The 114,351-nt window shown below is 72.1% G+C and carries 101 protein-coding genes, 1 tRNA gene and 4 pseudogenes (2 of these 106 cut by a window edge); 64 read left to right on the forward strand and 42 right to left on the reverse strand.

The features are described 5' to 3' along the window. On the forward strand, positions 1-81 hold the end of the coding sequence (locus CTZ28_RS06030) for a TetR/AcrR family transcriptional regulator (protein WP_121888489.1). It extends 516 nt beyond the left edge of the window; only the last 81 of its 597 coding nucleotides appear in the window; the start codon falls outside the window, past its left edge; its stop codon occupies positions 79-81. Between the two features lie 249 nt (positions 82-330). Here the strand turns inward: CTZ28_RS06030 and CTZ28_RS06035 are convergent, their stop codons facing one another. The 7 genes from CTZ28_RS06035 to CTZ28_RS06065 all read right to left on the reverse strand — a co-directional run bounded on the left by CTZ28_RS06035 (position 331) and on the right by CTZ28_RS06065 (position 5,883). Then, positions 331-1,548 carry an acyl-CoA dehydrogenase family protein gene (locus tag CTZ28_RS06035; protein ID WP_121888203.1) on the reverse strand — a complete coding sequence of 406 codons (1,218 nt, stop codon included), beginning with the start codon at positions 1,546-1,548 and terminating at the stop codon, positions 331-333. A 6-nt stretch (positions 1,549-1,554) separates the two neighbouring features. Beyond that, positions 1,555-2,577: a phosphotransferase family protein gene (locus tag CTZ28_RS06040; RefSeq protein ID WP_121888204.1), complete on the reverse strand. Its 1,023-nt coding sequence runs from the start codon at positions 2,575-2,577 to the stop codon at positions 1,555-1,557. A 155-nt stretch (positions 2,578-2,732) separates the two neighbouring features. After that, positions 2,733-3,032, reverse strand: coding sequence for a hypothetical protein (locus CTZ28_RS06045; protein WP_121888205.1), 300 nt, complete (start codon positions 3,030-3,032; stop codon positions 2,733-2,735). 144 nt (positions 3,033-3,176) lie between these two features. Beyond that, the gene (locus CTZ28_RS06050) at positions 3,177-3,497 is read right to left on the reverse strand and encodes a DUF202 domain-containing protein (protein ID WP_121888206.1); all 321 of its coding nucleotides are present in this window, start codon (positions 3,495-3,497) and stop codon (positions 3,177-3,179) included. Next, complete coding sequence (locus CTZ28_RS06055; protein ID WP_121888207.1) at positions 3,485-3,877, reverse strand: YidH family protein; 393 nt, start codon at positions 3,875-3,877, stop codon at positions 3,485-3,487. Before CTZ28_RS06055 ends, CTZ28_RS06050 begins: the two co-directional genes overlap by 13 nt. Before the next feature lie 54 nt (positions 3,878-3,931). Continuing rightward, entirely contained in the window at positions 3,932-4,447 is a 516-nt protein-coding gene (locus CTZ28_RS06060; protein ID WP_121888208.1) for an NUDIX hydrolase, read from the reverse strand. Positions 4,448-4,989: 542 nt separating this feature from the next. Continuing rightward, positions 4,990-5,883, reverse strand: coding sequence for a DMT family transporter (locus tag CTZ28_RS06065; RefSeq protein ID WP_121888490.1), 894 nt, complete (start codon positions 5,881-5,883; stop codon positions 4,990-4,992). 388 nt (positions 5,884-6,271) lie between these two features. Here CTZ28_RS06065 and CTZ28_RS06070 point away from each other — a divergent pair, with 388 nt between their 5' ends. The 3 genes from CTZ28_RS06070 (at position 6,272) to CTZ28_RS06080 (ending at position 9,693) form a co-directional block, all read left to right on the forward strand. After that, entirely contained in the window at positions 6,272-7,276 is a 1,005-nt protein-coding gene (locus CTZ28_RS06070; protein WP_121888209.1) for a hypothetical protein, read from the forward strand. Positions 7,277-8,348: 1,072 nt separating this feature from the next. Beyond that, entirely contained in the window at positions 8,349-9,086 is a 738-nt protein-coding gene (locus CTZ28_RS06075) for a molybdopterin-dependent oxidoreductase (protein WP_121888491.1), read from the forward strand. Then, positions 9,070-9,693 carry a cytochrome b/b6 domain-containing protein gene (locus CTZ28_RS06080; RefSeq protein ID WP_121888210.1) on the forward strand — a complete coding sequence of 208 codons (624 nt, stop codon included), beginning with the start codon at positions 9,070-9,072 and terminating at the stop codon, positions 9,691-9,693. The genes CTZ28_RS06075 and CTZ28_RS06080 overlap by 17 nt, the downstream gene beginning before the upstream one ends. 104 nt (positions 9,694-9,797) lie before the next feature. Here the strand turns inward: CTZ28_RS06080 and CTZ28_RS06085 are convergent, their stop codons facing one another. The 4 genes from CTZ28_RS06085 to CTZ28_RS06100 all read right to left on the reverse strand — a co-directional run bounded on the left by CTZ28_RS06085 (position 9,798) and on the right by CTZ28_RS06100 (position 13,613). Next, entirely contained in the window at positions 9,798-10,823 is a 1,026-nt protein-coding gene (locus CTZ28_RS06085; protein WP_121888492.1) for an L-idonate 5-dehydrogenase, read from the reverse strand. Positions 10,824-10,837: 14 nt separating this feature from the next. Then, positions 10,838-11,602: an SDR family oxidoreductase gene (locus tag CTZ28_RS06090; RefSeq protein ID WP_121888211.1), complete on the reverse strand. Its 765-nt coding sequence runs from the start codon at positions 11,600-11,602 to the stop codon at positions 10,838-10,840. Positions 11,603-11,615: 13 nt separating this feature from the next. Further along, complete coding sequence (locus CTZ28_RS06095; protein WP_121888212.1) at positions 11,616-13,013, reverse strand: GntT/GntP/DsdX family permease; 1,398 nt, start codon at positions 13,011-13,013, stop codon at positions 11,616-11,618. Between the two features lie 81 nt (positions 13,014-13,094). After that, a complete protein-coding gene (locus CTZ28_RS06100) occupies positions 13,095-13,613 on the reverse strand; it encodes a gluconokinase (protein ID WP_121888213.1) in 519 nt (172 codons plus the stop codon). 142 nt (positions 13,614-13,755) lie between these two features. Between CTZ28_RS06100 and CTZ28_RS06105 the strand changes: the two genes are divergently transcribed. Further along, a complete protein-coding gene (locus tag CTZ28_RS06105) occupies positions 13,756-14,457 on the forward strand; it encodes a FadR/GntR family transcriptional regulator (protein ID WP_121888214.1) in 702 nt (233 codons plus the stop codon). Between the two features lie 3 nt (positions 14,458-14,460). Here CTZ28_RS06105 and CTZ28_RS06110 read toward each other — a convergent pair whose 3' ends face one another. From CTZ28_RS06110 to CTZ28_RS06125, 4 genes are all read right to left on the reverse strand, one after another. Further along, on the reverse strand, positions 14,461-14,829 hold the full coding sequence (locus CTZ28_RS06110; protein WP_121888215.1) for a YchJ family protein: 369 nt from the start codon (positions 14,827-14,829) through the stop codon (positions 14,461-14,463). 447 nt (positions 14,830-15,276) lie between these two features. Beyond that, positions 15,277-16,614 carry a M1 family metallopeptidase gene (locus CTZ28_RS06115; RefSeq protein WP_121888493.1) on the reverse strand — a complete coding sequence of 446 codons (1,338 nt, stop codon included), beginning with the start codon at positions 16,612-16,614 and terminating at the stop codon, positions 15,277-15,279. Positions 16,615-16,685: 71 nt separating this feature from the next. After that, the gene (locus CTZ28_RS06120; protein WP_121888216.1) at positions 16,686-20,615 is read right to left on the reverse strand and encodes a Pls/PosA family non-ribosomal peptide synthetase; all 3,930 of its coding nucleotides are present in this window, start codon (positions 20,613-20,615) and stop codon (positions 16,686-16,688) included. A 233-nt stretch (positions 20,616-20,848) separates the two neighbouring features. Then, a tRNA-Leu gene (locus tag CTZ28_RS06125) sits at positions 20,849-20,933 on the reverse strand. 199 nt (positions 20,934-21,132) lie between these two features. On the opposite strand from CTZ28_RS06125, the gene CTZ28_RS06130 reads away from it, so the two are divergent. The 3 genes and pseudogenes from CTZ28_RS06130 to CTZ28_RS48050 form a co-directional block, all read left to right on the forward strand. After that, positions 21,133-22,458, forward strand: coding sequence for a M20/M25/M40 family metallo-hydrolase (locus CTZ28_RS06130; RefSeq protein WP_121888217.1), 1,326 nt, complete (start codon positions 21,133-21,135; stop codon positions 22,456-22,458). A gap of 129 nt (positions 22,459-22,587) precedes the next feature. Then, positions 22,588-22,821: a chaplin ChpH gene (gene chpH, locus CTZ28_RS06135; protein ID WP_121888218.1), complete on the forward strand. Its 234-nt coding sequence runs from the start codon at positions 22,588-22,590 to the stop codon at positions 22,819-22,821. Positions 22,822-22,959: 138 nt separating this feature from the next. After that, positions 22,960-23,100 (forward strand): annotated as a pseudogene (locus CTZ28_RS48050) (chaplin family protein); the annotation flags it as partial. Between the two features lie 254 nt (positions 23,101-23,354). On the opposite strand, the gene CTZ28_RS06145 reads toward CTZ28_RS48050, so the two are convergent. Further along, entirely contained in the window at positions 23,355-23,543 is a 189-nt protein-coding gene (locus CTZ28_RS06145; protein ID WP_005485166.1) for a DUF5703 family protein, read from the reverse strand. Between the two features lie 47 nt (positions 23,544-23,590). Between CTZ28_RS06145 and CTZ28_RS06150 the strand changes: the two genes are divergently transcribed. After that, the gene (locus CTZ28_RS06150; RefSeq protein WP_121888219.1) at positions 23,591-24,298 is read left to right on the forward strand and encodes a hypothetical protein; all 708 of its coding nucleotides are present in this window, start codon (positions 23,591-23,593) and stop codon (positions 24,296-24,298) included. Positions 24,299-24,390: 92 nt separating this feature from the next. On the opposite strand, the gene CTZ28_RS06155 is transcribed toward CTZ28_RS06150, so the two are convergent. Then, positions 24,391-26,685: a helix-hairpin-helix domain-containing protein gene (locus CTZ28_RS06155; RefSeq protein WP_121888220.1), complete on the reverse strand. Its 2,295-nt coding sequence runs from the start codon at positions 26,683-26,685 to the stop codon at positions 24,391-24,393. Continuing rightward, the gene (locus CTZ28_RS06160) at positions 26,682-27,665 is read right to left on the reverse strand and encodes an aldo/keto reductase (protein WP_121888221.1); all 984 of its coding nucleotides are present in this window, start codon (positions 27,663-27,665) and stop codon (positions 26,682-26,684) included. Before CTZ28_RS06160 ends, CTZ28_RS06155 begins: the two co-directional genes overlap by 4 nt. A 185-nt stretch (positions 27,666-27,850) precedes the next feature. Here CTZ28_RS06160 and CTZ28_RS06165 point away from each other — a divergent pair, with 185 nt between their 5' ends. Continuing rightward, positions 27,851-28,906: an LLM class F420-dependent oxidoreductase gene (locus CTZ28_RS06165; protein WP_121888222.1), complete on the forward strand. Its 1,056-nt coding sequence runs from the start codon at positions 27,851-27,853 to the stop codon at positions 28,904-28,906. Between the two features lie 266 nt (positions 28,907-29,172). Beyond that, positions 29,173-29,961, forward strand: a complete 789-nt coding sequence (locus CTZ28_RS06170) for a ferritin-like domain-containing protein (protein WP_121888223.1) — start codon at positions 29,173-29,175, stop codon at positions 29,959-29,961. A gap of 9 nt (positions 29,962-29,970) precedes the next feature. Here the strand turns inward: CTZ28_RS06170 and corA are convergent. Then, positions 29,971-30,967 (reverse strand): annotated as a pseudogene (corA, locus tag CTZ28_RS06175) (magnesium/cobalt transporter CorA). A gap of 88 nt (positions 30,968-31,055) precedes the next feature. Between corA and CTZ28_RS06180 the strand changes: the two are divergent. The 5 genes from CTZ28_RS06180 (at position 31,056) to CTZ28_RS06200 (ending at position 35,701) form a co-directional block, all read left to right on the forward strand. Continuing rightward, positions 31,056-31,742, forward strand: a complete 687-nt coding sequence (locus CTZ28_RS06180) for a histidine phosphatase family protein (RefSeq protein ID WP_121888224.1) — start codon at positions 31,056-31,058, stop codon at positions 31,740-31,742. 85 nt (positions 31,743-31,827) lie between these two features. Next, positions 31,828-32,418 carry a DUF3090 domain-containing protein gene (locus CTZ28_RS06185; protein WP_121888225.1) on the forward strand — a complete coding sequence of 197 codons (591 nt, stop codon included), beginning with the start codon at positions 31,828-31,830 and terminating at the stop codon, positions 32,416-32,418. Further along, the gene (locus CTZ28_RS06190; RefSeq protein WP_121888226.1) at positions 32,382-33,212 is read left to right on the forward strand and encodes an SCO1664 family protein; all 831 of its coding nucleotides are present in this window, start codon (positions 32,382-32,384) and stop codon (positions 33,210-33,212) included. The genes CTZ28_RS06185 and CTZ28_RS06190 overlap by 37 nt, the downstream gene beginning before the upstream one ends. 104 nt (positions 33,213-33,316) lie before the next feature. Then, positions 33,317-34,546, forward strand: a complete 1,230-nt coding sequence (gene mshC / locus CTZ28_RS06195; protein WP_121888494.1) for a cysteine--1-D-myo-inosityl 2-amino-2-deoxy-alpha-D-glucopyranoside ligase — start codon at positions 33,317-33,319, stop codon at positions 34,544-34,546. Between the two features lie 195 nt (positions 34,547-34,741). Then, on the forward strand, positions 34,742-35,701 hold the full coding sequence (locus tag CTZ28_RS06200) for an SMP-30/gluconolactonase/LRE family protein (RefSeq protein ID WP_121888227.1): 960 nt from the start codon (positions 34,742-34,744) through the stop codon (positions 35,699-35,701). A gap of 39 nt (positions 35,702-35,740) precedes the next feature. Here CTZ28_RS06200 and CTZ28_RS06205 read toward each other — a convergent pair whose 3' ends face one another. From CTZ28_RS06205 to CTZ28_RS06230, 6 genes are all read right to left on the reverse strand, one after another. Then, positions 35,741-36,742, reverse strand: coding sequence for a PAC2 family protein (locus tag CTZ28_RS06205; RefSeq protein WP_121888228.1), 1,002 nt, complete (start codon positions 36,740-36,742; stop codon positions 35,741-35,743). Positions 36,743-37,050: 308 nt separating this feature from the next. Next, entirely contained in the window at positions 37,051-37,722 is a 672-nt protein-coding gene (locus tag CTZ28_RS06210) for a FadR/GntR family transcriptional regulator (RefSeq protein ID WP_121888229.1), read from the reverse strand. 135 nt (positions 37,723-37,857) lie between these two features. Beyond that, positions 37,858-39,480 carry a glycerol-3-phosphate dehydrogenase/oxidase gene (locus CTZ28_RS06215; RefSeq protein WP_121888230.1) on the reverse strand — a complete coding sequence of 541 codons (1,623 nt, stop codon included), beginning with the start codon at positions 39,478-39,480 and terminating at the stop codon, positions 37,858-37,860. 9 nt (positions 39,481-39,489) lie between these two features. Continuing rightward, positions 39,490-41,028, reverse strand: a complete 1,539-nt coding sequence (gene glpK / locus CTZ28_RS06220; protein ID WP_121888231.1) for a glycerol kinase GlpK — start codon at positions 41,026-41,028, stop codon at positions 39,490-39,492. Positions 41,029-41,112: 84 nt separating this feature from the next. Further along, on the reverse strand, positions 41,113-41,916 hold the full coding sequence (locus CTZ28_RS06225) for an MIP/aquaporin family protein (protein ID WP_121888232.1): 804 nt from the start codon (positions 41,914-41,916) through the stop codon (positions 41,113-41,115). A 394-nt stretch (positions 41,917-42,310) separates the two neighbouring features. Then, on the reverse strand, positions 42,311-43,075 hold the full coding sequence (locus tag CTZ28_RS06230) for an IclR family transcriptional regulator (protein WP_121888233.1): 765 nt from the start codon (positions 43,073-43,075) through the stop codon (positions 42,311-42,313). A 283-nt stretch (positions 43,076-43,358) separates the two neighbouring features. On the opposite strand from CTZ28_RS06230, the gene metH reads away from it, so the two are divergent. The 3 genes from metH to CTZ28_RS06245 all read left to right on the forward strand — a co-directional run bounded on the left by metH (position 43,359) and on the right by CTZ28_RS06245 (position 50,927). Next, on the forward strand, positions 43,359-46,874 hold the full coding sequence (metH, locus tag CTZ28_RS06235; RefSeq protein WP_121888234.1) for a methionine synthase: 3,516 nt from the start codon (positions 43,359-43,361) through the stop codon (positions 46,872-46,874). Between the two features lie 1,324 nt (positions 46,875-48,198). Next, entirely contained in the window at positions 48,199-48,900 is a 702-nt protein-coding gene (locus CTZ28_RS06240; protein ID WP_121888235.1) for an HAD family hydrolase, read from the forward strand. Positions 48,901-49,322: 422 nt separating this feature from the next. Next, positions 49,323-50,927, forward strand: a complete 1,605-nt coding sequence (locus CTZ28_RS06245; RefSeq protein WP_121888236.1) for an ABC transporter substrate-binding protein — start codon at positions 49,323-49,325, stop codon at positions 50,925-50,927. A 127-nt stretch (positions 50,928-51,054) separates the two neighbouring features. On the opposite strand, the gene CTZ28_RS06250 is transcribed toward CTZ28_RS06245, so the two are convergent. After that, entirely contained in the window at positions 51,055-51,726 is a 672-nt protein-coding gene (locus CTZ28_RS06250) for a response regulator (protein WP_121888237.1), read from the reverse strand. A gap of 12 nt (positions 51,727-51,738) precedes the next feature. Further along, entirely contained in the window at positions 51,739-52,638 is a 900-nt protein-coding gene (locus CTZ28_RS06255; protein WP_259471502.1) for a RecB family exonuclease, read from the reverse strand. 525 nt (positions 52,639-53,163) lie between these two features. Between CTZ28_RS06255 and CTZ28_RS06265 the strand changes: the two genes are divergently transcribed. The 3 genes from CTZ28_RS06265 (at position 53,164) to CTZ28_RS06275 (ending at position 56,569) form a co-directional block, all read left to right on the forward strand. Further along, positions 53,164-54,723 carry a site-2 protease family protein gene (locus tag CTZ28_RS06265; RefSeq protein WP_121888238.1) on the forward strand — a complete coding sequence of 520 codons (1,560 nt, stop codon included), beginning with the start codon at positions 53,164-53,166 and terminating at the stop codon, positions 54,721-54,723. Positions 54,724-54,841: 118 nt separating this feature from the next. Then, positions 54,842-55,744: a tRNA (adenine-N1)-methyltransferase gene (locus tag CTZ28_RS06270; protein ID WP_121888239.1), complete on the forward strand. Its 903-nt coding sequence runs from the start codon at positions 54,842-54,844 to the stop codon at positions 55,742-55,744. 252 nt (positions 55,745-55,996) lie between these two features. Further along, positions 55,997-56,569 carry a hypothetical protein gene (locus tag CTZ28_RS06275; RefSeq protein WP_259471487.1) on the forward strand — a complete coding sequence of 191 codons (573 nt, stop codon included), beginning with the start codon at positions 55,997-55,999 and terminating at the stop codon, positions 56,567-56,569. A 62-nt stretch (positions 56,570-56,631) separates the two neighbouring features. On the opposite strand, the gene CTZ28_RS06280 is transcribed toward CTZ28_RS06275, so the two are convergent. Beyond that, entirely contained in the window at positions 56,632-56,937 is a 306-nt protein-coding gene (locus tag CTZ28_RS06280) for a ferredoxin (RefSeq protein ID WP_121888241.1), read from the reverse strand. A gap of 243 nt (positions 56,938-57,180) precedes the next feature. Between CTZ28_RS06280 and arc the strand changes: the two genes are divergently transcribed. The 6 genes from arc to prcA all read left to right on the forward strand — a co-directional run bounded on the left by arc (position 57,181) and on the right by prcA (position 63,331). Further along, entirely contained in the window at positions 57,181-58,947 is a 1,767-nt protein-coding gene (gene arc, locus CTZ28_RS06290) for a proteasome ATPase (RefSeq protein ID WP_121888243.1), read from the forward strand. Positions 58,948-59,178: 231 nt separating this feature from the next. Further along, a complete protein-coding gene (gene dop, locus CTZ28_RS06295) occupies positions 59,179-60,690 on the forward strand; it encodes a depupylase/deamidase Dop (protein WP_358907676.1) in 1,512 nt (503 codons plus the stop codon). Between the two features lie 189 nt (positions 60,691-60,879). Next, entirely contained in the window at positions 60,880-61,098 is a 219-nt protein-coding gene (locus CTZ28_RS06300; protein ID WP_121888496.1) for a ubiquitin-like protein Pup, read from the forward strand. 32 nt (positions 61,099-61,130) lie between these two features. After that, positions 61,131-61,724, forward strand: a complete 594-nt coding sequence (locus CTZ28_RS06305) for an endonuclease VII domain-containing protein (RefSeq protein ID WP_183154292.1) — start codon at positions 61,131-61,133, stop codon at positions 61,722-61,724. Then, positions 61,676-62,521 carry a proteasome subunit beta gene (gene prcB / locus CTZ28_RS06310; protein ID WP_121888245.1) on the forward strand — a complete coding sequence of 282 codons (846 nt, stop codon included), beginning with the start codon at positions 61,676-61,678 and terminating at the stop codon, positions 62,519-62,521. The genes CTZ28_RS06305 and prcB overlap by 49 nt, the downstream gene beginning before the upstream one ends. Before the next feature lie 57 nt (positions 62,522-62,578). Further along, positions 62,579-63,331 (forward strand): proteasome subunit alpha, encoded by a 753-nt coding sequence (gene prcA, locus CTZ28_RS06315; RefSeq protein WP_121888246.1) that lies wholly within the window; start codon positions 62,579-62,581, stop codon positions 63,329-63,331. 91 nt (positions 63,332-63,422) lie between these two features. Here the strand turns inward: prcA and CTZ28_RS06320 are convergent, their stop codons facing one another. Continuing rightward, positions 63,423-64,439 (reverse strand): LacI family DNA-binding transcriptional regulator, encoded by a 1,017-nt coding sequence (locus CTZ28_RS06320; protein WP_183154282.1) that lies wholly within the window; start codon positions 64,437-64,439, stop codon positions 63,423-63,425. Positions 64,440-64,560: 121 nt separating this feature from the next. Between CTZ28_RS06320 and CTZ28_RS06325 the strand changes: the two genes are divergently transcribed. The 11 genes from CTZ28_RS06325 (at position 64,561) to CTZ28_RS06375 (ending at position 76,132) form a co-directional block, all read left to right on the forward strand. After that, the gene (locus CTZ28_RS06325; protein ID WP_121888248.1) at positions 64,561-65,820 is read left to right on the forward strand and encodes an MFS transporter; all 1,260 of its coding nucleotides are present in this window, start codon (positions 64,561-64,563) and stop codon (positions 65,818-65,820) included. Positions 65,821-65,829: 9 nt separating this feature from the next. Further along, positions 65,830-67,191, forward strand: a complete 1,362-nt coding sequence (pafA, locus tag CTZ28_RS06330; RefSeq protein ID WP_121888249.1) for a Pup--protein ligase — start codon at positions 65,830-65,832, stop codon at positions 67,189-67,191. A 160-nt stretch (positions 67,192-67,351) separates the two neighbouring features. Then, positions 67,352-68,356 carry an FKBP-type peptidyl-prolyl cis-trans isomerase gene (locus tag CTZ28_RS06335; protein ID WP_121888250.1) on the forward strand — a complete coding sequence of 335 codons (1,005 nt, stop codon included), beginning with the start codon at positions 67,352-67,354 and terminating at the stop codon, positions 68,354-68,356. Positions 68,357-68,467: 111 nt separating this feature from the next. Continuing rightward, complete coding sequence (locus tag CTZ28_RS06340) at positions 68,468-68,842, forward strand: FKBP-type peptidyl-prolyl cis-trans isomerase (protein ID WP_121888251.1); 375 nt, start codon at positions 68,468-68,470, stop codon at positions 68,840-68,842. Positions 68,843-68,961: 119 nt separating this feature from the next. Then, positions 68,962-69,939, forward strand: coding sequence for a helix-turn-helix transcriptional regulator (locus CTZ28_RS06345; RefSeq protein ID WP_121888252.1), 978 nt, complete (start codon positions 68,962-68,964; stop codon positions 69,937-69,939). 19 nt (positions 69,940-69,958) lie between these two features. Then, positions 69,959-70,999, forward strand: a complete 1,041-nt coding sequence (locus CTZ28_RS06350; protein WP_121888253.1) for a helix-turn-helix transcriptional regulator — start codon at positions 69,959-69,961, stop codon at positions 70,997-70,999. 159 nt (positions 71,000-71,158) lie between these two features. After that, positions 71,159-71,419, forward strand: coding sequence for a hypothetical protein (locus tag CTZ28_RS06355; protein WP_121888498.1), 261 nt, complete (start codon positions 71,159-71,161; stop codon positions 71,417-71,419). Positions 71,420-71,429: 10 nt separating this feature from the next. Then, entirely contained in the window at positions 71,430-71,624 is a 195-nt protein-coding gene (locus CTZ28_RS06360) for a hypothetical protein (RefSeq protein ID WP_121888254.1), read from the forward strand. A gap of 260 nt (positions 71,625-71,884) precedes the next feature. Next, positions 71,885-72,175, forward strand: coding sequence for a Sec-independent protein translocase subunit TatA (gene tatA / locus CTZ28_RS06365; protein WP_121888255.1), 291 nt, complete (start codon positions 71,885-71,887; stop codon positions 72,173-72,175). A 47-nt stretch (positions 72,176-72,222) separates the two neighbouring features. Then, entirely contained in the window at positions 72,223-73,173 is a 951-nt protein-coding gene (gene tatC / locus CTZ28_RS06370) for a twin-arginine translocase subunit TatC (protein WP_121888256.1), read from the forward strand. 106 nt (positions 73,174-73,279) lie between these two features. Further along, a complete protein-coding gene (locus CTZ28_RS06375) occupies positions 73,280-76,132 on the forward strand; it encodes a DEAD/DEAH box helicase (RefSeq protein WP_121888257.1) in 2,853 nt (950 codons plus the stop codon). 38 nt (positions 76,133-76,170) lie between these two features. On the opposite strand, the gene atzF is transcribed toward CTZ28_RS06375, so the two are convergent. The 4 genes from atzF to CTZ28_RS06390 form a co-directional block, all read right to left on the reverse strand. Beyond that, positions 76,171-77,874, reverse strand: coding sequence for an allophanate hydrolase (gene atzF, locus CTZ28_RS06380; protein WP_121888258.1), 1,704 nt, complete (start codon positions 77,872-77,874; stop codon positions 76,171-76,173). Positions 77,875-78,005: 131 nt separating this feature from the next. Next, positions 78,006-78,128 (reverse strand): biotin carboxylase N-terminal domain-containing protein, encoded by a 123-nt coding sequence (locus CTZ28_RS48055; protein WP_259471488.1) that lies wholly within the window; start codon positions 78,126-78,128, stop codon positions 78,006-78,008. Then, complete coding sequence (locus CTZ28_RS06385; RefSeq protein ID WP_121888259.1) at positions 78,125-78,739, reverse strand: urea amidolyase associated protein UAAP2; 615 nt, start codon at positions 78,737-78,739, stop codon at positions 78,125-78,127. The genes CTZ28_RS48055 and CTZ28_RS06385 overlap by 4 nt, the downstream gene beginning before the upstream one ends. Then, a complete protein-coding gene (locus CTZ28_RS06390) occupies positions 78,736-79,560 on the reverse strand; it encodes an urea amidolyase associated protein UAAP1 (RefSeq protein ID WP_121888260.1) in 825 nt (274 codons plus the stop codon). The genes CTZ28_RS06385 and CTZ28_RS06390 overlap by 4 nt, the downstream gene beginning before the upstream one ends. 196 nt (positions 79,561-79,756) lie before the next feature. Between CTZ28_RS06390 and CTZ28_RS06395 the strand changes: the two genes are divergently transcribed. From CTZ28_RS06395 to CTZ28_RS06420, 6 genes are all read left to right on the forward strand, one after another. Beyond that, positions 79,757-80,383 carry a TetR/AcrR family transcriptional regulator gene (locus CTZ28_RS06395; protein WP_121888261.1) on the forward strand — a complete coding sequence of 209 codons (627 nt, stop codon included), beginning with the start codon at positions 79,757-79,759 and terminating at the stop codon, positions 80,381-80,383. A gap of 222 nt (positions 80,384-80,605) precedes the next feature. Further along, complete coding sequence (locus CTZ28_RS06400; RefSeq protein WP_121888262.1) at positions 80,606-82,237, forward strand: sensor histidine kinase; 1,632 nt, start codon at positions 80,606-80,608, stop codon at positions 82,235-82,237. Continuing rightward, entirely contained in the window at positions 82,234-82,641 is a 408-nt protein-coding gene (locus CTZ28_RS06405) for a roadblock/LC7 domain-containing protein (RefSeq protein ID WP_121888263.1), read from the forward strand. Before CTZ28_RS06400 ends, CTZ28_RS06405 begins: the two co-directional genes overlap by 4 nt. Next, positions 82,638-83,054 (forward strand): DUF742 domain-containing protein, encoded by a 417-nt coding sequence (locus tag CTZ28_RS06410; RefSeq protein WP_121888264.1) that lies wholly within the window; start codon positions 82,638-82,640, stop codon positions 83,052-83,054. The genes CTZ28_RS06405 and CTZ28_RS06410 overlap by 4 nt, the downstream gene beginning before the upstream one ends. Continuing rightward, positions 83,035-83,655, forward strand: a complete 621-nt coding sequence (locus CTZ28_RS06415) for a GTP-binding protein (RefSeq protein ID WP_121888265.1) — start codon at positions 83,035-83,037, stop codon at positions 83,653-83,655. Before CTZ28_RS06410 ends, CTZ28_RS06415 begins: the two co-directional genes overlap by 20 nt. A gap of 57 nt (positions 83,656-83,712) precedes the next feature. Beyond that, the gene (locus CTZ28_RS06420) at positions 83,713-85,161 is read left to right on the forward strand and encodes a cytochrome P450 (protein ID WP_121888266.1); all 1,449 of its coding nucleotides are present in this window, start codon (positions 83,713-83,715) and stop codon (positions 85,159-85,161) included. 10 nt (positions 85,162-85,171) lie between these two features. On the opposite strand, the gene CTZ28_RS06425 is transcribed toward CTZ28_RS06420, so the two are convergent. The 3 genes from CTZ28_RS06425 to CTZ28_RS06435 form a co-directional block, all read right to left on the reverse strand. Next, positions 85,172-86,125, reverse strand: coding sequence for an RluA family pseudouridine synthase (locus tag CTZ28_RS06425; RefSeq protein ID WP_121888267.1), 954 nt, complete (start codon positions 86,123-86,125; stop codon positions 85,172-85,174). Between the two features lie 586 nt (positions 86,126-86,711). Further along, a complete protein-coding gene (locus CTZ28_RS06430) occupies positions 86,712-87,554 on the reverse strand; it encodes a siderophore-interacting protein (RefSeq protein WP_121888268.1) in 843 nt (280 codons plus the stop codon). A gap of 154 nt (positions 87,555-87,708) precedes the next feature. Next, a complete protein-coding gene (locus CTZ28_RS06435) occupies positions 87,709-88,638 on the reverse strand; it encodes a 5'-3' exonuclease (RefSeq protein ID WP_259471503.1) in 930 nt (309 codons plus the stop codon). 146 nt (positions 88,639-88,784) lie between these two features. Here CTZ28_RS06435 and CTZ28_RS06440 point away from each other — a divergent pair, with 146 nt between their 5' ends. The 4 genes from CTZ28_RS06440 (at position 88,785) to CTZ28_RS06455 (ending at position 94,550) form a co-directional block, all read left to right on the forward strand. Beyond that, complete coding sequence (locus CTZ28_RS06440; RefSeq protein ID WP_121888269.1) at positions 88,785-89,861, forward strand: quaternary amine ABC transporter ATP-binding protein; 1,077 nt, start codon at positions 88,785-88,787, stop codon at positions 89,859-89,861. After that, on the forward strand, positions 89,854-92,472 hold the full coding sequence (locus tag CTZ28_RS06445; RefSeq protein WP_121888270.1) for an ABC transporter permease/substrate binding protein: 2,619 nt from the start codon (positions 89,854-89,856) through the stop codon (positions 92,470-92,472). The genes CTZ28_RS06440 and CTZ28_RS06445 overlap by 8 nt, the downstream gene beginning before the upstream one ends. Positions 92,473-93,135: 663 nt before the next feature. After that, positions 93,136-93,705 (forward strand): helix-turn-helix domain-containing protein, encoded by a 570-nt coding sequence (locus CTZ28_RS06450; protein ID WP_121888271.1) that lies wholly within the window; start codon positions 93,136-93,138, stop codon positions 93,703-93,705. Between the two features lie 125 nt (positions 93,706-93,830). Then, a complete protein-coding gene (locus CTZ28_RS06455) occupies positions 93,831-94,550 on the forward strand; it encodes a helical backbone metal receptor (protein ID WP_121888500.1) in 720 nt (239 codons plus the stop codon). Here CTZ28_RS06455 and CTZ28_RS06460 read toward each other — a convergent pair. Next, the gene (locus CTZ28_RS06460) at positions 94,462-95,619 is read right to left on the reverse strand and encodes a TDT family transporter (protein ID WP_121888272.1); all 1,158 of its coding nucleotides are present in this window, start codon (positions 95,617-95,619) and stop codon (positions 94,462-94,464) included. The two genes, CTZ28_RS06455 and CTZ28_RS06460, sit on opposite strands and share 89 nt — an antisense overlap. 70 nt (positions 95,620-95,689) lie before the next feature. On the opposite strand from CTZ28_RS06460, the gene CTZ28_RS06465 reads away from it, so the two are divergent. Then, a complete protein-coding gene (locus CTZ28_RS06465; protein WP_121888273.1) occupies positions 95,690-96,610 on the forward strand; it encodes a LysR family transcriptional regulator in 921 nt (306 codons plus the stop codon). Between the two features lie 12 nt (positions 96,611-96,622). On the opposite strand, the gene CTZ28_RS06470 is transcribed toward CTZ28_RS06465, so the two are convergent. Both CTZ28_RS06470 and CTZ28_RS06475 read right to left on the reverse strand, forming a co-directional pair. Then, complete coding sequence (locus CTZ28_RS06470; protein ID WP_121888274.1) at positions 96,623-97,309, reverse strand: gamma-glutamyl-gamma-aminobutyrate hydrolase family protein; 687 nt, start codon at positions 97,307-97,309, stop codon at positions 96,623-96,625. A 447-nt stretch (positions 97,310-97,756) separates the two neighbouring features. After that, the gene (locus tag CTZ28_RS06475) at positions 97,757-98,494 is read right to left on the reverse strand and encodes a FadR/GntR family transcriptional regulator (RefSeq protein WP_183154283.1); all 738 of its coding nucleotides are present in this window, start codon (positions 98,492-98,494) and stop codon (positions 97,757-97,759) included. An 85-nt stretch (positions 98,495-98,579) separates the two neighbouring features. Between CTZ28_RS06475 and CTZ28_RS06480 the strand changes: the two genes are divergently transcribed. The 4 genes from CTZ28_RS06480 to CTZ28_RS06495 all read left to right on the forward strand — a co-directional run bounded on the left by CTZ28_RS06480 (position 98,580) and on the right by CTZ28_RS06495 (position 103,105). Further along, positions 98,580-99,938, forward strand: a complete 1,359-nt coding sequence (locus CTZ28_RS06480) for a glutamine synthetase family protein (protein ID WP_121888275.1) — start codon at positions 98,580-98,582, stop codon at positions 99,936-99,938. An 8-nt stretch (positions 99,939-99,946) separates the two neighbouring features. After that, positions 99,947-101,341, forward strand: coding sequence for an aldehyde dehydrogenase family protein (locus CTZ28_RS06485; RefSeq protein WP_398655403.1), 1,395 nt, complete (start codon positions 99,947-99,949; stop codon positions 101,339-101,341). Continuing rightward, on the forward strand, positions 101,338-102,129 hold the full coding sequence (locus tag CTZ28_RS06490; RefSeq protein WP_121888276.1) for a 3-oxoacyl-ACP reductase: 792 nt from the start codon (positions 101,338-101,340) through the stop codon (positions 102,127-102,129). Before CTZ28_RS06485 ends, CTZ28_RS06490 begins: the two co-directional genes overlap by 4 nt. A gap of 70 nt (positions 102,130-102,199) precedes the next feature. Then, positions 102,200-103,105, forward strand: coding sequence for a DUF2510 domain-containing protein (locus tag CTZ28_RS06495; protein ID WP_121888277.1), 906 nt, complete (start codon positions 102,200-102,202; stop codon positions 103,103-103,105). A 4-nt stretch (positions 103,106-103,109) separates the two neighbouring features. On the opposite strand, the gene CTZ28_RS06500 is transcribed toward CTZ28_RS06495, so the two are convergent. Beyond that, positions 103,110-104,312 carry an amino acid deaminase/aldolase gene (locus CTZ28_RS06500; RefSeq protein ID WP_121888278.1) on the reverse strand — a complete coding sequence of 401 codons (1,203 nt, stop codon included), beginning with the start codon at positions 104,310-104,312 and terminating at the stop codon, positions 103,110-103,112. 1,020 nt (positions 104,313-105,332) lie between these two features. Here CTZ28_RS06500 and CTZ28_RS06505 point away from each other — a divergent pair. Both CTZ28_RS06505 and mycP read left to right on the forward strand, forming a co-directional pair. Next, positions 105,333-106,145, forward strand: a complete 813-nt coding sequence (locus tag CTZ28_RS06505; RefSeq protein ID WP_121888503.1) for a hypothetical protein — start codon at positions 105,333-105,335, stop codon at positions 106,143-106,145. Continuing rightward, a complete protein-coding gene (mycP, locus tag CTZ28_RS06510) occupies positions 106,142-107,329 on the forward strand; it encodes a type VII secretion-associated serine protease mycosin (RefSeq protein WP_121888279.1) in 1,188 nt (395 codons plus the stop codon). The genes CTZ28_RS06505 and mycP overlap by 4 nt, the downstream gene beginning before the upstream one ends. A 36-nt stretch (positions 107,330-107,365) precedes the next feature. Here the strand turns inward: mycP and CTZ28_RS06515 are convergent, their stop codons facing one another. Next, a complete protein-coding gene (locus CTZ28_RS06515) occupies positions 107,366-108,382 on the reverse strand; it encodes a serine hydrolase (protein WP_121888280.1) in 1,017 nt (338 codons plus the stop codon). A gap of 150 nt (positions 108,383-108,532) precedes the next feature. Here CTZ28_RS06515 and CTZ28_RS06520 point away from each other — a divergent pair, with 150 nt between their 5' ends. The 3 genes and pseudogenes from CTZ28_RS06520 to CTZ28_RS48065 all read left to right on the forward strand — a co-directional run. After that, positions 108,533-109,264 carry an SseB family protein gene (locus tag CTZ28_RS06520; RefSeq protein ID WP_121888281.1) on the forward strand — a complete coding sequence of 244 codons (732 nt, stop codon included), beginning with the start codon at positions 108,533-108,535 and terminating at the stop codon, positions 109,262-109,264. A 139-nt stretch (positions 109,265-109,403) separates the two neighbouring features. Next, positions 109,404-109,538 (forward strand): annotated as a pseudogene (locus tag CTZ28_RS48060) (SseB family protein); the annotation flags it as partial. A gap of 475 nt (positions 109,539-110,013) precedes the next feature. Further along, a pseudogene (locus tag CTZ28_RS48065) lies at positions 110,014-110,148 on the forward strand (SseB family protein); the annotation flags it as partial. Positions 110,149-110,264: 116 nt separating this feature from the next. Here the strand turns inward: CTZ28_RS48065 and CTZ28_RS06540 are convergent. After that, positions 110,265-110,633, reverse strand: a complete 369-nt coding sequence (locus CTZ28_RS06540; RefSeq protein ID WP_121888504.1) for a DUF1844 domain-containing protein — start codon at positions 110,631-110,633, stop codon at positions 110,265-110,267. Between the two features lie 377 nt (positions 110,634-111,010). On the opposite strand from CTZ28_RS06540, the gene infC reads away from it, so the two are divergent. From infC to CTZ28_RS06570, 5 genes are all read left to right on the forward strand, one after another. Further along, positions 111,011-111,640, forward strand: a complete 630-nt coding sequence (gene infC / locus CTZ28_RS06550; RefSeq protein ID WP_121888282.1) for a translation initiation factor IF-3 — start codon at positions 111,011-111,013, stop codon at positions 111,638-111,640. Positions 111,641-111,837: 197 nt separating this feature from the next. Further along, entirely contained in the window at positions 111,838-112,032 is a 195-nt protein-coding gene (gene rpmI / locus CTZ28_RS06555) for a 50S ribosomal protein L35 (RefSeq protein WP_121888283.1), read from the forward strand. 103 nt (positions 112,033-112,135) lie between these two features. Beyond that, complete coding sequence (gene rplT, locus CTZ28_RS06560) at positions 112,136-112,519, forward strand: 50S ribosomal protein L20 (RefSeq protein WP_067134332.1); 384 nt, start codon at positions 112,136-112,138, stop codon at positions 112,517-112,519. 200 nt (positions 112,520-112,719) lie between these two features. Continuing rightward, positions 112,720-113,580 (forward strand): TrmH family RNA methyltransferase, encoded by an 861-nt coding sequence (locus tag CTZ28_RS06565; RefSeq protein ID WP_121888284.1) that lies wholly within the window; start codon positions 112,720-112,722, stop codon positions 113,578-113,580. Between the two features lie 89 nt (positions 113,581-113,669). Then, positions 113,670-114,351: the 5' portion of a sensor histidine kinase gene (locus CTZ28_RS06570; RefSeq protein WP_121888285.1), read on the forward strand. 455 nt of this gene lie beyond the right edge of the window; the window shows 682 of its 1,137 coding nt (coding positions 1-682); it begins with the start codon at positions 113,670-113,672; its stop codon lies off the right edge, out of view.

The raw sequence follows: 114,351 nt of genomic DNA on the forward strand, positions 1-114,351 counted from the left end.
TACCGGCCGAACGGCCCGCTCACCCCTCAGCAGGTCGCCGACCATCTGGCGGATCTGCTGCTGCGGGCGCTGCGGCCTTGACGTGCGCGGTGCGAATTTGGCGGGGCTGTTCTGTCGTCTGTCGTGTGCGGCTGCGTCGTGGTTGATCGCGCAGTTCCCCGCGCCCCTTTGGGGCGCGTTGTCGGACTGTGGCTTTCGCGTGGTGTAGGCGCGTGGTGATGGCCGTCTGTCGTGTGCGGCTGCGTCGTGGCTGGTCGCGCAGTTCCCCGCGCCCCTTTGGGGCACGTTGTCGTGGTCGCGTAGTTCCTCGTGCCCCTTTGGGGCGCGTTGTTATGAGGCGTATTTCTTCAACTCTTGGCGGGCCAGGGAGCGTTGGTGTACCTCGTCCGGGCCGTCTGCGATCATCAGGGTGCGGGCGGCGGCGTACAGCTCGGCCAGGGGGAAGTCCTGGCTGACACCGCCGGCGCCGTGCAACTGGATGGCCCGGTCGATGATGCCGACGACCGCGCGGGGCGTGGCGATCTTGATGGCCTGGATCTCCGTGTGCGCCCCCTTGTTGCCGACCGTGTCCATCAGCCACGCCGTTTTCAGCACCAGCAGCCGCAGCTGCTCCACCGTCACCCGGGCGTCCGCGATCCAGTTGTGGACCACGCCCTGCCGGGCCAGCGCCTGGCCGAACGCCGAGCGGGACACGGCACGCCGGCACATCAGCTCGATCGCCCGTTCCGCCATGCCGATCAGCCGCATGCAGTGGTGGATGCGGCCCGGCCCGAGCCGGGCCTGGGCGATGGCGAACCCGCCGCCCTCCGCGCCGATCAGGTTCGACACCGGCACGCGCGCGTGGTCGAAGACCACCTCGGCGTGACCGCCGTGACCGTGGTCCTCGTACCCGAAGACCCGCATCGCCCGCCGCACCGTGACGCCCGGGGTGTCGCGGGGGACCAGGACCATGGACTGCTGGCGGCGGATGTCGGTCCCGCCGGGGTCGGTCTTGCCCATCACGATGAAGATCCTGCAGTCCGGGTTCATCGCCCCGGAGATGTACCACTTGCGTCCGGTGACGACGTATTCGTCGCCGTCCCGTTCGATACGGGTGGTGATGTTGGTGGCGTCCGACGAGGCCACGTCCGGCTCGGTCATCGCGAACGCCGAGCGGATCTCGCCGGCCAGCAGCGGCTCCAGCCACTGCTTCTTCTGCCGTGCGTCGCCGAACTGCGCCAGCACCTCCATGTTGCCGGTGTCCGGGGCCGCGCAGTTCAGCGCGGTGGGCGCGAGCTGCGGGGAGCGGCCGGTGATCTCGGCCAGCGGCGCGTACTGCAGGTTGGTCAGCCCGGCGCCGTACTCGGCGTCCGGCAGGAACAGGTTCCACAGCCCCTGCCTGCGCGCCTCGGCCTTCAGCTCCTCGACCACGGCCGGGGTGTCCCAGGGTGAGGCCAGCGCCGCCCGCTGCTCCTCCGCGACCGCCTCGGCCGGATACACGTATGCGTCCATGAAGGCCAGCAGCCTGGCGCGGAGTTCCTCGGTGCGCGCGTCGAACGCGAAGTCCATGACCGGTCAGCCTTCCTGGAGGGTGGTGAGTCCGTGCTCGATGAAGACGGGGACGAGGCCGCCGATGCGGTCGAAGCCGGGTCCGACCGTCCGGCCCAGCGTGTACCGGTAGTGGATGCCCTCCAGGATCACGGCGAGCTTGAACCACGCGAACGCCGTGTACCAGGAGACGGCCGACACGTCGCGCCCGGAGCGCGCCGCGTACCGCTCGATCAGCTCGGCCGGCGCGGGGTGCCCGGCGGCCTCGGCGGTGGTCGAGACGGGGGAGTCCGGCGCGCCCAGCGGCAGGCTGTACATCACCAGCAGACCCAGATCGGTGAGCGGGTCGCCCACCGTCGACATCTCCCAGTCGAGGATCGCCGTGATCCGGTCGTCGGCGTCGATGAGGACGTTGTCGAGCCGGTAGTCGCCGTGCACGACGGCCGGCGCGGGCGAGGTGGGCAGCGCGCGCCCGAGGGCCGCGTGCAGTTCGTCGATGCCGGCCAGCTCCCGGTTGCGGGAGGCGTCCAGTTGCTTGCCCCAGCGGCGCAACTGCCGGTCCAGGAACCCCTCGGGCCGGCCGAAGTCCGTGAGGCCCACCGCTGCGGGGTCCACGGCGTGCAGCTCGACGAGGGTGTCGACGAGGGCGAGCACCGCGGCCCGGGTGCGTTCCGCGCCCAGCGGGGCCAGCTGCTCCGCGGTGCGGTACGGCGTGCCCTCGACGAACTCCATGACGTAGAAGGGCGCGCCGAGCACCTCCGGGTCCTCGCACAGCAGCAGCGGGCGCGGCACCGGCACGCGCGTGGGGTGCAGTGCGCTGATCACGCGGTGCTCGCGCGCCATGTCGTGCGCGGTGGCGAGGACGTGGCCGAGCGGGGGCCGGCGTACGACCCAGGTCGACGTGCCGTCCGTGACGGCGTAGGTGAGGTTCGACCGTCCGCCCTCGATCAGCCGGCCGGACAGGGGGCCGTCGACCAGACCTGGTCGTTCGCGGTCGAGCAGGCCGCGCAACCGGTCGGGATCGAGTCCGGGCGGCCGGTCGGGGCTCATGCATCGCTCCTACGAACAGGTGAACAGGACGCGACCAATGATGCCGACCGGTCGGTATGCCGTCCAGTGCGGGTGCCGAACGTGATCGGGGCCACGAGGGGCCGACGGCTCCCCGCGCGTCGCGCGAAGGGACCGTCGGCCCGGGTGCGGTGGGGTCAGTGGTCGTCCCAGTGGCCGGCGTGCTCGGCGTGCCGGTGGCCGTCGTGCAGATAGTCGACGTGGTCGCCGTGGAGCACGCTCGCGTGCCCGCAGTCCTCGCCGTGCCGGTGGTCGTGGCCCTCATGGGTGGTGTGCGTGGCCGGCTCGCACTCGTCCCAGTGCCCTTCGTGCGCGCGGTGCAGATGCCCGTCGTGCGCGTAGTCCACATGGTCGCCGTGCGGCACCTGGGTGTGCCCGCACCCGGGACCGTGGTCGTGCGAGTCATGGGCGGCGTGCGCGTGATGAACCGAGGTCATGGTGCTCACCTTCAGGAGTGTGAGGTGCTGACGACGGACAGGCTGCCACGCATGCGGAACATATCGGACACCCGGTTGCGTGGCGCCCGAGTACCCCACCATGCTGGCCGAACGCCGCCCCTCCGGCACCCCGAACGGGCCGCCCTAGACGACTATCGCCGCCGCGCACGCCGCCATCGCCACCGCGCACAGCGCCGCCACCGCGGCGTGTCGGGGCGTGAGGGGTGCGGGGCGCGCGGACGTCGAGAGCGCCCGCACGCGGTGGTGCGCGATCCGCAGAAAGCCCAGCCAGAGCCCGAAGCACAGGGCGCACACGAGGATGCCGACGGGCGACGCCCCGCCGTGCAGGGCGGTGCGCAGGGCGAGCACGGTGGCCACGGTGTAGGCGAGCGTCGTGCGCCGCCAGGCGAGCCGGGTCCGCTCCGGCTGCAGCCCCGGATCCCGGCCGGCCGTCACCCCTTCCACCCGACGAGCACGACGAGCACCATGGCGACGGCCACCACCCCGACGACCAGGCTCAGCAGCGCCGGGAACCGGGACGCGGGCAGATCCTCGCCCCGCCGCATCGCCCGCTCGCAGCGCACCCAGTGGTTGACCGCGCGCAGCGAGCACAGCACGCCCGCGCCGAGCAGGGCGAGCGCCAGCCCCACCCGCCAGCCCCAGCGCAGCTCCGGCAGGAACTGGTCCACCGCGAAACCCCCGCCGATCAGCGCGAGCGAGGTGCGCAGCCAGGCCAGGAAGGTGCGCTCGTTCGCCAGCGAGAACCGGTAGTCGGGCGTGCCGCCCTCCTCCCGGACCCGGTCGGGCGTGAACCAGAACCGGACGTTCCGCAGGAATTCGATCACGCCGAGGACCCTACCGGGCGCCTCGGCGGGGCCGGTCGGCCGGGCCGCCCACGCTCATCCCTCGCCCCGGTGCTCCCGCAGCCGCCGGTACGCCGCGAGCCCGTCCGGCGTCCACTCCCACGCGCCGAGCCGCCGCGTCAGTTCGTCCTCGGTCAGGAAGTCGTGCCAGGCCACCTCCTCGGCCTGGGGCCGGACCGGAAGGTCGCAGCGGACCTCGTAGACCGCCGACCACCAGCTGTGGCCGGCGCCGTCGTCGTACAGGAACGTGAACAGGTGCGACGGGCGGGGCAGCCCCGTCACCCCCAGTTCCTCCTCGGCCTCGCGCAGGGCCGCGTCGTCGTAGGACTCGCCCGCGCCGACCACCCCGCCGACGAACATGTCGTACCGGGAGGGGTGGACCAGCTTGGTCGCCGTGCGGCGGTGCACGAAGATCCGGCCGGCCGCGTCCCGGGCCAGGACGAACGCGCAGCGGTGGCGCAGCCCGCGCGCGTACGCCTCGCCCCGGGGGGACTGCCCGATGACTTGGTCGTGCTCGTCGACGATGTCGAGGATTTCGTCAGCAGCGCTCATGGCCCCATCCAAGCAGGGTGCGGTGGCCGCTCCCGGCCGGGTCGACCGGGGCGCGGGGTGGTCGGAGACCGGGTCGGCTGGGCGCGGGGTGGTCGGAGGCTGGGGCGGCGGGGCGGCGGGGCGGCGGGGCCGCGGGGGCGCGAGGGCGCGAGGCCGCGGGGCCGCTGGCGGCTGGGGTCACGGGGGCGCTCGGTCGCTGGCGGCCGGGTCGGTCGGGGCGCGGGGTGGTTGAAGGTCGGGTCCATCGGGCTCGGGGTCGCTGGAGGCCGGGCCCGCTGGGGCTCAGTGCCGCTTGTTGCTCGGTCCATCGGGGGTCAGGGCTGCTGGAGGTCTGTGCCCATCGGGCTCGGGGCGGTTGAAGGCTGGGGCCACGGGGGCGCTCGGTCACTGGAAGCCGGGTCCATCGGGGCGCGGGGCGGGGCTGCTGGAGGCCTGGGTCCATCGGGGCGGGGCTGCTGGAGGCCGGGCTTACTGGGGCTCAGTGCCGCAGGGTTGCCGGGTCCCTCGGGGCTCAGGCGTGCCGGCGGCCGGGCCATCCGGGATCAGTGCGGCTGGAGGTCGCGTTCCGGTTCTGTTTCCGCCGTGCCGCGCGGCATCGCCGGATGCAGCCCCAGCAGCACGATGCCCACGACCACGGCGGCGAGCCCGGTCGCCTCCCAGGCCAGCGCCCCGGTGTCGGTACGCAGCCGGTCGCCGAGAAAGCCCACCCCGCACAGGATCCCGGCCAGCGGCTGGGCGGCCGTGAGCGCGGGCAGTGACATGCGCAGCGGCGCCGTCTCGAACGCGCTCTGCACCAGGATCAGCCCGGTGACGCCCAGCACGAGCACACCGTAGGGCTGCCAGCCGGCGAACAGTTCGGCGAACCCGCCCGCGGAGAACCGCTGCCCGCTGATCCGGGTCAGCGCGTCCTGCACGCCGTACAGGAGACCGGCGGCGAGGGCCAGCAGCACCGGGGCCGTGCTCAGCCGGGACCGTTTGGCGAAGGTCGTGAGCACCAGGGCCAGGCCCAGCATCACCCCGATGATCAGCCAGTGGCGGAACGGATCGGTGACCGCGTGCCCGCTGTGCGGCTGGCCCGCCACGATGAACGCGGTCACGCCACCGGCCAGCAGGGCGAGGCCCGTCCAGCCCTGGCTGCCCAGCGGCTGCTTGGTCTGGTACCGGGAGAGGGCGAGGGCGAACAGCAGGTTCGTGGCGAGCAGCGGCTCCACCAGGGAGATCTCGCCCTTGCCCAGGGTGATGGCGCCGAGGACCATCCCGGCCGCCATCAGGCCGATGCCGCCGAGCCAGCGCGGCACCTTCATCAGGTCGAGCAGCAGCCGCGGCGAGAGGAAGTCGCTGAGCGGTGCCTTCTGGGCGGCGTTCTGCTGGAGCACGAACCCGAAGCCCAGGCAACAGGCCGCGCTCACACCGAGAATCAGAACCAGAACCGACACGCTGCGTACCTCGATCATCCGGCCGGGCCACGGGTGCGTAGTGGCCGACTGTAGCGTTCCGAAGCACTCCGTGCCCCCGGGAGTGCCCGGAACCGGTCAGGTGAATCGGTCACGGCGCCCGGTGGGTCAAGGGGGGGCGCGGGTCGGCGACGTGACCGTACCGCCATGGTCCGTCGCCCGGACGGGCGCCGCCATGGCGTAGGCCACAGCGTTCGCCCTCGGCGCGCCCGCCCCGGCCGCCCGATGGGCCCTCGGCCTGCCCCAACTCCCCCTGCACAAGCGGTAGTTGAAGCTATCAACAGCTCCGGTGAACTTGACGTGAACCGTTGGCTGGGGATTTGCTGTGAGTGATCAGTCGATGGCAGTTCGACAACCAGAAAGTTCCGCGGTGCCCTCACCCCCGCCCCTGCTCCACCCGCGCCGCGAGCGCCCCTCCGGGGTCTTCGACGACGCGTTCGACGACACCGAGCTGATCGCCGCGCGCGCCGCGCCGGCCCAGGGCCGGCGGCATGCCGTACGGGCGCTGCTGCAACGCACGGCCGACGACTGGGACCGCCGCGGCCACCGGATCTGCGTTCTCGCCCGGGAGCCGTACGCCGCCGACTGGGCCCGCGACTGGCTGGCCGCCGAGCCGGGGTCCGCCGACGCCGCCGCGCTGCTCGCCCTGACCCTGGCGCGGCGCGCCCTGAACGGCAAGGAAGAGCCCGCCGCGGCCCGCGCCGCCTGCCGTGCCGCGGCCGAACGGGCGCCCGCCGACCCGACCCCCTGGCTCGGCCTGCTCCTGCTCGCTCGCGACCTGGGCACCGACGAGGAGACCGCGGACGCCTTCGCCGAGGTGTGCCGCCGTCACCGTGACCACCATCACGCCCACCATCTGATGACCGCCCGCCTCGCCGAGCTCCGTCCCGAGGCCGGCGCCGACCCGGGCCACGAGGCGTACGCGTTCGCCGACCGGACCGCGGCCCGCGCCCCCGCGGACTCCCCGCTCGCCGTCCTGCCGGTCGTCGCGCACGCCGAGCGTTTCCGGGCGCTGGCCGCCGCGGGTCTCGTACCCGCCGACCCCGCGGCCTCCGGCCACTGGTCGGGACCCTGGGCCCGGCAGCTGCTGGAGGCCGCCTTCGACTGGTGGCTGGAGTGGGAGCACGACGAGCATCCACGCCGCCATGTCGATCTGAACTTCCTCGCCCACGCCATGTCCTGCGCGGGCCGGACCGCCGAGGCCGCCGCCCTGTTCCAGCGGATCGACCGGCACCCGACCGCACGGCCCTGGTCGTACCCCGGCCGCGAGCCCGGCGCCGCCTTCCGCGCCGCCCGCGACCGCGCGCTCGGCGCCGCGCAGCCGGCGTCCGACGGGGCGCCCCCGGACCCGCAAGAAGTCATTACAGAACGCTGACCCGTGCCCCGAACCCCTGGCCCCGCAAAGCCGACGGTGCTCGAATGACGGGGTGAACCCCCAACCACCCGACGCTGCCGGGACCGAGAACATACGGACCGAGGCCGCCCGGGCCGAGAAAACGCCGGTCGAGGACACCCAGGCCGAGAACCTGCCGGCCGAGGACCCGCGGGCCCAGAACACCCGGGCCGAGAACCCGCGGGTCGCGGATGCGCGAGCGGAGGAAGCCCGGGCCGAGGACCTGCCGGTCGAGGACCCGCGGGTCGCGGATGTGCGTGCGGAGGATGCCCAGGCCGAGAACCTGCCGGTCGAGGACCCGTCGGCGGAGGACGTCAGGGTCGAGAGCACGCGGGTCGCGGATGTGCGTGCGGTGGATGCCCGGGCTGGGGACCAGTCGGTCGAGGACCCGCGGGTCGCGGACGTGCGGGCGGAGGATGCCCAGGCCGAGAACACGCGGGTCGAGGATCGGCCGGCCGAGGACGTGCGGGCGGAGGCCACCCGGGCCGAGAACCTGCGGGCGGAGGATGTTCGGGTTGAGGACCCGTCGGCCGGGGATGTCAGAGTCGAGAACACGCGGGTCGCGAACGTGCGGGCCGAGAATGCCCGGGCCGAGGATCTGCCGGTCGAGGACGCTCGGCCCGAGAACCCGCCGGCCGAGGACGTCCGGGCGGAGAACACGCGGGCCGGGAACACGCGGGCGGTGGATGCCCGGGCCGAAAGCACGCGGGTCGAGGATCGGCTGGCCGAGGACGTGCGGGCGGAGGCCATCCGGGCCGAGGGCCCACTGGCCGAGAACGCCCGGGCCGATGACGCCAGGGCCGAGAACCTGCGGGCGGTGGATGTTCGGGTTGAGGACCCGTCGGCCGGGGATGTCAGGGTCGAGGGCGCCCGGCCCGAGAACCCGCCGGCCGAGGACGTTCGGGCGGAGAACACGCGGGCTGGGAACACGCGGGCGGATGACGCCCGGGTCGAGGTCCCGTCGGCCGAGACCGTGCGGGCGCAGGCCACTCGGCCCGAGAACCCGCAGGTCGAGAACCCCCGGCCCGAGAACCCCCGGCCCGAGAACCCCCGGGTGGGGAACTCGTGGGTCGGCGGTGATCAGGTCGAGGAGGGGCGGCCGATAGGGCGGCGTGTTTTGCTTGGCACTCTTGTGCTCGGGGCTCTCGGGGTGGTCACCGCGCCCGCGCTGCAGCGTGGCACCGAGGCGTTCCTCGGTGCCGCGTCCGGCAAGGACCCCACCGGGCTGTCCGGCCTGCTGCCGAACGGCGGCGGCTTCCGCTACTACTCGGTCACCGCGTCCGTCCCGCACCAGGGCCCCGCGGACTACCGGCTCACGGTCGGCGGACTCGTCGACCACCCCCGCACCTACACCCTCGCCGACCTGCGCGCCCTGCCCCGGACCCGGCTGGTCAAGGACGTCCAGTGCGTCACCGGCTGGCGCGTCGCAGACACCCCGTTCGAGGGGGTCCGGCTCTCCCGGCTGCTGGACGCGGCGGGCGTGCGCGGCACCGCCCGCGCGATCCGCTTCACCTGCTTCGACGGCACCTACACCGAGAGCCTCACCCTCGACCAGGCCCGCCGCCCGGACGTGCTGGTCGCGCTGCGCATGCAGGACAAGGACATCGGCCACGACCACGGCGGCCCCGTCCGCCTCTACGTCGCCCCCATGTACTTCTACAAATCGGCCAAGTGGCTCTCCGGCATCACCGTCACCGACCGGGTCGAGCCCGGGTACTGGGAGAAGCGGGGATACGACGTCGACGCCTGGGTCGGCCGCTCGAACGGACGGTCCGATGAGCGTACGAGCTGAGACCCCCGCGCGCACCGCCAGGCTGCGGCGCTTCTCCCGCGCCGAACGCTGGGTGCACCGCACGACGGCCGCACTGATGGGCGTGTGCGTGGTGACCGCGGCCTTCCTCTACCTCCCCCAGCTCGCCGTTCTCGTCGGCCGCCGCGCCCTCGTCGTCCGCGTCCACGAGTACGCGGGCCTCGCGCTGCCGGTGCCCGTCCTGCTGGGGCTCGCCTCCCGGGCGTTCCGCGCCGACCTGCGCTTCCTCAACCGCTTCGGCCCGCACGACCGGGTCTGGCTCGGGGCGGCCCTGCGCCGCGACAGACGGCCCGCCGCGCGCCCGGCGGGCAAGTTCAACGCCGGCCAGAAGATCTACGCCGCCTGGCTCGCCGGCGCCACGCTGGTGATGCTCGGTACGGGCCTGCTGATGTGGTTCACCCACCTCACCCCGTTGATCTGGCGCACCTCCGCGACCTTCGTGCACGACTGGCTCGCCCTCACCATGGGCGTCGTCCTGGCCGGCCACATCGGCATGGCCCTGGCCGACCCGGAAGCCCGCCGCGGGCTGCGCACCGGCACCGTGAGCCGGGACTGGGCCGACCGGGAGCACCCGCTGTGGCGGCCCTGACACACCACGGGTCCGTGGGGCTGCCCGGGAACACCGGGCGATTCGCCGTCCGCTTGCCGCCCGCGGCGCCCCGCAGCCGGAGCCACCGGCCGCGGAGCGTCGGTTCAGGCGTCGAAGTCCAGCAGCACCTTGCACGAGCGGCTGCGGTCCGCCGCCAGGGCGAAGGCCCGCTCCGCCTCGGTCACCGGGACCACCGCGCTGATCAGCCCGTCGAACGCGGGCTCGGCCGCCAGCAGTTCCAGCGCCTCGTCGAACTCGGCGTCGAACCGGAACGCCCCGCGCAGCTCGATCTCCCGGCTCACCACCAGGTTCCCCGCGAACGGGCTCTGCCCCGGCGGCAGCATGCCCAGCTGCACCACGACCCCGCCGCGCCGCACGAGCCGCAGACAGGTGTCGAGCCCGGCGGCCACCCCCGAGGCCTCGACGGCCACATCGACCTCGGCCGGCCAGCCGGTGTCGTCCGGATCGTCCGCCCGGACGACCGTGTCGGCGCCCGCCACAGCGGCGTACCGCAGCGCCTCGGGCAGCAGGTCGGTCACGGTCACCCGGGCCGCGCCCGCCGCCCGCACCGCGGCGACCACCAGACATCCGATCGGCCCGGCCCCGGTCACCAGCACCTGCCGCCCGGCCACCGGCCCGGCCCGCCGCACCGCGTGCAGCGCGACCGACAGCGGCTCGGCGAGCGCCGCCCGGCGCGGCTCCAGACCGGCGGGCAGGGCACGCAACTGCCCGGCCGGCACGGCCACGCGGGCCGCGAACCCGCCCTGGACGTGCGGGAAACGGGCCGCGCTGCCGAGGTAGCGGGTGTCCCGGCACACGGTGCGCCGCCCGGCCGCGCACTCCGGGCACGCCCCGCACGGTGTGGCGGGGTGCACGGCGACGGCCGTACCGACGGCCGGCCCCGAGGCGCCGGCGCCGTACCCGACCACCGTGCCCACCACCTCATGGCCGAGCACCATCGGCTCCCGGAGCCGGAAGTCACCGACCCCGCCGTGCCGCCAGTAGTGCAGGTCGGAGCCGCACACCCCGCCGTAGCGGACGGCGACGAGCGCCTGTCCGCGGCCGGGTTCCGGCACCGGCAGCTCCTCGACGCGCAGATCACCGCGCCCGTGGATCACACAGCCCCACATCGCGTCGGCCTCCTTCACAGCACGCTCGTCATGCCGCCGTCGACATACAGCACCTGCCCGCTGACGAAGTCCGCGGCCGGCGAGGCGAGGAACAGCACCCCGCCGACCAGGTCCTCGGTACGGCCCCAGCGCCCGGCCGGGGTACGGCGGCGCACCCAGGCGGTGAACTCCTCGTCCTCGACGAGCGGCCGGGTCAGCTCGGTCTCGATGTACCCGGGGCCGAGCCCGTTCACCTGGACGCCGTACGGCCCCCAGTCCGCGCACATGCCCTTGGTGAGCAGCTTCAGCGCGCCCTTGGTCGCCGCGTACGGCGCGATGCCGGGGCGCACCACCTCGCTCTGCAGCGAGCAGATGTTGACGATCTTGCCGTGGCCGCGCTCCGTCATCCGCCGGGCCGCCTCGCGGCCGACCAGGAACGCGCTGGTCAGGTTGGTGTCCAGGATCCGGTGCCAGTCGGCGTCGGTGAACTCCAGGAGCGGGGCGCGCAGTTGCATGCCCGCGTTGTTGACCAGGATGTCGAGCGGGCCCACCCGCTCCTCGACGTCCGCGATGCCCGCCGCCACGGACGGTCCGTCGGTCACGTCGAACACCGCCGTGTGCACCCGGCCGGCGGGCAGGCCGGCGGCGGCCTCGGCGAGCCGGGCGCCGTCGCGTCCGTTGAGCACGACCGTGCAGCCGGCCTCGGCCAGACCGCGGGCCAGCGCGAGCCCGATGCCCCGGCTGGAGCCGGTGACCAGGGCCGTGCGCCCGCCGATGTCGAAGAGGGGGTGAGCCGTCATCGCCGTACCCTTCCTAGATCACGAGGGAGAGCAGGAGGACCAGGGCGCCGGCGACCACGGAGATGATGCACTCCATCACCGACCAGGTCTTCAGGTTCTGGCCGACGCTGAGCCCGAAGTACTCCTTCACCAGCCAGAACCCGGCGTCGTTGACATGGCTCAGGAACAGTGAGCCGGCGCCGATCGCCAGGACCAGCAGGGCCGCGTGGGTGGTCGACATGTCGGCAGCCAGCGGGGCGACCAGACCGGCCGCCGACACGGTCGCCACGGTCGCCGAACCGGTCGCCAGCCGGATCGCCACCGCGATCAGCCAGGCCAGCAGCAGCGCCGGGATGGACCAGTCCTTGGAGATGTCGAGGACCATCTGGCCGACGCCGGAGTCGATCAGCGTCTGCTTGAAGCCGCCGCCCGCGCCGACGATCAGCAGGATGCCGGCGATCGGCATCAGGCCCTTCTCGACGGTCCGCGAGAGCCGGTCCTTGGAGAACCCGGCCGGGCGGCCCAGCGTGAAGATGCCGACGATCACGGCCGCGAGCAGCGCGATCAGCGGCGAGCCTATGACGTCGAAGACGCGCTGCACCAGGTGCGTCGGGTCGTCGACGACGATGTCCACCAGCGCCTTGGCCAGCATCAGGACCACAGGCAGCAGGATCGTGGCGAGCGTGGCGCCGAAGCCGGGGCGCTTCTCCAACTCCTCGGAGGGACGCTGCGGGATCATCCGCTCGGGCGCCGGGACGTCCACCCAGCGGGCGGCGACCTTCGAGAACAGCGGGCCCGCGATGACGACGGTGGGGACGGCGACGAGCACACCGAGGGCCAGCGTGACGCCCAGGTTGGCGCCGACCGCGTCGATCGCGACCAGCGGGCCGGGGTGCGGCGGCACCAGGCCGTGCATCACGGACAGGCCCGCGAGCGCCGGGATGCCGATGCGCATCAGCGAGTAGTTGCCGCGCTTGGCGACCATCAGCACCACCGGGATCAGCAGCACGATGCCGACCTCGAAGAACAGCGGCAGGCCGATCACGGAGGCGATCAGCACCATCGCCCACGGCATCGTCCGGCCGCCCGCCTTGGCGAGGATGGTGTCGACGATCTGGTCGGCGCCGCCGGAGTCGGCGAGCAGCTTGCCGAGGATCGCGCCCAGCGCGATCAGCACGCCGACACCGGCGACCGTGCTGCCGAGCCCGGCGGTGAAGCTGGTGATCACCTTGTCGAGCGGCGCCCCGGCGAACGCGCCCAGCGCGAGCGAGCCGATGGTCAGCGCCAGGAAGGCGTGCAGCTTGAACTTGGTGATGAGCAGGACGATGACGGCGATGCCCGCCAGCACGGCGATGCCGAGCTGGGCGTGCCCAGCCGAGGTGATGGGCTGGACGGTGTCCGCTGCCAGCATCTCGGCACTGAGTCTGGTCACGGGGATTCCCTTGCAGATGGACGGGGACGGGGGAGGTGTTGCTGAGGTGGGGGTGCTACCGCTGGGGGTTGTGCGGGGGTGTCACCGCGCGGTGCCGGGAAGTGCGGCCAGTGCCGCGACGGCCCGCTCGGTGATCTCGTCCGGGCTGCCGGAGACGTCCACGGTGACCCCCGGCTCGTCCGGCTCCAGCGGCTGGAGCGTGGCGAACTGCGAGTCCAGCAGCGCGGTCGGCATGAAGTGGCCCTGCCGGTGGGCCATGCGGTCCTCGATGAGCGCGCGGTCACCCGTCAGGTGCACGAACACGATCCCCGGGGCCGCCGCCCTGAGCCGGTCGCGGTACGACCGCTTCAGCGCCGAGCTGCTCACCACTCCGCCGAGCCCCGCCCGCCCGTGGGCCCAGCCGCCGATGGCATCGAGCCACGGCCACCGGTCCGCGTCGTCCAGCGGGGTCCCGGCCGACATCTTGGCGATGTTGGCGGGCGGGTGGAAGTCGTCGCCCTCGGCATACGGGACGCCGAGCCGGGCCGCGAGCAGGGGACCGATCGTGGTCTTGCCCGTGCCGGCGACGCCCATCACCACGACGACGTGGGGGGTACGCATCACTGCCTCGCTGTCTTCCTCGACATGCGACGTCGACATCTGACGTCGGCACACTGAAACCCATTAGGTACGACGAATTCAAGAGTCTGTGACAAATAAGTCTGACTTTTTGTGAGCGTGATCCACTCTGTACGCTGAGTGCATGAGCACACCGGGCCGGGGGCTGCACGGCCGCGTACTGGACAGCCTCGGCCCCGCGATCACCGCGGGGGACTACCCCGGGGGCAGCGTGCTGCGCACCGACGAACTGGCCCAGCGCTTCGAGGTGTCGCGTTCGGTGATGCGCGAGGCGGTGCGCGTCCTGGAGTCCATGCACCTGGTCGAGTCCCGGCGCCGGGTGGGCGTGACCGTGCTGCCGAAATCCGCGTGGAACGTGTACGACCCGCAGGTCATCCGCTGGCGCCTGGCGGGCACCGACCGCCCGCGCCAGCTGCGCTCCCTGACCGTGCTGCGCTCGGCCATCGAACCGGTCGCGGCCGGGCTCGCCGCGCAGCACGCCACGGCGGAGCAGTGCGCCGAACTCACCGAGTGCGCGCTCGGCATGGTCGCCAACTCACGCGGCCACAAGCTGGAGGGGTACCTCGTCCACGACGTCGCCTTCCACCGGGTCATCCTGACCGCGTCCGGCAACGAGATGTTCGCCCGGCTGGGCGACGTCGTCGCCGAGGTGCTCGCCGGGCGCACCCACCACGAGGTCATGTTCGAGGACCCCGACCCGGCCGCCGTCACCCTGCACGTCCAGGTCGCGGAGGCGGTACGCGGCGGCGACGCGGCCCGCGCCGAGCAGCTGACCCGCGAGATCACCGAGGGCGCGCTCCAGGAACTCGACATCCTCGCGCCCTGACGGTCAGTCGAGGAACTCCCCGTCGACGTACACCCACGCCCCGTCGAACCGCTCGAACCGGCTGCGCTCGTGCAGCGAGCCGCCCCGGTAGGAGGCCCGGAAGGCCACGGTCCCGGCGGTGTGGAAGGCCGAGCCGTCCGTCGTCCCCAGCACCTCCAGACCGGTCCACCGCAGCCCCGGATCGAGTTCGAGCCGCACGGGCCGCGTCCGCGGATGCCAGGTGCGCAGCAGATACCCCACGTCCCCCCGCACAAAGGCCGCATACCGCGACCGCATCAACACCTCGGCAGTAGGCGCGCCCCCCACCCCCCGGTGATACCGCCCACAACACCCGTAATAATCCCCAACCCCACACGGACACAAAGACCCCATCACCATCCCCCCATTGTGCAACGCCCCGCCGACCGGGCCCCGCAGGCAACGAACAACGAGGTGCAGACCTGTCGGCACGGGGCCCTGATTCCGCCGTTGATGGCAGCCCCCCCAAGGGGCGCGGGGAACGGCGCGCCCAGCCACGACGCTGCCGCAGGGTCGTGACGGCCGGGCGCCCCGAAAGGGGGCGCGGGGAACTGCGCGATCAACCACGATGCTCCCGCAGCGGCCCGACGGCCAGGCGCCCCGCAGGGAACTGCGCGCTCAGCCACGACGCTGCCGCAGCGGCCCGACGGCCAGGCGCCCCGCAGGGAACTGCGCGCTCAGCCACGACGCTCCCGCAGAGGCCCGACGGCCAGGCGCCCGCAGGGGTTTGACGGCCGAGCTCCCCGCAAGGGGGGCGTAGGCAACCGACATCCCGACCCACCCCCGCCGGCAAGGCGAAGCTCACTCCCCAGCCCGAAACACAGGCAAAGAAGGCAGCGCAGCGCCCCGTACCCACGCCGTGAACACCCCCTCCACCGGCTCCCGGGCGAACCGCCCGACATGCGCCGCGAACGCCTCAGTCGTCACCGCCCCCCCCCGATGCAGCCGCACCCAGCTGCGCAGCATCAGAAAGAACGCCTCATCGCCGAGAGCACACCGCACCGCGTGCACAGCCAGCCCGCCCCGCTCGTAGAGCCGGTCGTCGAACATCGCCTTGCGGCCCGGATCCGCCAGCCGCAGATCCTGCGGCTGCGAGGACAGCAACCGGTGCGCGACGGCAGCCAGTTGCTGGGCGGTACGCCCACCCGAACGCTCCGACCACAACCACTCCGCGTACTTCGCGAACCCCTCGTTCAGCCAGATGTGCCGCCAGTCGGCGATGGACACACTGTTGCCGAACCACTGGTGCGCCAGCTCGTGCGCGACCAGCCGCTCCGAACCCCGCGCCCCGTCCACATGGTTGGCGCCGAACAGCGACAACCCCTGCGCCTCGACGGGCACATCGAGTTCCTCCTCCGTGACCGCGACCGCGTACTCGTCGAACGGATACGGCCCGAACAACTCCTGGAACAGCTCCATCATCGCGGGCTGCCGCGCGAAGTCCCGGGAGAACTCCGGCAGCAGATGCGCCGGAATGTGGCCGTGCTGAGGGATGCCGCCCGGCCCCGGATCGCCCAGCAGCACCGTCTGGTACTTGCCGATCGTCAGCCCGACGAGATAACTGGAGGTCGGCGCGGACTGCTCGTACACCCACGTCGTCGTCGACGCCTTCGTCGTCCGGGTCAGCAGCCGCCCGCCCGCGACCACCGCGTACGCGGACGGCGTGGTCACCGAGATCAGATACGACGCCTTGTCCGCGGGCCGGTCGTTGCACGGGAACCACGACGGCGCGCCCACCGGCTGGCTCGCCACCAGCGCCCCGTCCGCCAACTCCTCCCAGCCGAGCCCGCCCCACGGGCTGTTCACCGGCTTGGGATTGCCGGACCAGTGCACCTCCACCGTGAACGCCGCCCCGGCCCGCAGCGGCTTCGCCGGCCGGACGCGCAGCCGGCCGCCCCGGTGCGTGTAGTGCGGCTGCCGGCCGTCCACCCGGACCCGGCCGATCTTGAAGTCGGCCAGGTTCAGCTGGAACTCGGCCAGCGGCGACCGCCCCACGATGGCGTTGATCCGGGCCGTGCCCGACAGCCGGTTGGGACCGGGACGGTAGTCCAGCGCGAGCTCGTAGCGGTGCACCCGGTACCGGGAATCACCGTTGTCCGGGAAGTAAGGGTCCTGCCCCACCGACTGCTGAACTGCCACTGCCGCGTCCGCTCCCTGCGCCGTGCCGCCACCCTGTACCGGGGCACGGACCGGCTCCGGGTGGCCCGCGCTCAGGGACGCCATGCCTCGATCGGATTGCCGAGCCAGCGAGTGTCGTCCGGGACGGACTCCGCGGCCATGACGAGCGACGCGGGACCCAGGGTGGTACGGGCCCCCACCGTGCTGCCGGGCAGCACGATCCCGCCAGGGCCCAGTGTGGCGCCCTCACGGAGAACCACAGTATCCGTCCGCAAGATCCGGTCGTGGAAGAGGTGCGTCTGCAGCACACAGCCGCGATTGACCGTGGCGGCGTCCGCCAGCGTCACCAGGTCCGTCTCGGGCAACCAGTAACTCTCCACCCAGACACCACGGCCGATCCGCGCGCCAAGACCGCGCAGCCACGCCGTCATCAGCGGCGTCCCCGGCACGGCACCGGCCAGCCACGGCACGGCCAGCACCTCGACGAAGGTGTCCGCCAGTTCGTTGCGCCACACGAAACCGCTCCACAGCGGGTGCTCCCCGCTGCGATGCCGCCCCACCAGCGACCACTTCGCCACGACCGACCCGACGCCCGCGACGATCCCCGCCGCGAGCAGCACAAGACCCGACAGCGCCGGCGCCCAGCCGCCCAGCGCGCACAGCGCCGCCGCCGTCAGCACGGCCACCGCCGCCGAGCACAGCACCGGCACGATCCGGCACAGCTCCACCAGCCCACGCGCCCAGCGCAGCCGGGCCGGCGGGTCATAGGTGCGGCTCAGATCGCTGTCGGCCGCGCTGCGCGGCAGCTTGACCGGCGGCAGCCCCAGGTACGAACTGCCCTTCTTCGCCTTCTTCGGCGTCGCGGACAGCACACCGACCAGACCGCCGTCCGGCACGCTCCGCCCCGGCGCGGTCATCCCCGAGTTCCCGAGGAACGCCCGCCGCCCGATCTCCGCACGCCCGATCCGCACCCAGCCACCGCCCAGCTCGTACGGCGCGGTCAGCGTGTCGTCGGCCAGGAACGCGCCGTCGCCCACCGTGGTCAGGCTCGGCAGCGCCAGCACGGTCGACACCTCGGCGCCCCGGCCGATCCGCATCCCCAGCAGCCGCAGCCACACCGGAGTGACCAGCCCCGCGTACAGCGGGAACAGCGTCTGGCGGGACCGGTCCATCAGCTGAGTGACCGTCCAGGCCTGCCAGCCGACCCGGCTGTGCGTCGGATGCGTACCCTCGCGCAGCCCCAGACTGAGCAGCCGGACCGCGACGACGAGCAGCAGGGCGTACGCCACCCCGAACGCGAGCGTGGCCGGCACGAGCCCCAGCGCGGCCCCGCGCAGGGCCTGACCGAGCCCGTCCCCGGGCCGCACGAAGAGCGTACTCACGAGCAGCGCCGCCGCACCCGCCGCCACCGGCAGGGCGCTCAGCGCGACACCGGTCGCGCCGTACATCGCCCGCCAGGCGGTGCCGCGCTGCGGCCGCTGCTTGGGCCAGTTCCGCTTGGCCTTGCCGAGCTTGACCGCGGGCGCGCCGGCCCACCGCTGCCCGGTCGGGATCTGCCCGGTGACCGCCGAACCCGGCGCCACCTCGGCCCGCTTGCCCACCCGGGCGCCCGGGAACAGCACGCTCCGGGTGCCGACCACGGCGTGCGCGCCCACCTTCACCGGGCCGATCTCGACCCGGTCCCCGTCCACCCAGTACCCGCACAGGTCCACCTCGGACTCGACCGCGGCCCCGCGGCCCAGCCTGAGCATGCCGGTGACCGGCGGCAGCGAGTGCAGGTCCACGTCCGCGCCGACCCGGGCGCCCAGCGCCCGCGCGTACCGCTCCAGCCACGACCCGGTCAGTTCGGTCGCCCCGGTGGCCTCGGCCAGCCGCTCCGCCGCCCACAGCCGCAGATGCACACCGCCGCCGCGCGGATACCGTCCCGCCCGCACACCCCGCAGCAACAGCCGCGCCCCGCCCGCGGCGAGCGCGATCCGGCCCGGCGGGCTGAACAGCAGCACGGCACCGGCCGCGAGCAGCCACCACGACGCCGTCGGCAGCCAGGCGTAGCCGGGCAGCAGGTTCCCGGCCGCGGCAAGCACCACGCACCAGCGCAGCCCGAGCAGAGTGAACAGCGGCACGAGCAGCAGCAGTTGGATCACCCGGGCGCGCACCGGAACCGGCGGCACCGTCCGCCGCGGGCCCTCCTCCGGCTCCGCCGCCGCCAGCCGTCGGGCCAGCTTGCGCAGCACGGGCTGCTGGTAGACGTCGAGGACGGCGGCGCTCGGGTAGCGGGTGCGCAGCCGTGTGGTGAGCTGGGCGGCGGCCAGGCTGCCGCCGCCGATCGCGAAGAAGTCGTCGTCGGGCCCGTTCACGGGGATGCCGAGAACCTCGGTCCACTGTTCGGCGAGCCATGCCTCGGTGCCGTGCAACCGGGCCGGGGGTGCCTCCACCCCCTTCAGCGGCCAGGGCAGGGCGGCCCGGTCGACCTTGCCGGAGGTCCGGGTCGGCAAGGTGTCGACGGGCGCGAGCAGCGGGACCAGGGCGGCGGGCAGGGCGGCGCGCAGCTTCTCGACCGCGGCGGCGTGGTCCCAGCCGTCCTGGGTGACGACATAGCCGACGAGCAGCTGGTTGCCGCCGCGTGCCGTGCGCACCGCGGCGGCTGCGCCCCCGACGCCCGGCAGGGCCTGCAGCGCGGCGTCCACCTCGCCCAGCTCGATCCGCCGCCCGCCGAGCTTGACCTGCTCGTCGGCCCGCCCGAGGAACACCAGCCCCTCCGGGTCCGCCCGCACCAGGTCCCCGCTGCGGTACGCGCGCTCCCAGCCCAGCGACGCGAGCGGCGCGTACTTCTCCGCGTCCTTCTCGGCGTCGAGGTAACGCGCGAGCCCCACACCGCCGATCACCAGCTGCCCGCTGCCGCCCATCGGCACCGGCTCGCCCGCCTCGTCGACCACGGCCAGCTCCCAGCCGGCCAGCGGCAGCCCGATCCGCACCGGCTCCGCGCCGGTCAGCAGCGCCGCACAGGCCACGACGGTCGCCTCGGTCGGCCCGTAGGTGTTCCAGACCTCGCGGCCCTCCGTCACCAGCCGCTGCGCCAGCTCGGGCGGGCAGGCCTCCCCGCCGAAGATCAGCAGCCGTACGTCGCCCAGGGCCTCGGGCTCCCACAGCGCGGCCAGCGTCGGCACCGTGGACACCACGGTGATCTCCTGCTCCACCAGCCAGGGCTCGAGGTCCGCGCCGCTCCTGACCTGCGACCGGGGCACGGGCACCAGACAGGCCCCGTACCGCCACGCCAGCCACATCTCCTCGCAGGACGCGTCGAACGCCACGGACAGCCCCGCCATGACCCGGTCACCCGGCCCGACGGGGTCGTCGGCGAGGAACAGGGCCGCCTCCGCGTCCACGAACGCGGCGGCGCTGCGGTGCGTCACGGCGACGCCCTTGGGCTTCCCGGTGGAGCCGGAGGTGAAGATGATCCAGGCGTCGTGCCCGGTACCGGGGCGCGCGGCAGGCGAGCCGGCCGCGCTGGGGGATCGGTGGACGGTGATCCGGTGTCCGGCCTCGACGACGGCCCCCACCGCGGCCTCCCCGAACACCAGCTCGGCCCGCTCGTCCGGGTCCTCGGCGTCCACGGGGACGTAGGCGGCACCGGCCGCGAGCACCGCCAGGACCGCCACGTACAGCTCGTTGGTGCCCGACGGGACGCGCACCCCCACGCGGTCCCCGAGCCCGACCCCGGCGGCCGCGAGCCGCCGTCGCAGCCGCTCGACCCGCGCGGCCAGTACACGGTAGGTGAGCTGCTCGGCACCGTCGTCCAGGGCGGGTTCCTCGGGGTGGGAGCGCACGGTGGCCTCGAAGACGTCGATCAGCGTGCGCGGCGGCGCGGCGGGGGCCGCGGCGAACCGCGCCCGGTCACCGAACCGCTCACGCGCCCCGGCGCCGGTCTCTTCACCGGTCTCCTCGCCGATCGCCTCGTGGAGCTCTTCGCTGATCGCCTCGTCGAGCAGGCCGAGAGCACCGCCCTCGTGTATGGCTGCCATCGGGTCCTCACGTCTCGTTCCCGGAAACCTCCGGGGCGCTGGCGGGCCCGCAGGTCTGCCTGGGGTTGTCCGGCTCCAGCTCCATAACAAGCACAAGCCGGAAATATTAGTACGACGCTAGGGTCGACCGCTCTGTCCAGCCACTCGGGAGGCCCGTCCGAGGGCCGCCGAAGACGACGGCGAACACGTCCACAGAAACAGAAAAACCCCAGATCAACTGGGGTTTCTGCGAGTGTCCGAGGGGGGACTTGAACCCCCACGCCCGATAAAGGGCACTAGCACCTCAAGCTAGCGCGTCTGCCATTCCGCCACCCGGACAAGGTGTCTGTCGCGCGGGCTTCCCCTGCGGCGACGAGGCAAACATTACCAGGCTTTCGGGGAGCGCCGATCACGCCCCGTCCCCGCCTCCTGTCCCGCGTGAACGCCCTGTGACGGGCCGCGTCCGGGCTTGGGGCCGAGGCGGCGGCGAGGGAGGATGAGGGGGACCACCAGCAGCGACAGCGCGGGAGGAAGCAGCGTGAGCGAGACGGACACGGCCAGGGGCGTCACCGGCGAGGACGAGGTCGTGGACCTCTGCCGCGAGCTGATCCAGATCGACACCAGCAACTACGGCGACCACTCGGGCCCGGGCGAGCGCAAGGCCGCCGAATACGTCGCCGAGAAGCTCGCCGAGGTGGGTCTCGAACCGAGCATCTTCGAGTCGCACCCGGGGCGCGCCTCGACCGTGGCCCGCATCGAGGGCGAGGACCCGTCCCGGCCCGCACTGCTGATCCACGGCCACCTCGACGTCGTACCGGCCAATGCCGACGACTGGACCCACCACCCGTTCTCCGGCGAGGTCACGGACGGGTGCGTCTGGGGGCGCGGCGCCGTGGACATGAAGGACATGGACGCCATGACCCTGGCCGTCGTGCGCGACCGGCTGCGCAGTGGCCGGCGGCCGCCCCGGGACATCGTGCTCGCCTTCCTCGCCGACGAGGAGGCTGGCGGCAGCTACGGCGCCCGCTGGCTGGTCGACCACCATCCCGGGCTGTTCGAGGGCGTCACCGAGGCGATCAGCGAGGTCGGCGGCTTCTCGTTCACCGTGAACGAGCAGCGCCGCCTCTATCTGATCCAGACCGCCGAGAAGGGCATGCACTGGATGAAGCTGACCGTGGCCGGCACCGCCGGGCACGGTTCGATGATCCACCGGGACAACGCGATCACCGAGCTGTCCGAGGCGGTCGCCCGAGTGGGCCGGCACCGGTTCCCGGTGCGGGTCACCAAGACCACCCGGGCCTTCCTCGACGAACTGGGCGACGCGCTCGGCACCGAGCTGGACCCGGAGGACATGGAGGCCACGCTCGCCAGGCTCGGCGGCATCGCCAAGCTCATCGGCGCCACCCTGAGCAACACCGCCAACCCCACCCAGCTGAACGCCGGCTACAAGGTCAACGTCATTCCGGGCGAGGCCACCGCGCATGTCGACGGGCGGTTCCTGCCCGGGTACGAGGAGGAGTTCCTCGCCGACCTCGACCGGATCCTCGGGCCGAAGGTACGGCGGGAGGACGTGCACTCCGACAAGGCCGTGGAGACCGGCTTCGACGGGGCGCTGGTGGAGGCGATGCAGTCCGCGCTGGTCGCCGAGGACCCGGCCGCCAAGGCGATCCCGTACATGCTCTCCGGCGGCACGGACGCCAAGTCCTTCGACGACCTGGGCATCCGGGGCTTCGGCTTCGCGCCCCTGAAGCTGCCCCCGGAGCTGGACTTCGCGGGCATGTTCCACGGCGTCGACGAGCGGGTGCCGGTGGACGGGCTGAAGTTCGGGGTGCGGGTGCTCGACCGGTTCATCGACGCGTCCTGAATTCGGGCACACGTACGGAGTCCACTGGGAAGAGTGAATGCGACGATACGCTCGTAGCTCCATTACTCCCTCCTCGTTACACGTGGTGCGGTCCGCAGCTGAGACCGCTTGTGCCAACAAGGAGGAACAATGCTCAAGAAGGTCGTCGCCGCTGCGGCTGCTACCGGTGGTCTGGTTCTCGCGGGCGCGGGCCTCGCCGTCGCCGACTCCGGTGCCCAGGGTGCCGCCGTGCAGTCCCCGGGTGTCGTCTCCGGCAATGTCATCCAGATCCCGGTGAACGTCCCCGTGAACGTCTGCGGCAACACGATCTCGGTGATCGGGCTGCTGAACCCCGCCTTCGGCAACACCTGCATCAACAAGTGACGTCGACTCCCTGAGAGACGTCTTCTCATCGGCCCCGGAGCGCGCGCCATGCGCTCCGGGGCCGACCCGTTCTCGCCCCGCGGAACGACAGAGCGGGGAATTCAGTACGGGGTGGCGGCAACCGGAGCGCCCGCCGCGATGAACGGACACGCCCACACCGACTCGCGAGCGGGCAGCACCACCACGCACGCACCCGGCGCGCTGTCCGGCATCGACGTGCCGGTGGACGGGTGCGGCAACAGCATCGACGTCATCGGGGCCGGCAACGCCGCGACCGGGAACGACTGCGCCGATGGCGGAGACTCGGGTGGCGGCCACCCGACCCCACCACTCGGCGGCGGGCAGGAAACCCCTCCGGGCGGCAGTCACGGAAACACCCCGCCCGGAAACCCGGGCCGCCCGAGTGCGCCGAGCACCCCGCCCACGACCCTCGCCACGACACCGGCCGCCGACGTCTCGGACGTCCGCCCGCGGGGCGGCAGCTCCGTCGCACAGCCCCGCGCAGCGGGCCCGCTCCGTTCAGGTGCCCGGTCTCACCATGTGGCCCGCACCTGGCGGATGATCCGCCGGCGCAACCGCACCCTGCGGCTGCCGTCGCGCAGCAGGCTCAGTCGGTCCAACTCCCAGTGTCCGTACTCGGCATGGTCCGTCAGCAGACGCGTCGCGTCCTTGCGGGACACCCCGCGCGGAACGTACACGTCGACAAATTCGTATTCCGGCATCGCATCTATTGTGCGGGCTGGGGCCGGGTACGGATAGCGTCTGCACTATGTCTGATGCTGCGCAGCCCACCGCTGCCGAGGTACGCGCCGCCGCCGAGGCGGTCAAGACCGCGCTCGACCGCCACCTGGCTGCGGTCGAACGCAGGTCGGGTGAGGACGACCCGACCGTCTACGAGGCGTTCAACCAGCTCGCGGCGGCCGCCGAGGCCTACGACGAGCTGCTCTACGACCGCTACGACGAGGTCACGCCCTTCGAGATCCCCGGCACGGATGAGTCGCTGCCGCCGTACGCGGGACCCGAGGAACCGAACGCCCTGAGCGTGCTGATCCGCCGCGACTACGCCGTGGTGGAGCCGCAGCGGCTGCTGGCCCAGGCCGAGCGGGTCGAGGCCGCGGAGTACGAGGACGGCGCGGGCGCGGATGCCACCGGCACGGTGCACGAGGCGCTGGGGGTCCTGTTCGGGGAGTTCGAACCGGACGAGATCGCCTCCCGGCACAAGGAGTTCGGCCTGGAGGAGGGCGACTCGACGCTGTGGGTGACCGCCGCGGACGAGCCCGCCGATCCCGGCGAGTGGCTGGAGGCGCCGTTCGAGCAGATCGACCCGGAGCGGGTGGTCTGCCGCTTCGACGTCAGCGCCGTCTTCGACGACGAGGACACCGAGGACGGCGCCGACGGCGCGGACGACGACGATCTTGAGGACGACCTCGACCTGGACGGCGACGAGGACCTGGAACCCTTGGACGCGGATCGCTGAACCGGACCGACGACGGTGCCGCACGGGCGTGAGACCCGTGCGGCACCGCTGTGTTTCACCCGCCGCCTTCCGTCCCGGCGGTGCCGTGCGGGTCAGCCGGCCGCCGGGAGCTGGGCGCGCAGCAGGGCCGGCAGCCGGGTGGTCCGGGGCTTGGCGGGGATCTCCGCGACCGCTCTCGGCAGCGCCTGCTCCACGCCGTGCACGACGGACAGATGGCGGCCGGCCCGGCCGAACGCCGTGTACACCCATGGCCTGTTGAGCGCCTGCGCGGCATCGCCGGGCAGCACCGCGACCACCGCCGGCCACCGGGCGCCCGCCGCCTGGTGCGCGGTCAGCGCCCATCCGTGCCGCACGGACCGCTCCACCTGCTCCCTCGCCACCACGACCGGCCCGCCCGCGCAGGACAGGTGCAGTCCGTCGGCGTCGGCCGTCACGACCTGGCCGGGGAGCGTACGGCCGGGAGCGGGGGAGTAGGCGATCCGGTCACCGGGGTCGAAGCCGCCGAAGCGGCCGGGGCCCGGATTGAGCCGCTCCTTGAGCGCCGCGTTGAGCGCGCGGGTCCCGGCCGCTCCGCCGTGCCCCGGTGTGATCACCACCGTCTGCTCGGCCGGGATGCCGATGGCCCGCGGCACCGAGTCCGCGACCAGCTGCACGGTCCGGTGCACGGCCTCGCCCGCGTCCCGCACGGGCACGATCACGACCTCCTTGCCGGGCGCCTCGACCTGGTTCAGTTCGCCGATGCCGATACCGGAGACGAGCTCGCCGAGCGGGCCGGGGTCGGGCACCCGGGAGGCGATCTGCGGGCACGCCCGGGTCACGAGCAGATCGGCGAAGACCCGGCCGGGCCCGGCCGACCACAGCACCGCGGGGTCACCGGACAGCACCAGCCGGGCCCCGTCCGGCAGCGACTCCACGAGCAGGGCGGCGGTCTCGACGTCGAGCTGGGGCGCGTCGAGCACGATCAGCAGATCGAGGTCCAGGGCGCCGTCCGCGTCCCGCCCCGGTCCCTCGGCGCCCGCCAGCAGCCCGGCCACGGTCGCGGTCCCGCAGCCGGTCCCGTCCTCCCGTCCGTCCGGCCGGTCGAAGCCGGCGAGCAGCGCCGCGCAGTCGTCCCGGCCACCGGCCGTGTACGCGGCGGCCCAGGCCCGCAGGCCCAGCGCGGGCGCCTCGTGCAGCAGGCGCGCCGGGTCGACGAGGGACGCGTGGCCGCCCGTGTGCAGCACCAGTCCGTGCCGCGCGACCGCCCCGATCAGCTCGCCCGCCGAGCCCCCCGCGGTGCCGGCCGCCCGCTCCCAGTCCTCAGTCGGGCCGTCCTCCTTCGGTACGGAGTTGACCAGCCGGGCCAGGCCGTCGGCGAGGCTCTCCTCGGCGAGCGCGTACCGCTCCAGGCCGACGAGGACCCGGACGGGCCGCTCCTCCTCTTCCTCGTCGGCTGCGCCTTCCGCGCCCTCCGTGCCTTGCGCGCCTTCCTTGTCGTTCTGTGCCGGCCGCGGCCGGGCCGGGGCGCCCGGCTCCTCCAGGGCGTCCTGGAAGACCAGGGCCTCGCCCTCCGCGAGCGTGCTCTGCACAGCCGCGTCCGGATCCGGCACGCCCCGCTGGGCCAGCGCGGCGAGCAGCGCGGACATCTCCAGGGCGGTGTGCCCGGCCAGTGCCGCCTGCTCCAGCAGCCAGCCCGTCACCGCCCGGCCGCGCCGCTCGTCGTCCGGGCCGCACTCGGCGCCGAGCAGCGCCCGTGCGAAGCCGTCGGCCTGTTCCGGCCGTACACCGGTGACCCGCAGCAACAGCCAGGGATCGGACCGCAGCCGGGCCCCCGCGCCCTCGCCGAGCGCCGCGGCGACCTGGGGCGCGAGGCCCTCGGGAGCGCCGCCCTCGGCCAGCACCCCGCGTACCGCGTCGACCGCCGCCGGCGCCGGGGCGCTGGGTTCGGGGGCCGGGGCGGGCTGCGGCCGGCGCGCGGGCTCCGGGGTCGCCGGCCTGCGCGGGGCGGGCGCCGGTTCGTCGAAGGCCGCGGTGACGGGCCGCTCGCCGCTCTCCACCGCCCGCACGGCCGCGAGCAGATCGGCCGCCGTGCCGCTGAGCTTGGCGCCGCTCTCGACCGGACCCCTCTTCTCGGCCTTGCGCCGCTCGATCCGCTCCCGCTCGACGCGCTGTGCGGCGAGTTCCGCCGCCGCCTCGGACTGCTGGGCGGCGGCCTCGGTACCGCCCTCCCCGGCGGCGGCGCTGTCCTCGCCCGCGCTCTCCGCCCCGTCCGCGCTCTCCGCCCCGTCCGCGCTCTCCGTCCCGTCGGCGGGGTCCGTGGCGTCCGTGGCGTCCGTGGCGTCCGTGGGGTCTGTGGCCTCGGGGGTCCCCGGCCGGGCTTCCTCCGTGGTCTCCGGGTCCGTGCTCACAGCGTGCTCCAGTCGTGATCGGGATAGCGGTGCAGGGGCGCCGACACGTCGTCGAGCGCTCGGCAGATCTCGTCAGGAAGACTAAGCGCCTCCACTGACAATGCGGCCGTGAGCTGCTGCGCGTTGCGCGCGCCGATGATCGGGGCGGCCACGCCTGGACGGTCGCGGACCCAGGCGAGTGCCACCTGGAGCGGGGTCACCGCGAGCCCGTCCGCCGCCGTCGCCACCGCGTCCACGATCCGGCTCGCGGTGTCGTCCAGGTACGGCGCGACGAACGGCGCCATGTGCTCGGAGGCGCCGCGCGAGTCCGGGGGAGTCGCCTTGCGGTACTTGCCGGTCAGCACGCCGCGGCCGAGCGGGGAGGAGGGCAGCAGGCCGATGCCCAGGTCGAGGGCGGCGGGCAGCACTTCGCGCTCCACGCCGCGCTGGAGCAGCGAGTACTCCAGCTGTGTGCTCGCCAGCCGGGTGCGGGTGCCCGGCTGGGACAGCTGCCAGGTGGCGGCCTTGGCGAGCTGCCAGCCGCAGAAGTTGGAGATTCCCGCATAGCGCACGCGACCGCTGCTGACGGCCAGGTCGACGGCCTGAAGGGTCTCCTCCAGCGGGGTGTGCGGGTCGAAGGCGTGGATGTGCCAGACGTCGACGTAGTCCGTGCCGAGGCGGGCCAGGGAGGCGTCGAGCGCGGCGAGCAGATGGCCGCGCGAGCCGTCGAAGCGGCGGTCGGGGTCCGGTACGCTGCCCGCCTTCGTCGAGATGATCAGGTCCCGGCGCGGCACGAGCCCTTCTATCAGCTGTCCGAGCAGATACTCGGCCTCACCCGCGCCGTACACGTCCGCGGTGTCGACGAGGGTTCCGCCTGCCTCCCAGAACGCCTTCAGCATGTCCGCGGCGTCGTGCTCGTCGGTGTCCCGGCCCCAGGTGAGGGTGCCGAGCCCGATCCGGGACACGCGCAGGCCGGTACGGCCGAGATGCCTCTGCTCCATGTCCGTCGACCCTACTGGCCAGAACTGGCCCCGTGGGCACCTGTGGACAACCGTTTTCCCCAGCACCCGGGCTCCCCTCGACCGTGTGTCGTCCATGGCTCCCCGGGGCGCCGCTGCCGTCCGCTGCCGAGGCGCGCTAATGTCTGCGGGACAGGGACGTTACTCACCGGTAAGGGGAATCGGCCATGCAGCTCGGGATCAACCTGGGGTACTGGGGTGCCGGGATGGACGCGGACAATCTGGCCGTGGCGCAGGAGGCCGAACGGCTGGGATACGCCGTGTGTTGGGCCGCCGAGGTGTACGGATCGGACGCGGCCACCGTGCTGACCTGGGTCGCCGCGCACACGGAGCGGATCGACGTCGGCTCGGCCATCTTCCAGATCCCGGCCCGTCAGCCGGCGATGACCGCGATGACCGCCGCGACCCTCGACTCGCTCTCCGGCGGCCGCTTCCGGCTCGGCCTCGGCGTCTCCGGGCCGCAGGTCTCCGAGGGCTGGTACGGGGTCACGTTCGACAAGCCCCTCGCCCGCACCCGCGAGTACGTCGAGATCATCCGCCGGGTCATGACCCGCGAACGCCTGTCCTTCGAGGGCGAGCACTGGACGCTGCCGCTGCCCGGCGGCCCCGGCAAGCCGATCAAGCTGACCGTGCACCCGCAGCGCGAGCACATCCCGCTCTACATCGCCGCCATCGGACCCAAGAACCTGGAACAGACCGGGGAGATCGCCGACGGGGCGCTGCTCATCTTCCCCTCGGCCGACCACCTGGAGGAGACGGCCGTCAAGCACCTGCGCGCCGGGCGCGAGAAGGCGGGCAAGGGCCTCGACGGGTTCGACATCTGCCCGACCGTGCCGCTCGCCGTCGGCGACGACAAGGACGTGTCGCAGCTCGCCGACACCTTCCGCCCCTACACGGCCCTGTACGTCGGCGGCATGGGCAGCCGCAAGCAGAACTTCTACAACCAGCTCGCCCAGCGCATGGGGTACGAGAAGGAAGCCGCCGAGATCCAGGACAAGTACCTCTCGGGCGACAAGCAGGGCGCCGCGGCCGCCGTACCGCAGGACCTGATCGACCGGACCACCCTGCTCGGCTCCGTCGACCGCATCGCCGACCGCATGAGGGCCTACGCCGCGGCCGGGGTCACCACCCTCACCCTCGCCCCCGCGGGCTTCACGCTCGACGAGCGGATCGCCTCCCTGCGCGCAGGCACCGAGGCCCTGGACCGCGCGGGCCTCGCCTGAGACGAGGGGCCGACCGCGTCAGGAGAAGGGTCTTCACGGCCGTGGTGGGGGCTCGGGGTCTTCCCCGCCACGGCCGTCACGGGGAACAACGCGCCCGCACCCGCGCGGTTACGCCGCCGTCACGACCCGACTGCTCATCCGTTCGGCGGAGTTGTCCGACATACCTGTTGCGGCACCTTCTGCGCGGCATTTGACTCGTTCTTTGCGGAATCCCACGGAAACCGGCGGAGCCCCGCGGAACCCGCGCATCCAGGAAGGTGCCCACGATGCTCTCGGCCAAGAGTCTGTTCCAGGAGATCCTCGACAACGACGAGTCCTTCCGGCTCTTCTGCTCCATCGCGGCCAGCGGGGAGGCACAGGGCGGCTGGGAGAACGGGCGGATCGCCGCACTGGTGCCGCAGAGCGAACGCGCGCTCGCCCCCAAGATCACCCGGCACGGCGCCGACGAGGACAAGCACGGGCGCATCTTCGACGCGCTCCTGAACAAGCGCGGTCTGCGCCCCGTCCCGGTCCCGCCCGAGACGGACTACACCATGCTCCTGGAACGCCACGGCATAGGACTCGCCCACGAGAAGCTGCGGGCCGAGGCGCCGCTCACGGTCCAGGACCTCGTCGTCTACCTCGCCCACAGCCGGGTCACCGAGCAGCGCGCCGCCGAGCAGATGACGATGCTGCGCACCTACTTCGGCGACCACCCGGACATCGGCCGCGCCGTGAAGATGATCTCCAACGACGAGGACAACCACCTCGCCTACTGCCACGAGGAACTGCTGCGCCTCGCACAGGCCGGCCACGGCCCCGCGATCCAGCGCGCCTTGCGCGCGTGCGCCCTGGCCGAGATCCGGATCTACCGGGACGTCAGCCTCGCCGTGATGGCCCACATGGGCCGCATCCTCGGCTGGTCCAGGACCAGGTCCGCGCTGCTCGCGGCCGGCATCCACGCCGTGTACGGGTACGAGCGGGCGGCGGGCTGGCACCGCCTGGTGTCCCTGCGGATGCCCGAGCGCCGCAACGCGCTGGGCGGCCCCGCGCCCACCGCCCCCGAATTCGCCTGACCACGCGCGTCACAGCCAGCCGCGCCGCTTGAACGTCCGGTACAGCACCACCTCCAGAGCCCCCATCACCCCGATCACCGCCGGATACGACCACAGCCAGTGCAGCTCCGGCATGTGGTCGAAGTTCATGCCGTAGATCCCCGCGATCAACGTGGGGATCGCGGCCATCGCCGCCCACGCGGAGATCTTCCGCATGTCGTCGTTCTGCCGGACGCTCATCTGCGCCAGATGCGCCGACAGGATGTCCGACACCAGCCGGTCAAGGCCCTCCACCGACTCGTTCACGCGCGTGAGGTGATCGTTGACATCCCGGAAGAACGGACGCGCCTGCCTCCGCACGAACGGCACCGACCCGGCGTACGGGCCCAGCCCCGCGAGCCGGGACATCGGCATCGCCAGCGGCCCGGTGGCCCGGCGGAACTCCATGACCTGCCGCTTGAACGTGTAGATCCGCGACGCGGTGCGCGAGCCGCCGCCGGCCGGCGAGAACACCTCCGCCTCCAGCGCCTCCAGGTCACCGCCCAGCTCCGTGGCCACCTCCACGTAGTGGTCGACGACCGCGTCGGCGATCGCGTACAGCACCCCGGTCGGGCCGTGCCGCAGCGTGTCGTGCCGGTGCTCCAGCTCGCGCCGGACGGCGCCGAGCGGCGAGCCCTCGCCGTGCCGCACGGTCACCACGAAGGAGTCGCCGAGGAAGAGCATCACCTCGCCGGAGGCGACGATGCCGTTCTCCGGCTCGTACGTCACCGGCTTCAGCACCACGAACAGCGAGTCGTCGTACACCTCCAGCTTCGGCCGCTGATGCGCCTTCAGCGCGTCCTCCACGGCCCAGCGGATGCAGCCCGAACTCCTCGGTGACCAGGTCGAACTCCCGCTGCGTGGGCTCGTACAGCCCGATCCACAGGAAGCTGTCACCCCGCGCGCGGGCCTCGGCCAGGGCGTCCGAGAAGTCCCGCGGACCCTCCGTGCGGTGCCCGTCGCGGTAGATGGCACAGTCGACGATCACGGGGGAATTGTCCCGTCACACCCGCACGACCGCACTTCGCGGCACCGGCACCCCCGGGTACCGCGGGCGGGCGCTTACCCTGGGCCGCATGCCCACGCTGATCCTCGTAAGGCACGGACGTTCCACCGCCAACACCGCGGGCGAGCTGGCCGGCTGGACGCCGGGCGTCGCCCTCGACGAGCGCGGGGCCGCACAGGCCGCCGCACTGCCCGGACGGCTCGCCGCGCTCCCCCTCGCCGAAGTGGTCACGAGCCCCCTGCAACGCTGCCAGGAGACGATCCGGCCGCTCCTGGACGCCCGGCCGGGGCTGAGCCCCCACACCGACGAACGGATCGGGGAGTGCCACTACGGCGACTGGACCGGACGCAAGCTCGCCGAACTCAGCGACGAACCGCTCATGCAGGTCGTACAGGCCCATCCGTCGGCCGCCGCGTTCCCCGGCGGCGAGTCCATGCGCGCCATGCAGACCCGCGCCGCGGAAGCCGTGCGCGAGTGGAACGCGCGCGTGGAACGCGACCACGGCGCGAACGCCGTGTACCTGATGTGCTCGCACGGCGACGTCATCAAGTCCCTCGTCGCGGACGCGCTCGGCCTGCACCTCGACCTGTTCCAGCGGATCTCCGTCGAGCCCTGCTCGGTCACGGCGATCCGGTACACGCGCCTGCGGCCGTTTCTCGTTCGCCTCGGTGACACCGGGGATTTCGCCTCCCTTGTGCCCCACGAGGAACCCCCAGGGGAAGACGCTCCCGTCGGTGGCGGTGCGGGCGCACCGTGATCGTCGGCCGCAGTAGGGTGAAGCGGTTGACATCATCGCGTTCACGCATGGACCTTCACGCATTCTCGATTCCAGGAGACAGGACGTGTCCCGTCAGGTGTTCCTCTACGACCCCCCGGACCGCTTCGTGGCCGGTACGGTCGGGCTGCCCGGGCGCCGTACGTTCTTCCTCCAGGCTTCCGCCGGCCCCCGGGTGACCAGCGTGGCCCTGGAGAAGACCCAGGTCGCCGCACTCGCGGAGCGCATGGACGAACTGCTCGACGAGGTGGTGCGGCGCAGCGGCGGCAGCGCGCCGGTGCCCGCGGTGGCCCCGAACGAGATCTCGGACAGCGCCCCGCTCGACACCCCCATCGAGGAGGAGTTCCGCGTCGGCACCATGGCCCTGGCCTGGGACGGCGAGGAACAGCGCATGATCGTCGAGGCCCAGGCGCTGGTCGAGCTGGACGCCGACTCCGACGAGGACCTCGCGGAGGCCGAGGAACGGCTGCTCCAGGACGAGGAGAACGGGCCCCCGATGCTGCGGGTCCGGCTGAGCGGCGCGCAGGCCAGAGCCTTCGCCAAGCGCGCCCTCGACGTCGTCAACGCCGGAAGGCCGCCGTGCCCGCTGTGCAGCCTGCCGCTCGATCCGGAAGGACACGTATGTCCGCGCCAGAACGGATACCGCCGCGGAGCGTGACGCCCGCCGACGCCCCCGCCGAACTGCTCGCCAGGGGCGAGCTGAAGGTGCGCGGCCGCATCCGCGACGCGTCCAACGCCGCGCTGTTCTGCACGATCGCGTACGACGGTCAGGAAGCCTCCTGCGTCTACAAGCCGGCCGCCGGGGAACGCCCCCTGTGGGACTTCCCCGACGGCACCCTCGCCGAGCGCGAGGTCGCCGCCTACGAGGTCTCCGAGGCCACCGGCTGGGGGCTGGTACCGCCCACGGTGCTGCGGGACGGGCCCCACGGCGAGGGCATGTGCCAGCTGTGGATCGAGGCGGCCCCCGACGCCGAGCTGCTCGCCCTGGTCGACGCCGAGGAGCCGGAACCGGGCTGGAAGGCCATCGGCCTCGCCGAGGTCGGCGAGGGCCGCACGGCACTGCTCGTGCACGCCGACGACGAGCGGCTGCGCCGGCTCGCCGTCCTCGACGCCGTGATCAACAACGCCGACCGCAAGGGCGGCCATCTGCTGCCGACCGCCGACGGACGGCTGTACGGCATCGACCACGGGGTCACCTTCAACGCCGAGAACAAGCTGCGGACGCTGCTGTGGGGCTGGGCGGGCGAACCGCTCACCCCCGAGGCGGTCGACGTCCTCGAGGGCCTGCGCGACGGCCTGGGCGACGGCGGCGCACTGGCCGGCCGGCTGGCCGGGCTGATCACGGAGGCGGAGCTGGCAGCCACGCGCGCGCGTGTGGAGACCTTGCTCACGTCCGGGACCCATCCGGAGCCGGGCGGGGAGTGGCCGGCGATTCCCTGGCCGCCCGTGTAGCGGGCGGCGGAGCACAGCGGCGGCCCCAACGCAAGATCGCCTTTCCGGCCATCCGGGCTGGTCCGGCTCGTATGCCGAACTCGCCGCCGGTTAGTCTCATGTACATGCATGCCTGGCCCGCTTCCGAAGTCCCCGCCCTGCCCGGTCAGGGCCGCGACCTGAGGATCCACGACACCGCGACCGGCGGCCTGGTCACTCTCGTCCCCGGTCCCGTCGCCCGTATCTACGTCTGCGGCATCACCCCGTACGACGCGACCCACATGGGTCACGCGGCGACCTACAACGCGTTCGACCTCGTCCAACGCGTGTGGCTCGACACCAAGCGCCAGGTCCACTACGTCCAGAACGTCACCGACGTCGACGACCCGCTGCTGGAACGCGCCCAGCGCGACGGCGTCGACTGGGTCGCCCTCGCCGAGCAGGAGACCACCCTGTTCCGCGAGGACATGACCGCCCTGCGGATGCTGCCCCCCGAGCACTACATCGGCGCCGTCGAGGCCATACCGGGCATCGTGCCGCTCGTCGAGCGGCTGCGGGACCAGGGCGCGGCCTACGAACTCGACGGCGACGTCTACTTCTCCGTGGAGTCCGACCCGCACTTCGGCAGCGTCTCCCACCTCGACGCCGCCACCATGCGGCTGCTGTCCGCCGAGCGCGGCGGCGACCCGGACCGCCCGGGCAAGAAGAACCCGGTCGACCCGATGCTGTGGATGGCCGCCCGCGAGGGCGAGCCCAGCTGGGACGGCGGCTCGCTGGGCCCCGGACGCCCCGGCTGGCACATCGAGTGCGTCGCCATCGCCCTGGACCACCTCGGCATGGGCTTCGACGTCCAGGGCGGCGGCTCCGACCTCGCCTTCCCGCACCACGAGATGGGCGCCTCGCACGCCCAGGTACTCACCGGCGAGTTCCCCATGGCCAAGGCGTACGTCCACGCCGGCATGGTCGCCCTGGACGGCGAGAAGATGTCGAAGTCCAAGGGCAACCTCGTCTTCGTCTCCCGGCTGCGCCGTGACGGCGTCGACCCCGCCGCGATCCGGCTCGCCCTGCTCGCCCACCACTACCGGTCCGACTGGGAGTGGACCGACCAGGTGCTGACGGACGCGGTGGCCCGGCTCGACCGCTGGCGCGCCGCGGTCTCCCGGCCCGACGGGCCGCCCGCCGAGGCGCTCGTCGAGGAGATCCGCGACGCCCTCGCGCACGACCTCGACGCCCCGGCCGCGCTGGCCGCCGTCGACCGGTGGGCCGCCGGGCAGCAGGAGCACGGCGGCACGGACACGGGCGCCCCGGGCATCGTCTCGCGCGCCGTCGACGCCCTGCTGGGCGTCGCGCTGTGACCACACGGGCCGCGGCCCGGCGAGCGCGCCGGCCGCGGCCCGGTGCGCAAGAGGCAGCGGGCGGCGCCGGAAGCCGTGGACCGGCTGACGAGCACCGGTGCGGGCTGTGCAGGCCGCGGCTCCTGTGATGGGGTGGGACGCGTCAGTTGACCGTCGGACCGGCCAACTGCCGGTCCCCTCGCGGAAGGTCACCCCGTGGCACCCACACACGGCTCCTTCGCACCAGCCCTGACCCGGCGTCGGCTGTTCACCGCCGCCGCGGCGACCGCCGCCGCGGCAGCGCTCGCGGCACCCGCCGAAGCCGCCTCCTGGCCCACCACCCTCCGGCTGCCGAACGGCTGGCAGCCGGAGGGCATCACCATCGGCGCCGGCCCCCACGCCTACCTCGGCTCCCTCGCCGACGGCTCCGTCTACCGCGCGGACCTGCGCACGGGCCGGGGCCGGATCATCTCCACCGGCCCAGGCACCCCCGCCGTCGGCCTCAAACTCGACACCCACGGACGGCTGTTCATCGCGGGACGGCAGTCCGGCGCCCGCGTGGTGGACGCCCGCAGCGGCGCCACCCTGGCCTCGTACCCGCTCGCCACCACGACCCCCACCTTCGCCAACGACGTGGTGCTCACCCCGCGCGCCGCCTGGTTCACGGACTCCTACCAGCCGGTCCTGTACGCCCTGCCGCTGGGCCGCGACGGCGCACTGCCCGAACCGGACGGCGTCGTACGGCTGCCGCTCGGCGGCGACTGGCACCAGAGCCCCGACGGCGCCCTGAACGCCAACGGCATCGCCCGCACCCCGGACGGCTCCGCGCTGCTCGTCGTGCAGAGCGGCGTCGGTCTGCTGCACCGGGTGGACCCGCGTACCGGGATCACCGAGACCGTCGGCCTCGGGGACGCGGCACCGCTCACCAACGGCGACGGCCTGCTGGTCACCGGCCGCACCCTGTACGTCGTACAGAACCGGCAGAACGCGATCGATGTGCTCCGGCTCGCCCCGGACGGCCGCAGCGGCGTCTTCCAGCGGCGCATCACCGCACCGGACTTCGACGTGCCGACCACGCTGGCCGCCCACCGGGGCCGGCTCTACCTGCCCAACGCGCGGTTCACCACGCCGCCGACCCCCGACACCGCGTACTCCGTGACCGCCGTCGACGCGTGACGCGGCGGGGGCGGTACGCGCCGTGCGCACCGCCCCCGCTCAGTCCTCCGAGGTGTCCTCGTCGTCGTTGTCCGACGGGCCGGAACCGCCGGGCCTCGGCGGCTTCGGCGGCCGGGCCCGGCCGCCCGGACCGTCCCGCCGGAACGGGGACGGGGAAGGGCCGTCCCCGCCGTCCGCCGTGGCGTGCCCGCCGGGCGGGCTGACGTCCCGGCGCCGCAGATAGCGTTCGAACTCACGGGCGATCGCCTCGCCCGACGCCTCCGGCAGCTCGGCGGTGTCCCGCGCCTCCTCCAGCGTCTGCACATACTCGGCGACCTCGCTGTCCTCGGCCGCCAGCTGGTCCACGCCCACCTGCCAGGCGCGCGCGTCCTCCGGCAGTTCGCCCAGCGGAATACGCAGGTCGAGCAGGTCCTCAAGACGGTTCAGCAGGGCCAGCGTCGCCTTCGGGTTGGGCGGCTGCGACACATAGTGCGGCACCGCCGCCCACAGGCTGACCGCCGGGACGCCCGCGTGCGTGCACGCCTCCTGCAGCACGCCGACGATGCCCGTGGGGCCCTCGTACTTGGTCTCCTCCAGGTCCATGCGGTCGGCCAGATCCGGGTCGGACGTGACCCCGCTGACCGGGACCGGACGCGTGTGCGGGGTGTCGCCGAGCAGGGCCCCCAGGATGACCACCAGCTCCACGCCCAGCTCGTGCGCGAAGCCCAGCAGCTCGTTGCAGAACGAACGCCAGCGCATGGACGGCTCGATGCCGCGGATCAGCACCAGGTCCCGGGGCTTGTCACCGCCGACCCGGACCACCGACAACCTGGTCGTCGGCCAGGTGATCTTGCGTACGCCGCCGTCCATGAACACCGTGGGGCGGTTCACCTGGAAGTCGTAGTAGTCCTCGGCGTCCAGCGCCGCGAACACGTCTCCCTTCCACTCCCGCTCAAGATGAGCGACCGCGGTGGAGGCGGCGTCCCCGGCATCGTTCCAGCCCTCGAACGCGGCCACCATGACTGGGTTGATCAGCTCGGGAACTCCCTCCAGCTCGATCACCCAGCGCCTCCTTCCGACGTGCCCTCGCGTACGTCCCAACCTTACGGCGTCCGCCGGGGCCACCCGCAGCCCCCTTGCACGCGCGAGTGAACGGATCACTGCCCCATCCACCCCCACGAAACACCCCGAGATCACCAACTCAGCATTGTCACCTCGCGAGCCCGGGCGAGCGGAGAACCCCAGGGGCGCGGGGAACTGCGCGTGGCCGGCATCGGCCCCGGCTATGCCTTGTGGCCCGGGCGAGTGGAGAAACCTAGGGGCGCGGGGAACTGCGCGACCAGCCCCAACGCACCGGCACCCCGCCGAACTCACAGAGTGGACCGGAGCCACTGCTCCACGCTGGCGATGTGCACGGTCGCCCAGGACCGCGCCGCCTCCGCATCCCGGTCACGCAGCGCCGCCAGAATCGCCCGGTGCTCGCGCAGGGTACGGGCGACCGCGTCCTCCTGGGTCAGCCCGCGCCAGATCCGGGCCCGGGTGGTCGGCCCGGACAGACCGTCGAGCAGGGAACACAACACCGAGTTCCCGGAACCCCGCACGATGCCACGGTGGAACTCCAGGTCGCAGGCGACCAGTTCCTCCACCGAGGGCGCCACGCCCAGCGCGTCCAACTGGGCGGACAACGCGTCCAATTGCTGCTCGCTGATCCGCGGGGCGGCCATCGCCGTCGCGGCCGGCTCCAGGATCCGCCGCACCGCGAGGAACTCCAGCACCGTGTCGTCGCGATGGAAGTCCACGACGAAACTCATCGCCTCCAGCAGCAGTTGGGGAGCGAGGCTGGTCACATACGTACCGTCGCCCTGGCGCACGTCCAGTATCCGGATCAGCGACAGCGCGCGCACCGCCTCCCGCAGCGAATTGCGGGACAGCCCCAGCCCCGAGGCGAGCTCGCTCTCCTTGGGCAGCCGGTCGCCGGGACGCAGCGCACCGGAGACGATCATGCCCTTGATCTTCTCGATCGCCTCATCGGTGACTGCCATGACGGGCCTCCCAGTGCGCTCAGACATCGGATGTATCGGCCACTTTATGGGTCACCGGAACAGGGCGGCCCCACCGGACCGGGACCGCCCCGCACACGGCTGGGAGACCCGCTCACTCGGGCCTCCCGGATCTGCTCACGCCCGCTTCCCGGCGAGCACGTCACGGACCCCGGCCCGCACCTCGTCGGTGTCGAGGCCACGGATCGTCAGCGTCGTCCGGCGGCGCAGCACGTCGTCCGCCGTCTCGGCCCACTCGTGGTCCCGGGCCCACACGACCTGGGCCCAGATCTCGGGCGCGTCCGGGTGGACCCGCTCGGCCAGCGCCGGGTCGTCGTTGGCCAGCCGGGCGATGTCGAAGGCCAGCGAACCGTAGTGGGTGGCCAGATGCCGCGCGGTGTCGGCGGCCATCCGCGGGCCGGGCGCCGGCCCGTCCACGAGGAGGCGGTGGGCCACCGCACGGGGATTGGCCACGCCGGGCAGCGGCAGCCTCTTCGGCAGTGTGGAGATCGGCTCGAAGTCCTCGCCCAGCGGATGACCGGGCAGCGACTCCAGCTTCTTCATGACCGTACGGCCGATGTGCCGGAAGGTGGTCCACTTGCCGCCTGCGACGGACAGCATGCCGCCCCTGCCCTCGGTCACGACCGTCTCCCGCTTGGCCTTCGAGGTGTCGCCGGGACCGCCCGGCAGCACCCGCAGCCCGGCGAAGGTGTAGGTGATCAGATCACGGTCGAGCTGCTGGTCGCGGACCGAGAACGCGGCCTCGTCGAGTATCTGGGCGATGTCCTTGTCGGTGACCGCGACATCCGCAGGGTCGCCCTCGTACTCCTCGTCGGTCGTGCCGAGCAGCAGCATGTCCTCCCAGGGGAGGGCGAAGGTGATGCGGTACTTGTCGATCGGGGTGGCGAGCGCGGCCTTCCACGGGGCGGTGCGCCTGAGCACCAGGTGCGCGCCCTTCGACAGGCGGATCGACGGCGCGGCCTGCGGGTCCTCCAGCGCGCGCAGCCGGTCGACCCACGGGCCGGTCGCGTTGAGCACCAGCCGGGCGTTCACACCGAACTCGTCACCGGACAGCCGGTCCGTCAGCTCGGCGCCGGTGACCCGGCCCCGGGCGAAGCGCAGCCCGGTCACCTCGGCGTGGTTGAGGACGACGGCGCCCGCCTCGACGGCCGCGCGGACCGTCATCAGCGCCATGCGCGCGTCGTTCATCTGGTCGTCGCCGTACACGGCCACGGCCTTCAGGTTCTCGGTGCGCAGCTCGGGCACGTCCTGCGCGGCCTTCGCCGGGGAGAGCAGATGGCCCACGCCGTCCCCGAACGCGGACAGTGCCGAGTACGCGAAGACACCCGCCCCGAGCTTCGCCGCGCTGTGCGGGCCGCCCTTGTACACCGGGAGGTAGAAGGTGAGCGGGTTCGCCAGATGGGGGGCCACCTGGCGGGAGACCGCGCGGCGTTCGAAGTGGTTCTCCGCGACCAGCTTCACCGCGCCGGTCTGCAGATACCGCAGACCGCCGTGGAGCAGCTTGGAGGAGGCGGACGAGGTGGCGCCGGCGAAGTCGCCGGCGTCGACCAGAGCCACCCTGAGACCGGACTGCGCGGCGTGCCAGGCGGTGGAGATACCCAGGATGCCGCCGCCGATCACAAGAAGGTCGTACGACGCCCTGGCGAGCTGTTCCCGGGTCTCGGCGCGGCTCGGATGGACGCCGTGCGCCGGGCGCGTCCCCAGAGCAGGCACGGACTGCAGGGTGGGCTGACTGGTCATGTCGGGTGCTTACTCCTCGTGCTCGATCCAGCCCATGGTCCGCTCGACGGCCTTGAGCCAGTTCTTGTATTCACGGTCGCGGGTCTCCGCGTCCATGCGGGGGGTCCACTCGGCGGCCCGGCGCCAGTTGGCGCGCAGATCGTCGGTGTTGGTCCAGAAACCGACGGCGAGACCGGCGGCGTAGGCGGCGCCCAGGCAGGTCGTCTCGGCGACCATCGGGCGCACCACCGGGGCGTCCAGCACATCGGCGAGGTTCTGCATGAGCAGGTTGTTGGCGGTCATGCCGCCGTCGACCTTCAGGGTGGACAGCTCCACGCCGGAGTCCTTGGTCATGGCGTCCGCGATCTCCCGCGTCTGCCAGGCGGTGGCCTCCAGGACGGCGCGGGCGAGGTGCGCCTTGGTGACGTACCGGGTCAGGCCGGCGATCACACCACGGGCGTCGGAGCGCCAGTGCGGGGCGAACAGACCGGAGAACGCCGGCACGAAGTAGGCGCCGCCGTTGTCCTCGACGGACAGCGCGAGTGTCTCGATCTCGGCGGCGGTGGAGATCAGGCCCATCTGGTCGCGCATCCACTGCACCAGCGAACCGGTGACGGCGATCGAGCCCTCCAGGGCGTAGACCGTCGGCTTGTCGCCGATCTTGTAGCCGACCGTGGTGAGCAGCCCGGCGTAGGAGTTGATGATCTTGTCGCCGGTGTTCATCACCATGAAGGTGCCGGTGCCGTAGGTCGACTTCGTCTCGCCCTCGGAGAAACAGGTCTGGCCGAACAGGGCCGCCTGCTGGTCGCCGAGCGCGGAGGCGACCGGGATGCCGCCGAGCAGGTCGCCGAGCTTGCCGCCGGTGACCTCGCCGTAGACCTCGGCGGAGGAGCGGATCTCCGGCAGAATCGCCAGCGGCACTCCGATGGACTCGGCGATCTTCGGGTCCCACTGCATCGTGTGCAGGTTCATCAGCAGGGTGCGGGAGGCGTTGGTGACGTCGGTGACGTGGCGGCCGCCGCTCACACCACCGGTCAGGTTCCAGATGACCCAGGAGTCCATGGTGCCGAACAGGATGTCGCCGGCCTCGGCGCGCTCCCGCAGCCCCTCGACGTTGTCGAGCAGCCAGCGGGCCTTGGGACCGGCGAAGTAGGAGGCCAGCGGGAGGCCGGTCTCGCGGCGGAAGCGGTCCTGGCCGACGTTGCGCCCCAGCTCCTTGCACAGGGCGTCGGTGCGGGTGTCCTGCCAGACGATGGCGTTGTGGACGGGCCGGCCGGTGTTCTTGTCCCACAGCACGGTGGTCTCGCGCTGGTTGGTGATGCCGATGGCCTTGATGTCGGCACGGGTGATGCCGGCCTTCGCGATGGCGCCGGCGACGACCTTCTGGACGTTGGTCCAGATCTCGTTCGCGTCGTGCTCGACCCAGCCCGGCTTCGGGAAGATCTGCTCGTGCTCCTTCTGGTCGACGGAGACGATACGGCCGTCCCGGTCGAAGACGATGCAGCGGCTGGAGGTCGTGCCCTGGTCGATCGCCGCGATGAAGGGTCCTGCGGTGTGGGCGTCGGTCACTGTGTGCTCCTGGAGGTTCCGTGATGTGGGGCGCGTGGGCGGCGCGTGCTGTGCGGCTCGGGCTGTCGGGGAGGCGCGGTGCTCCTAAGCAAAAGCGACGTTGTAGACGCCCGCAGCGATGGCGCCGCCGATCAGCGGACCGGCGACCGGGATCCAGGCGTAGCTCCAGTCGGAGCCGCCCTTGTTGGGCAGGGGCAGCAGCGCGTGCACGATGCGCGGCCCGAGGTCACGGGCCGGGTTGATGGCGTAACCGGTCGGGCCGCCGAGGGACAGACCGATGGAGACGACCACCAGCGCGGTGATCAGGGCGCCCAGGGTACCGAGGCCGTTGCCCTTGTCGTTCAGGCCCTGCGTGAGGATGGCGAGGACCAGCACCAGCGTGCCGATGATCTCCGTGGCGAGGTTCTGTGCCGCCTGCCGGATCTCCGGACCGGTGGAGAAGATGCCCAGGACCGGACCGGCGGCGGGCTCCTCGGCCTCGACGGCCTTGACGCCCGCGGACTTGGTGGCCTGGGCGCCCGGACCGCCGACGATCTCCCGGTCGGTGAGATGCGCGTGGAACTGGCCGTAGTAGGCAGCCCAGACCAGCACGGCGCCGATCATGGCGCCGAGCAGCTGGCCGCCCCAGTAGGTGGCCAGGTTGCTGTAGTCGTCGTCCTTGATCGCGAGCGCGAGCGTGACGGCCGGGTTGAGGTGGGCGCCGGACAGGGGCGCCGAGATGTAGGCGCCTGTGAGCACGGCGAAGCCCCACCCGAAGGCGATGGCGAGCCAGCCGGCGTTACGGGCCTTGGAAGCCTTCAGTGTGACGGCGGCGCAGACGCCGCCACCGAGCAGGATGAGTACGGCGGTACCGATGGTCTCGCCGATGAAGATGTCGGAGCTGGACACCCGCGACTCCTTTGTCCTTCGTCCAGGAAAGCCGAACCCCGGGTCCCTCCGTGGGTTCTGGTGCCCTCGGGGTGAGAGCGATGACGGCCCATGGCGTTGTCACACTCTAGCGCGTATTGCCGGTAAGTGTTCGACAATGCCGACCGATGGACGGGAGTCTTGCTCCGTGTTACGCATGAGTCAAGGGTTTGGTTATCGAAACTCTGATCGTTATTGATCGCCTTGGGCTATCGGTTCCGGGCGCGAAAAGGGGCCGTGGCGGGGCCCCATACGCGCGCGGCCCGGAACGCCGTCAGGCGAACCGGGCTCGGCCGAGGGGAGGGGGGAAGGAGGGGAGTGAGGAGGGAGGAAGGGTGAACGGAAGGGGAGGCCGCGAGGCGGCGCGGCGTGAGGCTCAGAACCGCCCGGCGCCCAGATCGCGCGACACCGCGCGGGCGCAGTCACGCACGGCCGCGATCAGATCGGGGCGCAGCTCGCCGTCCCGGCACAGCCGCTCCACCGCGCCGGTGACGCCGACCGCGCCCACCGGCATGCGCCGCCGGTCGTGGATGGGCGCGGCCACCGAGGCCACGCCGTCCCAGGTCTCCTCCACGTCGGCCGCGTACCCACGCGCGCGCGTGATGTCGAGGATCTCCTCGAAGCCCTCCGGGTCGCACACGGTGCGGTCGGTGAACGCCTTGCGCCCCGTCTCCAGCACCTCGCTGTGCGCCACCGGGTCGTAGGCCGACAGCACCTTGCCCATGGCCGTGGAGTGCAGCGGCTGCATGGCCCCGATCTCCAGGACCTGCCGGCTGTCGTCCGGCCGGAAGACGTGGTGCACGATCAGCACGCCGTGCTGGTGCAGGACGCCCAGATAGGCGCTCTCGCCGCTGGAGCGTGCCAGGTCGTCCGTCCACACCAGGGCCCGCGCCCGCAGCTCGTGCACATCGAGGTAGGTGGTGCCCAGACGCAGCAGCTCGGCGCCCAGCTGGTACCGCCCCGACGCCTCCTCCTGCTCCACGAACCCCTCCTGCTGGAGGGTGCGCAGGATGCCGTGGGCGGTGCCCTTCGCGAGGCCCAGCGAGGAGGCGATGTCCGACAGGCCTAGCCGTCGCTCGCCGCCCGCGAGCAGCCGCATCATCGCGGCCGCCCGTTCGAGCGACTGGATGTTCCGTGTCATCGCCGCACTGCCTCCGTCCCTTCGACGTGCGAGCTCAGCGGCGCCCCCGCCGCTGTTCGGCAATGTCGAACACTACCGGTCCATGTCGACCTCCCGCCAATGGTCGGTCGCCATCTGTTCCGCCCGACGTGACCCCGGTGTGACCCCTCGGTCACACCCGTCCGTCTCGTGGACGCCCTGCCCATCCAAGCCCACTCCCGGTTACCCTGGCGCCGTGCGCCTGCTCCGGGACCGTCCGGACGACCGCATAGCCGACAGCCGTCGCACTCCAGGGAGCCCTTACATGGCCTCGTCGCCACCGACCCCTTCAGCCGACAGCAGGACCCGTGTGTCCGCGCTCCGCGAGGCGCTCGCCACCCGAGTGGTGGTCGCCGACGGAGCGATGGGCACCATGCTCCAGGACCAGGAGCCCACGCTCGACGATTTCGAGAACCTCGAGGGCTGCAACGAGATCCTCAACCTGACCCGCCCCGACATCGTCCGCTCGGTCCACGAGGCCTACTTCGCCGTGGGCGTGGACTGCGTCGAGACCAACACCTTCGGGGCCAACCACGCGGCGATGGCCGAGTACGACATCGCCGACCGCGTGTACGAGCTGTCGGAGGCCGGTGCCCGTATCGCCCGCGAGGTGGCCGACGAGTTCACCGCGGGCGACGACCGGCGGCGCTGGGTGCTGGGCTCCATCGGCCCCGGCACCAAGCTGCCCACCCTCGGCCATGTGCCCTACCCGACGATCCGCGACGGCTTCCAGGCCAACGCCGAGGGCCTGCTGGCCGGCGGCGCGGACGCGCTGATCGTCGAGACCACGCAGGACCTGCTGCAGACGAAGGCCTCCGTCCTCGGCGCCCGGCGCGCGATGGAGGCCACCGGCATCGAGGTGCCCCTGCTGTGCTCCATGGCCTTCGAGACCACCGGCACCATGCTGCTGGGCTCCGAGATCGGCGCCGCGCTGACCGCGCTGGAGCCGCTCGGCATCGACATGATCGGCCTGAACTGCTCGACCGGCCCCGCCGAGATGAGCGAGCACCTGCGCTACCTCACCCGGCACTCCCGTATCCCGCTGCTGTGCATGCCGAACGCCGGACTGCCCGTCCTGACGAAGGACGGCGCGCACTTCCCGCTCGGCCCGGAGGGCCTGGCCGACGCCCAGGAGAACTTCGTACGGGACTACGGTCTGTCCCTCGTCGGCGGCTGCTGCGGCACCACCCCCGAGCATCTGCGCCAGGTCGTCGAGCGGGTCCAGGGCCGCACCCCGCCCGAGCGCAGCCCGCAGCCCGAGCCGGGCGCCGCCTCGCTGTACCAGTCGGTGCCGTTCCGCCAGGACACCTCCTACCTGGCGATCGGGGAGCGGACGAACGCCAACGGCTCGAAGAAGTTCCGCGAGGCCATGCTGGAGGGCCGCTGGGACGACTGCGTGGAGACGGCGCGCGAGCAGATCCGCGAGGGCGCGCACATGCTCGACCTGTGCGTGGACTACGTCGGCCGCGACGGCGTCGCCGACATGGAGGAACTCGCCGGCCGCTTCGCCACCGCCTCCACCCTGCCGGTCGTGCTCGACTCCACCGAGGTGGACGTCATCCGGGCCGGCCTGGAGAAGCTGGGCGGCCGGGCGGTCATCAACTCCGTGAACTACGAGGACGGCGACGGCCCGGAGTCCCGGTTCGCGAAGGTCACGCAGCTGGCCCGGGAGCACGGCGCCGCGCTCATCGCGCTGACCATCGACGAGCAGGGCCAGGCCCGCACACCGGAGAAGAAGGTCGAGATCGCCGAACGGCTGATCGACGACCTGACCGGGAACTGGGGCATCCGCGAGGACGACATCCTCATCGACACCCTGACCTTCACCATCTGCACCGGCCAGGAGGAGTCCCGCAAGGACGGCATCGCCACGATCGAGGCGATCCGCGAGCTCAAGCGCCGCCACCCCGCCGTGCAGACCACGCTGGGCCTTTCGAACATCTCCTTCGGGCTCAATCCGGCCGCCCGCATCCTGCTCAACTCGGTCTTCCTCGACGAGTGTGTGAAGGCCGGCCTGGACTCGGCCATCGTGCACGCCTCCAAGATCCTGCCGATCGCCCGCTTCGACGAGGAGCAGGTACGCACCGCCCTCGACCTCATCCACGACCGCCGCGCGGACGGCTACGACCCGCTGCAGAAGCTGATGGCGCTGTTCGAGGGCGCCACGGCGAAGTCGCTGAAGGCGGGCAAGGCCGAGGAACTGGCCGCCCTGCCGCTGGAGGAGCGGCTGAAGCGGCGCATCATCGACGGCGAGCGCAACGGCCTGGAGGCCGACCTCGACGAGGCCCTGCGGACCCGCACGGCCCTCGACATCGTCAACGAGACCCTCCTGGACGGCATGAAGGTGGTCGGCGAGCTGTTCGGCTCGGGCCAGATGCAGCTGCCGTTCGTCCTGCAGTCCGCCGAGGTGATGAAGACGGCGGTGGCCCATCTCGAACCGCACATGGAGAAGTCGGACGCGGAGGGCAAGGGCACCATCGTGCTCGCCACCGTGCGCGGCGACGTGCACGACATCGGCAAGAACCTCGTCGACATCATCCTGTCCAACAACGGCTACAACGTCGTCAACCTCGGCATCAAGCAGCCGGTCTCCGCGATCCTGGAGGCGGCCGAGGAGCACCGGGCGGACGTCATCGGCATGTCCGGGCTGCTGGTCAAGTCCACGGTGATCATGAAGGAGAACCTGGAGGAGCTGAACCAGCGGGGCCTCGCGGCGAGCTACCCGGTGATCCTCGGCGGCGCGGCCCTGACCCGGGCGTATGTCGAGCAGGATCTGCACGAGCTGTACGAGGGCGAGGTCCGCTATGCCCGCGACGCGTTCGAGGGCCTGCGCCTGATGGACGCGCTCATCGGGGTCAAGCGGGGCCTGCCCGGGGCGAAGCTGCCGGAGCTGAAGCAGCGCCGGGTGCGCGCCGCGGCGGCCGTCGAGGTCGAGGAGCGGCCGGAGGAGGGCCACGTCCGCTCGGACGTCGCCACCGACAACCCGGTGCCCACGCCGCCGTTCTGGGACACCCGTGTCGTCAAGGGCATCCAGCTCAAGGAGTACGCGAGCTGGCTGGACGAGGGCGCGCTGTTCAAGGGGCAGTGGGGGCTGAAGCAGGCCCGCACCGGCGACGGACCGACCTATGAGGAACTCGTCGAGACCGAGGGCCGGCCGCGGCTGCGGGGGCTGCTGGACCGGCTCCAGACGGAGAACCTCCTCGAAGCCGCCGTCGTCCACGGCTACTTCCCCTGTGTGTCCAAGGACGACGACCTGATCATCCTGGACGACCGGGGCAATGAGCGGACCCGGTTCAGCTTCCCGCGCCAGCGCCGTGGCCGCCGGCTGTGCCTGGCCGACTTCTTCCGTCCGGAGGAGTCGGGGGAGACCGATGTGGTCGGCCTCCAGGTCGTCACGGTCGGCTCGCGGATCGGCGAGGAGACGGCGCGGCTCTTCGCGTCCGACTCCTACCGGGATTACCTCGAACTGCACGGTCTGTCCGTGCAATTGGCGGAGGCGCTGGCCGAGTACTGGCACGCCAGGGTCCGCTCCGAGCTGGGCTTCGCCGGTGAGGACCCGGCGGTCATGGAGGACATGTTCGCCCTGAAGTACCGAGGCGCCCGCTTCTCGCTCGGCTACGGCGCCTGCCCCGACCTGGCGGACCGGGCCAAGATCGCCGAACTCCTCCGCCCGGAACGCATCGGGGTGCACCTCTCGGAGGAGTTCCAGCTCCACCCGGAACAGTCCACGGACGCCATCGTCATCCACCACCCCGAAGCGAAGTACTTCAACGCCAGGTGACTCCCCGGCCCCGGCTACCGGGGTGACCACACCCCGGCTGGAGGGCGCCCGCGCGTCGGCCTCACGGCGGTGGCACCGCCCCTGGGCGCCGTCGACGGCGCCCAGACGCGGGGCGGAGTGACACCCCGAGGGGCCCGCGCTGGCGCCCGGTCCGGGGTGCCCGTGCCGGGCCCATGGTGACCCTCTGGGCCCGGGTACCCCATGGGCCACCGGGGGCCCAGTCCGGCCGTGAGGCGGGCTGGAGGGTGCCCGCTCGTCGGTCTCATGGCGGTGGCACTGCTCCTGGACGGCGTCGGCGGCGCCCGCGCGCGGGCGGAGTGGCAGCCCGAGGGACCCCTTCCGGGGCTTCGCTCGCCCACTGCGCCCGCACCCCCGGCCCACCCACGCCGGTCCCACCGCGCCGGTACCCGGCCTGCCGTGCTCGCGTCGGGCCCGGTTCGGGGTGTGACGCCGCCCCGGAGCCTGGTCCTGCCGTGAGGTGGGCTGGAGGGTGCCCGCTAGTGGGCCTCATGGCGGTGGCGCTGCTCCTGGACGGCGTCGGCGGCGCCCGCGCGGGGCGGATTGACAGCCCAAGGGACCCCTTCCGGGGCTCCGCCCGCACCCCCGGCCCACCCACGCCGGTCCCACCGTGCCGGTGCCCGGCCTGCCGTGTCCGGGTCGGCCTGCCGTGCTCGCGTCGGGCCCGAGTACGGGGTGTGACCACGCCCCGGCAGACTTCCCGTGGGTCCCCGGGTGCCTGGTCCTGCCGCAAGGTGGGCTGGAGGGCGCCCGCTAGTCGGCCTGACGGCGGTGGCGCTGCTCCTGGGCGGCGTCGGCGGCGCCCACGTGCGGGGCGGAGTGACAGCCAAGGGGCGCCTTCCGGGGCTTCGCCCGCCCACCGCGCCCGCACCCCCGGCCCACCCACGCCGGGCCCGCCGTGCTCGCGCCGGGCTCACCGCGCCCGCGTCGGGCTGCTGTGCTCGTGCTGGGCTCACTGTGCTCGTGCCGGGTTCACCATGTCCGCGTCGGGCCCGCCGTGCTCGTGTCCGGCCTGCCGTGTCCGCGTCGGGCTGCCACGCTCATGCCCGGCCCGCCGCGCCCGCGTCGGCCCCCCCGCCCGCGGCGGCCTACCGTGCCCGAGCCAAGCCCACCGCGTCCGCGGCCGGCTGCCCTGTCTGGTGGGTTTTCGCAGGTCAGGGTGGGGCGGGTGTTACCTGTGGTATCCGCGGGAGCGGGGAGTCATGTGAGGCGGTTCGGGTGGTGGCGACGTACACTGGTCGGTCCACCGCAGGCCGGTTCCCCGCAAGGGAACCGGCCTGATCGTCCCTCAAGGAGGTGCGCCAGGATGACCGCTACGGTCCCCGCGCTCGGAACCCGTTCGGCGGAAGGCTCGGCCCTGCAGGCCGTCCTCCTGGACATGGACGGCACTCTGGTGGACACCGAAGGCTTCTGGTGGGAGGTCGAGGTCGAGGTCTTCGCCGGCCTCGGCCACACCCTCGACGACTCCTGGCGCCATGTCGTGGTCGGCGGCCCGATGACCCGCAGCGCCGGTTTCCTGATCGAGGCGACCGGCGCCGACATCACCCTCGCCGACCTGTCGGTGCTGCTCAACGAGGGATTCGAGGACCGCATCGGACACGCCCTGCCCCTGATGCCGGGCGCCACCCGGCTGCTCGCCGAACTCTACGAGCAGGAGATCCCCACGGCCCTGGTCTCCGCCTCCCACCGCCGCATCATCGACCGCGTCATGGTCTCCCTCGGCCCCCAGCACTTCGGCCTGTCCGTCGCGGGCGACGAGGTGTCCCGCACCAAGCCCCATCCCGACCCGTATCTGTTCGCCGCCTCCGGCCTCGGCGTGGACCCGGCCAGGTGCGCCGTCGTCGAGGACACCGCGACCGGTGTCGCCGCGGCCGAGGCCGCCGGCTGCCGGGTGGTCGCCGTGCCGTCCGTCGCCCCCATCGCCCCGGCCGACCGGCGCACCGTCGTCGGCTCCCTCGAAGAGGTCGACCTGGCATTTCTGCGCGGCCTGATGACGGATATGCGCTAGCCGTTCACCCAGCGTGCCAAGCCCATTGGGCAGGAGTCCACCCCCGTACGGCGCACTGAATCCAAAGTCGGCCGACTGGCTGAATCCCGCTCACGACCAGCCGAGTTGACGATGTGAGGTTCGCCACTCGCCCGGGGGTCGACATCCGCCGGGACCTGTGCCATGAGCCCCCGACCGGGCGGTCGCGGCGCGACCATGTGTCCCGATTGATGGGACGCTGCACTAATCCTGCTGCTGTCGGGTTTTCGGTGCGTCCACGCCCGGTTTCACTGCGTGATGGGAACTCAACTCCCGTGACCGTGAACCGTCGTGCGAGTGCCGACTAATCTCGTCGCGAGAACATCGCCCTTACCCCCGTGATCCGCCGCAACACCCCTGCATGTCGGGTACACGGACTCGAACAGCCCTGGAGAAATTCGAGCATGAACCGCAAGACTATGGTGCTGCCGGCCGTGGCGGGCCTGCTCGCGCCGGTGCTTGCCGCCTGCGGCGGATCCGACAGCGGGAGTGACGGCGGCGGAGCGATCGTCGTCGGCACCACGGACCGGTTCACCGCCACCAAGGACGCCCCGGCCCCCCTCGACCCCGCCTACGCGTACGACGTCGGCTCCTGGAACGTACTGCGCCAGACCGTCCAGACCCTGATGACCCAGCCCAAGGGCGACGGTGACCCGGTGCCCGAGGCCGCCGAGAGCTGCACCTTCACCGACAGCGGCAACGAGCGCTACGCCTGCAAGCTGCGCGACGGGCTGAAGTTCGCCAACGGCGACGACGTCACCGCCGAGGACGTCAAGTACTCGATGGAACGGGCGCTGCGCATCAAGGCGGACAGCGGCGTGTTCGCCCTGCTCTCCACCATCGACACCATCGAGACCCAGGGCGACCGTGAGGTGATCTTCCACCTCAAGACCGCGGACGCCACCTTCCCGTACAAGCTGTCCACCCCGGTCGCGGGCATCGTCAACCCCAACGACTACGCGAAGGACAAGCTGCGCGACGGCTTCGAAGTGGACGGCTCCGGCCCCTACTCGATGAAGGCCGACGTCAAGGACAACGAGGTCGTCTCGGCCACCTTCACCAAGAACCCCCACTACAAGGGGAGTCTGAAGGTGAACAACACCAAGGTCGAGCTGCGCTCCTTCGGCGACGCGGACTCGATGGGCGCCTCCCTCGAAAAGGGCGACATCGACGTCATGACCCGCGCCATGACGCCGGCGCAGATCCGCAAGCTGGACGCCGGTACCGACGAGCACGTCAGCCTCGTCGAGATGGCCGGTCTCGAGATCCGCTACCTCGGCTTCAACACCGACGCGGTCACCGTGAAGGACAAGGCCGTCCGCCAGGCGATGGCCGAGGTCGTCAACCGCGCCGAACTCGTCTCCAAGGTGTACGGCTCCCAGGCCGAGCCGCTCTACTCGCTGGTCCCGGCCGGCATCACCGGGCACTCCAACTCGTTCTTCAACAAGTTCGGCGAGCCCGACGTCAACCAGGCCAAGTCGCTGCTCGACAAGGTCGGCGTCAACGCCCCCGTGAAGCTGACCCTGCACTACACGACCGACCACTACGGCGCTGCCACCAAGCAGGAGTTCGAGGTCCTGCAGAAGCAGCTCAACGACAGCGGTCTGTTCGACGTCAGCATCAAGGGCTGGCCCTGGTCCATCTACCAGACCGACGAGCGCAAGGGCAAGTACGACGTCTACGGCATGGGTTGGTTCCCCGACTTCCCCGACCCCGACAGCTACCTGGCGCCGTTCCTCGACAAGGACAACTTCCTCGCCTCTCCGTACGCCAACCCCGAGATCATCAACACCCTGATCCCGGAGTCCCGCCGCGAGGCCGACCGGCTCGGCGCCGCCAAGACCCTCACGCGCATCCAGGACATCGTCGCCGACGACGTCCCCCTCCTGCCGCTGTGGCAGGGCAAGCAGTACGTCGCCGCCCGGGACGACATCACCGGTGCCGCGTACGCCATCAACTCGTCCTCCTCGCTCCAGCTGTGGGAGCTCGGCCGAGGCGTCGGAGGCTGACACCCACCCCCTGGTCCGGGCCACACCCCGTGGTCCGGACCCGCACGGCCCCAGAACCAGCAGAGCCCCGAGGGCGCCCCTTCTCCGGAAGAGGGCGCCCTCGGGGCTCTCGTGCGGCTGCCGGCCGTCACTGCGCGCCGGGGCGCACCAACCCGCTCTCGTACGCGTACACCGCCGCCTGCACCCGGTCCCGCAGGCCCAGCTTGGTCAGCACATGCCCGACGTGCGTCTTCACCGTGGTCTCGCTGACGAACAGGTCCGCCGCGATCTCGGCGTTCGACAGCCCGCGCGCCACCAGCTTCAGCACCTCCACCTCACGCTCGGTGAGCGTGTGCAGTGTGTCCGGCACCGGCTCCTCGCCGGACGGCAGATGCGTCGCGTACTTGTCCAGCAGCCGACGCGTGATGCTCGGTGCCAGCATGGCCTCACCGGCGGCCACCACCCGGATCGCCTGGACGAGTTCGTTGGCGGGCGCGTCCTTCAGCAGGAAGCCGCTGGCCCCTGCCCGCAGCGCCTCCACCACGTACTCGTCGAGGTCGAACGTGGTCAGCACCAGCACCTTCGCCGGGCCGTCGCGCCCCGGGCCGGAGATCTGCCGGGTCGCCTCCACCCCGTCCATCCGCGGCATGCGGATGTCCATCAGCACCACATCCGGCTGCAGGGCACGGACCTGGTCGAGGGCCTGGAGGCCGTCGCCGGCCTCGCCCACGACCGCGATGTCCTGCTCCGCCTCCAGGATCATCCGGAATCCGGTGCGCAGCAGCGGCTGGTCATCGACCAGTAGGACGCGGATGGCCATAAGTCTCCTTCGCTAGTCCGGCCCCATTCTGCCCTGCGGGACGTCCGGGGACTCGGCCCCCCTCACCGGCAGCGGATAGGGCGGCGGAGTGCCGCCGAACTCCGGGCAGTGCGCCTGGTGGTCGCACCAGCCGCACAGCCGGGTCGGACGCGGCCGCCAGTCACCCGTCTCGGTGGCCTGCCGGATCGCCTCCCACAGGGCCAGCAGCTTGCGCTCGACCCGTTCGAGGTCCGCGAGCACGGGGTCGTACGTCAGCACATCGCCGCTGCCCAGGTAGACGAGCTGGAGCCGGCGCGGGACCACCTGCTTCAGCCGCCACACGACCAGGGCGTAGAACTTCATCTGGAACAGCGCGCCCTCCGCGTACTGCGGTTTCGGCGCCTTGCCCGTCTTGTAGTCGACGATCCGCACCTCACCCGAGGGCGCCACATCGACCCGGTCGATGATCCCGCGCAGCCGCAGCCCCGACTCCAGATCGGCCTCGACGAACAGCTCCCGCTCGGCGGGCTCCAGCCGGGTCGGATCCTCCAGCGTGAACCAGCGCTCCACCAGCTGCTCCGCCTCGCCGAGCCAGCGCGCGAGCCGCTCGCCCTGCGGGTCGTCCGCGAACAACTCCACGACCTCGGGCTTCGTCTCCCGCAGCCGGTCCCACTGGCCGGGGATCAGCGACTTGGCGCGGGGCGCGGTCCGCTCGGCGGCGGGCGCGTCGAAGAGCCGCTCGAGCACCGCGTGCACCAGGGTGCCCCGGGTCGCCGCCTCGCTCGGCTTCTCCGGAAGCCGGTCGATCACCCGGAACCGGTACAGCAACGGGCACTGCATGAAGTCACCGGCCCGCGAGGGCGACAACGAGACAGGCGGCGCGGCGACTCTCCCCGCCGTACCGGCTGTGCCCGCGGTACCGGCCGCGCCCACCGCACGGGCCGCACCCGTGGCACCGGCCGTGTCGGTTGTACTGGCTGCGCCCGCCGTACCCGCCAGATCGGCCCTCCCTGCCACACCGGCTGTGCCCGCCGTACCGGCCGCGCCCGTGGCACCGGCCGCCCCCGCGCTCGCTGTACCAGCCGCGCCCGCCACGTCGGCTGTACCCGCCGCACCTGCCGCCCCAGCCGCGTCGGCCGTACCAGCCGCATCCGACGCGTCGGCCGCACCGGCCGGGACCGATTCCCCGTCCGCCACCCCCTCCGCCGCCCTCGCGACCGGTGGGCCCTCCTCCCCGGTATCGCCGGAACGGGCCTCCGTGGCACCCTCGATGCTGCTGTTCATGACCACAGACCATACGGGCCGCCACTGACAGTGACCCAGCCGCGCCGCGCACCCGGCGTCCCCGCGGGGAACACGGGGGGTGCCGGGGCGGAACGTGTGACGACGGCCGCATACCATCGACCACAGACCCTTCCGCCCGCCAGGCGCGGAAGACGCTTCGAACGAGGGGACACCGTGGACGTGAGCGGCGGGAGCGGGCAGCCGCGGTCCGGCAACGACGAGCCGGCCGAGCGCCCCGCAGGTCCTACGGCCCCGAGCACCGGCACCGGCGACGGCACCGACGACAGCGCCGCGGCCACCGAGCCCACCAAGAACACCGAGCCCCGGCCCGACGCCTCCAAGACCCCGGCCGAGCCCGGCTCCGAACGCGACACCGAGCCTGAGAACGCCTCCACCACGACCGGAGACGGCCCGCCGGACGCCTCGGCCGCGCCGCCTTCGCCGACCCCGCCCGAAGCGCACGACGACGCCCGCGCCGGGCGGCCCGACGGCGGCTCCGAGCCCCGTGCGCACGCCGAATCCGGCTTCGGCAAGGGACACGACAAGGGCCAGGGCCAGGGGAAGCCGCCGGAGCGGCCCAAGGGACCCGGCGGCGGGCTCCTCATGGGACGACCCTTCGGCGTACCCGTGTACGTGGCACCCAGCTGGTTCCTCGTCGCCGCGCTGATCACCTGGGTCTTCGGCGGCCAGCTCGACCGGGTGCTGCCGGAGCTGGGCGCCGCCCGCTACCTGGTGTCCCTCTTCTTCGCGGTCGCCTTCTACGCCTCCGTCCTCGTCCACGAACTCGCCCACACCGTCGCCGCCGTCCGCTTCAAACTCCCGGTCCGCCGCATCCAGCTCCAGTTCTTCGGCGGCGTCTCCGAGATCGAGAAGGAGGCCGAGACCCCCGGACGGGAGTTCATCCTGGCCTTCGTCGGACCACTGCTCTCCCTCGTCCTCGCGGGCCTGTTCTACCTGGCCATGCAGCCCGTCGAGCCCGGCACCGTGCCCGGCGTCCTGCTGGCCGGCCTGATGATCTCCAACCTCATCGTCGCCGCCTTCAACCTCCTGCCCGGCCTCCCCCTCGACGGCGGCCGGATGCTCCGCGCCGTCGTCTGGAAGATCACCGGCAGGCCCATGAGCGGCACCGTCGCCGCCGCCTGGGTCGGCCGCGCCCTCGCCATCTCCGTACTGATCGGCCTCCCGCTGCTCAACCAGTCCGGCGCCCTCGGCTCCGACGCCCAGGACATCAGCGGCATGGACACCGTCACCGACGCCCTGCTCGCCGCCATCCTCGCCGCGATCATCTGGACCGGCGCGGGCAACAGCCTGCGCATGGCACGGCTGCGCGAGCACCTCCCGGAACTGCGGGCCCGCACCCTGACCCGGCGCGCGGTCCCGGTGGAGACCGACACCCCGCTGTCCGAGGCACTGCGCCGCGCCAACGCCGCCGGCGCCCGCGCCCTCGTCATCGTCGACGCCGACGGCAAACCGCGCTCCCTGGTCCGCGAGGCCGCCATCGTCGGCGTACCCGAACACCGCCGCCCCTGGGTCGCCGTCAGCGGCCTCGCCCAGGAACTCACCGACGGCATGCGCGTCTCCGCCGAACTGGCGGGCGAGGACCTCCTCGACGTCCTGCGGGCCACCCCCGCGACCGAGTACCTGGTCGTGGAGAAGACAGGCGAGATCTACGGCGTCCTGTCCGCGGCCGACGTGGAACGCGCCTTCGTCAAGGCGATGGCACGGCCCGCCTGAAGCACCCCGGAGCGGCACGGACCGTGCGACCGGCCGGCCACAGCCCGCACCATCGCCCCGCTCCCTCCACCGGTCCTCACCGGTCAAGCGCCCAGCGGGGAACCGGTAGGCTGGTCACATGTCCGAACCGACCGGTGCCGCCCGCAGGCGCGGGCCCTTCAAGGTCGGGGACCAGGTACAGCTGACCGACCCCAAGGGCCGCCACTACACGTTCACGCTCGAAGCCGGGAAGAACTTCCACACCCACAAGGGTTCCTTCCCGCACGACGAACTGATCGGCGCTCCCGAGGGCAGCGTTGTCCGCACCACCGGAAACGTCGCCTACCTCGCGCTGCGCCCCCTGCTCCCCGACTACGTCCTGTCCATGCCCCGCGGGGCCGCCGTCGTCTACCCGAAGGACGCGGGTCAGATCCTCGCCTTCGCCGACATCTTCCCCGGCGCCCGCGTCGTGGAGGCAGGCGTCGGCTCCGGCTCGCTCAGCAGCTTCCTGCTGAGGGCCATCGGCGACCAGGGCATGCTGCACTCCTACGAGCGCCGCGAAGACTTCGCCGACATCGCCCGGCAGAACGTGGAACGCTACTTCGGCGGACCGCACCCGGCCTGGCAGCTCACCGTCGGCGACCTCCAGGACAACCTGTCCGACACCGACGTCGACCGCGTCATCCTCGACATGCTCGCCCCCTGGGAGTGCCTGGAGGCCGTCTCCAAGGCGCTCGTACCCGGCGGCATCCTGTGCTGCTACGTGGCGACCACGACACAGCTCGCCCGGACCGTCGAGTCCATCCGCGAGATCGGCAGCTTCAACGAGCCGACCGCCTGGGAGACGATGATCCGCAACTGGCACATCGAGGGCCTGGCCGTCCGCCCCGACCACCGGATGATCGGCCACACCGGCTTCCTGCTCACCGCCCGGCGCCTCGCCGACGGCGTCGAGCCGCCCATGCGCCGCCGCCGCCCCGCCAAGGGCGCCTACGGCGAGGACTACGCGGGCCCCAACGCCGACGGCGGCACCGGCCACTGACCCCCTCATCACCCTCAACGCAGCGGCGCCGCCGCCGAGTCACCCCGGGCCGACCGGGAACCCGGCGACGGCGCCCGCGCGTTGAGGGAACGTTGAGGGAACACAGCCCCCAAGACGGTGAAACCCACGCGCCGCCACCGCCCGCGGGCGAAGGACCCGCGCAATCCCGGACCCCGCCGTTCCCCCGCACTGTGACGTGTGGCACCATGCTGGCCACCCCCACCGGCACAGCCCTCACAGGAGACACTCCTCGTGCAATCCGCCGTCCCGGAACTCGCACACACCCACACCCGCCCGATCCACTGGGTGGCCACCGCAACCGCTGTCGCCGGCGTCGTCGCCCTCTCCTCGATGATCCAGCCCGGCTCGGCCAAGGCCGCCCAGCCCGCCGATCGGAAGCCGAAGCCCGCACCCGCGGCCACCGCGCCCGGCACCACGGGCGTCGCCTTCCCCCTCGAGTGCGGACCCGTGAGAGCCGTCGTGAAACAGAAGGCCACCGGAGACCTCGACGGCGACGGCAGCCCCGAGACGGTCGCCGTGGTCCACTGCGACGCCCCCATGGGCACCCCACCCGACGGCGTCTACGTCCTCACCCGGGACGCGCGGACCGAGCGGGCCCGCGTCGTCGCCACGCTCGTCGACCCCAAGGACCGGCTCACCGTCACCGACTTCACGGTGCGGTCCGGCGCGGTCACCGCGACCCTGCTCGGCTACTCCACGGCCGACGTACCGAGTTGCTGCCCGGACGTGACGACGCCCGCCAAGTGGCAGTGGAACGGCCGCGCGTTCATCCGCTCCACACCGGCGGCCGCCCACAGCGTATGAAACACCCCGTCCCGACGGGAATGTGAGAAATCAGACATTGGTCACATGGAGTGACTTCGCTGTCACTCCGCGTCCGGGCCGTACACCTCGACCCTGTCCGAAACCCGACGCACATGGATGCACTCGCCCGGACATTCCCTCGCCGAGTCCACGACATCCGTGAGAAGCGGCAACGGCACCGGAGTCACTGCCCCCTTGGCCTGCAACAGCTCGTCGTCCGCCCCCTTCACATAAGCCAGCCCGTCGATGTCCAGCTCGAACACCTCGGGCGCGTACTGGGCGCAGATCCCGTCCCCCGTACACAGATCCTGGTCGATCCAGACCTCCAGCGCATCGCCACCGCCTCGGGCCTCCTGCTGCACGGTCATCTCTCCTGCCGTTCACGAACCGAGCCGACGGGAATCCGGCCAGCTCTGACGGGTGTTGAACCCCTCGACCCTACCCGCGGCGGCTTCCCAATCATGTTCGGTGGGTATTCCCCTGGCGTGAGGGTGAGCGCAAGGGTGAAGATCGGACACTCCTTGACAGTCTTTGTGATCTAGGGGTTTCAATCGACACCCACCCAGGTAGGGTCTGGAAGCGTCCAGCTCCCCTTGGAGGAGGTGAGGACCGTGGCAGCCCACGACGACGACATGAACCGCGGCATCCGCCCGGGACGAGGGTCCGAGGACCCCGCCGGGCAGATCGCCTACCTTGAGCAGGAGATCGCCGTCCTGCGACGCAAGCTCGCCGACTCTCCGCGACACACGAGAATTCTCGAAGAGCGGATCGTCGAGCTGCAGACCAACCTGGCCGGCGTGTCCGCACAGAACGAGCGACTCGCCAACACACTCCGCGAGGCCCGCGACCAGATCGTGGCCCTCAAAGAAGAAGTCGACCGGCTCGCCCAGCCGCCCGCCGGCTTCGGTGTCTTCCTGCAGGCGAACGAGGACGGCACCGCCGACATCTTCACCGGCGGCCGCAAGCTCCGGGTGAACGTCAGCCCGAGCGTCGACCTCGACATCCTGCGGCGCGGCCAGGAAGTCATGCTCAACGAAGCGCTCAACGTGGTCGAAGCCATGGAGTACGAGCGCGTCGGGGACATCGTCACCCTCAAGGAGATCCTCGAGGACGGCGAGCGCGCCCTGGTGCTCGGGCACACCGACGAGGAACGGGTGGTACGGCTCGCCGAGCCGCTGCTGGACGTCACCATCCGCCCCGGCGACGCCCTGCTGCTCGAACCCCGCTCCGGCTACGTCTACGAAGTGGTCCCCAAGAGCGAGGTCGAAGAACTCGTCCTCGAAGAAGTGCCCGACATCGGGTACCAGCAGATCGGCGGCCTCGGCAACCAGATCGAGGCCATCCGCGACGCGGTCGAGCTGCCCTACCTCTACCCCGACCTCTTCAAGGAGCACGAGCTGCGCCCGCCCAAGGGCGTCCTGCTCTACGGACCCCCCGGATGCGGCAAGACGCTCATCGCCAAGGCCGTCGCCAACTCGCTGGCCAAGAAGGTCGCCGAAGTCACCGGCCAGGCCGCGGGCAAGAGCTTCTTCCTCAACATCAAGGGCCCCGAACTGCTCAACAAGTACGTCGGCGAGACCGAGCGGCAGATCCGCCTCGTCTTCCAGCGCGCACGGGAGAAGGCCAGCGAAGGCACCCCCGTGATCGTCTTCTTCGACGAGATGGAATCGCTCTTCCGCACCCGCGGCTCCGGCGTCAGCTCGGACGTGGAGAACACCATCGTCCCCCAGCTGCTCGCCGAGATCGACGGCGTCGAAGGCCTGCAGAACGTGGTGGTGATCGGTGCCTCCAACCGCGAGGACATGATCGACCCCGCCATCCTGCGGCCCGGCCGGCTCGACGTGAAGATCAAGATCGAGCGTCCGGACGCCGAAGCGGCCAAGGACATCTTCGGGAAGTACCTCACCGAGCGCCTCCCACTGCACTCGGACGACCTCGGAGAACACGGCGGCGACAAGGCCACCACGGTCCAGAGCATGATCCAGACCGCGGTCGAGCACATGTACGCCGAAACCGAGGAGAACCGCTTCCTGGAGGTCACCTACGCCAACGGCGACAAGGAAGTCCTCTACTTCAAGGACTTCAACTCCGGAGCGATGATCGAGAACATCGTCGGACGCGCCAAGAAAATGGCGATCAAGGAATTCCTCGAACACAACCAGAAAGGCCTCAGGGTCTCCCACCTCCTCCAGGCATGCGTGGACGAGTTCAAGGAGAATGAGGACCTGCCCAACACCACGAACCCGGACGACTGGGCCCGGATCTCCGGCAAGAAGGGTGAAAGGATCGTCTACATCCGCACCCTCATCACCGGAAAGCAGGGCGCGGACACCGGACGCTCCATCGACACGGTGGCGAACACCGGGCAGTACCTGTAAAGACAGGGCGGCTGCGGGTGCCCCCACCGGGTACCCGCAGCCGACTGTTTTCCGGGCCACGCCGGAACAGGCAATGACGCAAATGATCTCCCCACCAGCGCAAAGGCGTTCTAGGCTCTTCGGTACCGCCGAGTCGCGCAGTGCGGGGACGGGCACCGCACACGCACCGGAGCGCCAGCGGTACGCGAGCGGCGCCCACGACCGAGGGCGCCGCCGGGCAAGGAGGGCCGCATGACCGTACGGCGAGTAATGGGCATCGAGACGGAGTACGGCATCTCCGTCCCCGGTCACCCCAATGCCAATGCCATGCTCACCTCATCCCAGATCGTCAACGCCTACGCGGCTGCGATGCACCGGGCCCGCCGCGCCCGCTGGGACTTCGAGGAGGAGAACCCGCTGCGCGACGCACGAGGCTTCGACCTCGCCCGCGAGGCCGCCGACGCCAGCCAGCTCACCGACGAGGACATCGGCCTGGCGAACGTCATCCTCACCAACGGCGCGCGCCTCTACGTCGACCACGCACACCCCGAGTACAGCGCGCCCGAGGTGACCAACCCCCGCGACGCCGTCCTCTGGGACAAGGCCGGCGAGCGGATCATGGCGGAGGCCGCGGAACGGGCCGCCCAGCTCCCCGGCGCCCAGCCCATCCACCTGTACAAGAACAACACCGACAACAAGGGCGCCTCGTACGGCACGCACGAGAACTACCTGATGAAGCGGGAAACCGCCTTCTCGGACATCGTGCGCCACCTCACGCCCTTCTTCGTCTCCCGACAGGTCTTCGCCGGAGCGGGCCGCGTCGGCATCGGCCAGGACGGCCACGAACACGGCTTCCAGCTCAGCCAGCGCGCCGACTACTTCGAGGTCGAGGTCGGCCTGGAGACCACCCTCAAGCGCCCCATCATCAACACCCGCGACGAGCCGCACGCGGACGCCGAGAAATACCGGCGGCTGCACGTGATCATCGGCGACGCCAACCTGTCGGAGATCTCGACCTACCTGAAGCTGGGCACGACGGCCCTGGTCCTGTCCATGATCGAGGACGGCTTCATCGCCGTCGACCTGGCCGTGGACCAGCCCGTACGCACCCTCCACCAGGTCTCCCACGACCCCACCCTCCAACGCCTGGTCACCCTCCGCAGCGGCCGGACACTCACCGCGGTCCAGCTCCAGATGGAGTACTACGAACTGGCCCGCAAGTACGTCGAGGAGCGCCACGGGTCGGACGCCGACGAACAGACCAAGGACGTCCTGGTCCGCTGGGAGGACACCCTGAACCGGCTGGAGAATGACCCGATGAGCCTCTCCGGCGAACTCGACTGGGTCGCCAAGCGGGAACTGATGGAGGGCTACCGGCGCCGCGACAGCCTGGACTGGGACGCCGCTCGGCTGCACCTGGTGGACCTTCAGTACGCGGACGTACGCGCCGAGAAGGGCCTCTACAACCGCCTGGTGGGCCGCGGGCGCATGAAGCGGCTCCTGGACGAGGCCGAGGTCGAGCGGGCGCGCACGAAGCCGCCGGAGGACACCCGGGCGTACTTCCGGGGCCGGTGCCTGGAGCAGTACGCGGACGACGTGGCGGCCGCCTCCTGGGACTCGGTGATCTTCGACCTGCCCGGTCGGGACTCCCTCCAGCGCGTTCCAACCCTCGAACCGCTTCGCGGAACGCGAAATCATGTCAAGGAGCTGCTGGACCGCTGCCGCACCGCGGAAGACCTGGTCAAAGTCCTCTCGGGCGGCTGAGCGGGCCGGCGGACCGCACCGGGCGTCCGGGGTGGAAATCCCGGCGCGAGGGAATCATGGTGGTGGTCCCCGTACGTTGGAGAAACTGCGGGGCCGATGTCGGACCCCGCTTGTAGGGTCTGATCATCACTGATCGGCAGGAATGCCGACCTGTCGACCATGTCGGGCGAATTGAGCGGGGTGAGGGTTATGGCGACCAAGGACACCGGTGGCGGCCAGCAGAAGGCCACGCGCTCCACCGAGGAGGTCGAGGAGCAGGCGCAGGACGCGCAGGCCACCGACGACCTCAAGGAACGACACGAAAAGCTGAGCGACGACGTGGACTCGGTACTGGACGAGATCGACGATGTCCTAGAGGAGAACGCTGAGGACTTCGTTCGAAGTTTCGTTCAGAAGGGCGGCGAATAACCTTCGAATGGAAGGTGACGGGGGTCGTCGACTTGGAAAATGAAGATGGTGCGAAGCGTTGCTCGCGGTGCAAGCAGCACAAGCCGCGGGCGGCCTTCGCGCGGAACAAGGCGATGCGGGACGGCTTGCAGGCTTACTGCCGAGCGTGTGCGGCTGCGTACCATCAGGAGCGGCAGGTCGCCAGGGGGCATAACGTCCGGCCGAGAGTCGATGTGCCGGAGGGCCACAAGTACTGCCGAACGTGTGGTGAGATCAAGCCGCACAGCGAATGGCAACGGAACAGGAGCGCCTCGGACGGCCTCGCGACGCTATGCAGGTCGTGCAAGGCGCTGAAGGGGCGGGCAGGCCATCTGAAACGCCAGTACGGCATCACCGAGGCTCAACGTGACGAGATGGTCGCCTCTCAGATGGGGCTCTGTGTGATCTGCCTGGAGGCCCCCGCCGTGCATGTGGATCACTGCCACAAGACGGGTAGGGTCCGTGGCGTACTGTGCTTCAACTGCAATTCGGCCATCGGCAAGTTGGGCGACGATCCTGACGCTGTCCGGCGGGCTGCCGCATATCTGGAAGGAACCTCGTGGAAGCCAACACTCGTAGCACCGGGCGTCTACCGGCTGCCTTCCTGACGCCTGGGTCCTCCTCCTTCATGGACTTTCTCGCCGATCATCAGCCGGAGCTGCTGCCGGGCAAGCGGCAGCTGCCCCCCATCCAGGGGGTGATCGAGGCGCCGCACGGGACGACGATCGTCGCCGTGACCTTCCCCGGTGGTGTGGTGCTCGCCGGTGACCGCCGGGCCACGATGGGCAACGTGATCGCCCAGCGGGACATCGAGAAGGTCTTCCCGGCCGACGAGTACTCGGCGGTCGGTATCGCCGGTACCGCGGGTCTGGCCGTCGAGATGGTCAAGCTCTTCCAGCTGGAGCTGGAGCACTTCGAGAAGGTCGAGGGTGCCCAGCTGTCGCTGGAGGGCAAGGCGAACCGGCTGTCGACGATGATCCGGTCCAACCTGGGCATGGCGATGCAGGGGCTGGCCGTGGTCCCGCTCTTCGCCGGATACGACGTGGACCGCGAGCGGGGTCGTATCTTCTCCTACGACGTCACCGGAGGCCGCTCCGAGGAGCACAACTTCGCCGCGACGGGCTCCGGCTCGGTGTTCGCGCGCGGTGCGATGAAGAAGCTGTTCCGCGACGATCTGACCGAGGAGCAGGCCACGACCCTGGTGGTGCAGGCCCTGTACGACGCGGCAGACGACGACTCGGCGACGGGCGGTCCCGATGTCGCCCGCCGGATCTACCCGATCGTCACCGTGATCACCGAGGACGGCTTCCGCCGGCTCACCGAGGAGGAGTCCTCCGAGATCGCCCGTTCGATCCTGGAGCGGCGCCTGGAGCAGCCGGACGGCCCGCGGGCCGCGCTGCTGTAGCCGGCTGTTTCTTTGCAAGGTGATCCAGTGACTTCGACAGAAAGGGACGGATAACCGGTGTCGACGCCGTTCTATGTCTCACCTCAGCAGGCCATGGCCGACCGGGCGGAGTACGCCCGCAAGGGCATCGCCCGTGGCCGCAGCCTGGTCGTGCTGCAGTATGCCGACGGCATCGTGTTCGTCGGTGAGAACCCGTCCCGTGCGCTGCACAAGTTCAGCGAGATCTATGACCGGATCGGGTTCGCCGCGGCCGGGAAGTACAACGAGTACGAGAACCTTCGTATCGGTGGCGTGCGCTATGCCGATCTGCGTGGTTACACCTATGACCGGGACGATGTGACCGCCCGCGGTCTGGCCAACGTGTATGCGCAGACGCTGGGCACGATCTTCTCCAGTGCAGCCGAGAAGCCGTACGAGGTGGAGCTGGTGGTGGCCGAGGTGGGGGAGACCCCGGAGGGCGACCAGATCTACCGGCTGCCGCATGACGGGTCGATCGTGGACGAGCACGGTTCGGTCGCGGTGGGCGGTAATGCCGAGCAGATCAGCAGTTTCCTGGATCAGCGGCACCGTGACGGGATGAGCCTGGCGGAGGCGCTCAAGCTGGCTGTGCAGGCGCTGTCCCGGGACACGAACGGCAGTGAGCGGGAGATCCCGGCGGAGCGTCTGGAGGTGGCTGTGCTGGACCGGACGCGGCCGCAGCAGCGCAAGTTCAAGCGCATCGTCGGCCGGCAGCTCTCGCGGCTGTTGCAGGCGGACGGTGCGGCCACCGAGGCGGAGAGCGCCGAGGACGAGGGCGGGGACGAGGAGTAGGTTTCGCGTCCGCTCTGTGATGACCGTGTGCCCCGGCCGGCCTTGCCGACCGGGGCGCGGTGCGTTCTGGCAGGCGGGCGGCGGGTGGTGGTCAGTGTGGCCTGGGTGGTGCTGTGGAGCCGCGTACCACCAGGTGTACGGGGATGTCCGAGCGGTCCGGTTCGCGGCCGTCCAGGACGGCCAGGAGGGCTTGCATGCCGCGTTCGCCGAAGAGTTCCGCGTCGAGTCGTACGGTGGTCAGTTCGGGGTCGATGGCGGTGGCCAGGGCGAGGTCGTCGAGTCCGGTGACGGAGATGTCGGAGGGTACGTGCAGGCCGTGGCGGCGTAGTGCCTTGTAGGCGCCGGCGGCGAGTTTGTCGTCGTCGCAGACGAGGGCGGTGGGGTGGGGGCCGGGGGTGGTGAGGGCGGCCTCCGTGGCGGCTCTGGCGGCTTCGAAGGTGAGGGGTGCGCGGATGGTGCGTACGTCGGTGCCGGGAACGGTGGCGACGCGGGTGGCCAGTTCGTGTGCGCGGACCTCGAAGGTCCAGGAGGGCACGTCGGCGGCGAGGTGCAGGAAGCGGCGGTGGCCGAGGCCCAGGAGGTGTTCGGTGACCTGGCGGACGCCGTCGGCGATGTCCAGGTTCACGGTGGCTGCGCCGAGGCTGCCCTGTGGGTCGCTGTCGAGCATGACGAGGGGGAGTTGGTCGCCGCGGATGGTGGTGAGTGCGTCGGCGGCCATGGAGGAGGCGATGACTCCGTCGAGGGCGGCCTGTGCGGATGCGAAGGGGTCGCGGGCCGGGCCGACGCCTTCCGGGGAGGGGTACAGGACCACGCCGAAGCCGTGCTGGGCGGCGATGCGGGCCGCTCCTGTGTAGACGCCGGCGAAGAATTCCGTGGTGAGGGCGGGGACGACGAGGAGCACGGTGCGGGTGTGGCCGAGGCGGAGGTTGCGGGCGGCGAGGTTGGGGCGGTAGCCGAGGTCGCGTGCGGCGTCCCGGACTCGTTGTGCGGTGGCGGCGGAGACCCGGCCGTGCCATTTGTCGCCGAGGACGAGGGAGACGGCTGCCTGGGAGACTCCGGCGGCCTGGGCGACGTCACGGCTCGTCGGGCGCGTGTTGCTGTGTGCCACCGTGGGTGCGCTCCTTCGTCTGGACGTGTGAACAGCGCACATGGTACGTATGACCACGGGAGTTATACGTAACACGTGACGGCGACGATCCGGCCTCGGGCGAGCCGGTGGAGGGCAGGAGATGGCCGCGGGATACCTGGAGATCCTCAGCGCGAGACATGCGGCCAGGCTGCTGGCGGGCACGCTGGTGGGCCGGCTGCCGAACGCCACGGCCGCGATCGCGCTGGTGCTGTTCGTGCGCGCGGAGGGCGGCAGCTACAGCCTGGCGGGGGCGCTGGCGGCGGTGTACGGCGTGGCCAACGCCGTCGGGCAGCCCGTGCTCGGGCGGCTGGTCGATCTGCACGGGCAGCCGCGGATCCAGTTGCCCGCGGCGGTGCTGTCGGCGCTGTCGATGGCGGTCTTCGCGTTCTGCGGCACCGATCCGCTGCCCCTCGCCTGCGCCGCCGTCGCGGCCGCCGGCTTGTTCACGCCGCCCCTGGAGGGCGGCCTGCGCGCCCTGTGGCCCTCGGTGCTGCGCCGCGAGGAGCAGGTGCACACCGCGTACGCCATGGACGCGGTGGCCCAGGAGGTCATGTTCACTGTCGGCCCGTTGCTGGTCACGCTGTGCGTGTCGGTGTGGTCGGAGCGGGCGGCCCTGCTGGTGCTGAACGCGGTGGGTGTGCTCGGGGCGCTGTCCGTGGTGCTGTCGCCGCCCTCGCGCGCGTGGCGTTCCGCGCCGCGCGAGGCGCACTGGCTGGGTCCGCTCCGCTCGCCGGGGCTGCTGGCGCTGTTCGGTGCGTTCCTGTTCGTGGGGATCGCGCTCGGTTCCATCACGGTGGCCTCGGTGCCCTACGCCGACGACCACGGCGGTGACGCGGTGTACGGCTGGCTGATGGCGGCGCTGGGGCTGGGCGCGCTGGCCGGCGGGACCGTGTACGGGGCGCGGCGGTGGAGCGGTGCGCCGGAGCGGCGACTGCGGGTGCTGGTGGCCCTTCTGGCGCTGTGTTATCTGCCGCTGATGCTGATGCCGGGCGCGGTGGTGATGGTGTTGCTCACGGTGGTCGCCGGGGTGTTCCTGGCGCCTGCGATGGCCTGCGCGTTCGTCATGGTCGACGGGCATGCGCCGAGCGGTACGGTCACCGAGGCGTTCTCCTGGCTTGTGACGACGTTCACCGTGGGTGCCTCGGTGGGAACGGGCCTGGCGGGGCCCGTGGTCGAGGCGGGCGGTGCGCTGTGGGGGTTCGCGGTGCCGGGTGTGGCGGGGGCCGTGTCCTTGCTGGTGCTGCTGGCCACCGGGCGGGTCCTCGCAGCTCCCGGCGGGGGAGCGGTGGTTGCGGCGTCAGCGGAAAATGATCCAAATCGTGCTGCCGAACCCCGTTTCAGTTCCGGGGATCGGGCGTAATGTTCAGTCATGGACCGCCGCATTTTCGGGCTGGAGAACGAGTACGGCGTCACGTGCACGTTCAGGGGACAGCGCCGCCTGTCGCCTGACGAGGTGGCGCGGTACCTCTTCCGCCGTGTCGTGTCATGGGGCCGTAGCAGCAATGTCTTTCTGCGCAACGGTGCCCGGCTCTATCTCGACGTGGGGTCACATCCGGAATACGCGACACCCGAATGTGACAATGTGATCGAACTGGTCACCCACGACAAGGCCGGCGAGCGCATTCTCGAAGGACTTCTGGTGGACGCGGAACGACGCCTGCACGAGGAGGGCATCGCGGGCGACGTCTACCTTTTCAAGAACAACACGGACTCGGCGGGCAACTCCTACGGTTGCCACGAGAACTATCTGGTGGCGCGGCACGGGGAGTTCTCCCGGCTCGCCGACATCCTCATTCCGTTCCTGGTCACCCGGCAGCTGCTGTGCGGCGCGGGGAAGGTGCTGCAGACGCCGCGCGGTGCGGTGTACTGCGTGAGCCAGCGGGCGGAGCACATCTGGGAGGGGGTCTCCTCGGCGACGACCCGCTCCCGGCCCATCATCAACACGCGGGACGAGCCGCACGCGGACGCGGAGCGTTACCGCCGGCTGCATGTCATCGTGGGCGACTCGAACATGTCCGAGACGACCATGCTGCTCAAGGTCGGGGCCACCGATCTGGTGCTGCGCATGATCGAGGCGGGCACGGTGATGCGTGACCTGACCCTGGAGAACCCGATCCGGGCGATCCGTGAGGTCAGCCATGACATCACGGGCCGGCGCAAGGTGCGTCTGGCCAGCGGCCGGGAGGCCTCGGCGCTGGAGGTGCAGCGCGAGTACTACGAGAAGGCCGTGGACTTCTGCGAGCGCCGCGGTATCCGCACCGGCACGGTGGAGCAGGTGCTGGAGCTGTGGGGCCGCACGCTGGACGCGATCGAGGCGGAGGATCTGGACCGGATCGCCACCGAGATCGACTGGGTGATGAAGTACAAGCTCATCGAGCGGTACCGGGCCAAGCACAACATGACCATGTCGCATCCGCGGGTCGCGCAGATAGATCTGGCCTACCACGACATCCACCGTCGTCGTGGCCTGTACTACCTGCTGGAGAAGCGGGGCCAAGCCGCCCGGATCTGCAACGACTTGAAGATCTTCGAGGGCAAGTCGGTTCCGCCGCAGACCACTCGGGCCCGGCTGCGCGGCGATTTCATCCGGCGTGCCCAGGAGCAGCGCCGTGACTTCACGGTCGACTGGGTGCACCTCAAGCTCAACGACCAGGCGCAGCGGACGGTGTTGTGCAAGGACCCGTTCCGTTCGGTGGACGATCGGGTGGAGAAGCTCATCGCCGGTATGTGAGCGGGGTGTTCCTCCCGTTCCTCTGTGCGACTTCGCTCGAACGAGGGATCCGGGGAGAACGCCACACGGGCGTCGTACGTTTTCCGTACGGCGCCCTTCGCACGCCGTAGAGTTGCGCGGGCACGCCATTCACAAGATCGATGATTACGAGGCCCCCACCGTGCGCCGACGCTCACTTCTCCTTGCCGCCGTACCCGCAGGACTGGTCACGCTTGCCGGATGCGGCGACGGCAAGTCGGACTCCAGCAAGGCGAGCGCGTCTCCGTCCGCCTCGGGGGCGTCCGTGTCCCCGCCGAAGATCGTGGACGGGCCGGTGCCGGCGATCACCGCGGGTGCGAAGTTCGGCGAGAAGCCGACCGTGGCCAAGGGGTCCGGGGAGCCGTCGAAGGATCTGGCGGTGAAGACGGTGATCGCGGGCGGTGGCAGGACGGTCGCGGAGAACGACTTCGTGCAGGCGCACTACCTGGGCCAGATCTGGAGCTCGGGGAAGGTCTTCGACAACTCCTACGACCGTAAGTCGCCGCTGGTGCTCCAGCTGGCCGAGGGCAGTGTCATCGACGGCTGGCGGTATGCGCTGACCGGTAAGAAGGCGGGCAGCCGGATCGTGATGGCGGTGCCGCCGACCTGGGGTTACGGCTCATCGGGCAATGCGCAGGCCGGTATCAAGGGCACCGACACCCTGGTGTTCGTCGTCGATGTGCTGAACACCTTCAACACCAAGAGTTCGGCGCAGGGCAAAGAGGTCCCGCAGACCGATGCGGCGCTGCCGAAGATCGGTACGAACACGGACGGCAAGGCGCCTTCCATCGACATCCCGAAGTCGGCGGCGCCGGGCAAGCTGGTGTCGAACTATGTCCTGGAGAGCGACGGCGCCGAGGTCAAGGCGGAGCAGACGGTCCTGTGCCAGTTCCAGGGCGTGGTCTGGGACGGCGGGAAGACCTTCGAGCAGACCTATGGTTCGGGCCGGCTGAGCCAGTTCTCCCTGGAGCAGATGAAGCAGGTCGTCAAGGGGCTGTCGGAGGGGCTGACCGGCAAGAAGGTCGGCAGCCGGGTCCTCGTCGTGGTGCCCCCGGACCTGGCCTACGGCGACACGCCGCCGAGCGGTGATGTCATCAAGAAGGGTTCCACCCTGGTGTTCGCCGTCGACATCCTGGCCGCGATGTGACGCCGTGCGGCGGCGGGCCGTGCCCGCCGCGCTCGCCCGCCGCGGGCGTGCGGGGGGCGGGGATGAAAGACTGTGCGCGTTCCGTGTCGTACACAAGCAGGAGCTAGAGACGTGAGCATCGAGAAGCCCGAGGTCGACTTCCCGGGTGGCGAGCCCCCGGCGGACCTCGAGATCAAGGACATCTGGGCGGGCGACGGTCCGGAGGCCAAGGCCGGCGACACCGTCTCCGTCCACTATGTGGGTGTGGCCTTCTCCACGGGCGAGGAGTTCGACGCGTCCTGGAACCGTGGCACGCCGCTGAATTTCCAGCTGGGTGCCGGTCAGGTCATCGCCGGCTGGGACCGGGGTGTGCAGGGCATGAAGGTCGGCGGCCGTCGTCAGCTGACCATTCCGGCGCACCTGGCCTACGGCGACCGTGGTGCGGGCGGCGGCCGGATCGCCCCCGGCGAGACGCTGATCTTCGTCTGTGATCTGGTCGCGGTCTGATCGGATCCGATCATCCGGGGCCCATGCCCGTCCGGGCATGGGCCCTCGGCTTTGGCCGCGCCACCGTGGAGCGGTACGGTCGTCGGGCGTAAGCACCATAGGGGAGGCGAAGGGCGTCGATGGCCATTGCCAAGGCCGAGCGGCTGATGAACCTGGCGCTGTGTCTGCTCGGGACGCGGCGGCCGCTCAGCAAGCGTGAGCTGCGGGAGTCCATCGAGGCCTATGTCGAGGCTTTCGGGCCGGGGAAGGGTACGGCCGGCGGCGACGACTCCTTCAGCCGGATGTTCGAGCGCGACAAGGACGATCTGCGCGAACTCGGCCTGGTCATCGAGACCGTCGAGAACATCGACGGCGAGGTCGGCTATCTCGCCCGCCGTGACAGCAACCGGCTGCCGCCCATCACTCTGGACGCGGAGGAGGCCGCCGCGCTGGGGCTGGCCGCCAAGGTGTGGCAGCAGGCCCGGCTGGCCGGCGCGGCCAGTGGCGCCCTGCAGAAGCTGCGGGCGGCCGGGCTGCCCGAGGATGTCGACCCGTACGAGGCGCACGGCGCGCTGGAGCCGCGCATCCCGGTGCACGAGGCCGCCTTCGAGCCGCTGATGCTGGCCTGCCGTGACCGCCGTCCGGTGGTCTTCGACTACCGCAAGGCCACCGCCGCCCACCCCGGGACCCGGCATGTCGAGCCGTGGGCGCTGGAGTGCTGGCGCGGCCACTGGTACCTGGCGGGCTGGGACCGTGACCGGGGTGCCGAGCGGGTGTTCCGGCTGTCCCGGATCACCGGCCGGGTCCGTTCGCGCGGGAGCGGCTTCACCGCCCCGGTGCCCGATGTCGTCACCGTGCGGGAGACCGTCGCGAGCTGGGCGGGCGAGTTCGCCGACCGTTCGGCGCTGATCCGGCTGCGTTCCGGCGCGGGCTACCCCCTTCGGGCGAAGGCCACCGCGGTCCGGGAACTCGGGGACGGCTGGGACGAGTTGGAGATTCCGTACGGGCACGGTCTGGATGCCTGGCTGGTGGAGTTCGGGCCCGACGTGGTGGTCCTGGAGCCGGCCGAGCTGCGGGCCGACGTGGTGGACCGGCTGCGTGCCGTGGCCAAGGGCTGAGGGGGAGCGGAGCGGAACAGTGGCAGGCAAACCGGTCAGGCCCGTGAACGCCATCGACCAGACCCGGCGGATGCTCTCCCTGGTGACGTATCTGCGGGAGCGCCCCGGCGCCCGGGTCGCGGATGTCGCGCGTGCCTTCGGGATCACCGAGGACGAGCTGGTCTCGGACCTGGACGTGCTGCCCATGTGCGGCACCAGCTTCCGTGGCGGCGATCTGCTGGACATCGACACGGACGGCGAGCGCATCTGGTGGCACAACCCTGCCGCGCTCGGCGCGGACGCGGCGGAGCCGCTCAGGCTGGCCGCGGACGAGGCGACCGCGCTGCTGGTGGCGGCGCGTGCCGTGGCCACCCTGCCGGGTCTGCGGGAGAGCGACCGGCAGGCGCTGCTGCGGGCCACCGCCAAGGTGGAGGGGGCGGCCGGTGAGGCGGCGGGCGCCAGCTCGCGGCTCTCGGTGACCTTCGAGTCCGAGGGCGGGGTGTTCGCGGATGTCGACCGGGCCATCTCCGAGCGGCGCCGCCTGTGGATCCGCTACTACTCACCGGCTCGTGACGAGGTCACCGAGCGGGAGATCGACCCCATCCGCCTGGTCAGCGTCGGCCACACCTATGTGGAGGCCTGGTGCCGCCGCTCCGAGGCGCGCCGCACCTTCCGGCTGGACCGGGTCGCCGAGATCAAGATTCTCGACGAGCCGTCGGCGCCGCCGGAGATCGAGTTGCGGGACCTGTCGGAGGGGCTGGTGCAGCCGGCCGCCGAGGACCCTGAGGTCGTCGTCGAGGTCGGCCCGGGCGGCCGCTGGGTCGCCGAGTACTACCCGCACGACAGCGCCGACGAGCTGCCCGACGGCGGGCTGCGTATCACCGTGCGCACCCCCGATCCGGCCTCGCTCAGACGTCTGGCGCTGCGGCTCGGCCGTGACGGCCGGATCGTCTCGCCGCCCGAGCTGGCCGACAGCGCCCGGCAGGCCGCCCGCGCGGCACTCGCCGGGTACGACGGGGTGGAGGCGGCGCAGGACGCGACGCGCGCGCAGCGCGACGGGCTGTACGACAGGGCGGAGTGAGCCGCGCGGCTCCGCGCGGTGCCGCGGGGCCGGTGTACGACGGCCGGGCAGGCCGGGCGCGGGGCCCCCGCGAGCTGGGCGGTGACGCCCCGAAGGCGACCTACCACGAAGTGAGGAGCGAGGGCTTTGAGCGAGTCTCCGGTGTCCGACGCGGGGGAGATGACGGTCGCGGCCGCCTTCGCGGGGATGCGAAGAGTGGTTCCCGTGGTGTTCAGGGCGGGCTGCCCGGAGTGCCGGGGCCGTTTCGAGCTGTCCGCGAGTGCCCTGCGGCTCGCCATCGGCGCCACCAGCCGTACGACGTTCTACTCCTTCACCTGTCCGGACTGCGGTGCCCTGGTCCGCAAGCCCGCGGGTGAACGCATCGTCGAGTTGCTGACCGACGGCGGGGTCAAGACGCTGCGGCTGCACCCTACGGTCTAGGCTCGACGCCATGTTCTGGGCGATGTTCGCGATAGCCGCGGGTTTTCTGGGTCTCGCCGTCCTCGGTGTGTTCGCCGTCCGGGTCTTCCTGGAGGCGCGGCGTCTGGGGCGGCAGGTCGAGGACTCCGCGCGCCGGATCAACCGGGCGGCGGAGGAACTGGAGCGGGCGGCGGCGAGCGCGGCGCACGCCGTCGACGCGCTGTGAGTTCCCCGGTGAACAGTTGTGATCGCATGACCGGAAGCGCTATGTGTCACTTCGCCCTGTCACACGGCCGGTTTTGCCGGGTACGCTGCTGCTCGCGGTGCGAAGAACGAGGCCCGTACCGCGGACCGGGAGTACGCACGGGGATTGCCTCACGTTCACCCCTGAGCGTTACGATCGCTGTTATGCGGTCGCTCGGACGCACATGTCCGAATGATCCGACAGCAACCCACCCAGCCGCCTCGGTGAGAAGGTAAAGACTTATGTTCGGAAGGCTCGGAGCCCCCGAGATCATTCTCATCCTCGTCGTCATCGTCCTGCTGTTCGGCGCGAAGAAGCTTCCGGACATGGCCCGCTCCCTCGGGAAGTCGGCCCGCATCCTCAAGAGCGAGGCCAAGGCGATGAAGGAGGACGGCGGCAACAACACCGCCGCGTCCGCCCAGGCACCCAGCTCCGACGAGCAGTCCTCGGCCCAGCGCACCATCCAGGCTGCCCCCGGCGACGTGACCAGCTCGCGGCCGGTCGCCGAGCCGTCGGACTCCACCAAGCGCTGACGCAGGGCCGGAAACTCCCGGCCTGCCGCACGAGATGAGGACGTGGGTTGCCCAAGCCTGCCCGCAAGAAGGAGAAGGATCCCGAGGGGCGGATGCCCCTTGCGGATCATCTTCGTGAGCTGCGCAACCGGCTCGCGAAGGCGATTCTGGCCATCGTCGTCGTCACGGTCGTCGCCGCCTTCTTCTACAACGACATCATCAACTTCCTGACCAAGCCGATCCTCGATTCGGTCGGCTGCGCGAAGACCTTCGAGGAACTGGCGAGGTCGAGCGACAACGCCCAGCAGTGCGCGCGGATCACCATCAACGGTCTCCTCGCCCCGTTCACGCTGGCCCTCCAGGTCTCCTTGATGGCGGGCGTCGTGTTCGCCTCGCCGATCTGGCTCTTCCAGCTGTGGGCGTTCGTCGCGCCCGGTCTGCACCGGCACGAGAAGAAGTACGCCTACGCGTTCGTCGCCAGCGGCGTCCCGCTGTTCCTCGGCGGCGGGTACTTCGCGTACCGGGTGCTGCCCACCACGGCGACCGTGCTGATGGAATTCACGCCGAGCGGCGTCGACAACCTGCTGCCGCTGGACGACCTGCTGCAGCTCGTCACCCGCATGGTGGTCGTCTTCGGTCTCTCCTTCGAGCTGCCGCTGCTGCTGATCATGCTCAATCTGACCGGCGCGCTCAGCGGCAAGCGCATGCTCGGCTGGTGGCGAGCCATGATCATGGGCATCACGGTCTTCGCGGCCGTGGCCACGCCCAGCACCGACCCCATCTCCATGCTGTCGCTCGCCGGACCGATCTGCGTGCTGTACTTCGCCGCCGTCGCCTTCTCGCTGCTCAACGACCGGCGCAGGCAACGCCGCGATGCCGCGGGCCCCGCCGACGACGAGGCCTCCGACCTGGACCTGACCCCCGAGGACATCGGCGAGGTCGAGACGGTCTCCGCCACCCGGGCACTGCCCGAGCAGGCGAACACGGACCGGGTCAACGGCTACGACGACGTGACCTGACCGCCCGCGCCCCACGACCGGTGAGGTGCCCGCACCCGTACAGGGCGCGGGCATCCGCGGCTGCGGGCCCTTTGGCGCGCCGGGCGTACATCACGCGTTCCGGATAATGATCGTCCTGTTGTCAGTGCGGCCCGGTACGCTCGAAAGCACGATGACAGAGGACCTCTCACCTGCCGAGCGGTACGCGGCAGCCCGCAGGCGGGCAGCCGAGCAGGCCACCGCGCTCGCGTCCTTCCGCGAGATGTACGACTTCGGCCTCGACCCCTTCCAGATCGAGGCCTGCCAGGCGCTGGAGGCCGGGAAGGGCGTGCTGGTGGCCGCCCCCACCGGCTCCGGGAAGACGATCGTGGGCGAGTTCGCCGTCCACCTCGCTCTGCTCCAGGGCAAGAAGTGCTTCTACACGACACCCATCAAGGCGCTGTCGAACCAGAAGTACGCCGACCTGTGCCGCCGCTACGGCGCGGACAAGGTGGGCCTCCTCACCGGCGACAACAGCGTCAACTCCGACGCCCCGGTGGTCGTGATGACCACCGAGGTGCTGCGGAACATGCTGTACGCGGGCTCCCGGACGCTGCTCGGCCTCGGCCATGTGGTCATGGACGAGGTGCACTACCTCTCCGACCGCTTCCGCGGCGCGGTGTGGGAGGAGGTCATCATCCACCTGCCCGAGTCCGTCACCCTCGTCTCGCTCTCGGCGACCGTGTCCAACGCGGAGGAGTTCGGCGACTGGCTGGACACCGTGCGCGGTGACACCGAGGTGATCGTCTCCGAGCACCGGCCCGTGCCGCTGTTCCAGCACGTGCTCGCCGGGCGCCGGATGTACGACCTGTTCGAGGAGGGCGACGGCCACAAGAGGGCGGTCAACCCCGACCTCGTCCGGCTCTCCAGGACGGAGGCCAGCCGGCCCTCCTACCAGGACCGCAGACGCGGCCGTGCGATGCGCGAGGCGGACCGCGAGCGTGAGCGGCGGCAGCGGTCCCGGGTGTGGACGCCGGGCCGCCCCGAGGTCATCGAACGGCTCGACTCCGAGGGCCTGCTGCCCGCCATCACCTTCATCTTCAGCCGGGCCGCCTGCGAGGCCGCCGTCCAGCAGTGCCTGCACGCGGGGCTGCGGCTCAACGACGACGAGGCCCGGCAGCGGGTGCGCGAACTCGTGGAGGAGCGCACCGCCTCCATCCCCCGCGAGGACCTGCACGTCCTCGGCTACTACGAGTGGCTCGAGGGCCTGGAGCGGGGCATCGCCGCCCATCACGCGGGCATGCTCCCGACCTTCAAGGAGGTCGTCGAGGAACTGTTCGTGCGGGGCCTGGTGAAGGCCGTCTTCGCCACCGAGACCCTCGCGCTCGGCATCAACATGCCGGCGCGCTCGGTCGTGCTGGAGAAGCTCGTCAAATGGAACGGCGAGCAGCACGCCGACATCACGCCCGGCGAGTACACCCAGCTCACCGGGCGGGCGGGCCGCCGCGGCATCGATGTCGAGGGCCACGCGGTGGTGCTGTGGCAGCGCGGCACGAGCCCCGAGCACCTCGCCGGCCTGGCGGGCACCCGTACCTATCCGCTGCGCTCCAGCTTCAAGCCGTCGTACAACATGGCGGTCAACCTGGTCGAGCAGTTCGGCAGGCACCGTTCGCGCGAACTGCTGGAGACCTCCTTCGCACAGTTCCAGGCGGACCGGTCGGTCGTCGGGATCTCCCGGCAGGTGCAGCGCAACGAGGAGGGTCTCGACGGCTACAAGGAGTCCATGACCTGCCACCTCGGCGACTTCGACGAGTACGCGCGCCTGCGCCGCGAACTGAAGGACCGGGAGACCGAACTGGCCCGGCAGGGCGTGGCCCAGCGGCGCGCCGAGGCCGCCGTCGCCCTGGAGAAGCTCCGGCCCGGCGACATCATCCATGTGCCCACCGGCAAGTACGCGGGGCTGGCCCTGGTGCTCGACCCCGGCCTGCCCGCCGGGCGTTCCAACGGCCACCGCGGCTTCGAGTACCACGACGGGCCGCGTCCCCTCGTCCTCACGGTCGAGCGGCAGGTCAAGCGGCTGGCGTCGATCGACTTCCCGGTGCCGGTCGAACCGCTGGAGCGGATGCGCATCCCGAAGACGTTCAACCCGCGCTCGCCGCAGTCCCGTCGCGACCTCGCCTCCGCGCTGCGCAGCAAGGCCGGGCACATCCCGCCGGAGCGGCACCGCAAGAAGCGGGCGCAGGCCGCCGACGACCGGGAGATCGCCCGGCTGCGCACCGCGATCCGCGCGCATCCCTGCCACGGTTGCAACGACCGTGAGGACCACGCCCGTTGGGCCGAGCGCTACCACCGGCTGCTGCGGGACACCTCGCAGCTGGAGCGGCGTATCGAGGGGCGTACGAACACGATCGCGCGGACCTTCGACCGGATCGTGGCGCTGCTGACCGAACTCGACTACCTGCGCGGCGACGAGGTCACCGAGCACGGCAAGCGGCTCGCGCGGCTGTACGGCGAACTCGACCTGCTGGCCAGCGAGTGTCTGCGTGAGCAGGTCTGGGAGGGGCTGGGGCCCGCCGAACTCGCCGCCTGCGTCTCGGCGTTGGTGTACGAGGCGCGGGTCGGTGACGACGCGCTGGCGCCGCGGGTACCGTCGGGCCGGGCGAAGGCCGCGCTCGGTGAGATGGTCCGGATCTGGGGTCGGCTCGACGGTCTGGAGGAGGAGTTCCGGATCACCCAGACCGAGGGGGTGGGGCAGCGCGAGCCCGATCTGGGCTTTGCCTGGGCCGCGTACATGTGGGCCTCCGGTACGGGGCTTGACGAGGTGCTGCGCGAGGCGGAGATGCCGGCGGGGGACTTTGTGCGGTGGTGCAAGCAGGTCATCGATGTGCTGGGGCAGATCTCGGCGGCGGCTCATGCGGAGGGGTCGACCGTGGCCCAGAGTGCGCGTAAGGCGGTGGATCAGTTGCTGCGGGGGGTGGTGGCGTACTCGTCGGTGGGGTGACGTTGGCTGTTCGGCGGTTTGCGCAGTTCCCCGCGCCCCTATGTTTGGGTGATCGTTGTGGGGTGGGTGCGGGGTGGTGGGTTGTTTGCGTAGGTGCGCCAGCTTCTGTAGTGGGTGATGTCCTCCGTGTCTGTCAGGGCTGCTGGTTCGCAGAGGAAGCCGGGGGCTCTTGTGCCGTCTGCCAGTTCCAGTGAGCCCAGGGTCATCGGGCGGGGGAGGGTGGTCAGCAGGCGGCCCAGGCCCTCCGCGGGCAGGCGCCAGATCTCCGTCTCGATCGGGGCGCCGCCCTCTCCGACGTGCACCAGGCCCGGCTTGGGCGGGGTCGTGCGCAGGGCGTGCAGGCGGTAGACGGGGGCCGTCGTGGTCGTCCGGTCCAGCCGGGCGCCCAGGGCCAGCAGCTGGGGGTTGAGCGGCTGGCCGGTCAGGTGCGCGCCCACCACCGCGAGCCGGGTCTCGGGTTGCAGCAGGGCGGCGATCCGGGCCAGCCGGTCGTCGGTGAAGGCGGGGCCGATCAGCATCACGCCGAACGGGAGGCCGTTCACCTCGCCCGCCGGGACGGCGACCGCGGCCTGGTCGAAGAGGTTCGTGGAGTTGGTGAAGCGGCCCAGCCGGGCGTTCGCGCCCAGCGGGTCGGCGGCCACCTCGGCGAGCGTGGGGTGGCCGGGCGTGGTGGGCAGCAGCAGCGCGTCCGCGTCGGCCAGCTTGGCGCGGGCGCGTTCCCGCAGCGCCGCCAGCCGGTCCTGGTCGGCGAAGAGCCGGTGGGCGGGGATGTCACGGGCACGGGTGATGATGCCGGCGACGGTGGGGTCGAGGGCCGCGGTCGTCCCGGGGTCGCCGGTTGAGAGCAACTTGTCGACAAAGCCGCCCACCGCGGTGTAGCGCTCGGCGACGAACGCGCCCTCATACAGCATCGCCGCCGCCGCGGTGAAGGGGCCCAGGTCGATCTCGCGTACCGTGGCGCCCGCCTCGGCCAGCTGCGCCACCGCCGCCTCGTACGCCTGGGCCCAGCCCGGGTCCAGCTCGCCGAGCCGGTCCGGGGCCGCCACCGCGACCCGCCAGGGGCCCGGGGTCCGCTGAGGCAGCGCCGGCAGTTCCCGGCCGGGCGGTGCCGCCATGAACGCCAGTGCCTGCTCCGCCTCCGGCAGGGTGCGCGCGAAGACGGTCACGCAGTCGAGCGAGGCGCAGGCCGGGACCACGCCCCGGGTCGGCACCAGGCCGCGGGTCGGCTTGAGGCCCACGATGCCGTTGAAGGCCGCCGGGACCCGGCCCGAGCCGGCGGTGTCCGTGCCCAGCGCGAGATCGACGACGCCGAGCGCCACGGCCACCGCGGATCCGGAGCTGGAGCCGCCGCTGACCCGCTGCGGATCGTGCGCGCCGCGCACCGCTCCGTACGGGGAACGGGTGCCGACCAGCCCCGTCGCGAACTGGTCGAGGTTGGTGGTGCCGAGGACCAGCGCGCCGGCCGCGCGCAGCCGGGCGACGGCCGGGGCGTCGGCCTCGGGGGCATAGGCGTAGGCGGGGCAGCCCGCGGTGGTGGGCAGGCCGCGCACATCGATGTTGCCCTTGACGGCGAGCAGCCGCCCGGCGAGCGGGAGCCGTTCCCCGGCGGCCACGCGGGCGTCGAGCGTCCGGGCCTCCGCCTCGGCCTCCTCCTGCGGGCGCAGACCGATCCAGATCTCGGGGCGGTCGACGGCTTCGATCCGGGCGTACGCGGCGCGCACCCGGGACACGGTGCTGGACATGCGAGCTCCTCGACTCTCAGTGTGCGTCCGGCGCGGGGGGCCGGCACGAGCAGGGCGGTGCCCGGCTCGACCAGGTCGCCGGGGCGCGCCGGGACCTCGGTGTGCGCCCGCGCCGGTGTCCTTGGCCGCCCTCAGCACCAGGTCGGCGTCGAGGTACGACTCCTTCGCGGGGCCGGGCCGAGCGCGCGGGCGGTGCGGATGATCCGGACGGCGATCTCGCCGCGGTCGGCGACCAGCAGCGTGCCGAAGGTCATGCGGTGTCCGCCCCGGTGATCGTCATCCGGACGGCGGTCGGCTCGAAGCCGTTGCAGGGGTTGTTGATCTGGGGGCAGTTGGAGACGAGCACGAGGACGTCGCGTGCGGCCCGCAGGGTCAGGGTGCGGCCGGGGGCGGACAGGCCGTCGACGATGCCGAGCGTGCCGTCCTTCTCGACCGGCACGTTCATGTACCAGTTGATGTTGGAGACCAGGTCCCGTTTGCCCAGGCCGTACCGGGCGCCCTCGGCGAGGAAGTTGTCCACGCAGGCGTGCTGCGACCAGGTGTGGTGGCCGTAGCGCAGGGTGTTCGACTCCTTGGAGCAGGCCCCGCCGATGGTGTCGTGCCGTCCGACCTCGTCGGCGACGACCGTCATCAGCGGGGTGTGCTCGTTGGAGAGCAGCACGCTGCCGGTGGTGAGGAAGATTCCGCCCTGCGCGTGCAGGGTGTCGGGCGCGCTGTAGCGGACGGACGTGTCCTTCGCGTCGTACACCAGGAAGTCGACGGCCTGGTTGCCGTGCAGATCGGTGAGGGTGAGTGTCGCGCCCGCGGGGACCACGGACGACCAGGCGGCGCGGGCCGGCACGGTCTCGGAGTGTGTCGTCGTCATGCGAGCCCCCTCGCGGCGAGGAATTCGGCGGTGTTCAGGAAGGCGCGGCGGCCCTCGGGGGTGGCCTCCCACAGCGGGTCTCCGGGTGTGGTCGGCGTGGCGCGCCAGGCCAGGACCTCCAGCGGGGTGCTGATGTACGCATGCCGGGGGTCGGCCGGGTGCGGCACATTGGCGAGGAGCACGGTCAGGTCCTGTTCGGCGCGGAGGGTGACGCTGCCGCCGGGGCCGGCCGAGCCGGTGAAGTCAAGGGAGCCGTCGTCGCGGACCTGGACGCCCTGGAAGAACGACAGCGACGGCGGCAGGTCGCGCGGTCCCAGGCCGTTCTTGGCGGCGGCCAGCTTGAACAGTTCACGGCCGGCCGGGGAGGGGGACTGCGGGCTGCCGTCGCCGTAGCGGGCGGTGTTCCGTACGAGGGTGGAGGTGCCGCACAGCGCGTCGTGCCGGCCGGAGGTGTCGGCGACGACGCTCGCCAGCACCCGGCCCTGGTCGGACAGGAGCAGCCGCCCCTCGCCCAGGTAGGCGTTCCACTGGACCTTGACCGTGTCGGCGACGTTCAGCCGTTCCCACGGCCGGTCGGCGACATACAGCAGCAGATGCGCGCAGGCGTCGCCGTGCGGGTCCGTCAGGCGCAGTTCGGTGCCGCGGGCCAGGACCCGGTGTGTGTAGTTGCCGCCCGCGACGGTCTCCGCCCACACCAGGTGGCCCGCCTCGCAGGGCGGCGCGGGCCAGTCGCCTGCCGGTACGACGGGCATGGCCGTCACGCGGGTCCCCTCCTGGGCGCGCGCATGGTCGCGGGCTCCGTGTGTGGTCGCTGTCGCCATTCGGGCACCTCCGGCTCCACCGTCATCTCTGTCGCCACCGACATTTCTGTCGCCCGACAGAAATTAGGCCCGCTCCGGGTCCCGCCCATTGCGGAGCCGTTGCCGCTCGGTTACCGACCTCTCACGGCCGGCGCGGCCCTCCGGCGCCTGCGTCGGCGGAGATCGTCCGCAGGGGGTGTTGTGCGAGGATCGGGCCATGGGTACGGGCAGTGGGCGCCGGGTCGGGCGGCCGCGGGTGGTGCAGCGGCCGGACCGGGGACTGCAACCGCGTGCCGAACTGCTCGCCGCCGCAGCCGAGTTGTTCACCACCCGGGGCTATGCCGCGACCACCACCCGGGCCGTCGCCGAGCGTGCCGGGATGCGTCAGGCGTCCATGTACCACTACGTCTCCGGCAAGGAGGAACTGCTCGCCGAGCTGCTGGAGTCCACCGTCACGCCCTCCCTCGGCTGCGCCCGCGAGCTGCTCGCCGACCTTGCGAGGCCGGCCGAGGACCGGCTGTGGGAGCTGTGCCGGGCCGACGTGGAACTGCTCTGCGGCGGGCCGCACAACCTCGGAGTCCTGTACCTGCTGCCCGAGGTGCGGGCCGAACGGTTCGCCGGCTTCCATGCGGTGCGCGCCGAACTCAAGGACGCCTACCGGCGGTTGATCGCCGCGACCGCCGCCGGTGGCGCGCTCGGCAAGGGCGGCCTCGACCTGCGCACCGATCTGGTCTTCGGGCTGATCGAGGGCGTCATCCTCGTGCACCGCTCCGATCCGGAGCGCCCCGTCGCGGAGTTCGCCCGCGCCACCGCGGACGCGGCCCTGCGCATCGCCGGCGCCTGAGCCCACGCCCGGGCGGGGGCGAGAGTACTCCTGTTCCATGGGTGATTTCAGGTGCTTGCTGAATATGACACGGCGATGATCCGCTCGGACTAGGCTCGCCCGCAGCGCACCGAGTTGAGTTGAAAACGTGCGCTTGTTCCCAAAGGTGCTGAAGATCCAGACAGTGCCCTGAACGTTCCCTCGCAAGCCCCAGACACCCAGCCGACTTCTCAGAGGGCATACATGGTGAGTGTGCAATCGCCTCCCGGCGGCCGTGAACGTCCCTATGCGCGCGCACTGTTGCTGCCGGCCGTGCTGATGGCCGCGGCGACCGGAGCCGCCGTCGCCCTGGTGACGGGACCGGCCCGGACCGCCGTCGGCTGGTGCGGAGCCGTCGCCACCGTGCTGGTCACCGCGACGGCGGCGGCAGCCGTACGGCGCGGCCGCGACCTCGGCGCCCTGCGGGCCGAACACGCCCGTCACATCGCGTCCTTGGAGCGGCGCATCGCCGCCCACGACGAGGAGATCGTCCGGCTCACCCAGGAGATCGTCCCGGCAGCGCTGTACCGGCTGCGGCACGGCGAATCCCCCCAAGAGGTGATCCGCGCCGTCCTCGACACCGACCCCGGACTCCGTCACCTCCCCGACGCGCAGCGCGAGCTGCTGCGCACCGTGCTCACGGTGGTGGACGCGGAGGAGTCCATGCGCGACGCCGCGCAGCGCTCCTTCGTCAACATCGCCCAGCGCGTCCAGGCCATCGTGCACCAACAGGCCAAGGAGCTGCGGGAGATGGAGGAGGACCACGGCCGCAACCCCGAGGTCTTCGACGACCTGCTGCGCATCGACCACGGCACCGCGCTGATCGGCCGGCTCGCCGACTCGATCTCCGTGCTCGGCGGCGGCCGCCCCGGCCGCCAGTGGCCCAACCCCGTCGCCCTCTACAGCGTGCTGCGCGGCGCCATGTCCCGGATCCTGGAGTACCGGCGCATCGAACTGGCCTCCATCGCCAAGGTCAACATCAAGGGCACCTCCGTCGAGCCGGTCATCCACGCCGCCGCCGAACTCCTCGACAACGCCACCCGCTACTCGCCGCCGAACACCAAGGTGCATGTGACCGCCGTGGAGGTGCAGACCGGAGTCGCCATCGAGATCGAGGACGGCGGCGTCAGCCTCAGCGAGGAGGCCCGCGCGCGGGTCGAGGCCATGCTGGAGCGGGCCAAGGCCGGCGTCGACCTGGAGGACCTCGGCGAGAGCCCGCGCCTGGGCCTCGCCGTCGTCGGCCGGCTCTGCTCGACGTACGACATGCAGGTCTCGCTGCGCGCCTCGGCGTACGGCGGGGTCCGGGCCGTCCTCATGGTGCCCAACAGCATGCTGACCACCGAGCCCGCGCCCGGACTCGCCCACGGCATCGGCGCCACCGCGGTGCCCAAGGCCGAACTCGGCGCCCTGAAGGGCCCCGAGCGGCCCCCGAAGAAGCGCTGCCCCACCAGCCCGCGCATCCCCGCCGGGATCTCGATGGCGGACGACGTCCCCGAGGTCACCGAGTGGACGGCGAACGGCCTGCCGCAGCGCCGCAGCAAGATGAAGATCCCGCTCAGCCGGCGGATCGCCGAGCAGGCCGCCGTCGAACGGGCCGAGCGCGAGGGCAGGCCGACCGTCTGGTCCCGGCCCGAGCCGGCACCCGGGCCCGACGCCGAGCGGCGGCAGCACAAGGACCGTGAACCCGGCCTGTGGGTGGAGGACTTCTGGGCGGGCCTGAAGAAGGACAACGAGGGCGTCCACCCCACCGACTTCACGCGCAACCCGACCGCGTACCTGCATCTGATCGACGAACCGGCCCACAGCGAGGCCGACGACGAGGGGGACCTCAAGTGATCCAGCAGCGAGCCAACTTCGACTGGATGCTCAAGGAACTCGCCGACGGCGTACCGGGCATCGAGATGATCGTGGTGCTCTCCGCCGACGGGCTGCGCATCGCCCGCTACGGCGGCGACCCCGACTCCGCCGACCGGCTCGCCGCGGCCTGCGCGGGCGTGCAGAGCCTGGCGGGCGCCGTGGCCCAGGAACTGCCGGGCAGCGACGGCGACATGAAACTGGTCGTCATCGAGATCGACGGCGGCTACTTCTACCTCATGGCGGCGGGGGCCAACGCCTACCTCGCCGTCCTCGCCGACGTGGTGTGCGAACCCGGCCGGATGAGCAACCGCATGCGCGACCTCGTCCTCCGGATCGGTGCCCACCTGACCAGTCCGCCCCGGCGGAACGGGCAGACCGTATGACTCCTCCGCAGCGCAGACGGGACCAGCCCGGGCAGCAGCCGCCACCCCCCGAATCGGCCGCCGCCGACGGCGAGAACACGGGCCGGTCCAAGAACCCCGAGCGGCTGTACGTGATCACCGGCGCCGCCGACGGCCCGCGCGCCGAGCTCGATCTGGTGACCCTGATCGTGGCGCGCTCCGACCCGCCGCCGTCCCTCCCACCGGAGCAGGCCGCACTGCTCCGGCTGTGCACCGCCCCCCTGTCGGTGGCCGAGCTCACGGCCTATCTCAGCCTGCCGTTCAGCGCGCTGACCGTACTGATCACCGAACTGATCACGGCCGGACTGGTGCAGGCACGCGCCCCGATCGTCCGCCAGGCGCTCCCTGACCGTTCGCTCCTCGAAGCGGTGATGCATGGACTTCAAAGGCTCTGACCCCGTCCCCGGCCCGCGCACCGAGGACCATCTCCCGCAGACCGCCCAGGCCGCGGTGAAGATCGTCATCGTGGGCGGTTTCGGGGTCGGCAAGACGACCATGGTCGGCTCGGTCAGCGAGATCAGACCGCTGACCACCGAGGAGACCATGACGCAGGCCGGCGTCGGGGTCGACGACGACTACGGCTCCGACTCGAAGACGGCCACCACCGTGGCGATGGACTTCGGCCGGATCAGCATCACCGAGAAGCTGGTGCTCTACCTCTTCGGCACCCCCGGCCAGGAACGCTTCTGGTTCCTGTGGAACGGGCTGTTCGAAGGGGCGCTCGGCGCGGTCGTCCTGGTCGACACCCGGCGCCTGGAGGTCAGCTTCGACGTCATGGGACGGCTGGAGGAGCGCGGCGTCCCGTTCGTCGTCGCCGTCAACTCCTTCCCGGACGCCCCCCGTCACCCCGTCGAGGAACTGCGCGCCGCGCTCGACCTGGCCCCGGAGATCCCCCTCGTCGAGTGCGACGTCCGCCGCCGGGCCGCCAGCCGTGACGTGCTGATGACCCTGATGCGCTTCCTGCACTCGCTCGCCATGACCGATGCGCTCACCTGACCTCGCACCGCCCCAGCCCCTGCACCTCGGAACCACTTCAGTTTCGGAGCGACCACTGTGACGCCTGAACCCCACTCCCCGGCCGGTACCGACGATCCCGCGCTCGGCCCGCCGCCCGGCTGCCCGGCACACACCCCGGGGCCCGGCGGGCTGCACCGGCTGTACGGCCCCGACGCGGCGGACCTGGGCGGGCTGTACGAGCGCCTGCGGGAGGAACACGGCCCCGTGGCGCCCGTGCTGCTCCACGACGACGTACCGATGTGGGTGGTCCTCGGACACGCCGAGAACCTGCACCTGGTGCGCACCCCCTCGCAGTTCACCCGGGACAGCCGCGTCTGGACCCCGCTCCTCGAGGGCATGGTCGAGCCCGGCCATCCGCTGATGCCGCACATCGCGTGGCAGCCGATCTGCTCCCACGCCGAGGGCGCGGAGCATCAGCGGCTGCGGGCGGCGGTCACCGGCGCCATGGCGACCATCGACCACCGCGGCATCCGCCGCCACATCGGCCGCTACACCCAGCGTCTGGTGAACGAGTTCTGCGAGGCGGGCCGGGCCGACCTCGTCACCCGGTTCGCCGAACCGCTGCCGATGGCGGTGATGTGCGAGCTCCTCGGCATGCCCGAGGAGTACAACGAGCGCATGGTGCAGGCCGCCCGTGACGCGCTCAAGGGGTCCGAGACCGCGAACGCCAGCCACCAGTACGTGCTGGACGCGCTGAGCCGGCTCACCGCCCGCCGCCGCGCCCGGCCGGAGGAGGACTTCGCCAGCCGGCTCATCGCCCACCCGGCGCGGCTGTCCGACGACGAGGTGCGCGAGCACCTGCGCCTGGTGCTCTTCGCCGCCTACGAGACCACCGCCAACCTCCTCGGCAACGCGCTGCGCATGGTGCTCACCGAGCCGGGCTTCCGCGCCCAGCTCAACGGCGGCCAGATGACGGTGCCTGAGGCGGTCGAGCAGTCCCTGTGGGACGAGCCGCCGTTCAGCACGGTCTTCGCCTACTACGCCAAGCAGGACACGGAGCTGGGCGGGCAGCGCATCCGGCGGGGCGACGGGCTGCTGTTCGCGCCCGCCCCGGGGAACATCGACCCCCGGGTGCGCCCCGACCTGACAGCCGGCATGCAGGGCAACCGCTCGCACCTGGCCTTCGGCGGCGGCCCGCACGAGTGCCCGGGGCAGGACATCGGCCGGGCCATCGCCGACGTCGGCGTCGACGCGCTGCTGATGCGGCTGCCCGATGTGCAACTGGACTGCGAGGAGAGCGAGTTGGCGTGGCGGGAATCGATCGCCTCACGCCATCTGGTGAGCCTGCCGGTGCGTTTCGAACCCAAGCCGCAGCAGGACGTGACGCCCCTGCCCGGTCACCTGCCCGTCCCGCCGCAGCCGGCCCCGGTCCCTGCCCCGGCCGTCGGGCCCGGCGTGGTGGATCCGCGGCCGGCGGCGGTGCCTGAGCCGTCGCGTCTGCGCGGCTCCTGGCAGCGGCTGCGCCGCTGGTGGCGCGGTCACTGACCGGCCCCGGTCAGCGTCCGGCCCACTCCGGGTACGCGGACCAGGCCGTGAGCGTCCGCCCGCTGCGGAACCGGTGCTCCGTCCCGGTCACCGGATCGGTGAACTCCAGCCGCCGTGCGAGCAGTTGCAGCGGTCTCCGGAAATCGTCGGCCGGCCGGGGACCGGTCACCACCGGATACAGCGGGTCGCCGAGGATCGGCACGCCCAGGGCGTTCAGGTGCACCCGCAGCTGATGCGTCTGCCCGGTGTGCGGGGTCAGCCGGTAGCGGGCCAGCCCGTCCCGTTCGCGGTGTTCGGCCAGTTCGACCCGGGTCACCGCGTTCGGCTCGCCCGCGACCTGCCGCGCGGCCGGCACCCCGCGCTCCTTCAGGATCCGGCTGCGCACCGTCCGGGGCAGCGCGAGCGAGGGATCGTGACGGGCGACGGCCTCGTACTCCTTGCGCACCAGCCGGTCGCGGAACAGCGACTGGTAGGCGCCGCGCTCCTCGGGCCGCACCGTGAACAGCACCAGTCCCGCCGTCAGCCGGTCCAGCCGGTGCGCCGGGGACAGCGTGGGGATGCCCAGCTCCCGGCGCAGCCGCGTCAGCGCCGTCTGCGCGATGTGGCCGCCGCGCGGGGTGGTGGCGAGGAAGTGCGGCTTGTCGGCGACGACCAGGTGCGCGTCGCGGTACACGACCTCCAGCGGGAACGGCACGGGCACCTCGGCGGGCAGTTCCCGGTGGAACCAGACGTACAGGCCGGGCACGTACGGATCGTCGGGCGTGACCGCCCGCCCGTCGGCCCCGACGATCCGGCCCGCCGCCAGCATCCCGTCGACCGTGCCGGGCGGCGCCCCGGACAGCCGCGCCACGAGGTGCGCGCGCACCGTGTCCCAGGGCCCCTCGGCGGGCAGCCGCACCCGCACGGCGTCCACGCCGTCGCGCTGGGGGAGGGGAGCGGGCGGGATGCGGGTCTTGCGTCTCATCACGGCTCAGCGTACGGGGAGCTGCCCGAGCGCGCCGGTCGGCCCCGGCGCCGGATGCCGGTCAGGCGGCCTCGGCCGGGCGACGGAGGGATGAGCCATCGCGGCGTGCCGGCGGTTGCCGATGCCGGTGCGGTGTGCCGGGTGTCGTTCCGTCGGCGGCGAAAGGCCGGCGCACTGAGCGGCGCCGGCCGTCACGCTCGCCGGTCCGCCGGACAAGGGCCGGTACGGCGGTGGGGGGATGCCATCGCGGTGTGCCGGCGGTGCTGTGGTGGTTGTCGGGCGGCGCCGGCCGGCGTCGTCGTGGCGTCGGTGGTCGGGGGAGGGCTGCGGGCGCTCTCGGCTGGGCCGGTCGTCACGCTCGCCGGTCGCCGGTCGCCGGTGGGGGATGCCATCGCGGTGAGTCGGCGGTGCTGTGGTGGTTGTCGGGCGGCGCCGACCGGCCGGCGTCGTCGTGGCGTCGGTGGTCGGGGGAGGGCTGCGGGCGCTCTCGGCTGGGCCGGTCGTCACGCTCGCCGGGCATGGCCGGAGTCGTCGCCGCGGTGGTGGAGCGGGGGCGGTGCGCCGCCCCCTTCCGGTGTCGGCAGACCTACGCGGCGGTGGCGTTCTCCTGTTCCACCTCGATGCGGGCGTTCCAGTCGCGCTTGGAGGCCTGCCAGCCGTCCTCGTCGTGGCCCAGCCGCCAGTAGCCGGAGATCGACAGATCCTCGCGGGGGATCGCGTACTCGACCCGCAGCAGCCGGCGCAGCTCCTTCACGAAGCCCGCCTCGCCGTGCACGAACGCGTGCACCCGGCCCGCCGGGAACTCCAGCGCCCGCACGGCCTCGACCAGCGCGTCGCCGACCGGCCGGTCCCCGCGGTGCAGCCAGACGACCGGCACGTCGGAGTCGATCTTCTGCTCCTCCTCCGGCCCGGACACCTCGACGAAGGCATGGGCCCGGGCGCCGGGAGGCAGCGTCTCCAGGGCGCGGGCGATCGCGGGCAGCGCGCTCTCGTCGCCGGCCAGCAGATGCCAGTCGGCCCGGGTGTCGGGCGCGTAGGCGCCGCCGGGGCCCATGAACCACACAGTCTCGCCGGGCCGTACACGCAGCGCCCACGGACCGGCCAGGCCCTCGTCGCCGTGCACCACGAAGTCCAGGGTCAGCTCGCGGTGCTCGGCGTCCCAGCCGCGCACCGTGTAGGTCCGGGTCACCGGCCACTGCTCGCGCGGGAACTCCGCACGGATCCGCTCCATGTCGAAGGGCTCCGGATAGGTCGCGCCCCCCGCCGGGAAGAGCAGCTTCACATAGTGGTCGGTGCAGGTGTCCGCCGCGAAGTCGGCCAGCCCCGCACCGCCGAGCACGACCCGCTGCATATGCGGGGTCAGCCGTTCGGTGCGGACGACCTGCGCGGAGTGGGGCTTCCGCGGCTTCCGTGCCGGACGTTCTGCCATGGCGGCCTCCATGTTCACGTTCTTAGGTTTACCTAAGTTAGCACCACGCCCTTACGGCCGACAGAAACACCCGGCAGAACCATGGACAGAACTACGTACCGGAACACGGACAGGAACACCGACCGGGACACCGGAACCCCGGCAGGAGCGCTGCTCACGCGGTGAGCGTGGCGAGAAGCCGTTGCAGCGACCCGCCCAGCCCCCAGCGCACCGCCAGCGCGTCCAGACCCGCCGGGTCGCGCGGAGCGCGCGGCAGCGCCGTGTCGACGTCCGGCAGCGGTACGTCGGCGGCGACCCGGACGACCTTCGGGGCGACCGCGACATACGGCCGGGCCTCGTCCAGGCGCTTGCGCTGCGACGGGGTCAGCCGGGCCTTCGGGTCGTCGACCGCCGCCATGATCCCGGCCAGGTCGCCGAACTCGGCGAGCAGCTTCGCCGCCGTCTTCTCGCCGATGCCGGGCACCCCGGGCAGCCCGTCGCTCGGGTCGCCGCGCAGCAGCGCCAGATCCGCGTAGCCCCGGCCGTCGACGCCGTACTTCTCGCGCAGCACGGCCTCGTCCGTGAGCTGGAGCGTGCCCACGCCCTTGAGCGGGTACAGCACCCGCACCCCTCGCGCGTCGTCCACCAGCTGGTACAGGTCGCGGTCGCCGGTGACGATGTCGACCGGGCCCTCGGCGCGCGCGGTGAATGTGCCGATCACGTCGTCCGCCTCGTACCGTGCGACGCCCACCCGGGCGATGCCGAGCGCGTCCAGCACCTCCTCGATGACCGGCACCTGCGGGGAGAGCGTGTCCGGCACCTCCTCCGCGTCCGGGCCCTGCGCATGCTCCTCGGCGACCCGGTGGGCCTTGTACGTGGGGATGAGTTCGACCCGCCACTTGGGCCGCCAGTCGGCGTCCATGCAGGCCACCAGCCGGTCGGGCCGGTGGTCCTTCACCAGCCGGTCGATGAAGTCCAGCAGCCCGCGCACGGCGTTCACCGGCGTGCCGTCCGGAGCCTTCACCGAGTCCGGTACGCCGAAGTAGGCGCGGAAGTACAGCGAGGCGGTGTCGAGGAGCATCAGTCGTCCGGTCACGCCTCGCATCATGCCGTACGGCACTGACACCGACCCCGTGACCAGCGGCGGCGGCCCCGTGCGTGTGCCATGTGACCTGGATCACTCAGGTGTTTGCCTGTCCCGGATCGGGGCAGGCGCGGCCTTTGCCCCCTGCCCCGAGACGAGAGGTACGCGTGTCACCCAGGCTTGAGACCGAACATCTCTACAAGGTGTTCGGAAGACGACCCGACGACGCAGTGGAGCGACTCCGGCAGGGCGCCGGACGGGAGGAACTGCGTGCCGGCGGCACCACCGCCGCCGTCATCGACGCCTCCTTCCAGGTGGAGCCCGGCGAGATCTTCGTCGTGATGGGACTGTCCGGATCCGGTAAGTCCACCCTGTTGCGCATGCTCAACGGCCTGTCGGAGCCCACGGCGGGCCACGTCAGGTTCGACGGACAGGACCTGACCTCGCTGCCCGACCCCGCACTGCGCGAGCTGCGCTCGCGCAAGATCAGCATGGTCTTCCAGCACTTCGCGCTGTTCCCGCACCGCAGCGTCCGCGACAACGCCGCCTACGGCCTGTACGTGCAGGGCGTGCCCCGCGCCGAGCGCGATCGCCGCGCCGACGAGGCGCTCGCTCTGTGCGGCCTGGCCGGCTGGGAGAAGTCCTGGCCCGACGAGCTGTCCGGCGGCATGCAGCAGCGCGTCGGGCTGGCCCGCGCCCTCGCCACGGACGCCGACCTGCTGCTCATGGACGAGTCGTTCAGCGCGCTCGACCCGCTGATCCGCCGCGACATGCAGGACCAGCTGCTGGAACTGCAGAAGAGCCTGAAGAAGACGATCGTCTTCATCACCCATGACCTCAACGAGGCGATGCGGCTCGGCGACCGGATCGCCATGATGCGCGACGGCCGGATCGTCCAGGTCGGCACCGCGCAGGAGATCCTCGTCCACCCCGCCGACGACTACGTCGCCTCGTTCACCAAGGACGTCGACCGGTCCCGCGTCCTCACCGCGGCGGCCGTCATGGACACCGAGGTCCGCGGCGACGAGGCCGACTGCGACTGCGAGACCGCCACGCCGCACACGCCGTTCACGGAGCTGTGCGCGATCAGCGCCCGTGTGGCCCATCCGGTCGCCGTCGTCGACCGTGACGACACCCTCGTCGGGGTCGTCCCGCGGCACCGCCTCGTCGGTTTCCTCGGCGACGAGCAGGGTGATCCCACGCCCTGCCGTCCGCGCGGCGGGAAGGTGGCCGCCGGTGCCTAGGATCCATTTCGGCGACTGGGTGGAGACCGCGGTCGACTGGGTGCAGTCCCATCTGACCTGGGTCTTCGACATCGTCAACGCGGTGCTCGACGGCATGTACAGCGGCGTCGAGAGCGTCCTCGGCGGCGGCGAACCGCTGCTGCTGGCCGGCATCCTCGCCGTGATCGCCGCCTGGCTGCGCGGCCTGCTGCCCGGCGTCCTCGCCTTCGCGGGGCTCGCGCTCATCGACTCGCTCGGGCTGTGGGACGACGCCATGGACACCCTGTCCCTGGTGCTGGTGGCCGCGGTCATCACCGTCGTGCTCGCCCTTCCGCTCGGCGTCTGGGCCGCGCGCAGCAGGCGCGTCAGCGCCCAGCTGCGGCCGGTGCTGGACGTCATGCAGACCATGCCGGCGTTCATCTACCTCATCCCCGGCGTGATGTTCTTCGGCGTCGGCACGACCCCGGGTCTGCTGGCGACGATCATCTTCGCGATGCCGCCGGGCGTCCGCATGACCGAACTCGGCATCCGCCAGGTCGACGGTGAACTCGTGGAGGCCGCCGAGGCGTTCGGCACCACCCCGCGCGACATCCTGCTGCGCGTGCAGTTGCCGCTGGCCCTGCCGACCATCATGGCCGGCGTCAACCAGGTCATCATGCTGGCCCTGTCGATGGTGGTCATCGGCGGCATGGCCGGCGCGGGCGGCCTCGGTGAGCAGGTCTACTCCGCGATCACCCAGCTCAAGGTGGGTCTCGCCGCGGAGAGCGGGGTGGCGGTGGTCATCCTCGCGATGTACCTCGACCGGATGACCGGCGCCCTGGGCGAGCGGGTGTCCCCGCTGGGCCGGCGCGCGGCGGCCAAGGTCTCGGCACTGGTGGGACGCGCGCGGTTCGCCCACTACCGGCCGGCCGGCGCGGTCGCGGTGGTCGGCGTCGTCGTGCTCGCCCTGGTCGCGGGCGGCCTGAACCTGGCCGGCTCCGGCGACGCCGAGGCCGGTTCGAGCACGGACGTCGGCAAGGGCAAGCGGATCAGCATCGGCTACATCCCCTGGGACGAGGGCACCGCCACCACGTATCTGTGGAAGGAACTGCTGGAGCAGCGCGGTTACGAGACCGACGTCAAGCAGCTCGACCCCGGCCCGCTCTACTCCGGTGTGGCCCGCGGTGACCTCGACTTCCAGACCGATGCCTGGCTGCCGACGACGCACAAGGCGTACTGGGACAAGTACGGTTCGCAGTTGGAGGATCTGGGGTCTTGGTACGGGCCGACGTCGTTGGAGTTGACGGTTCCGTCGTATGTGAAGGGGATCGATTCGCTGGCCGATCTGAAGGGTCAGGGGAAGAGGTTCGGCGGGAAGATCATCGGCATTGAGGCGAGTGCCGGGATGATGGGGACGTTGAACAGCAAGGTCCTGAAGGCTTATGGGCTGGAGGGTGAGTACAAGGTGGTGTCGTCGAGTACGTCGTCGATGCTGGCGGAGCTGGATCGGTCGATCAAGAAGCGTGAGCCGGTGGTGGTGACGTTGTGGTCGCCGCACTGGGCGTACGGGAAGTACGACCTGAAGAAGCTCCAGGACCCCGAGGGCGCCTGGGGCGAGGGCGAGCAGATCCACACCGTCGCGCGCAAGGGCTTCAGCGCCGACGACCCGGTCGCCGCGCAGTGGCTGAAGGACTTCAAGCTCACCGAGAAGCAGCTGACCGGGCTGGAGAACGCCATTCGGGAGGCCGGCCAGGGCCATGAGCAGGACGGCGTGCGCAGCTGGCTGAAGAAGAACCCCGGCCTCGTCGACCGGCTCGCCCCGGTACCCGGAAGCGGCGCCGGGAAGCAGGGCAAGGACGCGGGCAAGACCGTCGACATGGGCTACTTCCCGTGGGACGAGGCCATCGCCAGCACCTACCTGTGGCAGAACATCCTGGAGGACCGCGGCTACAAGCCGACCCTCAAGCAGCTCGACCCGGGCCCGCTCTACAGTTCCCTCGCCCAGGGGCAGATGGACGTCCAGCTGGACTCATGGCTGCCGACGACGCACAAGGCGTACATGGACAAGTACGGCTCGCAGTTGGAGGATCTGGGGTCTTGGTACGGGCCGACGTCGTTGGAGTTGACGGTTCCGTCGTATGTGAAGGGGATCGATTCGCTGGCCGATCTGAAGGGTCAGGGGAAGAGGTTCGGCGGGAAGATCATCGGCATTGAGGCGAGTGCCGGGATGATGGGGACGTTGAACAGCAAGGTCCTGAAGGCCTATGGGCTGGAGGGTGAGTACAAGGTGGTGTCGTCGAGTACGTCGTCGATGCTGGCGGAGCTGGATCGGTCGATCAAGAAGCGTGAGCCGGTGGTGGTGACGTTGTGGTCGCCGCACTGGGCGTACGGGAAGTACGACCTGAAGAAGCTCCAGGACCCCGAGGGCGCCTGGGGCAAGGGCGAGCGGATCCACATGGTGGGCAAGAAGACCTTCAGCCAGGACTTCCCGGAGTTCTCCGGCTGGCTGAAGAACTTCAAGCTGACCGAGGAACAGCTCGCCTCCCTGGAGGTCGCGATCCAGAAGGGCGGCGCCGGGAACGAGAAGGCGTCCGCACGGCAGTGGCTGGACGCCCAGCCGGGTCTGGAGGACAAGCTGGCACCGGTGTCCTGAGCACCGTATCGAGGTCCGCGGACGGGTGGAGCGGTGGTCGCGTCGCACGGCGTGGCCCCCGCTCCACCCGTTGTGCTCCTCCCGCTTCCGCTGCCCTCTGTTCCTCGGTGCCGGCGCCGGCGGGGTGCCGCCGCCCACGAGAAGGATCCGGCCAACCACAGAGCGCGATGGCCCTGTCCGAGCCTGCGCGAACCGTCGGCCGGGCCCCGACCGTGCCCACCACGGACCGCGGCGTCGCCGGTCCTCCGGCCGGTTGTCCACGGGGCCGGGACCGCACCGTTTCACCACCCGCCACACCCGCCCTGACCAGCGGCTCCACCGCGCCCTGCGGATCCGGGGCACGGACCGGGAACACCGGAGGCCGCCGGCGCATTGAAGAAGAAGGACGCGATTCCCTGCTGATCTCGGGTCAGCGGTCGCGTCACGACCCCGGGAGCTGGTCGCCATGGGCCCACCGTCCCGCGGTCGGCCGGACCGGCCGGCGGACCGCCGCCCACTGGCGCGAACCGTGAGGGTCGTGCTTACCCGACGTGACGTGGATGTGACAGCCGCATGAAACGGTTTGCCGAACATGCGTAGGGTGCAGAGAACCCATCAGGGCAAGGGGGCCCGACGTCGGGCCCCGAGGCAGCGGCACGACGAGCGGAGGAGGGAGCCGGAGCGATGGGCGACCACAAGGAACAACAGCCCGTCCGAGTGGGTGCGGCCGTCCGGAGGCGGCGCCGTGCGTTGGAGCTGACCCTCGCCGTCGTGGCGGAGCGCAGCGGCCTGTCGGTGCCCTTCCTGAGCCAGGTCGAGAACGACCGGGCACGCCCCAGCACCGGTTCCCTGGAGAAGGTGGCCGACGCACTGCGCACCACGGCCGTCGAACTCCTCGCCGCCGCCGACCCGGCGTGCAGCGTCGACGTCGTGCGCGGCGAGATCGTCGATGCGGACTTCACCCCCCGGGTGCGCTCGTTGGTCCGCGGCCACCACCAGTTGCACGCCTCGGAGTTCACCGGCGACCACGACGCGGGCCGCGAATTCCAGCACCGCAACGACGAGTTGCTGTACGTCGCCGACGGCGCGGTGGAGATCGAGGCCGAGGGCCGCGCCTACCGCCTGGGCCGCGGCGACACCCTCTACCTGACGGGCGGGGTGCGCCACCGCTGGCGTGCCACGGTGCCCGACACCCGGGTGATCGTCGTCGCGGTGGCCGAGCACATCGAGGCCGTCCACGACCGGCCCCGCTGAGCGGTGCGCGTGACCTCGGCCGGGGTCCGGCACCTGACGCGCCCGCTGCCGGCTGCGGCAGCGTCGTGGCGGGTGGCGCGGTTCCCCGCGTCCTCTCCGGGCGCGCCCTTCCCGCGGAGCGCATGATGCGCGTCGTCTCCCTCGTCCCGTCCCTCACCGAGGCGGTCGCCGAGACCGTCCCCGGCGCCCTGGCCGGTGCCACCGACTGGTGCACGCACCCGGCGGACCTCCCCGTCACCCGCGTCGGCGGCACCAAGAACCCGAGCGTGGACCGGATCGTCGCGCTCGCCCCCGACCTGGTGATCGCCAACGAGGAGGAGAACCGCGCCCCCGACCTGGACGCCCTGCGCGCCGCGGGCCTCACGGTGCTGGTCACCGAGGTGCGCAGCGTGCCGCAGGCCTTCCGGGAACTGGCCCGGGTGCTGACCGCGTGCGGTGCCACGATCCGGCCGCGATGGCTGGACGAGGCCGAGGACGCCTGGTCGGCGCCGCCGGTGCCCGCCCTCCGCGCGAAGGCCGTCGTGCCGGTCTGGCGACGGCCCTGGATGGTGCTCGGCCGGGACACCTTCGCGGGCGACGTGCTCGCCCGCCTGGGCGTGGACAACATCCATGCCGGGCACGCCGACCGCTATCCGCGGATCCCGCTGGACGAGCTGCGGGCCGCCGCACCCGGCCTCGTCGTCCTGCCCGACGAGCCGTACCGCTTCACCGCCGACGACGGCCCCGAGGCCTTCCCGGGGCTGCCCTGTGCCCTGGTCAGCGGACGGCATCTGACGTGGTACGGCCCGTCACTGGCCGAGGCGCCGCGGGTGCTGTCCGCGGCGCTGCGAGCAGTTCACCGCTGACCAGCCCGCGTACCGTGCCCACGGCGGCGGCCGCCCAGGCGGCGACCAGCATCCCGTACAGGCCGACCGTCAGCCAGTCGTAGGCGGCAAGCCCGGTGTGCCGGGCCAGCGCCGCGGCACCGGTGACACAGGTGCCCACCGGGAAGGTGAACCCCCACCAGGTCATCGTGAACCCCATGCCGCGCCGCCGGGCCCGCCCCACATGGGCCGCGGCGAACGCCAGCCACAGCAGCGCGAAACCCATCACCGGCACCCCGTACAGGACGGCGAGCACGACGAAGCCGCGGTCGTACGGGGCCGCCACGACCCCCGGCGCGATGTCCGCGAACGCGCCCACGGCGGTGGTGGACTGCCCGAGCGGCCCGAGCACCAGGAACAGCGTCGGGGTGAGCGCGAGGGGGAGCGGGCCCGCGACGATCAGCCGGGCGAACACGAGGGGCAGCATCAGCAGGGTCGCGAGCAGGCTGAGTCCGAACAGGGCGAAACACGCGAGGAGCAGGGTCTGCCGGGGCTGCCCCGGCGGCAGATGCGGCACGAGCAGCGGGCCGAGCGCGGCCGACACCATGGGCGCGACGAGCGGCAGCAGCCACACCGGGGACGCCTGCCCGGGCTCGATCCGATGGCGTACGGCCATGAGGTACGGCACCGCCACCGCCGCCGCGAGCCCCACGACGGTGCCGGCGACGAACAGCACGGCGTCCAGGGCCACGGCGCCCGGCACCCCGAGCCAGTCCCGTCCGACGGTCATGGCACCGCCGCCGACCGCCAGCAGCGCCATGGACAGACAGCCGTAGAAGGGCGCCGTCGCCGGGTCGAGGAGATGGGCCCTGGCCTGGTCGCGGTGGTACGTCCAGTGCAGGGCGCGGGCGGTCAGGAGGACCACGAGCAGCGCGAGCGACAGGGCCCACACGGTGGCGCAGCCGGTGCGGAGCAGGCCGGTGTGCCGGGGGAGCACGGCGCCCGCGGAGCCGACCGCCGCCGTGCCCATGACGGCGGCGTACCAGTGGGGGCCGAGATGGCGGACGCGCGGGGCGCGGCGGAGTACCAGGGGCGGGGCTGCGGTGACCATGGGTCCACCGTCGCGCCGGGTGCACTCCGCGACCAGGGAGTCCGGCTCTATGAGGGCATAAGCTGGTCTTATGAGTGGAGCGGAGGAGCGCCGCGGGCCGGGATCGCTGGCCCATCGGGTGCCGGATCTCGGTGCGCTGGAACTGCTGCTGGCGGTGGCGCGCACCGGCAGCCTCGGCGCGGCGGCCCGGGAGCGGGGCGTCAGCCAGCCGGCGGCCAGCAGCCGGATCCGTTCCATGGAACGGCAGTTGGGCGTCGCCCTGGTGGACCGCTCGCCGCGCGGCTCCCGGCTCACCGACGCCGGGGCGCTGGTGACCGACTGGGCACGGCGCATCGTGGAGGCGGCCGAGGCCTTCGACGCGGGCGCGCAGGCGCTGCGGGACCGGCGCGACTCGCGGCTGCGGGTGGCGGCCAGCATGACGATCGCCGAGTATCTGCTGCCGGGCTGGCTGCTGGCCCTGCGCGCGGGGCGCCCGGACACGGCGGTCTCCCTGCTCGCCGGGAACTCGACGGCGGTGGCCGAGCGGCTGCTCGCGGACGAGGCGGACCTCGGCTTCGTGGAGGGGCTCACGGTCCCCGCGGGCCTGGACTCCGCGGTCATCGCGCAGGACCACCTGATCGTCGTCACCGCCCCCGGGCACCCCTGGGCCCGCCGCCGCGGCCCGCTGGCCGCGGCGGAACTCGCCACCACCCCGCTGATCCTGCGCGAACGCGGCTCGGGCACCCGCCAGGTCCTGGACGCCGCCCTGGGCGGCCTCGCCCGCCCGCTGATCGAGCTGTCCTCCACCACGGCGGTCAAGGCCTCCGCGGTCAGCGGCGCCGGACCCGCGGTGCTGAGCGAACTCGCGGTGCGGGAGGAACTCGGCCTGCGCCGTCTGGTCCGCATCCCGGTGCGGGACATGTCCCTCGGCCGTGATCTGCGCGCGGTCTGGCGGACGGGGCACCGGCCGACGGGGCCGGCCCGGGAGCTGCTGTCGCTGACCCGCGGCTGAGCCGGGGACCGCTCAGCCGGCCGCCGTCACCAGCGCCCGCATCACCCGCAGGTCCTCGCCCATCTCCGGATGCCACTGCACCCCCAGGACCCAGCCTTCGGGCCCCGAGGGCTCGATCGCCTCGACCGTCCCGTCCGCCGCGTGCGCCGACGCCACGAGGCCGCTGCCGAGCCGGTCCACGGCCTGGTGATGGAACGTGGGTACGGCGGTCTCCTCCGGGACGATGCCGGCGTACCGCGTGCCGGGCACCGGCTTGACCGGGTGCCGGCCGAAGACCCCCGGCACCTCGGCGTGCCCGTCCAGGTGCTGCACCAGTGTGCCGCCGAGCGCGACGTTCAGCAGTTGCATGCCCCGGCAGATCCCGAGCAGCGGTACGTCCGCGGCCAACGCGGCGTCGATCAGGGCGAGTTCCCAGGCATCCCGGGCCCGGGCCGGCGGACCGGTCCGCGGGTCGGGCACGGCGCCGTAGCGGACCGGTTCGACGTCCGGGCCGCCCGCGATCACCAGCCCGTCCAGCCGGGCCACGGTGGCCGCGGCGTGCTCGGGTCCGTCCGGCGGCAGCATCGCGGCCAGCCCGCCGGCCCGTTGCACCAGCCGCGGATAGCCGGCCGGCAGCAGTGCCGCCGCCAGCTCCCACACCCCCCAGCGCGCCCCGGACTCCAGATACGTACTGACCCCGATCAACGGCCGGCCCGCCATGGCACCCTCCTCCGCTCAATGGCTAGCATGCATACCTTTACCGCGAACCCACCCGAGGACAAGCCCCAGCCCACCCGGGCCCGTGGAGGGCGCCTGTCTGACGGTCCCGGCGACGGGTCCCGTGGCTGCCTGAATGCCGGGCGTTTCGGGCCCTGTCGCCGTCCGAGCCGGGCGCGCCACCTGCCGCGGTGAGCGTCCCGGGGTGGTGTCGTTCGGACTCGGCCCCGCGACGGGCTCCGTGGGCGTCTGTGTGATGGCCTTTGCCCGTCAGGCGTTTGCCCTGCGGGCCGGGCCCCCGCCGATACCTGGCGGCGCCCCTGCCGCGGCGAGCGTCCCGGGGCGGGGTGCCTGTTCGGCGGTCCCGGCGACGGGCTCCGTGGCGGCCTGCCTGACGGCGTCCGCCTGTCAGGCGTTTGCCCTGCTGGGCGGGCCCCGGTGCTCCGGCTCTCATGTCAGGAACCCGCGGAGCAGTGCTGCCGTTCCCGCGCAGTGTTCGCGCATCATCTCCTGGGCCCCGTCCGTGTCGCCGTCCAGGACCGCCTCGACCAGTGCCGTGTGCTGGCGCTGTGAGTGCTCCAGGTTGCGGACGAGCAGCGGGATGCAGTCGAGCAGGTCGTTGACCGTCGCCCGGACCGCCGCGTACTGCGCGGCCAGCGTCGGCGAGCCCGACAACTCGGCCAGCGTGAGGTGGAGCAGGGTGTCCAGTCGCCGGTACTCGGCCAGCGGCGCGTCGTGCGTGCGGGCCAGCGCCGCCCGCAGCCGCTCCGCGGAGTCGCCGGCCGGCGGGTGCGCCGCGCACAGCCCCGCCGCGCCCACCTCCAGGACCTCCCGGAATCTGAGCACGTCGTCGATGTCGACCGCCGCGCCCCGGCGCCGCAGCTCGTCCTCGCCGCCCGCGCCGGTCCGCGGCAGCACGAACGTGCCGCCGTAACGCCCGCGCCGGGACTCCACAAGCCCCTGGTCCTGGAGCACCTTCAGCACCTCGCGCAGCGTCACCCGGCTGATCCCGAGCCGCTCCGCCAACTCCCGCTCGGCGGGCAGCCGCTCGCCGCCCGGCACCAGGCCCAGCCGCACGACCTGAAGGATCTGCTCCAGCGCCTCCTCGAATCCGTTGCCCGCCCGCACCGGCCGCAGCACCGGCGCGAGCCGGTCGTCCAGCCGTCCTTGCCGCGTGTCCCGCGCCATTCGGCCGTGCCCCCTTCCCAACCAATGGTTCTCGGGAATACCTTATGGCTCCCGGCCGGCCGACGAAGCCTGAGGAGGCTCTCCCGTGGCAGACCGCACACCCCCGCTCGGCGTCGAGGAACTGCACGCCCTCGTCGTGAGCGGTGAGATCGACACTGTCGTGCTGGCCTTCCCCGATATGCAAGGGCGGCTCCAGGGCAAGCGGTTCGCCGCCCGCTTCTTCCTCGACGAGGTCCTCCACCACGGCACCGAGGGCTGCAACTATCTGCTCGCCGTCGACGCCGAGATGAACACGGTCGACGGCTACGCCATGTCCTCCTGGGACAGCGGCTACGGCGACTTCGCCATGCACCCCGACCTGAGCACCCTGCGCCGCATCCCCTGGCACCCGGGCACCGCCCTGGTCGTCGCCGACCTCGCCTGGGCGGACGGCTCCCCGGTCGCCGCGGCGCCCCGCCACATCCTCCGCCACCAGCTGGAGCGGCTCGCCCGGCTCGGCTACACCGCCCAGGTCGGCACCGAGCTGGAGTTCATCGTCTTCAAGGACACCTACGAGCAGGCCTGGGACGCGGCCTACCGCGGGCTGACCCCGGCCAACCAGTACAACGTCGACTACTCCATCCTCGGCACCGGCCGCATCGAGCCGCTGCTGCGCCGCCTGCGCAACGACATGACCGGCGCCGGACTCACCGTCGAGTCGGCCAAGGGCGAGTGCAACCCCGGCCAGCACGAGATCGCCTTCCGCTACGACGAGGCCCTGGTCACCTGCGACCAGCACGCCGTGTACAAGACCGGCGCCAAGGAGATCGCCGCCCAGGAGGGCGTCTCGATCACCTTCATGGCCAAGTACAACGAGCGCGAGGGAAACTCCTGCCACATCCACCTCTCGCTCGCCGACGCCGACGGCGGCAACGCGATGGCCGGGCCCGACGGGATGACCGACGTCATGCGGCACTTCCTCGCCGGACAACTGGCGGCCCTGCGTGACTTCGCCCTCCTCTACGCCCCCAACATCAACTCCTACAAGCGGTTCCAGCCCGGTTCGTTCGCCCCGACCGCCGTCGCCTGGGGCCACGACAACCGCACCTGCGCGCTGCGCGTCGTCGGCCACGGCCGCTCCCTGCGCTTCGAGAACCGGCTGCCCGGCGGCGACGTCAACCCGCACCTCGCGGTCGCCGCCCTGGTGGCGGCCGGACTGTACGGCGTCGAACAGCGACTGGAACTGCCCGAGCCCTGCCCGGGCAACGCCTACACCGCCGGCTTCGCACACGTCCCCACCACGCTGCGGGAGGCCGCCGCGCTCTGGACGGCCAGCCCGATCGCCCGGGCTGCCTTCGGCGACGAGGTCGTCGACCACTACCACAACCTGGCCCGCGTCGAACTGGACGCCTTCGACGCCGCGGTCACCGACTGGGAGCTGCGCCGCTCCTTCGAACGCATGTGAGGCCCGCCGTGTCCGACTCGTCCGACGAGCTGTCCCCCGAGCCCGAGCTCCAGATCCGCAACCCCGCCACCGAAGAGGTCGTCGCCACCGTCCCCGCCGCCACCGCGGCCGACGTCGACGCCGCCGTCGTACGGGCCGCGACCGCACAGGCGCGCTGGGCCGCGCTCGCGCCCGCCGACCGGGCCCGGCTGCTGCGCCGCTTCGCCGACACCGTCGACGCGCACACCGAGGAACTGGCCCAGCTGGAGGTCCGCGAGGCCGGCCATCTGCTCGGCAACGCCCGCTGGGAGGCCGGCAACGCCCGCGACCTGCTGCTGTACGCGGCCGGCGGCGCCGAACGCCTCCTCGGCCGGCAGATCCCCGTGCCCGGCGGCTGGGACGTCACCTTCCAGGAGCCGCTGGGCGTGGTCGGGGTCATCGCGCCCTGGAACTTCCCGATGCCCATCGCCGCCTGGGGCAGCTTCCCGGCCCTCGCCGCGGGCAACGCCGTCGTCCTCAAGCCCGCCGAGACCACCCCGCTCACCGCGCTCCGCCTCGCCGAACTCGCCCTGGCGGCGGGCCTGCCCGAGCACCTCTTCCAGGTGCTGCCCGGACACGGCCACATCGCCGGCCGCGCGCTCGTCGACCATCCCGGCGTGGCGAAGATCGTGTTCACCGGCTCCACCCGCACCGGCCGCGAGGTCATGGAGCGGTGCGCCCGCCTGGTCAAACCGGTCACCCTCGAACTCGGCGGCAAGAGCCCCAACATCGTCTTCGCCGACGCCGACATCGAGGCCGCCGTCGACCCGTTCTCCTTCCTCGACAACTCCGGCCAGGACTGCTGCGCCCGCACCCGGATCCTCGTCCAGGAGCCGGTGTACGACCAGGTCCACGAGCTGCTGGCGGACGCGCTCGCGGCCGTCGTGGTGGGCGACCCGGCCGACCCGAAGACCGGGATGGGCCCGCTGATCTCCGCCCGGCAACGCGACCGCGTACGGTCCTTCGTCCCCGCCGACGCCCCCGCCCTGCGCGGCACCGCCCCCGAGGGACCCGGCTACTGGTTCCCGCCGACCGTGCTCACGGGGGAGCGGCCCGACTCGGCCGCGGCCCGCGAGGAGATCTTCGGCCCGGTCGCCGTGCTGCTGCCCTTCACCGACGAGGCCGACGCGATCCGCCTCGCCAACGACACCCCCTACGGCCTGGCCGGCTCCCTGTGGACCCGGGACCTGGGCCGCGCCCTGCGCGTCTCGCGGGCCGTCCGGGCCGGCAACCTGTCCGTCAACTCCCACTCCAGCGTCCGCTACTGGACCCCGTTCGGCGGCTTCAAACAGTCCGGCCTCGGCCGCGAACTGGGCCCGGACGCCCTGACCGCCTTCACCGAGACCAAGAACGTCTTCATCAGCACGGAGGGCCCCGCACAGTGACCGCCGAGACCCCTGAGATCATCTGCCGCCGGCTGGTCGGCCGCACCGCCGTCGTCACCGGAGCGGGCAGCGGCATCGGCCTCGCCACCGCCCGCCGGCTCGCCTCCGAGGGCGCCCACGTCGTCTGCGGCGACGTCGACGAGACCCGCGGCAAGGCCGCCGCCGACGAGGTCGGCGGGCTGTTCGTGAAGGTCGACGTCACCGACCCCGAGCAGGTCGAGGCGCTGTTCAAGACGGCGTACGACACCTACGGCAGCGTCGACGTCGCCTTCAACAACGCCGGCATCTCCCCGCCCGACGACGACTCCATCCTGGAGACCGGACTGGAGGCCTGGAAGCGCGTCCAGGAGGTCAACCTGACCTCCGTCTACCTGTGCTGCAAGGCCGCCATCCCCTACATGCGCCGCCAGGGCCGGGGATCCATCATCAACACCGCCTCCTTCGTCGCCCGCATGGGCGCGGCCACCTCGCAGATCTCCTACACCGCCTCCAAGGGCGGGGTGCTCGCCATGTCCCGTGAACTCGGCGTGCAGTTCGCCCGGGAGGGCATCCGGGTCAACGCGCTGTGCCCGGGACCGGTCAACACCCCGCTGCTGCAGGAGCTGTTCGCCAAGGACCCGGAGCGGGCCGCCCGCCGCCTGGTGCACATCCCGCTCGGCCGGTTCGCCGAGGCCGAGGAGATCGCCGCCGCCGTCGCCTTCCTCGCCAGCGACGACTCCTCCTTCGTGAACGCCAGCGACTTCCTGGTGGACGGCGGAATCTCCGGCGCCTACGTCACACCGCTCTGACCGGGCTCCGCCCGCGGGCCGGACGCCGTGTACGCGACTTCGGCGCCCGGCCTACAGTGCCGGGATGAGCATGACACCGCCGCCCGGCTGGTACCCCGACCCGAACGCCCCACAGCTGGAGCGCTGGTGGGACGGCAGCGCCTGGACCGAGCACCGGCGCGCGCCCGGGGCGCCCGTACCGTCGGCGGCCCCGGACCGCGCCTTTGGGCGGGCGAAGGCGATCGCGCTGGTCGCCGCCGGCGCCGTGCTGGTCGCGGCGATCGTCACCGGTGCCCTGGTGCTCCGCGCGGACCACGAGGGCGCCGGCTCCACCGAGTCGGACGCCGCGACCACGCCCGCCACGAGCGCTCCGGAGTCCGCTGCGCCGTCCGGCACACCGTCGCCTTCCGGCACCTTCGCCGACGACCCCGCCGTGGTCGTCGACCAGCTCAACGGCATCACGCTGCCGCTGCCCGACGGCTGGGAGCGCCCGCGGTACGTCGCCGACGAGGACGTCGTCATGACCACGGACGGCACCTACGACTGCCCGGCCGGCGTCGGCCTGTGCCGGCACGGCCTGGTCAGCACCCGCACCGCGACCGCCACCGAAGGGACCTCGCCCGAAGCGCTCGCCAAGGAGGACATCCCCGACGCCGCGGACGCCGCCTACGAGGAGAACACCCTCGGGGAGCGGCCCTTCGGCGGCATCGAGTCCCATCGGCTCGTCGCCTCGGGGCAGATCGCCGTCGCGGGCCGCGCCGGGTACTACGTGCGCTGGCGGGTCACCACGGCCAAGGGGTCCGGCGGCTACGTCCAGTCCCTGGCCTTCCCGTCCACTGTCGGCACCGAGGCGCCCGTCGTCGTCCGCTTCGTCTTCGACGCGGGCCCCGACGGGCCTGCGCTGTCCGGCATGGACGAGATCACCCGGGGCATCCGGCCGGTGGGCGACGCGGACACCGGCGGTGGCGTCGGCAGCAGCCTCGGCCCGTCGAGCTGACCCGTCACAGGAAGGTGTGGCCCTCGCCCCGGTAGGTGGGCACGGCCGCCGTCACCGCGTCCCCCTCGACCAGGTGCAGCATCTCGAACCGCTCGCACAGCTCACCGGCCTTGGCGTGCCGGAACCACACCTTGTCGCCGACGAGCAGATCGTCGGCGGGCGCACCGAGCAGCGGCGTCTGCACCTCGCCCGGCCCCTCCTGCGGGTCGTAGCGCAGCCCCTCCGGCAGATACGGCACCGGCAGCCGGTCCGTGCCGGCCACGCCGGAGGCCGGATAGCCCCCGCCGAGGACCGTCACCACCCCGACGCCCGGCCGGCGCACGACCGGCAGCGCGAACAGCGCGGCCGGACGGCCCCTGAACGACGTGTAGTTGTCGAACAGGCGCGGCACATACAGCCCGGAACCGGCCGCGACCTCGGTGACGGCGGCCTCGGCGGCCGTGTGCTGCACGCTGCCCGTGCCACCGCCGTTGACGAACTCCAGGCCGGGCGCCACCGCCCGGACGGCCCGCACCACGGCGGCCCGCCGCTCCGCCAGTTCGCGCCGCGCGCTCGCCTGCATCAGACGGATGCCCCGTGAGCGCAGCGGACGACCGGCGACGGAGTCGCCCACGCCGGCGATATGACCCTCGTACGCCATGATCCCCACGAGCGTGAAACCGGGACGCCGCACCACCGCCCGCGCCAACTCGGCGACCTGGTCGGGGGAGTGCAGCGGCGAACGCAGCGCCCCGACCCGCAGCCGGCCGCCGAACAGCCGCAGCGACGTGTCCAACTCCAGGCAGACACGCACGACTTCGCCGCCGCCGGCGCGGGAGGCATCGATGAGGTCGAGCTGCGCCGGGTCGTCGATCATGACGGTGACGGCGGCGGCCGCCTTGGGGTGGGCGGTCAGCTCGGCGAAACCGGACCGGTCGGCGGACGGGTAGGCGAGCAGCACGTCGTCGAAGCCGGAGCGCGCGAGCCACAGCGACTCGGCCAGCGTGAACGACATGATGCCCTGGAAGCCGTCCCTCGCGAGGACCCGTTCGAGCAGGGCACGGCAGCGCACGGACTTGCTGGCCACGCGGATCGGCTTCCCGCCGGCCCGGCGCACGAGGTCGTCCGCGTTGGCGTCGAACGCGTCCAGGTCCACGATCGCCAGCGGGGCGTCGAGATGGGCGGTGGCCCGGTCGTAACGGGCCCGGTCGGCGGCGCGCGCAGTCATGAACGAAGCCTGCCAGACACGATTACCGCAGGGTAGGGGGACGTTCTGGGCAGATGCCCCGGCGTCGCGGACTGGTTCCCGTTCGCCGTGGAACAACCCGTAGAGTGACGCGCACGCACGACGGAACGCCATCGGCCGCGGTGCCGCGCCGGGATGCCGTTGCCTCCGTGCGGGTATGCGTGCCCGGGACGGACCGCACCGGGCCGAGGTGAGGGGCAGGACCGCCCGCGTACCGAGGAGACGGCCCGGGGACGAGGAAACGGGGGGTGCATGAGCACGGAAGCGCGCCACGCCCCGATTCCCCCGCGGCCAACCCCCACGGACGCCCCCGAGATGCCCCCGGAGACCACCGCGACCAGCGAGAAGACCGAGCAGACCGGTACCACGGACGACGCCGCGAAACCGGCGGCCAACGGCGCGCACACGGCGAAGCCCGCGCGCTCCCTGCCTCCACCGCGCCCCACTTCGCCGCCCGCCGCGCCCCCGGCCACGTCGGACGGCGGGGCGGACAGGACCGGCGTGTCGGCACCGCCGCCGCCAGCCTCGGCCCGCTTCCCGGACACCCCGCCCGCCGCGGGCTTCCGCCCCCGCCGCACCGGGAGTTCAGACCCGGCGCGGACTGGCGGAGCCGACCGGCACCCGGGGCGGTCCCCGCGCCCACCGCACCTCGGGCACCCGCCCGTTGTGCCGCCCCGGCCGTCCGGCCCGCCCGCCACGCCCCCGTCGGAGACCACCGGCCGGCCGCGGGCGACGCCGTCGGAGCCCGGACCCGGCGCGGACCGCGGACCGGGACGGCCTGTGCCACCGTCGCCCCCCGCACGGCCCGGCGCGGCCACCGTGCCGCCGCGGCCCACGGTCCGGCCCGGCTCCACCGCCGTTCCGGGCGGGCCGCAGGTCGGGGCCTGGCGGCCCGATGACTTCCCGGGCGGGCCGCTCCCGGGGCGGACGGAGCCCGCCGCGGCCCCCGATCCGGCGCTGTCGTGGAGCGCGTTCGGGCCGCCCGGAGGTGAGCGGCCCGTCGTGTCGTTCGGACAGCCCGAGGGATACGACGACCGGGCGCGGCCCCGGCCGCTGGGCGTACGGTTGCGCCCCCGCACCGCCGCTGCCGCCGCATGCCTGGTCCTCGGCCTCGGGCTCATCGGCGGTGCCGTGACGGGGAGTTGGCTCACCGGCGACGCCGGGGCCACGGGCGGCACGAGCGGCTTCGCCGCGGCCGGCGCCCTGTGGCACAGCGTGCCGGTGGACGAACTGTTCCCGCCCACCGTCGAGGGCAAGGGCGCCGGACCCGGCGGAGCCGACCGGACCTGGACGCGGATCGCCGTCGCCCCGGACAGCGGCTGCGTGAACGCCTTCGACCCGCTGCTGCGGGGGCTCCTCGACCCGCTCGGCTGCGAACGGCTACTGCGGGCCACCTACACGGACGCCACCCAGAGCCATGTCACCACCGTCGGGCTGCTGTTCGCCAAGGCCGACCCCGCCGCCATGTCCGCCCTGGCCGCCCGCTTCAAGAACGAGCGCCTGGACCGCCGCGCCGATCTGATGCCCCGCCCGTACGCGGCGGCGGACACCGTCGCCGCGGGCTTCGGCGACGAACAGCGCGGCTCCTGGACCATCTCGGTGCTCACCGACGCCCCCGTCGTCGCCTACGCCGTCTCCGGCTGGGCCGACGGCCGCACCGTCGACGCGCCCCAGCCCGCCGCGGACGCCCAGCAGTCCGGCGCCACCACCGCCCCCGCCCAGGCGGGCCTCGGCCAGGAGGCCCAGGGCCTCGCCGACCGCATCGAACGGCGCCTGCGCCAGACCGTCAGCCCGGCCACGGAGAGGCCCTCATGAGGCGAACGAAGGGCGGTCACCGCCCGCGCACGACCGGCATCGCACTGAGCCTGCTGCTCGCCGGCTCACTCGCCCTCCTGCCGTCCACCGTCGCGCACGCCGACGGCATCCGCGCCCAGCAGTGGGGGCTCTCCGCCCTGCACACCGAGGAGGCGTGGCGCATCACCAAGGGCAAGGGCGTCACCGTCGCCGTCCTGGACACCGGAGTCGACGCCGACCACCCCGACCTCGCCGGCAACGTCCTGGACACCAAGGACTTCGTCGGCTTCGGCGCCCAGCCCGGCGACCGCGCCTGGGCCAGACACGGCACCGCCATGGCCGGCATCATCGCGGGCCACGGCCACGGCCCGGGCAACGCCGACGGCGTCCTGGGCATCGCACCCGAGGCCACGATCCAGCCCGTCCGGGTGATCCTGGAGGACGGCGACGCGGCCCGCGCCAAGGCCCGCTCCAGCCGCGGCAACGCCCTCGCCGAGGGCATCCGCTGGGCCGCCGACCACGGTGCCGACGTCATCAACCTCTCGCTCGGCGACGACTCCGACTCGGCGCACCCGGAGCCGAGCGAGGACGAGGCCGTGCAGTACGCCCTGAAGAAGGGCGTGGCCGTCGTCGCCTCCGCCGGGAACGGCGGCGACAAGGGCGACCACATCTCCTACCCGGCGGCCTACCCGGGCGTGATCGCCGCGACCGCCGTCGACCGCTACGGCACCCGCGCCGCCTTCTCCACCCGCCGCTGGTACGCCACGGTCAGCGCGCCCGGCGTCGACGTCGTCATCGCCGACCCGGACCGCAGGTACTACGAGGGCTGGGGGACCAGCGCCGCCGCCGCCTTCGTCTCGGGCGCCGTCGCGCTCGTCAAGGCGGCCCACCCGGGCCTCACCCCGGCCCAGATCAAGCGGCTCCTGGAGGAGACCGCCCGGAACGCGCCGAGCGGCGGCCGTGACGACTCGCGCGGCTTCGGCTTCGTCGACCCCGCCGCCGCGATCAGCGCGGCGGGCCGGCTCGAACCGCAGGGGCTGCGCTCGGCGGCGTACGGCGAGAAGTACTTCGGGCCCGGCCCGGACACCGCCGAGCGGGCCGGGGACACCGCGGACTGGGCGGGTCCCCTCGCGGGCAGCATCGGCGGGGTGCTGCTGGTGGCCGCGGTGGTGCTGTGGCGCGGCCGGCGCGCGACGGAGAGCTGAACCCGGGGACCGTCGGCGCGGAGCCGGACGCCGGGACTACCCGGCCGGGGACGCCGACGAGACCGGCGCCACCGAGGAGCCCGCGGACGCCGAGGCCGACTGCCCGGTGAAAGCCGACAGCGCGGCCCGCGCCGCCGCCTCGACCAGTTCGATGCCGCGCGCCTGGGACGCGGTGCCCTGCGACAGCACGGCCACCAGATACCCGGTGCCGTCCACCGTCACCCGGCCGACGCTGTTCACCACCCACAGTCCGGTCGTGCTGCGCGCCAGCCAGCCGTTCTTCAGGGCCCACCCGGAGCCGTCGGCCACCGCCGAGACCCCCCAGTTCTGATCGGCCTCGATGCTCTCCATCAGCCCCTGGAGATACTCACGCGACGCCTCGCTCAGCTCCGAGTCGTCCCCGAACACCTGCTGGAGCAGGGTGAGTTGATCGGCCGCCGTGGTCCGGGTCAGCCCCCACAGCGGGCCGTCGCCGCCGGTCGTGTCCGTCAGCCCGAAGCGCTCGTTCGCCGCGTCGAGCCCGTCCGCGCCGCCGATGCTCCGCCACAGCGCCGACGCCGAGTCGTTGTCGCTGTTCTCGATCATCTTCGTGGCGTACGCCCGCTCCGCCGCGGTGAGTCGGCGTGCCGCGTCCTGCGCCTGGAGCAGCAGCGCCGCCAGGATGTCGACCTTCACGATGCTCGCCGTGTCGAAGGCCGCGTCGCCGTGGACGGCGCGCTCGCCGGAGTCCAGGTCGAGCACGGCCGCCGACACCTGCGCGCCCGACGGGACGGTCACCGCCGCAAGCGCCGTGCTCAGCAGTGCGTCCCGGTCCACCGTCGGCTCTGTCACCGGCTGCACCGATTCCTCCTCGCCCGCCGGGGCCGAGGAGGCGGCCGACGGCAACGCCGCCGAGGATACGTGCCCGCTGCCGGAGTGCGCCCGCGCCTTCACATACACCGTCCCGCCGGCCGTCATCCCCACGATGGCGAGCGCCACGAGCGCGGTGTGCGCCGGCGGGCGGCGCCGGGACGGCCGGGACCGGTGGCGCCGGCGGGTTCTGGGGGACTCCATGCCGGCGATGCTCGGGGCACGGACTGTGCGGGGCGTTAGACGCGGGTTAGAAGCTCGTCAGCGAAATCTGAGAATCCGGTGAAAGCCGTGACCGTGAGGTTTCGGGGCCCGCACAAGCCCAGCGGCATCCCGCCGATAGGGTCGTCGACCGTGGCGAACAAGAACATTCCCGACCCCGGCTTCTCCGACGACGACGGATCCCCCGATCCCCGGCTGAGCGCGGCGCTCGCCGCCTGGGCCGAGGACCGCACCGCCGTGGGCCCCGTACTGGAGGCGCTCAGGGGAGCCCGGCTGCTCGTCCCGGTCGTGGCCGTCCTCGGCGAGGTGACGGAGGACGAGAAGGGGCTGCGCCGCGAGAAGACCAGCGACATGGCCGTGCCGACCCTGCGGGCCGGATCCCGCACCGCCCTGCCCGCCTTCACGTCCATCGCGTCGCTGGCCCGCTGGGACCCGGCCGCCCGGCCCGTCGCCGTACCCCTGCACCAGGCGCTGCGGGCCGCCGCGCACGAGAAGGCCGACACGGTCGTGCTGGACATGTCAGGTCCGGTGCCCTTCGAACTGACCGGCCCCGCGCTGCTCGCGCTGGCCGAGGGCCGCACGACGACCGACCCGCTCGCCGACCCGGCCGTGCGGGAGGCGGTACGGACCGCGGTGGCCGCCGAGCCCGCCGTGCTGCGCGCGTACCTCGGCGCCGGCGGGGCCGACGGCACCCTCGCCCTCGTCCTCGATCCCTCGGCACGGCCGGCCGAGGCCGTTCACGCCGTCGCGGACCGACTGGCCGCCGCCGAGACACTACGGGCCCGCCTGGTACGAGGCCTCGACCTGGCGGTCCTCCCACCCGGAACCACACCTCCGGGCGAGCCTTTGTACGTACGCGGATGACCGGCTGGGCTGGCCGTCGGTGCGACATTCCCGGCCGGGGCCATGCCCCGGGTGAGGCCTCGTACGTACGCGGATGACCTGCCGGCCTGGTCACGCACGTCGGTGACGTCCCGGCGGACCGGCTTCTCGTCGTGCTGGGCGCGCACTTCGTCGCGTCGCGGGCGGGCTGGCCGTCGAGGGGATACTGCGGGCCCGCCTGGTGCGAGGCCTCGACCTGGCGGTCCCACCACCCGGAACCACACCCCCGGGCGAGCCCTTGTACGTACGCGGATGACCGGCTGGCCGGCTTCTCGCCGTGCTGCGCGCGGGCTGGCCGTCGGTGCGACTTTCCCGGCCGGGGTCACGCCCCGGGTGAGGCCTGCACGTGCGCGGGTGGCCTGCCGGCCTGGTCACGCACGTCGGTGACGTCCCGGCCGGCTTCTCGTCGTGCTGGGCGCGTACTTCGGCACGGCCGGCCGAGGCCGTTCGCGCCGTCACGCGCTGGCGGGCGGCGCCGGGGCGGCCGGGACCGGTGGTGCGAGGCCTCGACCTGGCGGTCCTACTACCCGGAACCACGCCTCCGGGCGAGCCTTTGTACGTACGCGGATGACCGGCTGGCCGGCTCCTCGTCGTGCTGCGCGCGGGCTGGCCGTCGGTGCGACTTTCCCGGCCGGGGTCACGCCCCGGGTGAGGCCTGCACGTGCGCGGGTGGCCTGCCGGCCTGGTCACGCACGTCGGTGACGTCCCGGCCGGCTTCTCGTCGTGCTGGGCGCGTACTTCGTCGCGTCGCGGGCGGGCTGGCCGCCGCCGAGATACTCCGGGCCCGCCTGGTGCACGGCCTCGACCTTGCGGTGCTGCCGCGCGGGACCACGCCTCCGGGCGAGCCCTTGTACGCACGCGGATGACCGGCTGGCCAGCTCCTTGCCGTGCTGGCCGTCGGTGCGACATTCCCGGCCGGGGCCATGCCCCGGGTGAGGCCTCGTGCGTGCGTGGACGGGCCGGCCGTGGCGGCCGCTGGCGGCTAGCCGTAGATCGGGCCTGTGTACTTTTCGCCGGGGCCCTGGCCGGGCTCGTCCGGGACGATCGACGCCTCGCGGAACGCCAGTTGCAGCGACTTCAGGCCGTCGCGCAACGGCGCCGCGTGGAAGGAGCTGATCTCGGTCGCGCTCGCGTCCAGCAGACCGGCGAGGGCGGTCACCAGCTTGCGGGCCTCGTCCAGATCCTTGTACGCGTCGCCCTCCTCGGTCAGCCCGAGCTTCACGGCCGCGGCGCTCATCAGGTTGACGGCGACCGTCACGATCACCTCGACCGCGGGGACCTCGGCGATGTCGCGCGCCATCTCGTCGAAGTCGGGCTGCTCGGCCGAGCCGGAGGGGGAGGACTCACTCATGCGGGACACGATAGGCGCCGCGCGGTCCCCGGCCCCAGTGGGCCTCGGTTCGCCGTTCCGGCACCGAGCTGCTAGCCTGAAGGAACGACCGGCCGGACACGACTGTGCCCGGCCCACAAGTGGAGGCTCCGATCTCCCACCTGACCGCCTCACGGGGCGGCGGGTCTCCGGTCAGGCGGCCACCATCGTTCCGTACGGACGATGGAGTCGCCCGAAAGCGCGCCCCGCGGTCATCGCGATGGTGCTCCGGTAGTGCAAGGAGCCCCGCATGTGATCGTCCGGGGCATTTTTTCTGCTTCGGCGCGGTTAGGTCTCACGAACAGAGACGTTACGCGGCTGTCCGCCAGACCGTCGCGTGGTGCTACCGAGGAGGATCCATCAGCGCCGAGCCCCGCATCAACGACCGGATTCGCGTTCCCGAGGTGCGACTTGTCGGTCCCAGTGGCGAGCAGGTCGGCATCGTGCCGCTCGCGAAGGCACTGGAGCTTGCGCAGGAGTACGACCTGGACCTGGTCGAGGTCGCGGCGAACGCCCGTCCGCCCGTGTGCAAGCTCATGGACTACGGGAAGTTCAAGTACGAGTCGGCCATGAAGGCCCGTGAGGCGCGCAAGAACCAGGCGCACACGGTCATCAAGGAGATGAAGCTCCGGCCGAAGATCGACCCGCACGACTATGACACCAAGAAGGGTCACGTCGTCCGGTTCCTCAAGCAGGGCGACAAGGTCAAGATCACGATCATGTTCCGTGGTCGCGAGCAGTCCCGCCCCGAGCTGGGCTACCGACTGCTGCAGCGGCTCGCGGAGGACGTCCAGGACCTCGGCTTCATCGAGTCCAACCCGAAGCAGGACGGCCGAAACATGATCATGGTTCTCGGTCCGCACAAGAAGAAGACCGAGGCGATGGCCGAGGCCCGTCAGGCGCAGGAGGCCCGCAAGGCCGAGCGTCAGGGTCGCGCCGTGGGGGTCTCCGAGCAGGAGGCGCCCGCCGAGGAGCCTGCCGAGGCGTGACCCCGGGGTCACCGCCCCGGGCAGAAACCGGCGGACCGGACGTACGGACCCCGAGGGACGTACAAGAACTCCGGAAGCCCCGGAGACATACCCGGGACGCACGTCCCAGGACATCAACCGAAACAAGAGCGACGCTCTATCGTGCCCGGTTCTCGCAACCGGGCACCGGAGCGCCACCGACGAGGAGAAACGGCGCTATGCCGAAGAACAAGACGCACAGCGGTGCCAGCAAGCGCTTCAAGATCACCGGCTCGGGCAAGGTGCTCCGTGAGCGCTCCGGCAAGCGCCACCTGCTCGAGCACAAGTCGTCCCGTGTGACGCGTCGCCTCACCGGCAACGCCGAGATGGCCCCGGGCGACGCCAAGAAGATCAAGAAGCTTCTCGGCAAGTGAGCACGCGGGCGCTCGCAGCCGAGCGCCCCGCGCCAGGACCGGGACCCAGCCGTTTCCGGGTCGTGTGAGCACCCCCCACGGCCCCGCTACAAGGAGTTAACAAGTGGCACGCGTCAAGCGGGCAGTCAACGCCCACAAGAAGCGCCGGGCGATCCTCGAGCAGGCCTCCGGCTACCGCGGTCAGCGTTCGCGCCTGTACCGCAAGGCCAAGGAGCAGGTCACCCACTCGCTGGTCTACAACTACAACGACCGCAAGAAGCGCAAGGGCGACTTCCGTCAGCTGTGGATCCAGCGCATCAACGCCGCTGCCCGCGCCAACGGCATCACCTACAACCGCTTCATCCAGGGCCTGAAGGCCGCGAACGTCGAGGTCGACCGCAAGATCCTGGCCGAGCTGGCGGTCAACGACGCGAGCGCGTTCGCCGCCCTCGTCGAGGTCGCGCAGAAGGCGCTGCCGGCGGACGTCAACGCGCCCAAGGCCGCATGACGCTGCGCTGGCTTCAGCCGATGTGAGTGAAGGACCCGCAGGCTCCATGGCTTGCGGGTCCTGTTGTTGGGGCCCACAGCCGTCGTTTCGGCCGCGGGCCGGTGGGGGCTGATCGCGCAGTTCCCCGCGCCCCTGGGGCACTGCGGTGCCGCAGCCCAGGAACGCTGCACGTCGACATTCCCCCGAAGGTGAAGAAGAGGATGCCCCCCGCCGCCCCTGAGTTGATCTCGCCTCGTTCTGGCCGTGTGGCGGCCGCTCGGCGGCTGGCCCGGCGCAACGTCCGGGGGAAGGAGCGGCTGTTCCTCGCCGAGGGGCCGCAGGCCGTGCGGGAGGCGGCGGCGCACCGGACCGGCGCGGGAGCCACGCTCGTCGAGCTGTTCGTCACCGTCGAGGCCGCCGAGCGGTACGCCGACATCGTGGCCGCGGCCCGGGCCGCGGACGCCCGGGTGCACCTCGCCGCCGACGAGGTCATCGCCGACATCTCCACCACCGTCACCCCGCAGGGCCTGGTCGGTGTCTGCCGCTTCCTCGACACCCCCTTCGAGGAGATCCTCGCCTCCCGGCCCGGGCTCGTCGCCGTCCTCGCGCATGTGCGCGACCCCGGCAACGCCGGCACCGTGCTGCGCTGCGCCGACGCGGCCGGCGCCGAGGCCGTCGTGCTCACCGACGCCTCCGTCGATGTCTACAACCCCAAGGCCGTACGGGCCTCCGTCGGCTCCCTGTTCCATCTGCCCGTCGCCGTCGGCGTCCCCGTGGAGCGGGCCGTCGCCGGGCTCAGGGGCGCCGGGGTGCGCGTCCTCGCCGCCGACGGGGCCGGCCCCGACGACCTCGACGACGAACTCGACCGGGGCACCATGGGCGGGCCCACGGCCTGGGTGTTCGGCAACGAGGCCTGGGGGCTGCCCGCGGAGACCCGGGCGCTCGCCGACGCCGTCGTGCGCGTCCCGATCCACGGAAAGGCCGAGAGCCTGAACCTCGCGACCGCCGCGGCCGTATGTCTGTATGCGTCGGCCCGCGCACAGCGTGCCTGCGGAGGGTGCCGCTCCGTCACCGAGAGCTAGTAGGGTTGCCCGCCGGGGCTTCCCCCCAAGCTCTCGGCTTCGCTGGAGCAGCGAGGTGCCCCACGCCGACTGAGAGGTGGAGTGCGGGGATGAGCGTCGGCACGAGCAGTGCGCGGGGAGGGCGGGACGTACGGCGGGTACCCGCGTTCCGGCACGGTGGTCTCGCCGGACTCGGCATCGACCCCGACGAACTGCCCGACGGTCTCGTCGTCGCCGACGAACTCGGCGTCGTCGTCTGCTTCAACGCGGCGGCGGCCCGGATCACCGCCGTACGCCCCGAGGACGCCCTCGGCCGCCGCCTGGAGAAGGCCCTGCCATTAGAGGACCTGGAGGGGCGCCGCTGGTGGCAGCTCACCGATCCCTACGGCGGGCTCGCCATCCGGGTGCGCCAGCCCGAGCGCAATCTGCTGCTGCCCGGCGGCCGGGAGGTCCTGGTCTCGGCGCGCTACGTGCGCGCGGAGCCCACCGGCCCGGTCCGCCGCGTCGTCGTCTCGCTGCGCGACACCGAGGCCAGACGCCGCACCGAGCGCAGCCACGCCGAACTGATCGCCACCGTCGCCCACGAGCTGCGCTCGCCGCTCACCTCCGTGAAGGGCTTCACCGCCACCCTGCTCGCCAAGTGGGAGCGGTTCACCGACGACCAGAAGCGGCTGATGCTGGAGACCGTCGACGCGGACGCCAACCGCGTCACCCGGCTGATCGCCGAACTGCTCGACATCTCCCGCATCGACTCCGGACGCCTGGAGCTGCGCCGCCAGCCCGTCGACATGG

It is taken from the genome of Streptomyces shenzhenensis, assembly GCF_003688995.1.
Taxonomy (GTDB): domain Bacteria; phylum Actinomycetota; class Actinomycetes; order Streptomycetales; family Streptomycetaceae; genus Streptomyces; species Streptomyces shenzhenensis_A.

What these genes read in the sequence shown, in the direction of transcription:
- CTZ28_RS06035 (WP_121888203.1), bottom strand. Translation starts at nt 1,548, where the DNA reads ATGGACTTCGCGTTCGACGCGCGCACCGAGGAACTCCGCGCCAGGCTG.
- CTZ28_RS06040 (WP_121888204.1), bottom strand. Translation starts at nt 2,577, where the DNA reads ATGAGCCCCGACCGGCCGCCCGGACTCGATCCCGACCGGTTGCGCGGC.
- CTZ28_RS06045 (WP_121888205.1), bottom strand. Translation starts at nt 3,032, where the DNA reads ATGACCTCGGTTCATCACGCGCACGCCGCCCATGACTCGCACGACCAC.
- CTZ28_RS06060 (WP_121888208.1), bottom strand. Translation starts at nt 4,447, where the DNA reads ATGAGCGCTGCTGACGAAATCCTCGACATCGTCGACGAGCACGACCAA.
- CTZ28_RS06080 (WP_121888210.1), top strand. Translation starts at nt 9,070, where the DNA reads ATGAGCGTACGAGCTGAGACCCCCGCGCGCACCGCCAGGCTGCGGCGC.
- CTZ28_RS06085 (WP_121888492.1), bottom strand. Translation starts at nt 10,823, where the DNA reads ATGTGGGGCTGTGTGATCCACGGGCGCGGTGATCTGCGCGTCGAGGAG.
- CTZ28_RS06090 (WP_121888211.1), bottom strand. Translation starts at nt 11,602, where the DNA reads ATGACGGCTCACCCCCTCTTCGACATCGGCGGGCGCACGGCCCTGGTC.
- CTZ28_RS06100 (WP_121888213.1), bottom strand. Translation starts at nt 13,613, where the DNA reads ATGCGTACCCCCCACGTCGTCGTGGTGATGGGCGTCGCCGGCACGGGC.
- CTZ28_RS06105 (WP_121888214.1), top strand. Translation starts at nt 13,756, where the DNA reads ATGAGCACACCGGGCCGGGGGCTGCACGGCCGCGTACTGGACAGCCTC.
- CTZ28_RS06110 (WP_121888215.1), bottom strand. Translation starts at nt 14,829, where the DNA reads ATGGGGTCTTTGTGTCCGTGTGGGGTTGGGGATTATTACGGGTGTTGT.
- CTZ28_RS06120 (WP_121888216.1), bottom strand. Translation starts at nt 20,615, where the DNA reads ATGGCAGCCATACACGAGGGCGGTGCTCTCGGCCTGCTCGACGAGGCG.
- chpH (WP_121888218.1), top strand. Translation starts at nt 22,588, where the DNA reads ATGCTCAAGAAGGTCGTCGCCGCTGCGGCTGCTACCGGTGGTCTGGTT.
- CTZ28_RS06145 (WP_005485166.1), bottom strand. Translation starts at nt 23,543, where the DNA reads ATGCCGGAATACGAATTTGTCGACGTGTACGTTCCGCGCGGGGTGTCC.
- CTZ28_RS06150 (WP_121888219.1), top strand. Translation starts at nt 23,591, where the DNA reads ATGTCTGATGCTGCGCAGCCCACCGCTGCCGAGGTACGCGCCGCCGCC.
- CTZ28_RS06160 (WP_121888221.1), bottom strand. Translation starts at nt 27,665, where the DNA reads ATGGAGCAGAGGCATCTCGGCCGTACCGGCCTGCGCGTGTCCCGGATC.
- CTZ28_RS06165 (WP_121888222.1), top strand. Translation starts at nt 27,851, where the DNA reads ATGCAGCTCGGGATCAACCTGGGGTACTGGGGTGCCGGGATGGACGCG.
- CTZ28_RS06170 (WP_121888223.1), top strand. Translation starts at nt 29,173, where the DNA reads ATGCTCTCGGCCAAGAGTCTGTTCCAGGAGATCCTCGACAACGACGAG.
- CTZ28_RS06180 (WP_121888224.1), top strand. Translation starts at nt 31,056, where the DNA reads ATGCCCACGCTGATCCTCGTAAGGCACGGACGTTCCACCGCCAACACC.
- CTZ28_RS06190 (WP_121888226.1), top strand. Translation starts at nt 32,382, where the DNA reads ATGTCCGCGCCAGAACGGATACCGCCGCGGAGCGTGACGCCCGCCGAC.
- mshC (WP_121888494.1), top strand. Translation starts at nt 33,317, where the DNA reads ATGCATGCCTGGCCCGCTTCCGAAGTCCCCGCCCTGCCCGGTCAGGGC.
- CTZ28_RS06210 (WP_121888229.1), bottom strand. Translation starts at nt 37,722, where the DNA reads ATGGCAGTCACCGATGAGGCGATCGAGAAGATCAAGGGCATGATCGTC.
- CTZ28_RS06215 (WP_121888230.1), bottom strand. Translation starts at nt 39,480, where the DNA reads ATGACCAGTCAGCCCACCCTGCAGTCCGTGCCTGCTCTGGGGACGCGC.
- CTZ28_RS06230 (WP_121888233.1), bottom strand. Translation starts at nt 43,075, where the DNA reads ATGACACGGAACATCCAGTCGCTCGAACGGGCGGCCGCGATGATGCGG.
- metH (WP_121888234.1), top strand. Translation starts at nt 43,359, where the DNA reads ATGGCCTCGTCGCCACCGACCCCTTCAGCCGACAGCAGGACCCGTGTG.
- CTZ28_RS06240 (WP_121888235.1), top strand. Translation starts at nt 48,199, where the DNA reads ATGACCGCTACGGTCCCCGCGCTCGGAACCCGTTCGGCGGAAGGCTCG.
- CTZ28_RS06245 (WP_121888236.1), top strand. Translation starts at nt 49,323, where the DNA reads ATGAACCGCAAGACTATGGTGCTGCCGGCCGTGGCGGGCCTGCTCGCG.
- CTZ28_RS06250 (WP_121888237.1), bottom strand. Translation starts at nt 51,726, where the DNA reads ATGGCCATCCGCGTCCTACTGGTCGATGACCAGCCGCTGCTGCGCACC.
- CTZ28_RS06270 (WP_121888239.1), top strand. Translation starts at nt 54,842, where the DNA reads ATGTCCGAACCGACCGGTGCCGCCCGCAGGCGCGGGCCCTTCAAGGTC.
- CTZ28_RS06280 (WP_121888241.1), bottom strand. Translation starts at nt 56,937, where the DNA reads ATGACCGTGCAGCAGGAGGCCCGAGGCGGTGGCGATGCGCTGGAGGTC.
- dop (WP_358907676.1), top strand. Translation starts at nt 59,179, where the DNA reads ATGACCGTACGGCGAGTAATGGGCATCGAGACGGAGTACGGCATCTCC.
- CTZ28_RS06300 (WP_121888496.1), top strand. Translation starts at nt 60,880, where the DNA reads ATGGCGACCAAGGACACCGGTGGCGGCCAGCAGAAGGCCACGCGCTCC.
- CTZ28_RS06325 (WP_121888248.1), top strand. Translation starts at nt 64,561, where the DNA reads ATGGCCGCGGGATACCTGGAGATCCTCAGCGCGAGACATGCGGCCAGG.
- pafA (WP_121888249.1), top strand. Translation starts at nt 65,830, where the DNA reads ATGGACCGCCGCATTTTCGGGCTGGAGAACGAGTACGGCGTCACGTGC.
- CTZ28_RS06345 (WP_121888252.1), top strand. Translation starts at nt 68,962, where the DNA reads ATGGCCATTGCCAAGGCCGAGCGGCTGATGAACCTGGCGCTGTGTCTG.
- CTZ28_RS06355 (WP_121888498.1), top strand. Translation starts at nt 71,159, where the DNA reads ATGACGGTCGCGGCCGCCTTCGCGGGGATGCGAAGAGTGGTTCCCGTG.
- CTZ28_RS06360 (WP_121888254.1), top strand. Translation starts at nt 71,430, where the DNA reads ATGTTCTGGGCGATGTTCGCGATAGCCGCGGGTTTTCTGGGTCTCGCC.
- tatA (WP_121888255.1), top strand. Translation starts at nt 71,885, where the DNA reads ATGTTCGGAAGGCTCGGAGCCCCCGAGATCATTCTCATCCTCGTCGTC.
- CTZ28_RS06375 (WP_121888257.1), top strand. Translation starts at nt 73,280, where the DNA reads ATGATCGTCCTGTTGTCAGTGCGGCCCGGTACGCTCGAAAGCACGATG.
- atzF (WP_121888258.1), bottom strand. Translation starts at nt 77,874, where the DNA reads ATGTCCAGCACCGTGTCCCGGGTGCGCGCCGCGTACGCCCGGATCGAA.
- CTZ28_RS48055 (WP_259471488.1), bottom strand. Translation starts at nt 78,128, where the DNA reads ATGACCTTCGGCACGCTGCTGGTCGCCGACCGCGGCGAGATCGCCGTC.
- CTZ28_RS06385 (WP_121888259.1), bottom strand. Translation starts at nt 78,739, where the DNA reads ATGACGACGACACACTCCGAGACCGTGCCGGCCCGCGCCGCCTGGTCG.
- CTZ28_RS06390 (WP_121888260.1), bottom strand. Translation starts at nt 79,560, where the DNA reads ATGGCGACAGCGACCACACACGGAGCCCGCGACCATGCGCGCGCCCAG.
- CTZ28_RS06395 (WP_121888261.1), top strand. Translation starts at nt 79,757, where the DNA reads ATGGGTACGGGCAGTGGGCGCCGGGTCGGGCGGCCGCGGGTGGTGCAG.
- CTZ28_RS06400 (WP_121888262.1), top strand. Translation starts at nt 80,606, where the DNA reads ATGGTGAGTGTGCAATCGCCTCCCGGCGGCCGTGAACGTCCCTATGCG.
- CTZ28_RS06410 (WP_121888264.1), top strand. Translation starts at nt 82,638, where the DNA reads ATGACTCCTCCGCAGCGCAGACGGGACCAGCCCGGGCAGCAGCCGCCA.
- CTZ28_RS06415 (WP_121888265.1), top strand. Translation starts at nt 83,035, where the DNA reads ATGGACTTCAAAGGCTCTGACCCCGTCCCCGGCCCGCGCACCGAGGAC.
- CTZ28_RS06425 (WP_121888267.1), bottom strand. Translation starts at nt 86,125, where the DNA reads ATGAGACGCAAGACCCGCATCCCGCCCGCTCCCCTCCCCCAGCGCGAC.
- CTZ28_RS06430 (WP_121888268.1), bottom strand. Translation starts at nt 87,554, where the DNA reads ATGGCAGAACGTCCGGCACGGAAGCCGCGGAAGCCCCACTCCGCGCAG.
- CTZ28_RS06435 (WP_259471503.1), bottom strand. Translation starts at nt 88,638, where the DNA reads ATGCGAGGCGTGACCGGACGACTGATGCTCCTCGACACCGCCTCGCTG.
- CTZ28_RS06450 (WP_121888271.1), top strand. Translation starts at nt 93,136, where the DNA reads ATGGGCGACCACAAGGAACAACAGCCCGTCCGAGTGGGTGCGGCCGTC.
- CTZ28_RS06455 (WP_121888500.1), top strand. Translation starts at nt 93,831, where the DNA reads ATGCGCGTCGTCTCCCTCGTCCCGTCCCTCACCGAGGCGGTCGCCGAG.
- CTZ28_RS06460 (WP_121888272.1), bottom strand. Translation starts at nt 95,619, where the DNA reads ATGGTCACCGCAGCCCCGCCCCTGGTACTCCGCCGCGCCCCGCGCGTC.
- CTZ28_RS06465 (WP_121888273.1), top strand. Translation starts at nt 95,690, where the DNA reads ATGAGTGGAGCGGAGGAGCGCCGCGGGCCGGGATCGCTGGCCCATCGG.
- CTZ28_RS06470 (WP_121888274.1), bottom strand. Translation starts at nt 97,309, where the DNA reads ATGGCGGGCCGGCCGTTGATCGGGGTCAGTACGTATCTGGAGTCCGGG.
- CTZ28_RS06475 (WP_183154283.1), bottom strand. Translation starts at nt 98,494, where the DNA reads ATGGCGCGGGACACGCGGCAAGGACGGCTGGACGACCGGCTCGCGCCG.
- CTZ28_RS06495 (WP_121888277.1), top strand. Translation starts at nt 102,200, where the DNA reads ATGACACCGCCGCCCGGCTGGTACCCCGACCCGAACGCCCCACAGCTG.
- CTZ28_RS06500 (WP_121888278.1), bottom strand. Translation starts at nt 104,312, where the DNA reads ATGACTGCGCGCGCCGCCGACCGGGCCCGTTACGACCGGGCCACCGCC.
- mycP (WP_121888279.1), top strand. Translation starts at nt 106,142, where the DNA reads ATGAGGCGAACGAAGGGCGGTCACCGCCCGCGCACGACCGGCATCGCA.
- CTZ28_RS06515 (WP_121888280.1), bottom strand. Translation starts at nt 108,382, where the DNA reads ATGGAGTCCCCCAGAACCCGCCGGCGCCACCGGTCCCGGCCGTCCCGG.
- CTZ28_RS06540 (WP_121888504.1), bottom strand. Translation starts at nt 110,633, where the DNA reads ATGAGTGAGTCCTCCCCCTCCGGCTCGGCCGAGCAGCCCGACTTCGAC.
- rpmI (WP_121888283.1), top strand. Translation starts at nt 111,838, where the DNA reads ATGCCGAAGAACAAGACGCACAGCGGTGCCAGCAAGCGCTTCAAGATC.
- CTZ28_RS06565 (WP_121888284.1), top strand. Translation starts at nt 112,720, where the DNA reads ATGCCCCCCGCCGCCCCTGAGTTGATCTCGCCTCGTTCTGGCCGTGTG.